Here is a 115343-nt window from a genome sequence, read left to right on the forward strand (position 1 = left end):
TTAAAAGAAAAAATTGAAACGATTATTTGTGGTCAACGAACTGGTGTATTATCTACTGTACGTGAAAATAAACCTCATAGCGCTTTTATGATGTTTTTCCACGAAGATTTTGTGTTATATGTTGCAACAGATCGAAAATCAAAAAAGATAACAGATATTGAAAAAAATCCAAATGTATATGTACTACTTGGGCGTGAAGGAAAAAAATTAGATGAAGATTATATTGAAGTTGAAGGCCTAGCCTCCATCGAGGAAGACTCCACATTAAAAAATAAGTTTTGGAATAATAGCTTAAAACGCTGGTTACTCGGTCCTGAAGACCCTAATTATGTATTAATTAAAATCAATCCTGACACAATTTACTACATCGATGGTGCTGGTACGACGGAGCCCGAGTTTTTACGACTATAAAATAAAACAAGCCCCCTTTAGGTGGGCTTGTTTTGTCGAAAAGTTCTTCTGAAAAAAACAATAAAATAGGTGGAACTTTCTAAAGATTCTGTTATATAATAGCAGTAACTTAAATAAACTGTATTAAAACAGATTGAGAGGAGCAATAAAATTGATGAAAAGAGAAGAACGCAAAAATATGATTGAGTTTATTGAAAAGAAAAAAGGGATTGAGCGTGACGAATTATTGTTTATGACAGACGATGAAGTAGAACATATTTATAATGTAACGTACTTTTTATATGAAGAAATTGCAGAGTAGTATAATAATCCCACCTTATTAAAAATATAAGGTGGGATTATTTCGTTATCTATCCAGCTTTTTGCGAGACGGTAAAATCCGACTGATTAAAGTTTCACTTTATACGTGAGAATGATTTTCATGTATAATAATGTAAGATTGGAGGAATTTTACTATGAGTTCATGGCTCTTATTCGCACTATTATCAGCAATTGCTGCTGCCCTTGTATCTATTTTCGGAAAGATTGGTTTAGATGGAATCGATGCCAACGTTGCGACAACGGTTCGTTCTATTATTATGGCATTATTTATGGTAGGCGTTATTATTATACAAGGTAAATTTCAAAATATTGGAGACGTACTGCTAAATAAAAAAGCACTGCTCTTTATCACATTAAGTGGAATTGCAGGTGCTTCGTCATGGCTATTTTATTTCCTTGCCCTCAAAACAGGGAAAGTTTCACAAGTGGCTCCTGTCGATAAATTAAGCGTCGTATTTTCTATCATCCTCGCTATGATTATACTCGGTGAAAAGTTAAACTTTATGACTGGCATTGGTGTAGTCTTTATTACAGCTGGTGTACTATTTATTGCTTTCAGCTAAAAAAACCGCTAATAGCGGTTTTTCTTTTTCTTTATGTAAAACCATACAACACCTGTAACAACTACTGAAATGAATAAAATCCATATTCCATAATGATGTAAACTATACTCAACGAAACGCCACTTCTCTCCTAACTTCCAGCCAAGTCCAATAAAAACACTTATCCAAATAAGCGCACCACCATAAGCGTACAAACAAAAACGCCAAAGTGTTAAATTCGACACCCCAGCAAAATATGCTGTTAAATGACGTACTCCTGGTATAAAGTAACCAATCATTAAAAGAAATGGTCCATATTTTTCAAATAAAATGTGTGTTTTTTCAATATGATGTTCCTTAATTCTAATTTTCGGCCCATATTTTTTTAAAACGGGAAGTCCAAGTTTTAAGCCTAATATGTAGCTTAATGTAATACCTAACACCGCACCAGCCATCCCACTTAAAAAAGCAGCTGTTCCTGACATAACTCCTTTTGAAACATTATAACCAACAAAGGTCAATAAAAACTCGTCTGGTATCGGTAATCCGACAATCCCACCTGCCAACGCTATAATAATTCCAAAATACCCATAATGCGCGATTAACTCGCCAATATGTTGTTCCATTCGGAAGACACATCCTATGCACAATCGTTATTCCACATTGTGCCCTTTCTATCTTTCAGACAAACATGGTATACATATTCACTATACATTGTTTTTATAATGAACTCTACTTCTATCCATTCCTTTAGCAGGAAGAAAGTGAGCCATTAATCGTGCACCCAACTCCCGCCTACTTCCCTTGTATTCACCGCTTTTTGAAGTGCTAGTCTTATTATCCATAAATAGCCGGATTAAAAAATAAAAATTCATATGCTTGTTTTTTTGTTACAATAAAGGAAAGTTACTTTTCGCAACGGTTTAACTCTCAGGAAAAATGATATATCTAGCAAAAACGTAGTTTGGTCGATATAATGCAACTTCTACCTATAAAAAGAACATGCACCCTTTACATACAACATCATTTTTCTAAATTATACAGGGGGAACGAACATGACCATTGAAAATCAATTTATCCAAAAGGTTTACTATAAAACATTTTTAACAGAAGAAACTTCTACTCCAGTATCGGAAGTACTCGGTGAAGCATATATAAATGAATCTACAAACGAATTCTCCAACATTTCTAATATCCGCTTTGCTCAAGGTGAATTTTATTACCAAAATAAAGACTTTGAAGCCGCAATATTTAAATGGGAGAAAGTAAATAACGAACTTGCACTTTGGGCCACCAAAAATATTGCAGATTCTTATTTTGAACTAGGATTCTTGCCAAAAGCAGAAGAAATTTATCAATCTATCCAAACGGAAGATACAACTCTTACAATGGAAGTTTCCTTACAACTTCTTTCTCTTTACATCGAACAAGATCGTTTAGGTCTAGCATTTAAGACAATTAGTGAGGCTGTTGCATTTCAACCTGACTATCCAAATATTACTGCAATTGCTCGCTCATTCTATGAAAAACAAGAAGATTGGAATAACGCCATCGAACTTGCCGTTCAAGAAGGAATTCGAACAAAATCATTACACTGGTTCGATACTTTAATCAATTATGTGAATCAAGGATTCACGAAACAAATCAAACCAGAATATTTCTATGAATCTTTAAAAGCTTTATATGCAATTGATCAAGTCCAATTTAAAGAACTTGTTATTGCTCTTTGGAACAGCTATCAAAATGAAAACTTGCATCTACCTTGGATTCAAACAATAAATCATTTATTCTTACATATTGAAACAGACAACAATGACGATTGGCATGAAATTGTTGAACGCTACCAAGATACGTACTTTGAATTAATTACTGGTGAACATTTCATGCATGAAATGCAGGGACTTGTACCAGATTTATTAACAAATTGGTTTAGTTTAACGAAAGCAAAAGATGCCCTATTTGTCTCTGCTGCAGTGTTAGCATGGAATGAAGTTTCACCTACAACTTTAGAGTCATTACTCGTAAAAAGTGCGGGAGCCCTACTCTCTAATTCAACAGCTGAAACAAATGTAAATATGGAAACCGTTTCTCATTTATTCGAAACAATTGCTGTATGGGCTGAAAAAAATGATGTGGATTTAAGTCATCAATTTACGTTACTTGTTCATGAACTATGTGATTTAAATGTTACACAATTACTAATAGCGGGAACTAGTGACCATGATAAATCATCATTCATCAATTCAATATTAGGAGAGAACATCTTAACTGAGACTGTAACAACTCCTATTCTATTTAAAGATGATAGCCAAACTGAAATAACAGAATTCACTGCGTTAGATGTACACAATATACCGAACTTTGATGAATTCCATCAAATAATGGCTACACCTTCCGAGTCAGAACTTGAGAAGAAGTGTATAGAAATTAAATTGCCAAGTAGATTTTTAAGAAAGAATAAATTTGCATTCCTTGTTACGCCATCTGTTCAAGGGCAAGTAGATAAAAACAGCTCATATTTTGAATACTTACAAGCAGCAGATAGCCTTATTTACGTATTAAATTCTGCTTCACCATTGCATGGTGAAGAGCTTGATACATTACTTTATTTACGTGAACAAGTGCCAAACTTACAAATTCATTTCGTATTACACACAAATAGTGCGGCCAATAATGAAAAACTAATGAGTAAGATTAAAGTCCATTTCCCAAATGCAAAGTTCTTCCCATACTCTTCTTCACAAGAGAGTAGCCAGCAACTTGGAGACGTGACAGAATCTATTCTTTCTAATCTAGCTGAACGCGACATAGAACAAGAACGTATAAAAAAACTAATATGGTTTACGCAAAAAACAATCGCATACCTTGTAAATGAACGTGTGGAATTAGAAAATACATTAGTGAAATCCGTACGCTGGAATAAACATATCTCAGTAAAACTAAACGGATTTATTAACAATCTTACTGCTCTTGAAAAAGATAAAATTCGTTCTATTACAGAATCTTATCTTTTAACGAAAGAAGAAATCACACGAGATATCCATTCTCAAATTCCTGAATTATTACAGAGCTGTTCTGATCTTGTTCAAGAAGATAGTGATTTCAAATTAGTTCATGAGGAATTAAATGCTGCAATGAACGAACGAATTCAAAAACATGTACAGCAAGTGCTTCTTCCTAAATTTACTGGGTTTATTCAAGAGTGGATTGAAACAGCGCATAATGAATTTATTCAAGCTCAGTCTTATTTAGATGAAATGAGTGAAACGTTTAATAAATTATATAAAGAAGAACGCATGAAACTTCCTTGCGATTTCAAATTACTAGATGATTGGCATCGAGATGTTGTACGTATGACAAATCGAATTACAGTATCGAACATCAATATTTTATTACGATTTACACCAACACAATTTTTCTTAAAAAGTGCGGGAAAACTATTTGGTAACATGCAAAAAAATCAATCTATGCTCGCAAACAAATATAAACAATACATTGAAACGGAAGATTATACGGAAATTGCTCAAACAATCTCAAAACAATTCTTCCTTCAATTTGAAGTATTTGAAGGCGCATTAGAACGAGATATCATGATGTTCTTTAAAGATCCACTTAGCATACTGAAACAAAATGTAGAATCAGCTCAACTTGAAATACAGGAAGACGAGCAAACATTAGCAACGTTAAGAAGCAACCCAGAAACTTATCACGATCCGTTAGCATTCTTTAAACTGCAACTATTGCAGCACAAATTCGTTTTAAGTACGAACAAAAACAATGAAGACGTCTATGAATTTAATCAGTCTCCTACGATTTAACATAAAGTGAAACTTTAATCAGTGGGGGGGCTTCATCCGCCACTGATTATTAGTTGAACCAATCGGGCTTTTATGGGCAGTTGATCCCCCACCTAACTTCCTTGCTTTCGCTGAATTTTGAGGTGGGGTCTTACTGCCCATTAAAGCGGGATAAAAAACCAAGCAAATGAAATTTGCTTGGTTTTTTACTTTAATTCATTATTTTCATATGTTCAAATGGGTAATAAATTGCCGCTAATTCTCCTAATACATCCGCTTTATCAATAAGTCCTAAACCATTTCTACTATCTCTGCTTATTAAGCGATTATCTCCCATAACAAAAATCTTATTTGTAGGAATTGTAATCGGTCCAAAGTCCTCTGTTAAATTCATAAGTTTTTTTTCAGCTTGTTTTTTATTACTATACAAATACGCTTCCTGTATCACTTCATGATTCACATATAATTGATCATTTCTCACTTCAATGACATCACCTGGCAAGCCAATAACCCTTTTCACATAAAAATTATCTGTCTTCACAACAATAATATCTTCTCGCCCATAACTTTCAAATTGCTTTGCCAACTTATTAACGATCACCTTATCCCCATCTTGTAACGTTGGCTTCATGGATGCTCCTTTTACAGTCGTAGGAAAAAACAAAAAGATTTTTGACAAAAACACCAACAAACATGCAATTGCAATTGTTCCAAAGAATTCACGCCAACGTTTTTTCTTTTGCATCATTCCACCATCTCATCATCTTTTTACTTTAATTATAAGGACTTCAACTACATAATTTCCACAAAATTCTGAATTATAAAATCATAATATCACAAATTTAGAATAATCCCCATAAACTTCTTATTTTATATACTATAATTTATATTTATCTCACTATGTGTCGACAGTAAAACTCCATCTCAAAAATCGGCTGAAGTAAAATAGTAAAAAAGATACTCTCAAAATAGTCTATCTACTATTTTTGAGAGTATCTTTTTATATTCCCACATATACAATACACATTTGAGCCGCTACATATGTAAACCAAATCCAAAGTGGTTCATACTTTAATTTGCGCCCTCCAATATCTGTCACGCCTATAATAAAATCAGAAATCACAAATAGTAAACCACCAAAAGCCGGTATCCACCATATTCCTGTATTCTCATAGTATAAGGCGAATGCAAAGCAAGCCATTCCTCCAACCCACAGTCCGTAAATTAGAGCTCCTATCGTAAACAATTTATCTTGTTTATCATTTCGTATAAAAAAGAACCATCCTATAATGAGAAAGAGTCCGTATACGAGTAAACCAATCCAAAAACCATTCCATGAGATGCCTGTTTGCAAAAATGCTTTTACATAAAAACAATGTGCAAGCGCGAAAGTAATCATCCCTCCAATTAACCTGTGACCAATTGGAATCAAACCTGCCATAAATAAATCTCCTACAGTTGATAACGTCATACCTAGTGCAACCCACGTACTATACTCCACTGATGGATCTTGTAACCATATCCAAATTGCACTTGCTGTTAAAGAAAAACTAAGAATAAGACGCACTGCTAAAGGTAACGGCATATTATTTCTTGTCTTTTTTGTCTGTCCTATTGCATACATTGCACCAATTAAAAAAAGAATGATTTGCCCAATTAACACCATGTAAAGTAAATTCATAACATGTTCTCCTCAATAAATGCTTTTTGTATCTTTTTTCGTTATACCTAGTCTATTATCCTTTTTCTATAAAAAAAGAAGAACAGTACTGTTCTTCCATTGTAATCGTTTTCCTGTTATTTATGCTACCTGTTTTTCTTGCTCCATTTTCTGCTTAGCTGGCGTACGATTCACCACGATAATTCCCGCGGCTACACATGCTAAACCAAATAATACAAATGAATGAATTGCTTCTCCTAAAATCATGCTCGATAATAAAACACCAAATACGGGTATAAAGAACATGTACATTGATACTTTTCCAACTTTGTTGTACTTCATAATTGTATTCCAAATACAAAAGCCTGCTGCGGATAAGAAAGATAAGTAGAGAAGCATAAGTATTGCATGTACACTAAATGTAAATGGCATGACTCCAACTTGCAAAGCCCCTATACATAAGAGCCCGATAGAACCAAAAATCATTTGGTATGCTGTCATATAGCCAACATCTAATGTTTTGCTACCTTCTTTCGCTAATATGTTTCCATATGAATACAACATTGCTGCACTAAGAAGTAATAAGCTACCGATTCCGAAATGGAATGACAAACTACCATCACTCGGTACATTTACTAAAATGACACCACAAAAGCCGATAGAGACCCCAATTATTTTTCTCACATTGAGAGCGTCATCTTTATATAAAAAGTGAGCAAGTAAAATTTGAAAGAATGATGATGTTCCTGAAATGATAGCTCCTTCAATACCAGAACTATAACTCATTCCAATATAAAAACATATATATTGAAGAAATGTTTGAAATAAACCAATTTGTACTAACTGCTTCCCCGTTCCTTTTTTGAAACTCATATCTTTTCCTAACACTTTAAAGAATAATAAGAGCATGACTCCAGATAAAAAGAAACGATAACCAGCAAATAATATTTGCTCTCCAACTTCTTGTGGCTGAATTCCAAGTTCAGCATAACTTAATTTAATAAAAGGGAATGCGCTCCCCCATAAAAAAGTTGCTACTATTGCAGCAATAAATACGCCAATCGGATGGGTAAAAAATTTCTCTGTCTTCACTTGTTGTCTTCCTTTCCGATCTTTTTATGAACAGTATTCATATATACCAAAGGAATTGAGAAAACACAAGTTTTCAGTTTATACGCAAACAAAAACATATCATCCAGCGAAAACATATGCTATACTATAGAATAATTACAACATAATAACTATTAAAATCAGATTCAACAGAAATGCTGCTATCCATTATGGATGGCAGCTTTCGTCGTTTTATAGGGGTTTCGATTTTGATTCTTTTTCTCAATAAGAATTTGGAAGGAGCGAGTAGTAATGAACTCAGAAGTAAAAACATTACAAGTACAAAAGTCTATTTCTCATCCCTCTTTATGGGATTCATTAAAGAAACATTATGAACTTATATTTGCAATCGCATCTGGTATTTTCATTTTAGCTGGTTGGTTATTCACAAAGAACGATGCAATGAATGTAGGCATTACTTGCTATATCCTTGCTTATATAGTTGGTGGATATGCAAAAGCAAAAGAAGGCATTGAAGATACAATTGAAGAGAAAGAGCTAAATGTCGAAATGCTTATGCTCTTTGCTGCTATCGGTGCTGCAATGATTGGCTACTGGGCAGAAGGCGCGATTTTAATCTTTATCTTTGCACTGAGCGGTGCGATGGAATCTTATACATTAAGTAAAAGTCAAAAAGAAATTTCTGCACTTCTTGATTTACAACCTGAAGAAGCATTACGTATTTCAAATGGAACCGAGGAACGTGTTCCTGTTGGACGATTACAAATTAACGACATTATTTTAATTAAACCTGGTGAGCGTGTTCCTGCTGACGGTACGATTCATAACGGTGAAACAAATATCGATGAAGCTGCTATTACAGGAGAACCTATTCCGAATGAGAAAAAATTCGGTGATGAGGTATTTGCCGGTACTGTAAATTTACGTGGTGCTATCGAAGTTAAAATTACGAAGCCGAGCGATCAAACATTATTCCAAAAGATTATCCGTCTTGTCCAAAGCGCACAAAGCGAAAAATCGCCATCACAACTATTCATCGAAAAGTTTGAAGGGACATACGTAAAAGGGGTACTACTCGTTGTTGCGTTTATGATGTTCGTCCCTCATTTCTTACTGGACTGGAGCTGGAATGAAACGTTTTATCGCGCTATGATCTTACTTGTAGTCGCATCTCCTTGTGCACTCGTTGCTGCCATTACACCAGCAACGTTATCCGCAATTTCTAACGGAGCAAGAAATGGAATTCTCTTTAAAGGTGGCATACATTTAGAACGCCTCGCTTCAGTAAAAGCAATCGCTTTTGATAAAACAGGTACATTAACACAAGGAAAACCTACCGTAACAGATGTATATGTTCGAGAAAATATGACAGAAAAAGAAGTACTTTCTATTACAGCAGCAATTGAAAGTCACTCAACACATCCTTTAGCTGAATCTATTGTTAAATATGCACAACATGCGCATGACATTACATTACAAAAACCAGAAAATGTTGAAGATGTAACTGGTTTTGGACTAAAAGGAATCTTTGAAAACAAAGCTTATAAAATAGGTAAAGCTGATTTTATCGGTGAAGAAACAAAGACATTCCATAATGGTATTTCTGCCTCACTTGAAAAAGAAGGTAAAACTGTCGTTTATATTCGTGATGAGGATGGCGTCCTTGGACTTATCGCTTTAAAAGATACACTTCGCCAAGAAACAATAGCTGCTATTCGCGAATTACAAAGCATTGGTGTCGAAGCAATTATGATTACTGGTGATAATGAAGAAACGGCAAAAGCAATTGCCGCTGAAAGTAATATAAAGGAATATTACGCATCATGCTTACCAGAAACAAAAGTTGAAACAATTAAAAAGCTAAAAGAAAAATACGGGACAGTAGCAATGGTCGGAGATGGTATCAATGATGCCCCTGCACTCGCTACCGCTAGCATTGGCGTAGCAATGGGTGAAGGAACAGACGTAGCTTTAGAAACTGCAGACGTTGTACTTATGAAAAACGAATTATCTCGACTTTCCCAAGCAATCCGCTTATCAAAACGAATGAACCGTATTGTAAAGCAAAACGTAATCTTTTCACTAGCTGTAATTGCAATGCTGATTTGTTCAAACTTCTTGCAATTTTTAGCTCTTCCATTCGGTGTTATTGGACATGAAGGAAGTACGATTCTTGTCATTTTGAATGGCTTACGATTATTAAAAGGAAACAAATAAAAACGGGTCCCTCATAGAGGACCCGTTTTTTTTAATGGTAGCTATTATGCCCGTTCGCACTACTACTCGTTTTATGCTTTGGATGCGAACTGCTCTTTTGTTTATTGTTATTTTTATTGTTGTGGTTCTTTTTATTATTACTCATGAAATATCCCCCCTGTTCCCTTTTATTATGGAACAAGAGCTCACTTTTCATTACGGGAATTATTGCCACCCGTTCTATAATGATGGAGTAAACCATTAATTTCACCGCCAAGTAAAATTACCCATCCAGTTAAGTAAAACCATAACATTAAAATAATAATACCACCGAGACCACCATATGTATTGGCGTAATTCGCAAACTTATCTACATAATAAGCAAATAAGTACGATACCACAATCCATCCTACAGTAGCAAATGTTGCTCCTGAAATGACTTCTCTTCTTTTTAACTTTCGATCTGGTGCAAATGTATATAAAAAACTAAACAATGCGAATAAAACAAAGAAACTCGCTACTAACCGCGTAATACTCCACACGTAAGAAAAACTATCCGATAAACCAATTGCTTTAAATACCGCTGTCCCAATCACTTGTCCAAATACTGGAACAATTAGCGCAAACACAATCATAAAAATGATTGCTAACGTAAATACAATTGATAAAGCTCTCGTTTTAATAAAAGAACGTGTTTCTGTTACATCATACGCACGGTTAAAAGCATTCATAACCGCATTTACCCCGTTTGAAGCAAACCATAGCATTGATAATAAACCAAATGATAATAAACCACCATTTTGCTCATTTACAACCTTATCAACGTTAACTTCAATTAAAGACATTGCATCGTCCGGCACGTACGGTTCTAATAAATTGAGCACATTTTCTGTTTGAAGGTCAATGAATCCAAGAAGCGTAATTAAGAAAACAAGCCCAGGAAAAATCGCAAGCAAGAAGAAATAAGCGAGCTGTGCTGCCAAGCCCGCTACATCATCACGCATCGTCCGGTCATACAAATCTTTACCAAACGAATAAGTACGGTTTCTTCTCACCTTTTCTAAAATTTTTCTCATATATGTTTAAACGCTTTTCTTCTCTTCTTTATCTTGCTTCAACTCAATGTACGCTTCAGTTTTTTTTTCCTCTGCATTTGAGTCTTTCATAAATAGTTCACGCGCTTCTTTCATACCGCCATCTTCAGCAACTACTGGCTCTTCCTCTGCTTTCAGCTCATCTACCTTTGTAGATACAGCTTGAATTTCAATCGTTTCTGGCTTCTCTGCTGGCTCAACCTTTTTCTTACTAAAAATTTCTTTCGTTTCTTTTAACGTCTCTACAACAGATGGCGTTAATTTTTTAATTTCTGCTACTTTCGCTTTTACGACATTGAAGTCAGCAAGTTCGCGTCCTTTATCTGTAACAGTTTGCACTTTTTCTTTAATTTTTGCATTTTCACCAATTTCAATCATCTTTGTTTTTGCTTTTTCCGCAGTAGTTTTTACTTTTTCACGGTTTTCTTTCTTCAACATAGATACAGCTACACCTGCAGCTACACCAATCGCAATGTTTCGAGCAATATTATTTTTCTTTGCCATATTCCTTCACCCTTTCATTTCTTATGTTAGAAAGTATTTCTTTCTAAGCTTCCTCATATTCCTTGTTCATTTCGAATGAAAGCTAATAGCTTTGCACACCCTTCTGTTACAAGGTCATATACTTCTTGGAAATTCCCTGTATAGTAAGGGTCGGGAACGTCTGTCCAGCCACCGTCTGGAACAAAATCGGACAGCCTACCAATATAGCCTCCAGTTTTACCTAAACTTTTTAAATCTGCTATATTCTTGTTGTCCATGGCAATAATATAATCAAACTTTGTTAAGTCTTCTTTTTCTACTTGCCTTGCTTTAATTCCTTCAAAAGTGACTGCATTTTCTTTTAAAATTTTTTGTGTTCCTTTATGTGGCGGATGGCCAACATGCCAATCTCCAGTTCCTGCAGAATCAATGACAATTTTCTCTTCGAGTCCCTCTTTTACGACAAGATCTCGAAAAATCGCTTCTGCCATCGGAGAACGGCAAATGTTCCCAAGACAAACAAACAATACTTGAACCATATATTTGTTTCTTCCTTTCTTGGTGCATTTCTTAATATATACTTATAGTATAAACAACCAATTCTTAAATATAAAGGAAATCCCTACTAATTTAATAGGATTGAAAAGATTCATTAACGAAAATGATAAAAAGTGTTAAGATAACCTTATGTTATTTTAAAGGGGGACACTTCGGTGGATTTATCCGTAAAGTCAGAAGAAAACGTTGAATATATGGTCGAAGCTATTAAAGAAAAATTACGTATGGTTAATGCTGGAGCGATGAGAGCTGCTAGCTTTAATGAAGAAATGTACGAAGACTTACGTGACATTTATGAGCATGTTATGAAACGTGAAACATTCAGCATTAGTGAAATGCAAGCCATTACAGAAGAATTAGGTACATTAATTAAAAAATAAGAAGCCTCACTTATGAGGCTCTTTTTTATTTTCAACAAATTCATGACAACTCTTCTCTTTCTCTCAACCAACTGTAAAATATTGTACAATAGAGGTAGAACCTCACCTTAGATTTTTTCTCCATACATACTACTCACAAATAATAGCAACACTACCATTGCTAACTGTTTTTACTGGAGGTGCTTACTTATGAGCAATTGGTACAGTAAGACGAAAGATCAAACATTAATCGACCTAGAAACAAACGAACAACACGGTTTAACAGATGAAGTTGTAAATGAGCGTTTAAAGCAATACGGTTTTAATGAATTAGCTACAAAACGAAAACGCACGTTATGGCAGCGGATTTTCGCCCAAATTAATGATGTCCTCGTATATGTCCTTATTATTGCTGCTCTTATTTCAGCCTTTGTAGGTGAATGGGCTGATGCCAGTATTATCGCGCTCGTTGTAGTTTTAAACGCTGTTATTGGCGTCGTCCAAGAATCAAAAGCAGAACAAGCTTTAGAGGCATTGAAAAAGATGGCGACACCTAAAGCTATCGTCAAGCGAAATGGTGAACTAAAAGAAATTCCATCTGAGCACGTCGTTCCAGGTGATATCGTTATGCTCGACGCCGGACGATATATCCCATGCGATTTACGCCTAATCGAAACCGCAAATTTAAAAGTTGAAGAATCTGCTCTAACTGGTGAATCTGTCCCTGTTGATAAAGATGCAATCTACCACCCTTCTATGCAAAGTGAAGAACAAGTACCACTCGGCGATCAAAAAAACATGGCCTTTATGTCTACTCTTGTAACATATGGAAGAGGCGTCGGTGTTGCTGTTGAAACTGGCATGAAATCACAAATTGGTAAGATTGCTACCCTTTTACATGAAGCAGACGATGATATGACACCACTTCAAAAAAGCTTAGCACAAGTCGGAAAATATTTAGGATTTGTCGCTGTAGCTATTTGTATCGTTATGTTTCTCATCGGCTTTTTCCAAGGCCGGGATACGTTAGAAATGTTTATGACTGCTATTAGTTTAGCCGTTGCAGCTATTCCAGAAGGGTTACCCGCTATCGTTTCCATCGTTCTTGCAATTGGTGTGCAGCGCATGATTAAACAAAACGTTATCATTCGGAAACTACCAGCTGTTGAGGCTCTCGGTTCTGTCACAATTATTTGTTCAGATAAAACAGGTACGTTAACGCAAAATAAAATGACCGTTACTCACTTTTATAGTGATACCACATACGATCAATTAGAAAATTTAAATGTAAATAATGATGCGCACCGTCTATTGTTAGAAAATATGGTGCTATGTAACGATGCGTCTTACAATAATGAATCACAAACCGGAGACCCGACTGAAATTGCTCTTCTCGTTGCTGGAAGCACTTTTAACATGCAAAAAGATCATTTAGAAAAGATACATGAGCGCGTGAACGAGATGCCTTTCGATTCAGATCGTAAAATGATGTCAACCGTGCATACATACGATGACAGCTACTATAGCATGACGAAAGGTGCTATTGATAAACTCTTACCTCGATGTACCCACATATTTAAAAATGGTAAAATCGAGGTTCTAACAGATGCTCATAAAAATCAAATATTAGAAGCTGCCGGAGCAATGTCTCGAGAAGCTTTAAGAGTACTTTCATTCGCATTTAAACAATACAATTCAAGCGATGTGGATATAAATCATCTTGAAGAAAACCTCATCTTTATTGGTCTTGTCGGTATGATTGATCCACCGCGAGCTGAAGTAAAAGATTCCATTACAGAATGTAAAAAAGCCGGTATTCGCACAGTTATGATTACTGGTGACCATAAAGATACCGCTTTTGCAATCGCCAAAGAACTTGGCATCGCTACAGAAATATCTGAAATTATGATTGGAACTGAATTAGATAACATTTCAGATACAGAGCTAGCAAGCAAAATTGATCACTTACATGTCTTCGCTAGGGTCTCTCCAGAACATAAAGTAAAGATCGTAAGAGCATTACGTGCAAAAGGAAATATCGTTTCTATGACTGGTGATGGCGTCAATGATGCACCGTCTTTAAAGCAAGCAGATGTTGGCGTAGCGATGGGCATTACAGGAACAGACGTTGCAAAAGGGGCTGCGGATGTCGTGTTAACAGATGATAATTTCTCATCTATCGTGAAAGCTGTTGAGGAAGGTAGAAATATTTATCGTAACATAAAAAAATCAATCCTCTTCCTACTCTCTTGTAACTTTGGAGAAATTATCGCTTTATTTTTAGCCATTTTACTCGGCTGGGCAACACCACTACGACCTATTCACATTTTGTGGGTGAATTTAATTACAGATACACTGCCTGCACTATCACTTGGGGTTGATCCTGAAGATCCAGACGTGATGAAGGAAAAACCACGTCATGCGAAAGAAAGCTTATTTAGTGGTAGTGTTCCTTTTCTTATTTTCAATGGGGCTGTCATTGGACTGTTAACGTTAATAGCCTTTATCGCCGGAGCAAAATTCTATACTGGAGATACAAATTTATTTCCTCTTTTCCCAGAGCAAATTGATGAGGATGCTCTATTACACGCTCAAACGATGGCATTTGTCGTTCTTAGTTTTTCTCAGCTCGTTCATTCATTTAACTTGCGTTCAAGAACGAAATCCATTTTTTCAATTGGGATTTTTACAAATAAATATTTAGTCTTCTCCCTTCTTATCGGTATTCTTATGCAAGTGTGTATTATCTCCATTCCACCTCTTGCAAATATATTCGGTGTGCATGCATTAACGATGCGAGATTGGGGATTTGTTCTCTTATTAAGTATCATTCCACTTGTTGTGAATGAGATCATTAAATTAGTGAAGAGAAACTAAAAGGCAATGAGGATTATCCCTCATTGCCTTTTCATTTATCCTTGTAATTCCTTTTTTATATTCTCTGTTAACGTAGCCATTCGTTTGCGGCTTTCTTCACGCTCACGTTTATTTTGTTCTTCAATTTGTTGTGTTTCTTGCATACCTCTTGAAATAATGTTCCAAGTTTCCTCAAGTGTTTCCATCTTAATACTAGAAGAACCTGATAATCTCGCTACTTCCACACTTTGCGTTGCGATATTTTGTGCATTCTTCTTAAGTAATTCATTTGTACGGCGGTCCAGTTCAGCCATAGAATCTGCAACTAGCTTTTGACGTTTCGCATTTACCGCTTGAATGATACCATTTTTAAAGATAGGAATCGTTGTAATAAATGCTGTATTGATTTTACCAATTAATTTATTATTACCACGTTGAACCATACGAATTTGTGGTGCTGTAAGTAGCGCAACCATACGTGCTTTCTCTAAATCATCAATACGCTGCTCTAAAATTTCAACAGAGTTTTTCAGTGATTCTAATTCAATACCTGCTAATTGGTCATTGTTACGTACACGCTCTTCATACATCGGAACTAGCTCTGTATTTAAACGCTCTAATAACATTTCTCCTGCTACTACGTATTTTTCTAAGTCTAAATAATATTTTAAGTTTTGCTCATATAAACCGTCTAACGTACCAATTGATTTTTTCATTTCATCTTGATACTTTGTAATTTCTACGTATACTTTATCCATTTCGCGACCCATCGTTTGGTACTTACTAAAGATTTGTTCAATCATTTTATCAGCTTTTTTGAACATACGTGAGAAGAAACCGCTTTTCTCTTCCGCGAAGTCTTTGCTATCGAATCTGTCCATAATTTTACCAAGCTGTTTTAATAATTCTCCAGAGTCTTCTATTTTTGATAAAGACATTGTATGTAAAATTTGATCAGCAAAACGTGAAATTTCCATAGAAGGTTCTTTTCCAAGCTCGATTAATTCTAACTGATCTTTAATATCTACTCCATTATAAATACGTTGTACTTCTGCATCTTGTCTAAGTTGTAAACGAACATCTTGTGCTGTTTGCTCATTTAATTCTGTTTTTGAATCTAGTATGACTGGGTTATTCATATGGTATTCTCCCTTTCCTTATAAAAATGGACGAAACAGTCCTTTTATTGTTTGTGATAAATTTTTATAGGCTGATGAACCATGAAACTCAAGATCGAAATTAACTTCTTCAAGCCAATGGGAATCAAATGCGGCAGCATCAATATACGGTTCAATATCATTTCGTCCCGTTGGATTGAAGTGGAATACATCTACTCCTATTTGATTTAAAAATAGTAATAAAACAGCATCAGAACGAGTTAATTCTCCACTCTTCTCATTATTAAATATAACAATTTTCGGTACATCTTGTGAATAATCAAATTTCTCAAGCTGTTCTAAAATATTCGGTGGTATTTGAGAAAGTTGTGCGAAAACATATAACGCTACATCTTCTTTCGTCTCTTTTGCAATTGGTTTACACATTTCACTTTCGCACGCATGAATGATCGCCTCTGCAATACCATGTTGTAATCCTTCTGGCAATCGTTTATGTGGCCACCAATGACTGTTCATAATTAAATCTGGATGTAATTTTCCCCCGCGGTCTAAAGCATCTCGGTAATGATATTGGAAATTTGCTTTTTGTTCTTTCGTAAACGGGAATGTATTAATTAATAAACTGTTATCAAATGATGTAACAGCCTTTAATCGCTGAAAATACTCTTTATCATTTTTTGAAACACCTGATATTTTCGCAAATAAAGAAGGGATATAGATGTGTTTATTCTCAACAAAGAATGTCGGTCGTACAAAAGCCTTTTCTTTTGTAATTAAAAAGAGTTCATCGTACGTGGTTTTGAGCGTACGAGCTACAGGTGTATATGAACGGAATTGCCACGGCTTGTACAGCAGTGAATTATCGTGGTGAAGTACTTGCTCAATTTCTTTTGAAGCTTGATACGCTACTGTTGCCACACGCTCGCGGCGGCGATCTGGAAATGGTTCAAGAGAAATGCGACCTGGATGAGACACAACAAAACTTCTTCCTTCCTCATCAACATTCTCAAATCCATCTTTTCCTTCTGGATGATAATAAAGTACATCACAGCCGAGCATAATAAGGAAGTATAAGAAATATATACGGCTTTCCGTCGCATCACCGTACCAAACGATACGCGGCATTTGTTTCTTATAATTAACCGTAGAAAACCACTTCGCTACGTAATTTTCACTTAATTTAATTATATCAATTAAGAAACGACGAAATCCTTCTGTTTTTAATGATTGGTTATGTTGTTTCTCATACAATTTCAATACAGAAATAAACGTCGTATGTATATAATGCTGTAAGTCAGGATTGTCTACTTTCGGTAAAAGTTGTTTCCCAGATAAGTGTGCCACTAACCTATTTACTGTCAGACCATTTGGTGCTTCTTGATGTAATCCGAACACTTCTTGAATATGACGAAGCTTTTCCGAATCAATCACTTTGTTTAAATTTTGTTCGTGTAAAACTTCGATTCCTTTCGCTTCACTATAATCAAATAACTCATTAAAATATTCATCTACATCATTAGGAACGCCAAGGATTCGACATGCTATATAACTAAATTTCATCTCATTCTCTGTCAGTTCATATTGTGGGCGTTTTTCTAAAAGTGTTTCAAATTGCTTTAAATCTGATTCATCTTTTAATCCATATGGTTGAAGTGTAAAACGTGAAAACACAACAGTTCACCTCCAAAAACATTTACGTTTTTTCTAAGTCTTTCCTCTATTATAAACTATTTTTGGTTATAAAAAATGGGCGCTCGTAAAACGAGCAAACCCATTTCAATTATTTATTGTCTTCTCTAGTAGCTGCAACTTCTTCTTTAGCTTGTCCAGAATTCTTCATGTAGTGAAGTATAAATGTTGCTCCAAATGCTACAACTAAAATAATAAAGAATAGCGTATGGCTTACTTCAATATGAATAACAGACAATAACATTTTTGCTGCAATAATTAAGATTAAAATATATGCTGTCGTTTCAAGTTCTGGAATACGTTCTAACAATTTTAAGAATACGCCAGCGATACCGCGCATCATTAAAATACCAAGCATTCCACCTAATAATAAAATCCAAACTTGATTTGATACACCAAATGCAGCAAGTACGCTATCTACAGAGAACGCGATATCCATTAATTCAACCATCGCAACTGTTCCCCAGAAGACACCAAACATTCTGAAGAGAATACTGTTTTGGTTCATACCATGAGCTTCCTCTTCTTCTGCATTACCTTTTCTTTTATCAATGAAGTATTTAACTGAAAGCCAAGCTAAGTAAAGTGCACCTAACACTTTTACCCACGCTAATTTAATTAAGAACATTCCAATTCCAATCGCAATAAATCGGAATACATAAGCTCCAATAAGTCCATAGAATAATGCCTTTTTACGTTTTTCTTCCGGAAGGTGTTTTACCATTACTGCTAATACAAGTGCATTATCAGCAGATAACAAACCTTCAAGTACAACAAGTGTACCTATTAATCCCCAAGATACTGGATCTTGCAAAACTTTAATCCACATGTCCAAGTCGAAAAACTGAGCATACGTATCAAGGATTCCTTGCAAAATACTCATCTTACCTTTATCCCCTATTCTTTGCTAGATTTATAGAAAGGTCAAAAAAAGGAAACGAATATCGTTTCCTTTCTATGCATCCAAGCCATACGCTCTTACAAGCGCACCTAGGCCACCTTGGAAACCACTTCCTACTGCATTAAACTTCCACTGTCCATTATGACGGTATAATTCACAAAAGACAACTGCTGTTTCGATGGAGAAATCTTCCCCTAAATCAAAACGAAGAACTTCTTCATTCGTTTCTTCATTCGCTAAACGAACGAACGCATTTCCTACTTGACCAAAGTTTTGACTACGGCCTTCTGCATCATAAATCGTAACTGTAATAGCAATTTTGTGCACATCTGCTGGAACTTTCTTTAAGTCCACAACAAGTTGCTCATCATCGCCTTCGCCTTCACCTGTACGGTTATCCCCTGTATGCAAAACAGATCCACAAGGAGACTGTAAATTATTATAGAAGATAAAATCAGTTTCCTTCGTACATTTTCCGTTCGCATCTAATAGGAATGCTGATGCATCTAAATCGAAATCTGATCCACCATCATAAGATTTAATATCCCATCCAAGACCAATTACCGCTTTTGTTAAACCTGGGCTTGTCTTACCTAAATCAATCTTCTGTCCTTTTTGCAATTGAATAACCATTTATATTCACCTCTATATTTTAATCTTAAAAAATATATCCACCAGTAAACATCTGTTTCACCGATGGATATACGAAGCTATTACTCTACATCTAAACCGAAATTGTTACATAGAGAAGCTAATCCACCTTGGAATCCACTTCCGATTGCATTGAACTTCCAGTCACCTGCATGACGGTATAATTCCCCTACTACAACAGCTGTTTCAATAGAGAAATCTTCTCCTAAATCGTAACGAATTAGCTCTGCATTCTTTTCTTCATCTAAAATACGTACGAAAGAGTTAGAAACTTGTCCGAAGTTTTGGCTACGTCCTTCTCCATCATAAATTGTAATTGTGAAACAAATACGTTCAATATGTGCAGGTACATTTTTCAAATCTACTTTAATCGATTCGTCATCGCCTTCACCTTCACCAGTTCGGTTATCTCCTAAATGCTCGACAGCACCATTCGCACCTTTTGGGTTATTATAGAAGACGAAATCCTCTGCACCTGAAACTTTACCGTTAGCACCTACTAAGAAAATACTAACATCTAAATCGAAATCGTTTTGTCCGTCATAACGATTCGTATCCCAACCAAGTCCTACAAGAACTTTTGAAAGACCTGGATTTGTTTTTGTTAAGTCTACCTTTTGTCCTTTTTTCAATGAAATTGATGCCATATTCAATTCCTCCTCGGTTTATTTTATTGATAACGTGATACAATCTCACTTAAGTTTTTATCTTGTGTGCCTTCTCCAACAGCTGAAAACTTCCACTCACTTCCGTGGCGATACATTTCACCTGCAATTAGAGTCGTTTTGCCAGCATAATTATCCGATAAATTATAGCGTGCTAATTCTTCACCAGTTTGCGGGTTTTGAATTCGAATATATGCATTACGAATCATTCCGAAATCTTGACGACGATTTACACAGTCATAAATATTTACAACGAATACTAAACGATTAATACGGCTCGGAACTTTATGTAATTCTACGAAAATTGTTTCGTCATCACCAGCGCCTTCACCTGTTAAATTATCTCCTGAATGAATAATACTACCACAAGTAGAAAGCTTGTTTCCGAAGTAAACTAAATCGTTTTTGTTTAAAAAGCGATCCCCTTCTAACATAACAACAGATGCATCACAATCTACATTTGGTTTACTTCCAAATAATGAAGACAGAAACCCACCTGATTGCCCAATTGGATCCCAGCCTAAGCCAACCTGTAGTTTTGCTACTTTTGGTTGTCCTTTCGTTAAATCGATCTTTTGACCTTTTTCTAAAATAATAGGCATGCAGTTTCTTCCTTTCTACAAAGCATTTTCCAAGGCGGAAAATATTGTATTCTTCCCTTATATTGTAGCATTATTTACCTAGTGATAAAAAGGATAAATTCTCAGTTATATGAAAACATTCATATAATTTACTTATGATGATGTAAGAAGTGGTAAATGGCACCAATCATTCCTGCGCAATTACCGTTTTGTGCAAGTTCAATCTCACAATTACTATAAATCTCTTTGTTTAAATATTTTTCTACCTCTTCTTTTACTTCTTTTAAGAACTCATTTCCTCTATCAGTAATTCCTCCACCTATAACGATCATTTCTGGATTAAAAATATAAGCAAGATTACTAATTCCAATCGCTAAATGTTTAAAGAAAACCTCAACCGCTTGCGTAACTTCTCTATCTCCTTTATCATACAGTTCGAAAATCATTTTTCCATTCCAATCACTTTCACCTTTATATTTTCGCACAAGACGAATTAACCCTGAAATGGAAGCGACCTCTTCAAACTGCTTTCCTTCTATTAACATATTTCCCCATTCACCAGCACTAAAAGAATGTCCCCTGTATAACTCTCCGTCTATAAAAATCGCTCCTCCAATACCAGTTCCAAGAGTAAGCATAATAAAATTTCTTTTTCCGTTTCCAATACCTTTCCACTTCTCACCCAAAGCTGCACAGTTCACATCATTTTCAACGGACACAGGAATTTGTAATACCTCTTGCAATCTATCAATAATAGGAATAGTCGCGTAGTTCGGAATATGCTCTGTCCCTCCCGTTACAACTCCTTTATGAATATTAACAATTCCCGCAGTACTAATGCCAATTCCTGAAATCGTCTGTTCATTCATTAATTGTTTGGATAGAAGAATAAGTTTTTGAATGATTTGTTCCCCACCCAAATGAATTTCTGTTAGAACCGTTTTATGCTTTCGTACTGTTCCTGTTTCTGAAACAATTCCATATTTAATTTGTGTACCACCAATATCAAATGCAATATATTCTTTCATCTGCTGTCACTTCCTCTACTGTAATGCGTGTAAAATTCCTACTGCTCTACTATTATAAAGAATTTACACTAACTCTTTTCTCTCTTCAGAAATACACCACCTTTTTCTATATATAGTTTTTTTTGCATAAAACTCTTTTTCCTAAGAAATATTACAAAGGGATGTATTTTAGATGGAATATTAATTTCTTAGGAGGAAAACAATGACGAAAATCTTCATTTTAGCATCAACACTCTCTTTATCTTTTTTTAGCGGTTTAAATATCGGTAATGCAGCAACAGAAAACTTCTCTCCAGCAGCAAACGCAATTGTACAAAATAACGATCATTTAGCGGAAGGCAACTCAAAAGATAATAATAAACCTCCAGGAAACAATGGTTCTCAGGACGATAGTGGTTCTGATGGCAATGGCTCGGGCGGTAGCGGTTCGGGCGGTAACGGCTCTGATGGCAGTGGTTCTGGTGGTAACGGTTCCGGTGGCAACGGTTCCGGTGGCAGTAGTTCCGGTGATAACGGTTCGGGCGGCAATGGTTCGGGCGGCAGTGGTTCCGGTGGCAATGGCTCGGGCGGCAGTGGCTCAGGTGGCAGTGGTTCTGGTGGTAACGGCTCGGGTGGCAACGGTTCCGGTGGTAATGGTTCGGGCGGCAGTGGTTCGGGCGGCAGTGGCTCAGGTGACAGTGGCTCAGGTGGCAACGGTTCCGGCGGCAATGGCTCGGGTGGCAGTGGCTCTCAAGGTGGCAACCGTGTTAAAGGCGATAGCAGTTCTCAAGGTGGGAATGGCTCTCAGGGCGGTAGCCGTGTTAAAGGCGATAGCAGTTCTCAGGGTGGGAATGTAAAAGATAATGCGAAAAAACAAGGCGATAAGTTACCTAATACGGCAACACAATATCCTGCATCTATTTTAATAGGACTTTCAACATTCCTAATCGGTATGTTACTATTTATTCGCCGTAAAAATGTAAAATAAAACACATCCTTCCATCTAAAACATACATGAAATAAAGTGAAACTTTAATCAGTGGGGGTTTTCTTCATCCCCCACCTAAATTCTTTGCTTTCACTGCATTTTGAGGTGGGGTCTTACCGCTCATTAAAGTGGGATAAATTGTAAAACTAAAAAGGACTTTGGATTGCATTTTATTATGCAGCCCAAAGTCCTTTTTATTACTTATCAGAAAGAGTCTTAATACGCTTTTCCCCAATACACCATTTGCTTAGCTTCTTTACCACAACAAATACATTCGTCAGCTAAATGCTCTTGCTCAAAAGGCATACAGCGTGAAGATACTCCGACTTCTTCTTTTAGTTTCTCTTCACAAGCTAACTCTCCGCACCACATTGCCTTAATAAATCCTTGCTTTTCATCCGCTACTTTTTTCATCTCTTCGAAATTCGTCACACTATACGTATTCTCATCGCGGAATACTTTTGCCTCATTAAATAAAGAATTATGAATTTCCTCAAGTAGCGCTGGAATACGTTCTTCTAATTGATCCATTGCTATAAATTCTTTATCTTTCGTATCTCTTCTTACAAGTACGACTTGATTCTTTTCAATATCTTTAGGACCAACTTCTAGTCGAATTGGAATGCCTTTCATTTCATACTCATTAAATTTCCAGCCTGGTGTTTTATTACTAGCATCTATTTTCACGCGTGCAACCTTTTGAATATGTTCTTGTAATTCTGTTGCTTTCGCTAAAACTCCTTCTTTATGCTGAGCAATTGGTACAATAACAACTTGCACTGGTGCGACTTTAGGAGGCATTACAAGCCCATTATTATCACTATGAACCATAATAAGTCCACCTATCATTCTTGTTGATACCCCCCAAGATGTTTGGTGTACATATTGCCACTTACCGTTACGATCTAAAAACTTAATATCAAATGCTTCAGAGAAATTCGTTCCAAAGTTATGAGATGTTCCTGTTTGAAGTGCTTTCCCATCATGCATTAAGCTTTCAATCGTATAAGTCGCCTTTGCGCCCGCAAATTTTTCTTTCTCTGTTTTTTGTCCTTTAATTACTGGTATCGCTAAGTAGTCTTCACAGAAAGAAGCATATAGATTTAAAATATTTAAGGTTTCAGCTTGAGATTCTTCTGCTGTTTCATGAATTGTATGACCCTCTTGCCATAAGAATTCCGTTGTACGAAGGAATGGTCTCGTTGTTTTCTCCCAACGAACTACTGAACACCACTGATTATATAGCTTTGGCAAATCATTATAGGATTGCACAATTTTTGAAAAATGCTCACAGAATAAAGTTTCAGATGTAGGGCGTACACAAAGTCTCTCCGCTAACTTTTCATCCCCGCCATGTGTCACCCATGCTACTTCAGGAGCAAATCCTTCTACATGATCTTTCTCTTTTTGCAATAAACTCTCTGGGATAAACATTGGCATATACACATTTTCATGACCAGTTGCTTTTAGCTTCTCATCCATCACTTTCTGCATATTTTCCCATAAGGCATAACCGTACGGACGTAGAATCATACATCCTTTTACACTTGAATAATCAACAAGTTCTGCTTTTTTCACAATATCTGTATACCACTGTGCAAAGTCCTCTTCCATCTTCGTAATCGCTTGTACCTGTTCTTTTGCCATAGTCAGTCTTCCTCCTTTTGAAAATACAAAAAAGCCCGTGTCCCTAAATAGGGACCGAGCTTTGCCGGCGTTACCACCCTGATTCATGCACAAAAATTGCGCATGCTCTCTTTTTGATAACGGGAAATTCCCGCTGCATATGCAGAACGCAAAGGTAGGTTCCATATCGCCTTTTTAAGAATCTTTCAGCCTGCCGGATTCTCTCTCTGCTAAAAAGGTTGAACATGTACTAGTCCTTTTTCATCGTTATAACGAAATAAATTTGTTGATTATCATAATACAAATTCTTTTTTAAAACAATAGCTAATTTTCTCATTTTTATATATTCTTTTCGTTTTTTGCAGTTTTATACGTAGCTTTTTCTCGTGATTTTTAAAAGTTGATGTGCAATCATACCGATAAGTGTACCAAGTAGAACGAAAAAACCAATAAATCCATATCCCATTCCTTCCCATCCACCAATCACCATCATTGTAACCGGAAAGGATGCTAAGCAAAGAAGTATTAAACTAAGTGCAAATATAATATCGAACTGTTTGTTTGGAAACCGTTTCTTTAGTAAATACGAAATAGCAAATACAAGGATAATCGTAATTCCGCCAATGATATAAAAGATACTAAATTCATCTAGCCAATCCATAGTGTTTCCTCCTTCCATTCATTCCCTTATACTTAATTATATGTTTAACTTTTCTGAAAATAAATAATAAATTTTCACCTAAAAATATATTTTTATTACTAGGTATTAATAGTAATATATAAGAATAGGTTTTATATAATCAGGAGGGAACTTTATGGATAAAGCATTAACAAACCACGTCATTATTTTATCTTTCGATTGCTTATCAGCTTTAGATTTTCCTATATTACAAAAACTCCCTAATTTCCAAACATTAATAAATAAGGGCGCAATTGCGACAAAAGTGGAACCTATTTATCCTTCTGTAACATACCCAAGTCACTCAACAATCGTTACTGGGAACTACCCTAATAAACATGGCGTAGTTAGCAATACATTACTTCAACCTGGACGCGAGTCACCAGATTGGCATTGGTACCGAAAATCCATTAAAGGAACAACGTTATACGATGAAGCGCGCAAAGCAAATTTAACGACAGCAGCCCTTCTATGGCCTGTTACCGGCAGAGCAAATATTGATTACAATTTACCAGAAATCTTTCCAAATAGACCGTGGCAAAATCAGGTTTTAGTTTCATTATTTAGTGGTAGCCCGCTATATCAATTAGATTTAAATCAGCGTTTTGGTCATATAAGAAATGGCTTATCACAGCCTGAACTCGATGATTTCGTACTTGCTTCTGCTGTGCATACAATTCAGACGAAAAAGCCTAATGTCATGTTTGTACATTTCACCGATTTAGACACTCAAAGACACTATAACGGCTTTGAATCAAAAGAAACAATAGCTGCAATTCATAGACATGATGAACGGCTAGGGAAAATTATTCAAGCTTTAAAAGACAGTAATCTATACGAAGAAAGTGCAATTATAGCTCTTGGTGATCATAGCGCCTTGAGTGAAAACAAAGCCATTCAATTAAATGTACTATTTCATCAAACTGGGCTTCTATCTATAAATTCTAAAGGGAAATTAGTAGACTGGGAGGTCTATTGCCAAAGTTGCGACGGCTCTGCCTATGTATATGTGAAGGACAAAAATGATACAGATACCATTCGAAAAGTGCAACTACTACTTGAAGAACTACTTCAAAATAAACAAAACGGAATTGAATTTATACTTCATGATGAAGCTGCAAAAGACTGCGGTGCAGATGGTAATTGTTTATTTATGTTAGAAGCGCGAGAAGGTTATTATTTCACTGAAAACTATACAGGAAATTTTATAAAAGAAATTACTGAAAAAGATGTTACGCCTAGTAAAAAATATACATTTGGTACGCATGGATACTCTCCAACAAAACCTAACTATGAAACAATTTTTATCGCTGCTGGGAAAGGGATAAAAAGCGGTGTTACCATCCCCTATATGAGACTTATTGATGAAGGTCCAACTATCGCTAGACTACTCGGTTTACACTTAGGTGAAACAGACGGATCAATTGTAGAGGATTTACTTCAATTGTAAAGATCTGTGTATATATGTAAAAGTTATGTAAAAATCATCACTGTTTCTCTTTTTATAATTTTTATTTTTGTACACTGTTAGTAGAACAAATTTAAGGGGGAACATTATATGAAAAAAATGTCCAGACAAGAAAAAAGCTGGATATTATACGATTGGGCGAACTCGGTATATTCGCTAGTCATTACAACTGCATTATTCCCAATTTACTTTAAAGCAGCTGCAAAAGAAGCTGGACTATCTGGTGCAACTTCAACAGCATATTGGGGATATGCAAATTCGTTCGCTACACTTTTAATTTCTATACTTGCTCCTATTCTCGGCACAGTTGCTGATTATAAAGGATTTAAAAAACGATTTTTCACATTCTTCTTTGGACTCGGCATCGTATTTACAAGTATGCTAGCAGTCGTCCCAACATCTCAGTGGTACTTATTACTAGGCTGCTATATGCTCGCATTGGTCGGTTTTGCAGGAGCAAACATTTTTTATGATGCATTTTTAGTAGATGTTACCTCTAAAGATAGAATGGACCGAATTTCTACAAGAGGCTTTGCATTAGGCTATATTGGGAGCACAATTCCTTTTATCGGTTGTATCGCTCTTATTATTCTTGCTCAAAAAGGCACTATCCCTTTATCAGTCGGCATTGCTAGTCAAATTTCATTCGCGATAACAGCTCTTTGGTGGGGATTGTTTACAATTCCAATGCTAAAAAACGTAGAGCAAACGCATTATATTGAACGTCACCCTAGACCAATTGTAATGAGCTTCAAACGCCTTGCTGATACTTTTAAAAATATTAAAGAATATAAAACGGTCTTTATGTTCCTAATTGCTTACTTTTTCTACATTGACGGGGTCGATACAATTATTACTATGTCCACCGCTTACGGCACAGATCTTGGTATTAGTGCAACGAATCTATTAATCATCTTATTCGTCACACAAATTGTAGCTTGTCCATTCGCTTTATTATATGGAAAATTATCAGAAACATTTACAGGTAAAAAGATGCTATATGTCGGTATTATTATTTATATCATTATCTGCACATATGCTTATTTCTTAAAAACGACACTTGATTTCTGGATTTTAGCAATGTTAGTCGCCACTTCTCAAGGTGGTATTCAAGCACTTAGTCGTTCCTATTTTGCTAAACTAGTACCTAAAGAATCGGCAAATGAATTCTTCGGATTTTATAATATATTTGGCAAGTTCGCAGCGATTATGGGTCCAGTATTAGTCGGTGTTACAACGCAATTAACGGGGAAAACAAACGCTGGTGTCCTTAGTATTATTGTACTGTTCCTTATCGGGGGATTCTTACTAACTAGAGTTCCGGAAAATAATACATCCGTTACACCACCTAGTCCAAAAACGAAAACGCTATAAGAAAAAGATCCTCTTCTCATAAGAAGAGGATCTTTTTCTTATTTTATCGATAACGTCTTACAATTAAAAATTCTACAGCCGGCTTTACAACTATCGCAGCGCATAATGCAAACAAAAGCGGTATGTTATGAAAATCAATCCATTTATTAAAACCTACCGATGCGAAAAACAAACCAAAAATTAATACAACAAGTACATAATACGTAACATTTGCACTTGTTTTTAATACATGTTTTTCTACATCTTCTTTCTCCTCCGTTGTCCCTTCCACATTATGTGATGCCAAACTTTTAAACATATAATGTAATGCGATGCTACAAATAAATAGTGCGTACCAGTTTACTTGAAGTTCAATTAACCAATAATAAAGTGCAAACACTAACGTACTTATAGCCACTAATGTCGTAACTACAAGGCTTATTTTCTCATTCCCCAACAACTACTCCCCCTACAGCTTGTACAAAAATAGTTTATCAACAGTGGTTCCTAATACTTCCGCTAAACGGAATGCTAACGCTAAGCTTGGATCATATTTATTATTCTCAATTGCATTTATCGTCTGTCTAGAAACTTTACACTTATCAGCCAATGCACCTTGTGAAATATTGTTTTCAGTGCGTAATTCATAGATTTGATTTTTCACACCATTTCTCCTAACCTGTAAAATCGTTTTTACATCATCAGTATATAGTCGGGGCATTTTATTGTCAAAAGATTGCCACAAGAAAAGGGAGCAATTCTGCTCCCTTACAATGGTTATTTCGTGGCTAACGAATTTGTTCGTTCCTCTTTATTAGCAACATCTTCTTTATGTATTTGCATGCGTAGAACTGGCCCTATCGCAAATAAAATAAGTGCCATCGCTATACAAAATACAGTCACTAGTGAGGTCATCTCCTTCAATCCTCCAGCTAGTGAAGTTCCAATTAACATTGCTCCCATAAACAGTGGTAAAATTGTTCCATTTACTCTTCCAATCATATTTTCTGGTACAAGTTGAATCATAAGCGTACCGACAACGATATTAACACAAGCTAAACAAATACCTGTTCCAAACCTCATGAAACTAGTAATCCAAAATGATGTAGATAGCCCTTCTACTAAAAATGACATCGCTAATATGCTCATACCGAATACAAACATCTTTTTCGGATTCACTTTTGAAGCAAAAACTGCAGCAACAATACCACCAATTAACATACCTATTCCATCAGCTGCGGCTAAATATTGAACGGCTTCTTTTTCCATTCTAAGCCGTTCTATTACAAGAAACACTTCTAATGGATTCGTTAGTCCAACAGCTAAGCCCATAATGGTGAAAGTAATCGTAATCATACGTAAATTTTTCGTATGAAGAACATATTTCCAACCCTCTTTTATATCATTTTTCAATGAATCTCTCGCCACTTGCTCTTGTTCCACCCATTTTGGTAAAAACGAAAGAGCAATAGCAGATAACAAAAATAAAATGATTAAGCTATATAGTGACGTAAATAAACCAAGTTGTGTGTACACAAGCGATCCTACTACTGGTCCAAAAATCAGAAATAATGACTGTAATGTTTGGTTAAATGCAATCGCATTTGCTACCTGTTCTTCTTTTACATAGCGCTTAAATATACGCGAAGATGATGGCTGAGAAAACTGACCTACAATCGCGGAAATGAGTGTTGCAAAAAATATAGCCTGCCAATAATCTAACTTTAACAACAAGACAATTCCTATAATAGACAGTACGCTTAGTACATCTCCAGCAACCATCGTTCTTTTCGGATTCCAGCGATCAGCTAGCGCACCACCGATAAACGAGAAAATAAAAATAGGTGCATATTCCATAACCGATAACAACGAAACTGAAACTGGATCATTATCCGTTCGCTCCATTATGAAATATAAAAGAGCCATATTTCTGATCCAAATTGCAAATTGTTGTAAAATATCAGATGCCATAACGAGCATAAATGCTCGGTTTTTAAATAAAGCGTTCATTTTCATTCCCCTTTCACAAACCGACCGTTCGGTCTAATTTATTTTGTAAGAAAAGCAACTGACTTATTATTCAGCTGCCATTCCTTTTAACAATACATCTATTGCCTTTTTATAAATACGTTGCAGCTCTTTATGATCTAACTCGTAGTAAAGTACTCCAAGCCCTGATAATAATCCATTCAGAATATACATAAGGTCGCGCGTATTATCTTCGCGAAACTCTCCAGACTGTATGCCTGCTTCAATTAGTTTCTCAAACATAACATATGATTCTCTAGTTAAAGCCAATAGTTCATCCAAAATCTCTTTACTTACAACTTGGCTCATAGAGAATTCCTCTATTGCATTTGAAATTGGTTGCTGTATGTCCTCGACATGATATTCCGCGAGACCATATAGCTTTTCAGTATTCGTACTATACAACCTCTCTTTTTCATTCCATTTTTCAAGCCAATCATACGTATGCTGTTTTACTACAAATAAAAATAATTCTTCTTTACTTTTAAAGTGATAATAAATGCTTCCTTTACTTCGCTCTGTAATTTCACAAATCTCTTCCATAGATGTAGCTGCATAACCCTTCTGTGAAAACAGACTTTCTGCTTTATAGGCAATTTCTTTCTTTATCTCTTCTGCGCTTCTTCTCATATTCACACCTCTTTAAACCGACCGTTCAGTCTAATAATAACAAATAAAAAACCTCTATCGCAAGAGGCTATATCTCTTATTTAAGAAAACGTACTTTCACACCACGTTCGGATTATATGTATGATTCCAATTTTAAATCCTAATTTAACAAGAACTACGCCTCCCGCAGCTAATAAAAATAACACTACTTTCCCCTTGTTTTTCACTTTCAGTTCCCTTTTCATTTCTATTCCCCTTAATACCTTAAAAATATTTAATCAAACGTTTGTTTAACTGTTTTTATGCATATGTAAGCCAACTAATCAAACGTTTGTTTAAAGAGAAATACGCCCCCATATAGGGCGTATTTCTCATCAATCACCGCCACCTCCGCCACCATCGCAGCTGCCTCCGCTATCTCCACCGAAAGATCCTCCACAATCATGTGAACCTCCATGCGAGCTATCATTATCAGATCCAGCAAAGAAAAATAATGGCGATGAGTTGTTAGATGAATTATGAATGTTATTTTGTTTTGTAAGATTTACCTTCTTTTTGTTCGATCGAACTGCTGTTACAATTATTCCAACTACAACAAATAATAGTATGAAAATAATAAATTCCATATAAAAACCTCCCTTAATCTTCGAATAATTGAATGGTTCTCTCTAAATTTTCAAGTGAAATGAAGCGCGATTCACGAAGAATCTCTTTTCCATTATAAAATAATAAAACTGTTGGCCCTGTAAATACTGCATATCGCCCCGCGATTTCTTGCATGTCTTGTAGTAATATTTCTACTTTCTCTACGTAATCATAATTCTCTAGTACGCTATTTACTTTTCTTAGCATAACATCACAAACACCACAATTTTCTGTTTTAATAAAAAGCAGCACTAATTGTTGTTCTTCAATATATGTTGCTAATTCTTCTATCGTTTCAAATCTATTCATCTTATCCCTCTTAGCGTAATTTATGAAATACTTTACCCTGATACATACGAAAAGCTGAACTATCTTTAATCTTTCTCTTTTCCATTACCTGCTGAAAACGAAGCATTTTTGCTGTTAACTCTTCTTGTAATTCTTTTCTCTCTGCTTCATCATAACAGCACGCAATTAAGTCTTCTATTTTTAATATATCTTTTTGTAGTTCCATTTCTGGTGGAATCATGCCCGCATTTTTTAAAATTTTATAACTCATTCTAAGTTCAGGAGGTACCATTGAAAGGTCTTCTAATTGTAGTGGTTTTCCTTTTCCCGGAATATGATCAAGGTCTCCATTCCGTATTGCTTGTCGAATTTTTTCTTCAGCAATGTTCAAAAAGACATCCACACCATTCGCTCCTTTACATATTTTTACTATTATTTTACATGATTTTTTCTCATCTCGCTACGTTATTACAAATTGACTTCACACAATTTTTTCTCAAATTTAATTACAAGAAGCCTTTCCCCCCCTAATCAATATTTTATTTTCATGTGTAATCTGTATTAGAGCCACTTCATATTGAGAAAGTCTTTTTGAATCCAATAAAGCGTTTACACCAAATCTTACATTTGCTACGATTTAATCACCCCCAGCTCCCTTGTATAGACTTCGTGATGTCTGATCATTTTTATCTAGACGTTTCATACGTCTAGATTCATTTTGGTTTATTGGCGCATGCCTTTAAATATATCTTTTATTTTGAAAGGAGAAATGACTATGAGATCAAAAAAATTCACGCTGCTATTACTATCCCTACTACTCTTCTTACCTCTTTTTCTCACAAACTTTATTACTCCAAATTTCGCATTAGCAGATTCACCAAAGCAAGGTCAAAAAATTGTTGGGTATTTTCCTTCATGGGGCATTTACGGACGTAATTATCAAGTTGCAGACATTGATGCATCAAAGCTAACTCATTTAAACTATGCTTTCGCTGATATTTGCTGGAATGGAAAACATGGAAACCCTTCTACTCACCCCGATAATCCAAATAAACAAACTTGGAACTGTAAAGAATCTGGTGTACCACTGCAAAATAAAGAGGTCCCTAATGGCACTCTCGTACTCGGTGAACCATGGGCTGATGTCACAAAATCTTATCCCGGATCGGGTACAACTTGGGAAGATTGTGATAAATATGCTCGCTGCGGAAATTTTGGAGAACTGAAACGATTAAAAGCTAAGTATCCTCACTTAAAAACAATTATTTCAGTTGGTGGCTGGACTTGGTCTAACCGCTTTTCTGATATGGCTGCTGATGAAAAAACAAGAAAAGTATTCGCTGAATCTACAGTAGCTTTTCTTCGTGAATACGGATTTGACGGCGTTGATTTAGATTGGGAATACCCAGGCGTTGAAACGATTCCTGGCGGTAGCTATGGTCCTGAAGATAAGCAAAACTTCACCTTACTCCTTCAAGATGTTCGAAATGCATTAACGCAAGCTGGTGCAGAAGATGGGAAACAATATTTACTAACAATCGCGTCAGGTGCAAGCCAACGTTATGCGGATCATACAGAGCTAAAGAAGATCTCTCAAATACTGGATTGGATTAATATTATGACATATGATTTCCACGGTGGATGGGAAGCTACTTCTAACCATAATGCAGCACTATACAAAGATCCAAATGACCCAGCAGCGGATACGAAATTTTACGTAGATGGTGCGATAGACATTTATACAAATGAAGGGGTTCCAGCAGATAAACTCGTATTAGGTGTACCTTTTTACGGACGTGGATGGAAAAGTTGCGGAAAAGAAAATAATGGGCAATACCAACCTTGTGAACCAGGTAGTGACGGAAAGCTAGCTTCTAAAGGTACTTGGGATGATTATTCTACCGGTGACACAGGTGTGTACGATTACGGTGATTTAGCAGCTAACTATGTGAATAAAAATGGTTTTGTTCGCGGATGGAACGATGTAGCGAAAGTACCTTATTTATATAATGCGACTACAGGAACGTTTATTAGCTATGATGACAACGAATCTATGAAATATAAAACAGACTATATAAAGACAAAGGGTTTAAGTGGCGCAATGTTTTGGGAACTAAGCGGAGATTGCCGTACAAGTCCAAAATATAGTTGCAGTGGACCAAAATTACTTGATACGTTAGTAAAAGAATTACTTGGTGGACCTATTGCTCAAAAAGATACTGAGCCCCCAACAAACGTAAAAAATATTGCTGTTACAAATAAAAATTCAAACTCAGTTCAATTAAACTGGACTGCATCTACTGATAATGTAGGAGTTACGGAATATGAAATTAATGCCGGAGAAGAAAAATGGAGTACAACAATAAATAGTATTACAATTAAAAACTTAAAACCAAATACAGAATATACATTTTCAATATTAGCAAAGGATACTGCTGGGAATAAATCACAGCCTACTTCTATTCTTGTAAAAACAGATGACGTTAACACAACACCTCCTGATGGAAATGGGAATGCTACCTTTTCAGTCACTTCAAATTGGGGAAGTGGTTACAACTTCTCGATTGTAATTAAAAATAGTGGAACGACCCCTATTAAAAACTGGAAATTAGAATTTGATTATAACGGCAATTTAACACAAGTTTGGGATTCTAAAATTAGTAGTAAAATAAATAATCATTACGTAATTACGAATGCAGGATGGAATGGTGAAATTCCTCCTGGTGGATCGATTACAATCGGAGGAGCAGGAACAGGCAATCCTGCTGAACTTTTAAATGCATCTATTAGCGAAAACTAAACGTAACCTCCATTAATTATTTCACTAAAGTTTGAATTTAGGTTTGAGTGCTCTGACCTAAATTCAAACTTTTAATTTTATGAAAAATCGTAAATATATATTACGATAACCTATTATAATTATATTTAGTTTCTAATATGAAGTTCGTGTGAAGTTCATCTGAATTTTACATGAATTTCCTTTAAGTTCTATTGTCTTCCTATACTAATCACATTATCCTTTACATATAGGAATTATTTTTCATTCCACTTTAAACTATCTATATATATAAAGAAAAGATAGTCGCCTATTAGGGAAAGGCATCTAAATATAAACATAACATAAGAAAAAGCACGCTTATAAGCGCACCATAAGAGTGCTTCTTCATACAATTCTCATGTAAGAGTTCTCGAAAATCATGTTAATCACAAAGAAAAGGCATTAGCTTATATAAGCTAATGCCTTTTCTTTGTGATTATTGTTCAGCGTTCCATTCTTCTATATTCCATACTTTTGTGATCCACCCTTCATAGAAAGAAGGCTCATGTGAGACAAGTAAAACTGTTCCTGTATATTGTTGTAACGCTTCCTGCAAAGACTTCTTTGTTTCTACATCCAAATGATTAGTCGGTTCATCTAAAATTAAAACATTGCTTTTCGTTACGATAAGTTCACATAAACGCACTTTCGTTTGTTCTCCGCCGCTTAATAAACGAATAGGTTTTAACACGTGCTCTTCTTTCAAACCACACTTTGCTAATGCTTGGCGTATTTCTTTCCTTGTCATATCTGGTCGTTCTGCCCAAACTTTCTCTAATGGTGTTGTTTCTGAAGCAAACTCTTCCTGTGCAAAATAGGCAGGATTTACTCGCTCGCCAACAGAAATTGAACCACTTAGCGGTTTTATTTGACCTAATAACGTTTTTAACATCGTCGTTTTTCCAATTCCATTATGACCAACAATCGCTATCTTTTCTCCCTTTTTCACTTGTAAATTCAACTCTGGGCATAGCGGATCACTATAACCTATCCTTAGTTTCTCAGCTTGCAATATACGACTCACTGGCTCCTCGTAAACATTGAAATCAAAACGGGATCGAGTTACATGATTAACCTTTTCAATCCTTTGCATTTTCTCTAATACTTTCTCTCGACTTTTAGCCTGTTTCGCTTTTCGAATTTTATTTTTTTGAATAAATGTTTCTAACTGAGCAATTTCTTTTTGTTGTTTCGCATGCGCCGATTGTAATTGTTTCCTTTGCAATTGATAGCTTTGCACAAATTTTTCATAATTTCCTACGTACCGCTTCACTTTCCGTTCTTCTAGATGATAAATAACATTTGTAATACTGTTCAAAAATACTTCGTCATGTGAAATGATCACATAAGCTTTTTCATACTGTCTCAAATACGATTGCAACCATTCTATATGGGCTGTATCTAAATAGTTTGTTGGCTCATCTAGCAATAAAACATCAGCTTTTTCTAAAAGGAGCTTCCCAAGTAATAACTTTGTTCGCTGTCCTCCACTTAACTGTGAAACATCCTTTTTCAAGCCTATTTCAAGTAAGCCTAAGCCCATTGCTACTTCTTCAATTTCTGTATGAATTTGATAGAAATTAGAACTTTCCAATATAGTTTGTAATTCTCCATACTTTACTAACAGTTTTTCTATTTTTCCTGCTCCATTCATTTCTTCAGCAATTTTTAACATTTCACACTCAATTGCATACAAATTAGAAAATGCACTTTGTAAGTATCCCTCAATTGTTATTCCTTCTTGTAAATCCATATGCTGCTGTAAAAAACCTATCTTCACATGTGGAAACCATTCAATGTTTCCGTCATCATGTATAAGTTCTCCTGTTAAAATCCTTAACAATGTTGATTTTCCAATTCCATTTTTCCCAACTAACCCAACATGCTCGCCCTTTAATAGCCGAAAACACGCATTATCTAAAATGGTTTTCTCACCATACGAATGACTTAAATTTTCTACTGTTAATATACTCATTTTTTTCTCTCCTCTACTTATTGTTCGTAAGCTAAATAGAGAGAGCAACAGTATAAAGCCTTATTTAATTGTATATATAAAAAATGGGTAAGGTGAATACACCTTACCCATTACATATTATCGTAAAAAAGGATTAAGGTTCTTTACCTGCTGTCTTCAATTTAGCTTAATCGTTAAAAATGGGCAGACTTCTCCCACATCAAGCTAAAACCATTTGAAGAACAGTTGATAAAGTCATTTTATCCTTTCACTCCTTTAACATTTGTTATATTAAGAGTATAAACTACTCTGTTATATTCTATTCTCTATTTTTTCTTTTGTTCCTTCTCCGCTTTTTCATTTTCTGCGTAAATTTCTTTATACATCTTTTCTAATGCATATGGATTTGTAAAGATGAGCGTTAACGATTTCCACATATAAATTCTTCGTTGTAGCTCTATCCCATACTCTTTACTAACCATATTTTTCACTTCTGGAATATGTTCTTCGTTTTGAAATTGTTGTACAGGTTTCAATTCCTTCGTCTTAAAATCCGTTAAAAGGCCTATTACAGTTCGTCCATGTTCCTGCGACCTTTCTTCTAAATCAAACTGAATGGAATGAACAAAACCTAAAACGTGAAAGATTTGAGCATGCAACCCGACAGCAGCACGCTGTTCCATTAAGTTGTAGCACTCCCGTTTTAACTCTTCTACCATTTCTAAAGAATTTCTATTAACTTTTCTTTTGCCAACAAACATAATCTTTACAATATGAGCGACTGCTCCCATACTTTTCAATACACTCTCTAAAACTTCTACCGCATCTTCCACATAACCATTTGAAATTATAGAATGAATAAATTCATCTAATAACACTTGAAATTTTTTAACTAAATGTAAATCGCGTAATTCTGGAACATCTTCTCTTAATTGATTCCGGCCTTGCACCCACTTTAAAACTTCTGTCATTTCTTCTTCTTTTAATTCATGATGTTCCATACCATACTTCATCAATAAAATATGATTTTTTAATAAGAACTTTCCTTCTTCAAGATTATCAGCTGTTAAAGAATCAACTATTTGCTCTATAGATTTCATCTTTCTCCCCCTATATAAAAAGCCTCTTAACAGCGATTATACCAAAAACTGTTAAAAGGCTTTTTCTATTTTTTCATATACGGGGCTAATACTCTCAGAATTTCTTCCTTATCCTTCTTTAACTCAAGTGACGTTAACATATCCATCGTTCTCGGCCTAGGTAATTTCACTTGTACCTCACCAACTATTGAAGCTGGTCTTTGAGATAAAATAAATATGCGATCCGAAAGCAAGATTGCCTCATCTAAGTCATGTGTGACCATAACGATTGTTTGCTTCTCTTGGTGCCAAGAGTTTAAAAGCCAGCTATGTACTTCCATTTTTGTAAAGGCATCTAATTTTCCAAAAGGTTCATCAAGTAGCATAATTGGCTTTTCACATAAATATGTGCGTAGAAAACTAATTCTTTGACGCATACCACCAGACAATTCATCTGGATAATGGTCTGCATATTCATCTAGTTCAAACTGCTTTAATGCTTCTATTCCCTCCGTTAGCCTTTGTTTTTTCGGTTTCCCTTCGATTTCCAATGGAAGAACTATATTTTGCAAAGCTGATCGCCACGGCAGTAATAAATCTTGTTGCGGCATATAACTTACAACATCTTGCTCTTGCATTTGCTTATCGTTATACGTTACATCCCCACTTGTTGGATTTTCAACATTTGCAATCATATTTAATAATGTGCTTTTCCCGCAACCACTCGGTCCTACAAAGGAAACGAACTCTCCCTCTCGTATAGAAGCACTAATATTTGCTAATACATTCTTTCCATCAAAAGCTTTTACAACCTCTTTTATTTGTAATCCACTCATTTTTCACTTGGAAGGAACTCATTTGTAAAGGCATCTTTCACATCAATTTTCTTCTTAATAACTTTGTTATCATATAAGAAATTCATGTAATTCGTCCAAACTTCTTCCTTCTGTACTCCCCATGCTTTTGCATCATCTTGATACTTCGTACTTAACCACTTTTGACTTTCTTGTACTAAGTCTTTATTTACATCTGGAACAGCTTTAATTAAAATATCAGCAGCTTCTTTCGGTTCTTTAATTGCAAAGTTATAACCTTCTGTCGTTGCACTCATAAACTTTTTCACAAAGTCTTTATCTTGTTTCGTATGTTTTTCACTCGTAATCATAACAGGACTATAGAAATCAAGCGCCGGGTCTAAGTCTTTCACCATAATCGTATTTAACTCTTTTCCTTGGCGCTTCGCTTCAATTCCATCCCATCCGTAATAAATCCATTCAAAGTCTGCATCACGACCGATTGATTTAAAGAAATCGGTTTGTCCTAAGATGATCTTTTCAACTTTATTAAAATCAGCTTGATGTTTCTCCATAATTGTCTTTAACGTTGCTTCTTCTGCTGGTCCTCCCCAACCTCCGTAACGTTTACCTTCAAAATCTTTCGGTGAAGTCATGTTATCTTTCTTAAGCGATGCAAAAGCTGAAGTGTTATGCTGAATAATCGCTCCGACAGATACAACAGGAATACCTTCTACACGAGCCAACGTTACATTTTCTTGTGCGCTTATTGCGAAGTCAGCTTTTCCTGAAGCTATCATTTGCTCCGCTGTCACATTATCACCAGGCTGAATAATTTCTACATCTAAGCCTTGCTTTTTATAATAATCTTTCGCTTGCGCTACATATAAGCCAGTATGATTCGTATTTGGAAACCAATCTAATACTACTTTTACTTTTTGATCTTTACTTGCACTTTCTTCTTTCTTCGCCGGATTACATCCAGCCACACCTACTGCTAATAAGGCAGCTAACATAACTTTTAAACCTTTTTTCATTTTCTGCCGTCCTTTCTATATATCCACGGTGCTGTTATTCTTGCCATAAACTCCACGATAAAATACAGACATAATGTCACCATAACAATAATTGCTGCCACACCAAATACTCGGGCTGTTAAAAAGGATTTTGTAGCTCTTGTAAGCATAACTCCTAATCCTTCACTGGCACCGAGCCATTCCCCAATAATCGCTCCCATTACGCTATATGTAACTGCAATTTTTAAACCTGAGAAAAAGTATGGAAGCACTGCTGGAAACTTTACTTTCTGGTAAACTTGCCATTTCGTTGCCTTCATCGTTTGCAACAACTTCAACATATTTTTATCTACCGTTTGAAAACCTTCTAAAATGCTAAGTGCAATCGGGAAGAAACAAACGAGTATTACTACCATTACTTTCGGTAGCATTCCATATCCAAACCAAATAATAAATAACGGTGCAAGTACAACGATTGGAATCGTTTGCGAAATAACAAGCAACGGATTTATTAAAATACGAAATAAAGGGATAACATCCATAATAATTGCAATACTTGTCCCAATTAAAATCGCAAAAAACAGTCCGATTAGAACCTCTTGTAACGTTTGCATCGTATTCGGTAATAGTAAATCTTTCATTCCAATTAATTCTTGAACAATGGCAGAAGGCTTGGGTAAGATCCACGGTTCAATTTTAAATAATGAAACAGATCCTTCCCATATCGCAATGAGAAGGATAAGCCAAATAGTTGTAATTATTTTAGATTGCTTCTGGTTTTGCATATTCATCACGGTACTTCCAAACCTTTTCATCTATCGTTACACCAGTGCTTGGACGATAATGGATTTTAATAGAAGTAATCACTTCCTCTGCTCCAGCATCCACACAAGCTTGTTGCGCACGTTTAATGACATCAAGAAGTACATCTAATTCTCCTTCCAGCGTTGTTTCCATTGCCCCTACTTCATAACGAACTCCCGATTGTTGTACAACCTCAATTGCTTTATCAACAACAGAATACACATCTTTGTTCTTCGCTTGTGGTACTACTGAAAATGAAATTGTAACTTGTTGTGACATAGTAAAATCCCCCTTATAAAATGAAATGTTCAAACAAGAAAAGGCTTTCCTACTGCGTAGGAAAGCCTTGTATGCAAGTTATTATAGAATAACATATGCTACATCACTTTAAGTAACTCCCTACGCTGGCATTATCCAGATCAGGTTGAGGGTCGATGTTTGTTTACATCCTCTCAGCCAATTGGCTCCCCGGTCCTTAATTCGTTTTCATTGTAGCATGATTTATTTTATTGAACAAACAAAAGCGCGTATAATCATTTCATTTAACTTTTGAATTCTCCTATTAACTCTTGTAACTCCTGCGAAAGCCAGCTTAAAGAACTAGCTAATTCCGCAATATCTTGTACAGACATTTCCTGCTCTTTCATACTTTCTTCAACATTACTACTACTATTCGCATACGTATTTGCAATAAGTGATAGTTCATTTACAATCCGCACAATATTTTGGCTATTTTGCAATATATCACTTGAATTGTCAGAAACAACTCTAACCTGATTTGTAACAGATTGTGCTGATTTTGAAACCCCACCAAAGAAAGCACCACTACTTTCAACAAGTTTCATACCCGATTCTACTTCTTTTAAGGTATTTTTCATTGAAACAACAGCTTCTTCCGTACCAGCTCGTGTTTCCCCTATTAATTTTGCTATATCTTTTGCTGATACTTCGGTCTGCTCTGCTAATTTACGCACTTCATCCGCAACAACGACAAATCCCTCACCAGTTTCCTCAACACGTGAAGATTTAATAAAAGCATTTAGAGCTAGCGAATTCGTTTGATTTGAAATACCGGTAATTACTGTTACAATATCACTAATTTCTTTTGATCTTGTTTCCAAAGAATAAATAATAGAAGATAAATCTTGTACTGCATTTTGTATTATGTTCATTTGATTAATCGTCTGTTCAATAATACCATTTCCTTTTACTGAATGATGCTTTGTACCTTCAGACTCTTTCGCCATTTGTTTTGCAGTATTAGTTATCTCTTCCATCCTATCTTCCATTTCATATATAATATCTAAATACTTTGGTACTGCAGTTTCCTGTAATTGAATGCCAGCCCTTAACTCAACTATAGAACTTACGATTCCTTGGACTGCCATGCTATTCTCTTTCGTACTCACTGACAATTCTTGTGAAGATGAGGAAACCTGTTCTGCTGTTTGCTTCACTTTATCTATAATCCCTTTAAACTTCTCGATGGTATTATTAAAATACGCATTAATAATACCAATATCATCTGGTCTTTCCTCTAATTTAATACTTAAGTCACCTTCACCGACTTGGCGCAATCCTTCACGTAAATCCCGCAATGGAGCAAGTGCGTTACGTACGATTAGGAATTGAATAACCGTTGCAATTAAAACAGAAATACAAATAAACATTAAACCTTGTATAATGAACTTTTCTTTTGTCATAGGAACAATAGAGGCATCTACATCGGCTGCGACAATTGCCACAATATTATCTTTCTCATCTTTAATTGGCTCTAATATCGTTACCCATGATCCCAATGCGTCTTCATATACTACTGTCATGTTTGCTTTTTTTGTGCTCATTACTTTATCATATGCTTCCATCCAAAGATCTGGTTGTTTATAATATTCCCCCGGTCTTACTTCAACAACATTTGCTAAACCTGTGGACAAATCAATGATTTGTAGCTCACCTTTTTCATTTTTTTTCGCTCCAACAATATACGTTTGTCCAACACTGTTCAATTCTTCCGTTGATTCATCTAATTTCTCTGTTAACTTCTCTCTTTTTTCTCTTTCTGCGGTTGGATTTTTTGCAACATCCCTTAATATTTCTGCGTCTAATTTATGTAATACCGTATCTCCTGTTTCAAAAGAATGCCTTTCAAATATAGACATCATGCTATTTTGAAACATATTAAAACTTAACGCTCCCATAGTACCAACAAGCGTCAAAATAACTAATACAGTTAGCAATACATTTTTTTGAAGAAATGATAGCTTATGCCAATGTTTTTTCATTAACATCACCTTTCTTAATTAACTTACTATAAAGTAACGCTATTAAAATATACACCTTATTAATAAATAATAATTATTCTCATTTGTTTACAAACAAAAAAAAGACCAATGAAAAGAGCATTGGTCAAGACCAACCCTATCCGTCCGGTAACTGGCTAGCATAGCCTTTCGGCCTTAGCTCCTGTAGTTTTGCGTCCTAATGTTTCCATCAGTTTGCCTTTCTCGCTGAACGAGTTGAACGATATGGGAGTTCTATGAGAATTAAAGTATTCTCTATCAAAGATTACAACATAAAAATTAAAATGTCTACCTATTTAGAGATTCAAATGTAAAGTTCCAATGTATTATTTTTTCGAAATAATTTAACAAAGTTCGTGAATGTTACATTTCTTGTGTTATATAATAAAAAATGTATATAACACAAGGATTGTTTTGAGTATTTATTTTAATTTTCATTCAAATTAAATTATTCGAATATATCTTAACTAATGAATTTCGGAGGTAGTTTATCATGTTTTGGCTACAATTTCTTACGTTACTACTCTGCATTTTTATTGGCGCACGCCTAGGCGGAGTTGGTTTAGGAGTAATGGGTGGCGTTGGTATGGCAATACTTGTTTTCGTCTTCCACTTACAACCTACAGCTCCTCCTATTGATGTAATGCTTATGATTTTAGCAGTAATTACAGCCGCCGGTGCACTGCAAGCCGCTGGAGGAATGGACTACCTTGTTCATCTGGCTGAGAAAGCACTGCGGAAAAATCCAAAGCGCATTACATTCTTTGCTCCAATTGTTACTTATTTATTTACACTGTGCGCAGGAACTGGTCACGTTGCTTATTCTGTACTTCCTGTTATCGCAGAAGTCTCTCGCGAATCTGGGATTAGACCAGAAAGACCAATGTCAATTGCCGTAATCGCTTCCCAACAAGCAATTACAGCTAGCCCTATATCAGCTGCAACTGTTGCCCTTTTAGCAATGCTAGCTGACTATAAAATCACTTTATTAGATATTTTAAAAGTAAGTATTCCTTCTACCTTCATCGCTTGTATGGTAGCTGCATTTGTTGCTAGCAAAATGGGGAAAGAATTAAATGAAGACCCTGAATACTTGAAACGTTTAAAAGAAGGAATGATTCCTAAAATTGAAGAGAAGAAAGAATTTGTTGGTTTAAAAGGCGCTAAACTATCCGTTATCCTTTTCTTAGTAGGGACTTTCCTTGTCGTGCTTCTCGGTTCATTTGAAGCACTTCGTCCAGGATGGATGGTCGACGGGAAGTTAGTTCGTCTTTCCATGCCAAACACAATTGAAATGGTTATGTTAACCATCGCAGCTCTTATTATTATTTTCTGCAAACCAAATGTAGAAAGCATCGTGTCTGGTAACGTCTTTAAAGCGGGGGCAACAGCAGTTGTTGCTATTTTCGGTATCGCTTGGATGGGAGATACTTTCTTTAACGGAAACTTAAATATGATTCAAGGATCAATTCAACACCTAGTAACAAGTGCACCATGGCTATTTGCCATCGCATTATTCATTCTATCTATTTTACTATACAGTCAAGCCGCAACAGTACGTGCTTTAATGCCTCTTGGATTATCACTCGGTATTCCACCAGCACTACTAATCGCGATGTTCCCTGCAGTAAATGGATACTTCTTCATTCCAAACTATGGAACAATTGTTGCTGCCATTAACTTTGATCGCACTGGTACAACTGGCATTGGTAAATATGTTTTAAACCATAGCTTTATGATTCCAGGTCTAATCGCAACGTTCACTTCTATCGGAATTGGAATGCTCTTAATTTCAATTATGTTTTAAAGAAAAAGCACAAACCTACAATTGTAAAAGGTTTGTGCTTTTTTAATCAAACGTTTGTTTAAATATTTTTAACCGACCATTCTTCCATTATGTTCTTTACTATTTGTGTGAAGTTTCTTTTTCCTACAAACTCCTGTTTACTTCCTCCACTAACTTCTTCGTACTTTCATACGCAGATTCCGCTAAACTAATCGCAGAAATAACTGAAACACCGTCCGCCCCTGCTTCTATAACTGAAGCTGTATTTTCAATTGTAATGCCACCAATCCCAACGATTGGTGTTGTAATTCCTTGTTCTCTAAAATGAGCTAAACCTTTCGTTCCTTGAACTGCTTTCGTATCTTTTTTCGTACTCGTTGGAAAAACAGGGCCAACACCTAAATAATCAGCTCCGTTTTCAATTGCCCAGCGTGCTTCTTCAATTGTATGTGTAGATACACCAACAATTTTATCCCCCATTTTTTCACGAACAGAAGTAATTCCTTCATCATCTTGTCCAACATGCACGCCATCTGCATCTAACTCGATAGCTAGTTCCACATCATCATTTACAATGAATGGGACACCGTACTCCTTACAAATCGCTTGTAATTCTTTTGCGAAACAAATACGTTTCTCTCCCGTTAAAGCCCCTTCCCCTTTTTCACGGAATTGAAAAATTGTTATACCGCCTTCAAGTGCACCTCTCAACACTTGTAGTGGCTCCTTCGTACAATTGTTACTTCCCATAATAAAGTATACTGATAACAATCTAGACATTTCAGCCTTTGTAATACGCGACATCTAATTTCCCTCCTTACTATATAAGCTCAATCTTCCCATACTTCTCAATATCATCTGAAGTTGTATTCGCTAACTGATTTAAAAATTCAATTTGGAAACTACCAGGTCCCTGCTCCACTGTCTTAGCAGCTGCCAGTTCCGCAGCTACACCATAAAACGTTAATGCAGCTACTGCTGCCTTTACATAATCCTTTTCTACTGCTACAAATGCTCCTATTACAGAAGTTAGTAAACAACCAGTTCCCGTAACTTTCGTTAAAATAGGGTGACCATTTCGAACAAGAATCGTTCGCTCTCCATCTGTAACAACATCTTCTTTTCCAGTAATCACCGCAACTGTATTTAATTCATCAGCTGCCTGCCTTGCAATACTTACGACATTTCCATTTCCAGCACCGACGTCTACCCCTTTGATTTCCCATCTCTCATTAATAACGTTCGCTATTTCAGCTGCATTTCCACGGATAATCGCTAAATCAATTTCGGCCGGAATATGTCTCGCAACTTCTGTTCGATACGATGTTGCTCCTGCACCAACTGGATCAAACAATACTGGTACATTGTTCACATTTGCTGATTTACTCGCAAGTAACATCGCTTCTACTTCTTCAGGACGAAGTGTCCCCATATTTAATACTAACGCTCCAGCAATGCTAGCCATTTCTGCCACTTCTTCTTTTGCATACGCCATTACAGGCGATGCCCCTAACGCTAACAAACCGTTAGCTGTAAAGTTTGTTACAACAACATTTGTAATATTATGAACGAGCGGATTAGATTCTCTCACCAAATCCACTACTTTACTAATTTCTTTCATATTCATTCTTCTCATCCCCTAACTATAGTGATGGGAGATACACAAAAAGACACTTTGCGCGTACGCAAAGTGCCTGAACATGTGCTTTTACACTCTCCCTACGCTGGCATTATCCAACAGGTTCAAATGGTCAATGACGGATTAGTCATACTCTCAGTTTGCATCCACAAACTCCCATGTGTTTAGTATTCATCTACTTCAAAGTCTACTCTTATTCTAGTAAAATAACAAGTTCTTTCCTTTTATAGAATGATAGAGATCATAACTCTCCTGATTCAACCATTCTTCTCCTTTATATAAGTAAAACTCTCACACGTATATTTCATCACAAATAACTCAAACCGTCAGCAAGACTGAATAGAACAAAGATGTATGCTATATTTAACGTATGGAAATTTGAAAGGATGTTTTTAAATATGGCAAAAAGTATTGTAATTGCTGAAAAACCTTCTGTTGCACGTGATATCGCACGTGTACTGAAATGTGATAAAAAAGGGAACGGCTATCTTGAAGGTAGTAAATATATTGTTACTTGGGCTTTAGGTCATCTCGTTACATTAGCTGATCCAGAAAGCTATGATGTGAAATATAAACAATGGAATTTAGAAGATTTACCGATGCTACCTGAGCGTTTGAAATTAACGGTTATTAAACAAACAGGGAAGCAATTTAATGCTGTGAAGAGTCAGCTTCTTAGAAAAGATGTAAATGACATTATTGTAGCGACAGATGCTGGACGTGAGGGAGAATTAGTCGCTCGTTGGATTATTGATAAGGTTCGAGTTAACAAACCAATCAAACGTCTATGGATTTCATCTGTTACTGATAAAGCGATTAAAGATGGATTCGCTAATTTAAAACCAGGTAAAGCATATGACAATTTATACGCTTCAGCAGTTGCACGTTCAGAAGCTGACTGGTATATCGGTCTTAACGCGACTCGCGCTTTAACGACTCGCTTTAATGCCCAGCTGAATTGCGGCCGTGTACAAACACCTACTGTCGCTATGATTGCTAATCGTGAAGATGAAATAAAGAACTTCAAAGCTCAAACTTACTACGGCATCGAAGCACAAACGACGAATCAGTTAAAGCTGACTTGGCAAGATGCTAACGGTAATAGCCGCAGTTTTAATAAAGAAAAAATTGATGGCATTGTAAAAGGTTTAGATAAGCATAATGCTACTGTTGTGGAAATTGATAAAAAACAGAAGAAGTCATTCTCTCCTGGTCTTTACGATTTAACTGAATTACAACGTGATGCAAATAAAAAGTTCGGTTACTCTGCAAAAGAAACATTAAACATTATGCAGAAATTGTATGAGCAACATAAAGTGCTAACGTACCCTCGTACAGATTCACGCTATATTTCATCTGATATCGTTGGAACACTTCCAGAACGTCTAAAGGCGTGCGGAGTTGGAGAGTACCGTCCTTTAGCACATAAAGTATTACAAAAGCCTATCAAGTCTAATAAGTCATTTGTTGATGATAGTAAAGTAAGTGATCATCACGCAATTATTCCGACAGAAGGATACGTTAACTTCTCGGCCTTCACAGATAAAGAACGTAAAATTTATGATTTAGTTGTAAAACGCTTCTTAGCAGTTTTATTCCCAGCATTCGAATACGAGCAACTAACGTTACGCACAAAAGTTGGTAATGAAACGTTCATTGCACGCGGAAAAACTATTCTGCATGCCGGTTGGAAAGAAGTATATGAAAATCGCTTTGAAGATGATGATGTAACGGATGACGTAAAAGAGCAACTTCTACCTCACATTGAAAAAGGCGATACATTAACTGTAAAGTTAATTATGCAAACATCAGGTCAAACAAAAGCACCTGCACGATTTAACGAAGCTACTTTACTTTCAGCAATGGAAAACCCTACAAAATATATGGATACGCAAAATAAACAACTTGCTGATACACTAAGATCAACTGGTGGATTAGGTACTGTAGCAACGCGTGCTGATATTATCGACAAGCTATTCAATTCATTCTTAATTGAAAAACGTGGTAAAGATATTCACATTACTTCAAAAGGCCGTCAGTTACTTGATTTAGTGCCAGAAGAATTAAAATCACCTACACTAACTGGTGAGTGGGAACAAAAGCTCGAGGCAATTGCAAAGGGTAAACTGAAAAAAGAAGTATTCATTTCAGAAATGAAGAACTATACGAAAGAAATTGTATCTGAAATTAAATCGAGTGATAAAAAATATAAACATGACAACATTTCAACGAAGTCTTGTCCAGATTGCGGTAAACCAATGCTAGAGGTAAACGGCAAAAAAGGAAAAATGCTCGTTTGCCAAGACCGTGAATGTGGTCATCGTAAAAACGTATCTCGTACAACAAACGCTCGTTGTCCGCAATGTAAGAAGAAGTTAGAATTACGTGGTGAAGGTGCAGGACAAATCTTTGCATGTAAATGTGGCTATCGCGAGAAATTATCCACATTCCAAGAAAGACGTAAAAAGGAATCTGGAAGCAAGGCTGATAAGCGCGACGTTCAAAAATATATGAAACAACAGAAAAAAGAAGAAGAACCATTAAATAATCCGTTCGCAGAAGCTTTAAAGAAATTAAAATTTGATTAAACAAAAAGGTTCCTACCACTCTCGGTAGGAACCTTTTATTATTAATGAATAATTTTACTTCCTTTTGCGTTCTCAACAAACTTTTCACTCGATTTGTTAATTGGTGTTTTCAGTAATAACGCAGCTACAATCATAACTACTACGAAAGCACTTAACACAAGTAAATCTCGCGTTACGATATCCCATAGCATTCCGCCTACTGTTTCACGAATTGCACTAATTGCGTATGTGAACGGTAAGAACGGATAAATTGCTTGGAAGAACGCTGGTGTCATTTGAATTGGGAATGTTCCGCCCGATCCTGCTACTTGCAGTACAAGTAAAATGATCGCCATCGATTTCCCAACGTTTCCGAAAATAGAAACGAGCGAGTATACGATACAAACGAAGACTCCACCAATAAATAAACTAAATAACACAAACCAGAACTTATCGACTACGTACGTACCGAGCAAGAATATATCTCCCATCGATACGATAAACGCTTGTGAAAGACCTATCGTTAAGAATGTTAATAAACGTCCGAAGTAAATTTCATGGCTCTTATAATTCGCGCCCTCTTCGTGTACTTCTACTGTTAATAATGAAACCATTAATAATGCGCCTACCCATAATGCAAGCACTGTATAGAATGGTGACATTGCTGAACCATAGTTCGGCATCGCAAATAATTTATTCTCTTTTAAATTGACTGGATTCGCAAAGTAATCACTTTGCTTTTCAACATCATTTTTCAATAAGCGTATGATGTCTTTTATATCCTCTTCAGATTCAAAATCACGAATTTTATTTGCTAGTTCTTTAATCTTTTTCTCAGTTTCCGGCATGTCGGCCTTAATGTCTGTTAATTTCTTTTTACCATCTACTAAGCCTTTTGATGAATCTTCTAGTAACTTTTTAACATCTGGAAGCTTTTTGTCTGCTTCTTTTAAAATTTGAGATGTATTTTTAGACATACGTTTCGTACGTTCAATTGCTGTGTTAAAGTTTGGAACAATTTCTGAATCATATGTTGCTAAGAAATCGCCTAATTGAGCTGAAGCATTTTTAGTCGCTTCATTAATACTTTCTACGACCTCTTTTGTAGGCTTCTGTCCATTATTGATTAGTGTAGTTGCCTTATTTGTTGCATCTATACCTTTTTGAACAGAATTTTGTATTTTGTTCAATTTTGCAATTCCACCATTAAGGTTTTTTCCGCTATTTACATCTGCTAATACCTTATTTGTGCTTTCTAGAACCGGAATCGCATCACCAATTAGATTATTAGTAGCTTGTAGTTGACCATTTAAATCATTTAAAGCTACTTTTGTACTATCTAATCCATTAACACCTCTATTATTTACGTCTGCTATAACACCTTCTAAATTATTTTTTGCCTTTTCATATTCATTTTTCACACTATCGTATGCTTCATTTGCATCAGCTTTAGCTTGATCGACTGTGCTAACTGCTTTTTTATAATCTGCTACAAACGTTTCATTATAATCTTTTTCCGCTTGATCAATTAATCCATTTGCTGCATCTAATTTTTGATTCGCTACATCTGTTACATCTTTCTTTACTTCTTGTCCTGTACCGATAACATTTACAATATCTTTAATACCGTTGTTTGCATTTTCCATACCGCTTTTCAGCTTAGTTAAGCGATCCACTCGCCCTTGGAAAAAGCTTTGACCAAAATCAGTCGTTGCCGATTTTTGAAGTTCAGTAAATACATTAATAAGGTATGCAATACTATCTGTACGACCTTGAAGATTTTCAGAAACCGCATTAAGGTCTTGTTTTGCCTTTTCTGGATCAAACTGGCCATTTTGCAATCCATTCACAACACTTTTCCCGTATGCTGTTCCTGCACGTGCTGAGTTTAAAACATTATTCACTGTTTGATTAATGTTTCTTGCAATATTTTTATAACCTTCATCGTTCATCTTTGAAAGATCTGGGCGTGCTGGAAACTCCGGTAATCCCTTCATACCAGAAAGGTCTATCCCTGGATTCATTAAAAAGTTCGTAAAAGTATTGGCCTTATCCATTACATCTTTTGCTACAGTTAAATTATTTCTCATTGTTCCAGGTGCATTCTTTAATGTTTCATCATTGTTGGCAAAGAACTTATCTAAGTTCCCTAACGCTTCTTGCCCATCATTGATAACACTTTCTACAACTGGCAACTCTTTCTGAGCTACTTTTACCAGATCCTCTGCTCGAGTCGCATCATCTAACGCCTTATCCATTAATGTATTCATTTCTGGGAACTGCGCTTCTAACTTAAAGACAAGATCTTTTACTTTTTCGATACTTGGTAAGTTTGTTTCTAAATCGATTCCAAGGTCATTGAAGATTTTAAAAATCTCACCGTTCGCTGTTTTAACGAAGTTTTTACTAATTTCTTCCGTAATACCTGATGCACCTTTTGCTGTAATTTTCGGTGCAATCGCATTTACCTTTTCATTTACATAGTAATCAAGTTCTGGCTTCTGCGGATTTTCATCCAGAACAGTTGCAATCTTTTCAGAGAAATCTTTCGGGATTGTAATACTTGCATAGTAATCTCCGCGCTCAACTCCGTAAATTGCTTGTTTTTGATCTACAAATTTCCACCCAAGATTTTTGTTTTTCTTAAGAGAATCTACAATCTCGTCCCCGATATTGATATCTTTCCCTCTTAAATTAGAGCCTGCATCTTGGTTAGAAACTGCAATGGGAACCTCTTTTGTATTTCCATATGGATCCCAAGAAGCTTTAATGTTAAACCATGCATATAACGATGGTAAAATCATTAATCCTAAAACAATAACAATCGCAGCCCAATGTTTAGCTACATTCCGTAAATCTGTCTTATAAATACGCCAAATTTGTTTCATAGAAGTTATCACCTAATTATATATTTTTCCTTCTTTAGAAAATGATACATACATTTTGCAATTATATCACTTTCTACATCGTGGATTAACCAAAAACGAACTATTTTTTCCCATTAACTTTGACTTACTACATTATATAACGAAGTCAGTCAAAGTATGAATACAAAATGACCAAATCGGTTTTACATTCAATAATAACAAATATATAGGAAATGTCATAAAAAATACAAGTATTTTCTCTTGGAAATACTTGTATTCCTAAAAAAAATCCTCACAGCTTTTCATCATCTGTGAGGTTTTCTTCTATTATATATCTACTTGTACTTCTACACCGAAATGATCTGAAATTATATTTCGGTTTGTACCATTAAAAATGACTTTTGAAGAACGAACTTTTTCACTTTGGTTACACAATATTAGATCGATTCGTAAATTATGTTTATTTTCATCCCAACCAGCAATCTCACCTTGGACAGTCGTTCCTTCGTCCTTCTCTGCTGCTAGTTCATATGTGTCATACAAACCTTTTTGCATCATATACTCATAACCCTCCCCTTGCAAGCGGGCATTATTATTAAAATCACCCATCAAGAAGGAAAGTTCATTGCGATTTACACGCTCCATTAAACGATCAACTTGACCTTTGAATGACTCTTCTTCATCATTCCACCAACCGAGGTGACAAGAGTAAAACGTAATGTTCTTACCATTATAAGCAATTGTTGCACTTACAATTTTGCGTGTTTTCCAATACGTTGTATCCTTATTTTCTGATACAAAAAACGTATCTTCATTTATAACATTATGTTTCGTTAGAATCGCTAATCCTTCTTCATACACATCATATCCAATATGAGAGAAATCCCAAGTAATATTGTAATCTTTTACATATAACGCTTTTAACTCTTCTAATAGTAAAAGTCCAAAATTATCTTTTTTCTTGTGACCGCATACATTTTCAGCTTGTATAGACTGACTTACTTCTTGCAATGCAATCACATCATAATCTTCTTCTTGAATGACTTTAGCAAGATATTTTATCTTTTCTAGTTGATTCTCTTCTTGCCAAGAGTGACAGTTTAAAGTTAGCAACTTCATCTTATTACGCACCTAACATATCTTGAATGTCTGACTTTAATACGTCAGCTTTCGGACCATATACTGCTTGTACACCTTTATCTTTTACGATAAGTCCTAAAGCACCATTTTGTTTCCATTGTGCTTCTGGTGCAACAACATCTAAGTCTTTTACTGTTACACGTAAACGCGTCATACAAGCATCTACGTCAGCAATATTTTCTTTACCACCTAATAAATCAATAACTTTTGTTGCTAATGAACCATCTTGTACATTTCCTGTTCCTTCTGATGACTCATCTTCATTATCAATGTAGTTACCTGCACGGCCTGGTGTTGGTAGGTTAAACTTTTTAATTAAGAAATTGAATAATGTAAAGTTCAGACCGAAGAATACTAATGAAACGATAACGAAATTGATTAAATCTCTAGTTAATCCTGCATTAACCATCATCGGTGTACGAGTAATTAACTCAATAAATCCAAATGCGTGAACACGTAAGTTGATTAAATCTGCTAATGCGAATGCAAGTCCTGTTGTAATTGCATATACAACATATAATACTGGAGCAATAAACATGAACATGAATTCAATTGGTTCTGTTACACCTGTTAAGAATACTGCTAATGCTGCTGATAAGAACATTGGTTTATATTTTGCACGTTTTTCTTTATCAACATTACGGAACATCGCGAATGCAATACCCATTAACGCTGCTGTTGAACCGATAACTTGTCCAGCTTTGAAACGAGCTGGTACAACATTATTTAATAGATCGTTATATGCTTTTGTATCTCCATTTGCTAATAAGTTATTTAAATCTGTAATCCATGCAAGCCATAATGGATCTTGCCCTGCTACAATTTGTCCCACTTTTGAGCCAGTTAACATTGTATACGTTCCGCCTAACTCTGTGTAGTTCATCGGAATCGTTAACATATGGTGTAAACCGAATGGTAATAGTAAACGCTCTAACGTTCCATATACAAATGGTGCAACAACCGGTGCACTATCCTTTGAAGCTGCAATCCAGCGACCAAATTCATTTAATCCACTTTGGATGAATGGCCATAAAAGTGATAATACAATTGCAGTGACTGTAGACCAAACAATTACAACGAATGGTACAAATCGTTTTCCGTTAAAAAATGCTAATGCCTGTGGCAGTTTGTTATAGTTATAATATTTGTTATATAGAGTAGCTCCTAAGAAACCTGTGATAATCCCTACGAAAACTCCCATGTTTAATGCTGGTGCACCAAGTACAGAAGTAAAGTAATCTTTTACAACTAAATCTCCTGCTAATACTGAAGAAACTGTCGCTTTTGAATCCGCTAACATTTCAGCGTTTACGCCAAATATAGCTCCTGTAATTCTGTTCGTTAAGACAAATGCTAATAGCGCTGCAAATGCACCACCTGCGCGATCTTTCGCCCAAGATCCCCCAATTGCTACTGCAAATAAGATGTGTAGATTTGTAATAATTGCCCAACCGATGTCTTCCATTACGCGAGCGATTGTATGAACTGCATTAATATCCCCAGCAGACATCCCAATTAACTTACCGATAGAAATCATTAAACCAGCTGCTGGCATTACAGCTACAACAACTAATAATGCTTTCCCGAACTTTTGCCAAAAATCAAAAGACGTAATTTTCATCTGTTCTTCCTCCCCTTTATTTATAACAACATAATGATTTAAATTATAATTTCTTTTTCTATGATGAAAACGATTCCTTACGTCACTTTATTTTTATCCCTTTACGCAACCGTTTTCATAAATCTATTTTAATAAAAGCGTTTTCACTTTGCAATAGAAATTTATTTTTTTTCATAAAAAAAGATGCTCTAAGAGCATCCCTTTTTATTATGAAATGCGATAAACCCTTGTTTCATAAGGCTTTAACGTAATTGTAGTCACTTGTTCATGTTCCGCAACTTTATAGTTATTTAAAAGCAAACGTTTGCGTTCTAGTGCAAATGAACCCTCATTATACAATGCTTCCTCTTTTGAGATATTACTAATTACAACGATTTTTTCATCGTTTAATGTACGAGTATATGCATAAATTTGCGGATCATTTTCTAAAAGTAAATCGTACGTACCGTAATTCAGTACATCATGCTCTTTTTTCAAGGCAATCATTTTCTTATAGAAGTTGAAAATAGAGTTCTCTTCATTCTTTTGCTTTTCAACATTAATTTCCTTGTAGTTTGGATTCATACCAAACCAAGGTGCACTTGTTGTAAATCCAGCATTCATCTCATCGTTCCACTGCATAGGTGTACGTGAATTATCGCGGCAAGAAGCCCATATAATCTCCATCATATCTTGATGTGATACACCCTCTGCAATTTTCTCTCGATATAAATTTTTAATTGCTACATCGTCGTAATCTTCAATATTTGGGAATTGAACATTTGTCATCCCAATTTCTTGTCCTTGATAAATAAATGGTGTACCGTGCATAAAGAAATACATTGCTCCAAGAGCTGTTGCACTTTCACGCCAATATTGTTTATCATCTCCCCAAGTTGAAACGATACGTGGCTTATCGTGATTCTCAATATATAAAGCATTCCATCCTTTATTTTCTAACCCTTTTTGCCATTTCGTTAATACCTTTTTCAATCCTACAACATCAAGATCTTTCTTCTTCTCTGCATCCCATAAGCTTAAATGCTCGAATTGGAATACCATATTGAACTTACCTTGCTCTTCTCCAACCCAAAGCTCAGCATCTTCAATCTTAACGCCATTCGCTTCGCCAACAGTCATAATATCGTACTTAGAAAATGTATTTTCTTTTAACTCTTCTAATAAAGGTTGAATACCATCTACATTCATATGTTTATCAAAAGATGGTACATACTTTAGTTCTTTTGGATTTGGCATATCTTTGAAGCCATCTTCTTTTTTAATATGGCTAATTGCATCCACTCGGAAACCATCAATTCCTTTATCAAGCCACCAATTAACTGTATCGTATAACACTTCGCGAACTTCTTTATTCTCCCAGTTTAAATCTGGTTGTTTACGCGAGAATAAATGTAAATAATATTGTTCTGTTCCTTCATCATATTCCCATGCCGAACCATTAAAAATACTTTCCCAGTTGTTTGGTTCCGCACCATCTTTACCATCGTGCCAAATATACCAATCACGCTTCGGATTGTCTTTAGATGAACGAGACTCAATAAACCACGGATGTTCATCACTCGTATGATTAATAACTAAATCAATAATAAGCTTCATATCACGCTTATGAACTTCATCTAGTAAAGCATCAAAGTCTTCCATCGTACCAAACTCATCCATGATATCTTGATAATCACTAATGTCATAACCATTATCATCATTAGGTGACTTATACATTGGACAAATCCAAATTACATCTATACCTAAATCTTTTAAATAATCCAGTTTCGCAATAATCCCTTGTAAATCCCCAATACCATCACCATTTGAATCCATAAAGCTACGTGGATAAATTTGATAAGCAACCGCTTCTTTCCACCATGTCTTATTCATAGTCATTCTCTCCTTTTGCATCCCATCGGAAATTTTATGCAAACGTTTTCGTAACACTATCATAACAAAATATGAATAGTTTGCAACTGTTTTCATTGAACTCTATGTAGATTCCTTATTCTTATGCTTTATTTATTTCTCACAAAAGCAAATCTCATTCCTCACCTGCTCTTGTCCACGCACGTTACATACGCTTTTCATATATTAATAAAAAGCACTGCTTATTTTTAGAAAGGAGTGATAAATTGAAACAAACAAAATTAACAGGTCGTATCGTTGTTCCCTCAGATCCTGACTATGATGTAGCCCGAATGAATTTAAATTTAAGTATCCCAAAACTCCCTTGTATTATTGTTTTTTGCCAAAATAAAAATGATGTGTGTAATGCCTTAAAATGGGCTCGAGAACGCCATGTACCGTTTCGCTTAAGAAGCGGCCGTCATAGCTATGAAAATTTTTCCCTTTTAAATAGAGGACTTATTATTGATGTGAGTGAAATGCATCGCATTACTGTTAATACAGATACATTAACAGCAACAATTGAAGCTGGTGCAAATCTTGGCACTGTTTATAAAGAGCTTTGGAATTATGGTGTGACAATTCCGGCTGGTACAAGTGCAAGCGTTGGAATTGTTGGATTAGCACTTGGCGGTGGCATCGGTATGCTTTCACGCTTATTTGGATTAACATGTGATCAATTAGTAGAAGTTGAAATGGTACAAGCGTGTGGTAAATTTGGAGCGAAAATCATTCACGCAAACGAACATGAAAACCATAACTTGTTTTGGGCATGCCGCGGCGGTGGTGGTGGAAACTTCGGAATTGTTACTTCTTTAACTTTTCGAGTGCACCCTATAAAGAATGTATCAATCTTCTCCATTACATGGGAATGGAAAGATTTTATCGCTGCATTTCAAGCGTGGCAAAACTGGGCGCCTTATATAGACGAGCGTCTCACTTCATCAATTGAATTATTCGCAAAACAACGAAATAAAATTGAAGTAAAAGGTGAGTTTGTTGGCCCTCCCTCTGAACTCCATTCCTTATTATCTCCTCTTCTTGGAACTGGTACTCCCTCACTTTTTATAGATGAAGTTTCGTATATACAAGCTGTTCAATTCTTTAATAGCGGTAATATTCCTGAAAACTTTAAGCGTTCTGGTTCCTACGTATATAAACCTATCCCTCTTAAAGGCATTCAAATCATGCAACATTTTCTTTCTCATGCTCCAAATAAAGATGCGAGTATTTGGCACCAATCGCTCGTAGGTGCTGTTGAAAATATTTCGCCTACTGAAACAGCTTATTTTCATCGTAAAGCAATTATTGCGCAAGAATACATTACCTCTTGGAAATACGATGATGAAGAAAATCGTAATATACGCTGGGTTAAAGATTTACGAGAAAGCTTAGATCCTTATACACTAGGAGACTATGTCAATTGGCCTGATATCGACATTAAAAATTGGCAAACTAGTTATTATGGTCCTAACTTTCAAAGATTGCGTAAAGTGAAAACCATATATGATCCGTGCAATGTTTTTCGTTTTCAACAAAGTATCCCTCCTTTTCATACGTAAAAAAGGAAGAACAGAATGCTGTTCTTCCTTTTTACATTGAAAATCGTTCAATTGTTTGTTTCAAATCAGTTGCTTGCTTCTCTAAATCCTTTAATAATTGATCGATTACTATCATATTTTTAGACTGTTGTAGCGTCACACGCGCCACTTCTTGCGAACCAGCTGACGTTTCTTCAGCAATTGCTGCTACAGCTTTTGTTTGTGCTCCTGTTTGATGAATGTGACTCACTTGTTCATTCATATAACTACTGATTTGCTGAGTTGCATCGGCTACTTCCATAACACTTGATGACATTTCTTTTAAAATTAATTCCGTAGCTTCCCCACGTTTCGCCTCTTCTTTAGCTATTTTCACTTGTTCTGTCATTTTCATTGCAACTTGTTGTACTTCATCTTGCATATCCCGTAATAACTGCGAAATATTTCTTGCAGAATGATCGCTTTCATCAGCAAGTTTCCGTACTTCTTCCGCAACAACCGCAAAGCCTCTTCCATGCTCTCCTGCGCGAGCTGCCTCAATAGAAGCATTTAGTGCTAATAAATTCGTTTGGCTAGCAATCGCACTTACAACAGACACAATATGTTCTACTTGTTTCATTCGTTCTTCTAACTTCTGTACATTTTGCATTGAATCTTCATTTTCTTTTGCCAATGTTTGAATACCTTGAATTAAAGACGTAAAAACACGGGTACTATGCCCTAAAGCTTGAACCATTTCTAAAGACAACGTATCAGAATGCTTCGCTTTTTCTTCTACTTCACTTGCAATAGACGTCGTTGTATCAACAGCAGAAACAATCGCTTGAATTGATGCTGCTGATTGCTCAGCACCTGAAGAAATCTCTGCAAGGGTCTCCGATACACCTTGCGCTTGTCTCGTTGCTTCGCCTGTTTGTTTTCTAATCTGCTGTACTTGATTGTTTGTATAAGAAAATGTTGTATCAATATTTTTTACCATGCCCCTTAAGTTTCCTAACATCATATTAAATGCAACACTTAAAGATTTAATTTCATCATCTATCTTCGGTAATGGAACATCTTCACGAATATCACCCTCAGCTGCTTTTCTTGCCGCCTCCTCTAACTTGCGAAGCGGTTTAATTAAAAATACAGCTGCTCCATATGCTAAAATTCCAGACCATACTACCCCTAATAACATAACGATAATATTATATACAGTTTGACTTACATAACTTTGAAAATAATCGTATACCACGTAAATAAAAAATATGCTTGTTGAATATGTAATGAAAGCTAAAAGTGTAGTGAACAGCATAAGTTGTGTACGTAATCCAAAAGAAAATGTTTTCCTTTCTTTTTCCATCTTCCCTTTCCCCCTTTTTATAAGCAATATAAATACTACCTATATATTATTATCCATATTTTCATTATAGAAGGATATAGAGATTTTAAAAATCATTATTTCTTTGAATATCCAATTGCACGAAAAAAATAAAGGATTCTGACAATTTGTGGCTAATAACAGAAATAAGGGGCAACATTTGTAAAATATATTTTTGACTGGGGGTTTTGTATGATTCAGGTTCGAAATCTAGTAAAGTCATTCGGCTCACTTGATGTTTTAAAAGGAATTGATTTAGAAGTAAAAGAAAAAGAAGTTGTTGTTTTAATTGGTGCCAGTGGTTCCGGTAAAAGTACATTACTTCGCTGTCTGAACTTTTTAGAAATGTACGATGAAGGTGAAATTCACTTACAAGGTGAACAAATTGATCCTAAGCATTCAAATTTAAACAAAGTCCGCGAGAATGTCGGTATGGTTTTTCAGCACTTTAACCTCTTTCCCCATATGACCTCACTAGAAAACATCATAGAAGCACCTATTCATGTAAAAAAATTAGAAGCAGCAAACGCAAAGGATATCGGAAATCAGCTATTGCAAAAAGTCGGCCTACAAGATAAAGCAGATGTAACGCCCCACCTCCTGTCAGGTGGTCAAAAACAGCGCATTGCCATAGCACGAGCTCTTGCTATGAACCCTAAAATTATGCTATTTGATGAACCTACCTCAGCCTTAGACCCTGAACTTGTTGGAGAAGTATTGCAAGTTATGAAAGAACTTGCTGAAGAAGGAATGACCATGGTTATCGTTACTCATGAAATGAATTTCGCAAGGGATGTAGCCGATCGCGTCATTTTTATGGATGATGGGAAAATTGTCGAAGACGCTCCGCCAACGCAATTCTTTTCAGCTCCATCACATGAACGAGCAAAACAATTTTTACGCAACGTTTTATAATGTAACTTCTGTTTCAAACGAAAAGAAATACATTCATACGGTGCACAACTCAATAACATACTTAAAACCATCCGTATGATCAATATATAGGAGGGGTTTTATGAAAAGAAAACTATTAACCATTGTTGCGAGTATTACATTATGTACATCCTTCATACTAGGAGCCTGTAGTAAGGAAAGTGCTACTACTTCTTCAAATGGTGAAAAAGAATTCCGTTATGCGATGAGTGGCTTATATAAACCTTTTAACTATAAAGAAAATGACGGAAAGCTTGCCGGTTTTGATGTGGAAATTGGTGAGGCACTTGCGAAAAAAATGAATATGAAACCCACTCCTATTACAAATCCGTGGGAAACGCTAATTCAAGGTCTACAATCGAAAAAATATGATGCTATATTGGGCAGTATGGCAATTACAGAAGAACGCTTAAAAGCTGTTAATTTCTCAAATCCTTATTATCGTTCTGGTGCCCAAATTTTTGTGGCTAAAAAGAATACATCTATCTCTTCTCCAGAAGATTTGAAAGGTAAAAAAATTGGTGTTGTAAAGGCTAGTACCTTTAAAGCCCTTGTTGCAAAACATACAGATCAAATCACAGAATATGACAGCGATATTACTGCACTTATGGACCTAGAGCCTGGGCGTGTTGACGCAGTAATCACTGATCAAATGGTCGGTTTACGTATGATCAAAGAAGGTAAATCAAATATAAAAGAAGCTGGAAAACCATTAAATCTGGATGAAATGGGAATTGCTATTCGTAAAGATGATAAAGCAATGGTTGAGAAAGTAAATAAAGCTTTAGATGAAATCATTAAAGATGGTACGTATGAAAAAATCAGTAAAAAATGGTTCGGGCGTAATATTCTCGGGGAAGAGGAAAAAACGAAGTAAATTAGCTAGTCAAATGTTTCATACATTATGCCCCACTTTTATGTGGGGTATTTCATTCCCTACCAAAATCCATACAATATGAGGTGACACATATGTTTGAAATTTTTATGTCTACTTATCCCACACTCTTAAAGGCTACTATTGTCACATTACAATTAACATTAACTTCCCTAGTACTCGGTTCACTAATTGGATTACTATTCGCTTTTTTTCGGATCTCTAACAATAAAGTTTTAAATAGTATTGCTCATGTATATATCGCCATTATTCGTGGTACACCTTTAATTGTTCAAATTGCCATTCTCTATTTTGGTATTACATCCGTTGTTGTTTTTACTCCTTTTTGGGCAGGAGCAATTGCTTTAGCAATCCATAACGGTGCATATATTACTGAAATTTTCCGTGGATCCATCCAATCTGTCGACCGTGGACAATTAGAAGCTGCTCGTTCTCTAGGCATGCCTTATCCTTTAGCGATGCGCCGTATTGTACTACCACAAGCATTTCGGCAATCTCTTCCTCCTTTAGGAAATCAGTTTATTATTGGATTAAAAGATTCTTCTCTTGTTGCTTACGTAGGAATGTCCGAATTATGGGGATCAGGTTTATCTATTGCTGCGGGTAACTTCCAACAATTAGAAACATACATAATCGTTGGTTTATATTATCTCGTGCTTGTTCTCCTATTCACTTACCTTGTTAACCTTTTGGAAAAACGACTACAAAGAAAAGAAACAAATTCAATTCAAGTTAGTACAAAGAATAAAAAAGAAGTCTCTTTATAAGAAAAAGCAAGCCTGAGATGGCTTGCTTTTTCACTGCAAAATATATCAATTTTTACTGATTTATTTTTTTAATACTCTCTTCTTCCTCTATATGTTCCTCACGATATGAAATATTATGAGGATCTAGTCCATTTCCTAAAGAACCATAGAAATGCTCTCTATGCGGATCCACTAATTCACTTCCTTGATAATACACACGTGGTGTATTCCATAGCGCTGCCAAAGCTTTTGTCATTGGCATCTCATGATAGCGTTCCGGCCACATTTCTTTAATTTTATCTTTTACTAACGGATAGTATTTAGAGCTCATAGCAGGGAACAAATGGTGTTCCGTATGATATGAGAAATTGAAATGTAAAACGTCTACCCAACGCGGCACTGTTACTGATAAACAGTTTGCTAACGGATCATTTACTGGAACAATTGGATTTAAGCGGTGATTTGTTGCGATATATGCCATTACAATAAAGTTAGCAATTAACAACGGAATCACATATGCAAATAACCATTTTGCTGGTCCCATAATAAACAATAAACTAATCCAAACTGTCCAAGGCAAAAGAAGTTGAAGCCATACAGATTTTTGATTGGATGACTTAAATTCTTTTATAAAATGAAAGAACATTCGAGTGGAATGCAATGTAAATTGAATGGTTAGTGACAGAAAACTAAAGAATGAACGTACATGAAGAGGCATACGATATACCCAGCTCAAAAACTTACTCTTTTTAAGCTTCTCAAGTGTCGGCCATGCATCTGGATCATTCTCTTCATGTTGTGTATGAACGTGATGCGTTGCATTATGCCACTTTCTCCAAAGTTTAGGTCCTGTTGATAATGGCATAAACGCAATTGCTCCTAAGAAATCTCGAAGCCATGCCTTTCTTACAACAGTTCCATGTAAAATTTCATGCCCTAAAAACCCAAGTGAAGCAAAACATAACCCAAGAACAATCGCAATTCCTAGATTCGCCCACACATTCAATTCAAATACACCAATCGATATTAATCCCGCCAATGCCACAAGCAAATAAGCCAGTCCACCAAATAAACGAGTAGGAACTGGTTTGAATGCTTTTTTCGGCAAATGTGGTGATACACGTGCTGCATACCACCCAAACGTATGAAGCTCCTTCATCCTTTTGCCCCTTTCTTATGCCGCGTCTTGCGCAACTTACATATATCAATTCTTGCTTCCAGATTGATTTTACTAGCTGATTAAAAAGCATCTATGTATAAGGAAAATATACTCACTCTATCGTCACTTATTTTTTCGCTTTTATTATCAATGAAAAACATTTCTCTTTTTACTCTCTATCAACCTTTCCACATGATGAATCATATCAATAGAATTTCCATATTGTCAACAACTTTTATGACCTAGTAATAAAAGTTGGTTATATTTTTATAATTATACTTTATTCCACTAAAGAAAAAACATAGATTTTATAAGGTTTTATCCATTATCCATATACATACACTCATATACTATAGACTCTACCTTATTCAAGAAATCTGTGTGTAAACAACAAATAAACTCACCTGAATCTAGCTTTACACAACTCCTATCTCTTCATACCGACAACATTAAATAATTATATTAAAATAATTTTATCTTTCTTTTAATAAAAATAGACTCTTTCTAAAACAGCACACATGAATTTCATATCATATGGAAATATTAAAAGGAAAATTGTTCTAAAATCGGGAGGTTTCTATAATGACAAGTGATACATTTCCACAATTCCCATTATCTTATTGGATTGAATCTACTCAAATCCCTGCTTTTCCCCCTTTATCCGAAAATATAAAGACGAAAGTCGCTGTTATCGGTGCTGGTATTACAGGTATTACTACTGCCTATTTACTTGCGAAAGAAGGCATCGATGTTGTTTTAATTGATTCTGGTCTTATTTTAAACGGAACAACTGGGCATACAACAGCAAAGGTAACAGCTCAACATGATCTTATTTATGATGAATTAATAAGTCATTTCGGTTTGGAAAAAGCAAGGCTTTACTATGAATCAAATAATCATGCTCTACAATTCATAAATGAGACTGTGCAAACATATAAAATCGACTGTAATTTCTCAAATGAAGATTCATATTTATATACAACTACTGATAATGGATTAAGAAATTTATCGAAAGAATATGAAGCCTATCAAAAATTAAATATATCTTGTGACTATGTTCAATCTCTATCGATTCCTATTCCTGTACAATCTGCACTGGTCATGAAAAACCAAGCACAATTCCATCCCCTTCTTTATTTGAAAACACTTTTAGAAAAGTTTGTGGAGATGGGCGGCAAAGTTTATGAACAAACAACCGCTATTGATGTGGAAAAGGGTGATTATCCACAAGTCATTACAAAGGGCGGACATCGCATCACTTGTGAATATGTTGTCTCTTGTTCACATTTTCCTTTTTATGATGCGAATAGCTTTTTCTTTACGCGAATGTATGCTGAACGATCTTATGCTCTAGCAATCAAAGCAAAAACGGATTATCCAGGTGGCATGTATTTAAGTATTGATGATCCAAAACGCTCCTTACGCTATACAACAAACAATGGTGAAAAATTAATTTTAATCGGCGGAGAAAGTCATAAAACAGGACAAGGAATAAACACGATGCTTCATTACGAAGCACTTTATTCTTTTGCGGAAGCAACGTTTGGAGTAGATGAAGTTCCCTATAGATGGTCAGCACAAGATTTAATCACGCTAGATAAGCTCCCTTATATTGGACATATTAACGAGAGTAATCCAAATATATTTGTTGCAACTGGATATCGTAAATGGGGAATGACAACTGGAACTGCCGCCGCTCATTTACTGAAGGATTCCATTCTAAAAGTACACAGTCCATATAAAGAACTGTATGCACCATCACGCTTCCATGCAAATCCAGATATAAAAACGTTCCTCTCCCAAAACCTTGATGTTGCGAAACATTTAATTGAAGGAAAGATTGAAACTGCATTACGTAAACCAGAAGATCTCGAAGTTGGTGAAGGATCTGTCGTACATGTTAATGGGAAACGAGCAGGTGCTTATAAAGACAAAGATGGAAAATTACATATTGTCGATACAACTTGTACACACCTCGGCTGCGAAGTTGAATGGAATAATGGTGATTGTACTTGGGACTGTCCTTGCCACGGTTCCCGCTTTTCAATTGAGGGCGATGTTATGGAAGGTCCAGCAGATCAACCGTTAAAACGAGTTGATAATGAGTAAACAAATAAAGAAGTTCAACAGGAAACCTGTTGAACTTTTTTATTTGTTATAAAACCATTTCAGATAAAGTGAAACTTTAATAAGTGGGGGTTTTCTTCATCCCCCACTTATTATTAGTTGAACCAATCGGACTTTTATGGGCAGTTGATCCCCCACCTAACTTCTTTGCTTTCGCTGAATTTTGAGGTGGGGGTCTTACTGCCCATTAAAGCGGGATAAATCCCGATACAAGAAGGAAAATATTAACACAAAATAAAATAATATATTCATCTACAAATTAAAAGGGGTGAACATTATGCAACCTTCAGCTCCACCTCATCTAGAATCTACAGAAACTGTCTTTTCAAGCTCTATTACAAAACTTGTTGTTTTTATTTGTTGGCTAGCCATTCTAGCTGATGGATATGATTTAGGTATTTACGGTGCCGTTCTACCAAAACTCCTAGAAGACAAAAGCTGGGCACTTTCACCGACACACGCTGGTACAATTGCTAGCTATGCTTTATTTGGGATGTTTATTGGTGCTATTCTAGTTGGAACCATTACAGATCTAATTGGACGAAAATGGACACTTATATGCTGTTTAGCACTTTTTTCTATCACAATGGGCCTAGCTGCACTTGCTCCTTCCCCCGAATTATTTGGGCTATTTCGATTTATTGGAGGAATCGGATTAGGCGGTGTTATTCCAACAGCTTCAGCACTTACCGTTGAATATTCACCCAAAAAACGACAATCTTTTATTTATGCTCTTATGTTTACTGGCTATCCTTTGGGAATCGTATTAGGCGCTATTTTGTCTATGTTTATGTTAGAAGATTTCGGATGGAGAACTATGTTTGGCATCGGAATGATTCCACTGCTCCTCATTCCTTTCATTATCCGTTATTTACCTGAATCCATTCAATTTTTATTATCACGTAATCGCCAAGAAGAAGTAGACAAAATCCTTCATCGTTTTCAAATTGAATTCCATGAAAAAGATGAAATTCACCAAAACTCATCTAATATACGAAAGAAAAATGGATTCCTTACTTTATTCTCAATTGAATACAGAAAAGCGACGCTGCTTTTTTGGATCACTTATATAATGGGAATGTTTTTAATATATGGTTTAAATACTTGGTTACCACAGATGATGCGCCAAGCTGGATACCCTCTTGGATCTAGTTTATCATTTCTACTTATGCTAAATATTACTGCCGCTATCGGTGCATTATTTGCTGGAGCAATCGCAGATCGTATAGGAGCTAAAATTGTTATTAGCATCTCCTATCTTATGGCAGCTATATGTATTGGACTATTAACAATTAAACCATCTGTTACAATCATCTATCTTTTAATTGGTCTTGCTGGAATTGGATCAGTCGGCATTACTCAAATATTAAATGCATATGTAACACAATACTTCCCATCCCATATTCGAGCTACCTCCTTAGGCTGGGGACTTGGACTTGGCCGAGTTGGTGCAATCGCTGGTCCTATTCTTGTCGGCATTATTATGACAATGCAATACGACTTAGCATGGAATTTTTACTTGTTCTCATTCGCAGGTCTCATCGCAGCTATATCTGTTTTCTTTATTCCTACAAAATAAAAAAGAGCACAAACTCACTTGTGCTCTTTTTCATTTACTGCAAACAACATATCTCGAAACAATGTATTCAAACTCTCAATATCGATCCCTGGTCCCTTTTCAATTCCTTTTACATGTCGCTCATAGTAATGAATTTGTTCTTCTAAAAATTGATTCAAAACCTCAATTTTTAATCCAATATCTAATTCCGTACCTGCCTTTTTCTTTATTAACAACTGTTCAATTTCATCTAGTACGCTACGTTCTAATGATAATTCTGTAATCAATCGATCGAATTCTACAGGAGGCAAAGTTGTTTTCTCCTCTAACCACTTACAAGCTAAAATAGGACGTAATACATAAAAGTACTTTTTCAATTTTACATTCTCACCTTGCAAAAATTCACGATAATTTTTTGAAGCCATATGTAAGTAATGATATATCGTTGCTTTTGGATCAAATTGCTTATCACTCATTTGCTGAAGCTGTTCTGGAAAATGAGTGTTTTTCGAATAAAAAATCGGTGATCGAATCCATTCAAGTAAAGCTGGGTTTGACTTTGCGAATAGTTGTAACGCCTTTTTAATATCCCATCCACTTATATCTAAATCGTCACTAATCGGATACTCAATTACATCTCGTTTATCATGAATTGATAAATACCACTCTACGGGATGCATATAAACAAATCTAACATCATAATCGCTATCTTTCGATGGAAACCCCCAAGCACGACTCCCTGATTCTACCGCAAATAAAATTTTCACATCATTCTCTTTTTCAATTCTTTCTAACTCCGCTCTAATTTTCTCTCTCATTTCATACCCTCTCCATTTTTTGATTATTTCCTTGGAAATTCGACAAATATATTACTAAGTTTACTACATACTAAAATAGCTGTCAGAAAATTCCCGACAGCCTATCAAAATGCTTCATTTTTTACTTGTTCTTTTCTGATACACTAACCGCAATTCGTTCAAACTCTTTTTGAATCTCCTCTTTATATGCATCTACTTTTGAAAAATCCATAGCAGTAATATAAATTCGTTCTAATTTATCACGAACTGATTTCGCTTTCGCTAAGAAAGACATCGCCTCATTCATTTTTGCTTTATATTGAATCGAAACATCGCGAATTTCTGTCGCATACTTCTCATCCGTCCCTGGTGTCACAATAAGGGCATACATATCTATAATTTCATCACCTTCGCGGCTTGGAAAATATTCATGTGGTGCGGTGCTATCAAAAATTGCAAACCCTAATTCTCTTACGATAACCATATCAAGACTATTGGGGTCAAATCCACAATGATATACTTCAACTTCAAAGCCTTTTTCTTCTGCTGCCTTAGCTAATTTTTTGAGCATTGTTGATTTCCCAGAGCCTGGGCGTCCTTTTATAAAATAACGATGTGGTAATCCTTCTGTTAAATTAGGAACAAAATCAACTGCTCCTTTCGGTGTAGCCGCTCCTAAAAAACGATGTTTCACAAGCGATTGTTTCCCGCCTTTATCTGTAAATAGCTTCTGAATCAGCTGATCAGTTAGTTCATTTGCTTTATTAAAATCAATATTATTAATATATATTTTCTCCCACTCATCATGTATAACTAGTGCCTCGTTAAAACAAGCGTAAGCAGTTTGAAAAGCCTTGCTTGCTTCTGAAACAAATCGTTCAATTTCTACCTTCTGCTTTCTTAATTTATCTGAGTCCCAAGCAACCCCTAAATTGATATACTCCTCAACAACTCCTGGCGTTTTCGGTTCGATAACATGCGGAGATGTTCCATCAACAATTCCTACTTTTAACTTCGGGATAATGACACCATCAACCGATTTATTATCGGAAGAACAATGTAAAAATTCAATATCATATCCTTTTTCAACCCATTCACGACCTATTGCCTTAATTAAAGAAGATTTCCCGGTTCCAGGACCACCCTTTAAAATAAATAATCTGTCTAACCCTTTCAAATTCTCATCGTATAAATTATGAAATCCTCTAGCTGTATTTCCACCAGCGTAATAATTCAATACATTCCCTGTCACTGCACTCACTCCTTCGCAGCATTCTATTTACATAAGCTACAATATGCGAGCAGCTTTATTTGGGTGAATACCTATTTTATATTGCGCAAAAAAAGGAAATGAATTACAATTTAAATACAATGAATATTCAGAACTAAAATTTAATATGTCTTTATCAAGAGAGGCAGAGGGACCGGCCCTTTGACGCCCAGCAACCTCAGTTTATACAAACTGAATAGGTGCTAATTCCTGCAAAATGCATTGCATTTTGAAAGATAAAACGTAACTATTGTGTGCAAAACTCATCTTTCTTGATTATGAAAGGTGAGTTTTTTTATTTTAAAACATATATTGGAGGTATTTAAAGTGAAAGTAATTGACCTATCACAAACATTTGAAAACAATATGTCCCAATTCCCTGGAACACCAAAAATCAATTTAGGAGCCATTACAAGCGTTGAAGAGACAGGCTATCAAGTTACAGATTTTCATTCTGTCGTCCATGTTGGCACACATTGTGATGCTCCTGCACATTTCATTTCAGACGCAACGACTATTGACCAACTCCCCCTTGATCAATTTGTAGGCGAAGCCGTTCTTATCGATGTAACTCATATTCAAGAGCGAAAGTTACGTAAGGAAGTATTGCATAATGTTGATATACAAGAAGGGGATATTGTTATTTTCCATTCCAATCTATCTACTAAATGGAATACAGAAGCGTATGAAAAAGAAGCTTTTTATCTTTCTGAAGAATTAGCCGAAGAACTAGTTCAATTAAAAGTAAAATCGGTCGGTTTAGATTTTATTTCTCCTGACGAGGTAACGACAGAAACATCACCAATTCATCACATACTACTTGGGAATAATATTTGTTTAATTGAAAACTTAACAAACTTAGATGCCATTCACACGAAGCGTTTCTTCTTCTCAGCGGCACCTTTAAAAATTAAAGATAGCGACGGTGCTTTCGCAAGGGCATTCGCTGTAATTTTTTAAACAAACTATACAAAAAAGCAAAGATCATCATTGACCTTTGCTTCTATTTTTTTTATTTAAACTAAGAAAGAATTGCTCAACACGAGGACGTAACCAAGCCAAATAATCTTTCTCTTTCTTCTTTGTACAAGCTATTTCTTCCCCATCTACCATTCCGACAAGCTCTAGCTCTAACAGTTGCCTCGTAAATGCTAACATATTTATTTCTTCGTCTGGATACTCTTCTTTTAATTTCTCCTCAATTTCTCCCAATAAAAAACCGTCACGCATCATTGCCAATGCATCAATCCAAAGTGGCGGCATTTCATATTTTTCTCCTGTAATTGTATCTTTGACAATATAATTCTTTTGCTCTTTTCGAAATTGAATCGTGTGCAAGCATACAGTCGAATTTAATGTTAATTCCATCATACCACCTCTTTCATAATATCTGCATAGAAAAAAGGATGCGCGTGCACCCCTTCTTTTCCTAACACTACCGAACCGTTACATGAATAACAAATCTCATGTCGATATTTTCCTCCATTATAAACGAAGTATTTTATAAAAAAAACCCTTCTTTAAACATTTTATAAAATGTTTATATTTACACAACAAGAACACTTTTCTGAAAAATATTTTCTTCTAGTGCATTATACTGTCGGTAAAGAAATTTCCACTTTCGTTCCTATTCCCACGCTACTTTGAATCGCGATACTTCCTTGATGTTCCTTAATAATTTTAAATGTAATCATTAATCCAAGTCCCATACCATTTTCCTTTGTTGTGTAAAAAGCCTTTCCAACCTTCTCTAGCTTCTCCTTCTCTATACCAAAGCCTTGCTCATCAACAGACATGCACAAATGCCCTTCAGTTTTTCGATATGCACGGATATGAATATCTCCACCTTCTGGCATTGATTTTATTCCATTTTTAATAATATTTAATAACACTTATTTTAATCGTTTATCATCACCATTTATAACAGGTAAATTCCCATCTACTTGCGAATGAAATCCCACTCTATACTACACTGCATAACTTTCCATTAGCTGTACAACATATAAAAGGATTGCTCGTATATTACACCATTCATAATTTATTGGCTTTAGTTTCCCTAACAAATCCGTTAATTTTTTTAAATACTTTTAAAGCTTCTCTTTCCTCATAAAGTAAGCTTATAACTTTGTTCATATAAATACTCCTCATGATCAATACAAAAACTCTACATATTATCTTACTTTCAGAGCAATATGTAACCTTATAACGCGAAAAGGAAGGAGATTCCTCCTTCCTTTTCGTCACAACTTATATCCATCTTACCCGATCATGTAGCAGTCCATCCGTAAAATCATTTCCCCCTACTACAAAATCCTTCATATATAAATTTAAATATTCTCCATACTTACTTTCTGTATTTAATAATAATTCCTCTACATAATAGGCACCTTGTTTAAAGTTATCGAAAAGTAAACTACACAAACCAGCATAAATTCCGCATCCTACTTGAAAGTAAGTTGCATTTGTTTTATATTTACGAAAAACTTGACTGCTATTCATCACGTTATACATATATGTCTCGCTATTTTCATAAACGAGTAATACACCAACTAAATCCTCGCCAGCAATCTCTTCTTCCGCTGGATTAAATACTTTACGATTCCAGTTCCATAAATCTTCTACCTTATCTAAATTCTTCCTAATTACATTTGTTGTATACTCGTTAATTCGGTAAAGAAACCCAACTTCCATATTGAAGTTTTTCCCTAAAATTAAAACTTCCTCATGTGGCATTAAACAACCATAAAACTCTTTCTCTCCTAACTTTACTTTATACTCTGAAGCATATACATCTTCATAAAAATAAAGGGGACGATGATGACTCATATACATCGGATAACTCCATATCGCTTCATCTAGAAATCGCTCTACTGCCCATGAAGCATACAGTGTATGAGGCTTTATTAGTGCTGTATCATTCAAAAATGACGTATCATGTTCTACTATATAGCATGCTCTTGGCTTTTCATTTTGGCGCTCCTTCATAAGTTCAACAACCATCCACTGAACAACACCTGGATTCATACCTGAGCCTATAATTGCTTTTGTATTTGTAAACTTCTCTTTCTCCTTCTCAAACCTCGTATATCTTTCCGTAAGCTGAAAGCCGATTAAACTATCGTCCTGATCTACTGCCTCATTTTCCAAAGCTGAATTAATATAACAAATTCCAAGTTCATTACAACAACTTAATACTCTGATTGTATCTGCCCCTGAAACATCAATAACAACACTCGTACTACTTTCTTTTAAATGCTGTTTAAATGTCACTACATCTTGGAGGTCTATTTCGTATAAAAACAATTGATTTTTTAAATTTGGAAACAACTCATCATAATAAGTCCTATCTTTTTGTTTTATATCAACTAAATGAAATGTAACATTCTTTATCGTTTCATAAATCGGGTCTTTTTCATTTACTATCGCTTGATTTAAAATTGCTAAAACTGCTTTTGCTGCTCCACCAGCACTACCAAGTAATGTAATCGATAACGAATTCGGAAACTGCTCCACCAACAAAACCCCTTTAATATAGTAGTTAAGCAGTTCTCCCTCAAAAAACAAATTGAATATATGAAAAAATGGCTCGTACATATTTTATATAATTTTGCACAAGATTAGCTCTTCATAGATAAAGCTAACATATTTCTATTCAATTCATTTTTCCCCTCATATTCAAATCGAGCTAAATAAATAGGCTCGACCTTTTCTTCTGCATATAAAAGAAAAAGCCAGCCCTTTCAACTAGCTTACGGACAATGGACAGATTTTACATGTTGAATATTTACATACATTTTTGCATCACGTGCTTTTAATATTTCAATATGCCCTTCATCAATCTTCGCCATTTTTCCGATCTTATTAGATCCCTCACCTAAATCGAACACCATGATTTTGCCAGACATTTTAATAAGCTGTTCTTCAAATGTTCTAGCTAACGTAATATTTAATGGATTTACGGGGAGTTCATTTTTATTGAGGGCATAAGGCACTTGATTTTCTTTATACGGAATTAACCATTTCAAGTGTTTTAAAGATACATATACAGTTTTATAAACTGGACTATAAAAAACAATATAATCGTTCATTACGCTTGTAACATAACCATGTATTGGAGCATTTCCAGCTACATAAATTTCTGTAAAAATCCCTTTAGAGGTACTTAATACTTTTCTCAAAGAAATTGAAGGGGACTCCCTCTTAATTACAGAATCAACATCTGGTTTTGATATTTCTTCATCATGTGGTCTTAAAAATTTATAATATTGGACATGGTATAAAGATATATATACGTAATCTTGTCCATTATAAAGAACAACAATATCATTTCCTACGTCTATTAATACACCTTTAAATCTTTGTTCACCGATTAATTTAACATATATATTTTCTCCAATACTTTTGTTTAACTCATTCATCTATATCCTCCTTCCTATGAAATTACAATTTCCCTGTCTTTTATTCTAAAAATAATCAGGGGCAATGCTCTGTTTTTTAATAGTAAGAAATCCCTTTTCATATATCCAAAAATAATTACAGAGAAATATGAAATCATTCTTCATTTTCAATCATAATGCCCCTTTTATTTATTAAACATTATTCTTCTTCATTCTTTTTGTTCTTAACTATTTGACTCACACTCTTAACATGAGAATTAATTACATAAATAACCTCATAACCGTTTACTAGTGTAATATTTCCATCATGTATATCACTTAATAAACCTTCCACACACTCTGGTCCACCACGATTAATCTTTATCCATTTATACTTCAAGTCATTTAATACATCTAAAAAAGTATCTTCTTCCGCATAGAAACATGAACCATATTCTTCTTGTGCTTCTTTCACTTTTCTGACTAGACTCTTCACATGTTTCAGCTGATAATACACTAATTCTCCATGAGGTAATTGTAGTGCAAGGTAATCTTTTCCTAACAATAATAGTACACCTACTCGACTTTCCGGTCCGCGAAGATTTACTTTTACATTCTCACCGACTAACCCTTTGATTTGATCACAACATAATACATCCTCCAAATTCATACCCTCCTTTCTGTTTTATCTTCCTCTACTTGATTGTCTTAGTGCGCGAGCTCGACTTGAATTATTGCTGTTTTCATTACTTTTCTCATTGCTACTCTCATCGCTACCCTCATCACTCTCTTCACTTACTGGTGCATTATAATTAACACTCTTAATATGAGATAGTGCAATTAATACAACTTCTTCTTTAATAATCAATGTTACATAACCGCCAGAAACATCTTGTAAAATACCTTCAATTTTCTCTGGTCCACCACGGTTAATTTTCACCCAGCGGTATTTAAAACTTTGAAGTAACGTTTCAAAGTCTTCTGCAATGTCTTCTTCCGCCCATCCAAAATCACCTATTCCACCATCTTTTGTATTTTGGGTAATGCTTTTCAGATGACGAAGTTGGTAATAATGGTTTTCTCCTTTTTCATTCTCTAATCCGAAGTAGTCCGCACCTAATGATACTATTGTTCCTTTTTGAGATTCTGGTCCACCTCTGTTTACTCTTACATAAGATCCAATTAAGTCTTTCAAAAAATCCCAATGAAATAAACTCACGAGAAAACTCCTCCCATTAATTTATAAGCTTTTGCACTGATAGTATATGTATCTGTACAGGTTACGTTCTCTATGTTTGTCCTAGCTAGAAAAAAATATGCTTTTAACATGGTAGACTACTACCTATCAAAATTCCATGGAACGCCGGCGGGCTCTTTAGGCTTTTGATAGCTTTAGACAAAAAATCCCGTATGAAGATACATTTTTACATATCTTCATACGGGATTTCCCATCGTTTAATCTTCGTCTTTAACATCCATATCTTCTGGAATTGGTTCGTTTAATATTTCTTCCACTAATTGCTTATATTTTTCCATTTGTTCTAAATGTGTATTGAATTGTTCTTTATTTAATAAATATTGCTCTCCATCAAATAGCGCACGAATTTTCTTTTGCTGAATTAGCTCTTCAATATACGACTTTGGTAAATTCAAATACTCCGCAGCTTCTTCTACTGTTATATACAACGCGTTCATTCCTTTATTATTTTTTCCTATATACTGTATCTTACTTTATTTTTGTAAACAAATAAAAAAGATTTTGTAAATGCAATTTAAAAAGAAGGTGGATGCATTCCATATATTGTATAATAATATAGTAAGGATTTTTTAAATATAGAATGGTATTACCCATTTACACAAAGGAGAGTTAACATATGGCTACTCGTCACATCATTACAATGTTAGAAAAAACATTACAGGTTGAAACAGAAAACACAATTTCTCATTTAACTACATCTTTATCTGATCGTATTCTTTCTCAAAGCTCAGCAATACATGAAAACAATTGTTACCATACAATTGGGGAATGGTACAAAAATCATTTTTTATTCCAACAAGATGATTTCCTTTGGGCTAAATACGCTTTCTATGACGCATATTGTGAAGCTATAAAGGGACAAGGACATCTTACAAAACGCGTCCGTCAAATATTAGAATCATTGGCTCGAATGCATGGAAAACAGTACATTGCGTCTATATTAAATATGCCATTTCCTAACGAACGAGCTAAAGGGACAGCATAATGTAATACTGTTCTGCGTCAGCAAAACATAGATTCATTGTTTTCTAGGAAAATTTACAAATAAAACGTTCATATCACATAAACTGATGAAACCGGTGTCATTATAATGATTGAAAATATAGTAAACAGGAAAACCCCCATTTACCTCTCTTATCACTCGAATAGAGAAGTAAATGGGGGTATACTTGTTTTTTATTATTTCATCATCTGCTTGATCAATTCACGATTTCTTTTCTTAAATACTTCATTATGCGAAGAAACCATTCCATACTCGCTTGCATCTGGCTGAATAAATTGTTTCGCTTTATTTACAGCATTTCCAGCATCTTGGAACGCTCCCGCAATTAAGTGTAATTTCCCTTCATGCTTTAAAATATCTCCCGCAGCATATAATCCATCTACTGAAGACTCGCTATTTGCATTCCCTGCAATATAATAATTATCTATAATTGCAACGTCTAACTCACTATTTTCTAATAATGTAATGTCACGCTCATATCCATGGTTAATAATCACTTCTTCAATAGGCAAATGGGCAACTTCACCCGTCTCATGATTTGTTAATTCTACATATTCAATTGCTTCATGATTATCACCAGCAATTAATTTTGTAATAGAGGTATTAAAGAAACACTCCGCTGAGCTGTTCATAAGTTGCTTCACTTGTGCTTCATGACCAGATAATTCTTCTTTTCTATATGTTAAATAAACTTTTTTCGCAATTGGTTCTAACTCATTTGCCCAATCAATTGCCGAGTTACCTCCGCCTGAAATAATGACCGTTTTATCTTTGAAACGTTTTAACGATTTAACTGTATAATTTAAGTTTGATACTTCAAATCGCTCCGCACCTTCAATTGATAACTTTTGTGGATTTAATATACCACTTCCAGTTGCAACGATTACTGTTTTTGAAAAGTGTTCTTCTCCATTGCTTGTTTTTAACGTAAAAATCCCATCTTTATTACGAATAATGGATTCTATTTTTGTATTCAATACCACTTCCGGCTGAAATGTTAACCCTTGTTGTACCAGTTGCTCAATTAATTTTTCACCAGTAACCGGTAACAATCCGCCAATATCCCAAATCATCTTCTCCGGATAAACATGTATTTTTCCACCTAACTGTGGTTGAAATTCTATTATTTTCGTTTTCATCTCTCTGAGTCCACTATAAAAAGCTGAATAAAGCCCTGCAGGTCCCCCGCCTATCACGGTTACATCAAACAATTCTTCTCTATCCATTCACCTTCACTCCTCAGCTACTAATCATTGATTATCATTCTCAATAAAATATAACCTGTTTCCGCAAATTTTACAATCAAAATTACTATTGACAATACACCTATATAAAATTATATTATTTAAAGAATCAATAGTGATAATCATTATCATTTTGTTAATAATTAGCAAATTTGAGATTACATCTTCTTTCATTAATATGGTTAATACTATATTGTAAAATCTCGTATTCAAGATTATTAATACGTATTTTGTATTACCACTACTCTTTCAAAAGATTACAGTTAAACAAATTATTGTATACACATATCATCTATGTTAAAGGAGAAAGACAATGAAAAAGTTATTTATTTCACTAACAGTTCTTTTCGTTCTTATTATGAGTGCTTGTAGCAATGGCTCTACAGACAAAAAGAACGATGCAAAAGGTAGCAAATCAGAAACAATTACATACCAATCTGAAGATGGTAAAAAAGTAGAAGTTCCTGCAAATCCAAAACGCGTTGTTGTTTTATCATCATTCGCTGGTAATGTAATGTCATTAGGAGTAAATCTTGTTGGAGTAGATTCATGGTCTAAACAAAACCCACGTTTTGATAGCAAACTGAAAGATGTTGCTGAAGTATCAGATGAAAATGTTGAAAAAATCGCTGAACTAAATCCAGATTTAATCATTGGATTATCAAATATTAAAAATGTTGATAAGTTAAAGAAAATCGCTCCTACTGTAACATACACTTACGGAAAAGTTGATTACTTAACACAGCATTTAGAAATCGGTAAGTTATTAAACAAAGAAAAAGAAGCAAAAACTTGGGTTGATGACTTCAAGAAACGTGCACAAGACGCTGGTAAAGAAATTAAAGCAAAAATCGGTGAAGATGCAACAGTTTCTGTTGTAGAAAACTTCAACAAACAGCTTTATGTATACGGCGAGAACTGGGGCCGTGGAACAGAAATTCTGTACCAAGAAATGAAATTAAAAATGCCTGAAAAAGTAAAAGAAAAAGCATTGAAAGAAGGTTACTACGCATTATCTACTGAGGTATTACCTGAGTTTGCTGGTGATTACTTAATCGTAAGTAAAAACAAAGATACTGATAACTCATTCCAAGAGACAGAATCATATAAAAACATCCCAGCAGTAAAAAATAATCGTGTATATGAAGCAAACATGATGGAATTCTATTTCAACGATCCACTTACATTAGACTTCCAACTAGACTTCTTCAAGAAGAGCTTTCTTGGTAAATAATACAAACATGAGGAATTCTTAAATTAAGAATTCCTCTTCCTTTATTCTATGAACAGAAAAGATGTGAAACGAATGACAAAAGATCACGACAATCCACGTTCTATAGCTTTTACATACAAACTAATTTTGAGCATAATTGCATTCTTTCTTATTTTTATGGTGGCAATGGTATTAGGTGCTGCAGATACTTCAATAAAAGATGTATGGTTAGCACTCACTTCCTCCGCTAAAGGGGACAAACTATCTATTATTCGCGAAATTCGTTTACCACGTGAAGTAGCTGCTATTTTTGTAGGAGCTGGACTTGCTGTTTCTGGAGCAATTATGCAAGGATTAACACGAAATCCTCTTGCAGATCCTGGATTACTAGGGCTATCTGGTGGAGCAAATGCTGCGCTTGCACTGACACTTGCTTTCAACCCTTCCATCAGCTATCTTTACTTAACATTAGCTTGCTTTATCGGTGCTGCAATCGGTGCGATTATGGTATTTGGAATTGGTATGGTGAAAAAAGGCGGGCTGTCCCCTCTTCGAATTGTATTAGCCGGTGCTGCCGTTTCAGCATTTCTACTCGCAATTTCAGAAGGAGTCGGCATTTACTTCAAAATTTCACAAGATGTATCACTTTGGACTGCTGGGGGCGTAATTGGAACGACTTGGAGCCAGTTAAAAATTATTATTCCAGTCATTTCAATTAGTATCTTTATCGCTATCTTACTAGCAAAAAAATTGACAGTTCTTAGTTTCAGTGAAGAAGTGGCTATTGGACTAGGTCAAAAAATTATTGTTATTAAAACCATTCTATTTATCATTATTATATTACTTGCTGGTGCGTCTGTAGCGCTTGTCGGAAATATGGCATTTATCGGCTTAATGGTACCTCACATGGTACGTCCAATTGTTGGGCCTGACTACCGATTTGTTATACCGATGTCAGCAATTGCTGGAGCTTCCTTTATGCTACTTGCAGATACAGTCGGACGTACTATTAACGCTCCGTACGAAACACCAGTTGCCGCTATTGTCGCAATTGTTGGACTGCCATTCTTCCTATTCGTTGTACGTAAAGGAGGAAAAACATTCTCATGATGCAATCTATTCTAAGAAAACAACGTCTTATTATACTCGCTTTACTAATACTGACCATCACCACCATTGTAGTTGGAATGGGACTTGGTTCAGCATCTTTATCTTATGATCGACTACTCCCAACATTAATGGGACAAGGGACTTTTAAAGAGGAGTTTGTTTTATACTCTTTACGACTACCTAGAATTATTATTACATTATTAGCTGGTATGGCTCTCGCTTTATCAGGTGCTATCCTGCAAGGTATTACCCGAAATGATTTAGCGGAACCTGGTATTCTCGGAATCAACTCCGGGGCTGGTGTTGCTGTTGCTATTTTCTTTTTATACTTTCCAATAGATGTAGGTTCATTTCTTTACTTACTACCTGTCGTTGGATTTATCGGCGCATTTCTGACAGCTGTTCTAATTTACGTATTTTCTTATAGTAAATCAACTGGACTTCAGCCAATCCGACTAACATTAACTGGTATTGGTTTTTCATTTGCACTATCTGGAATGATGATTGTCCTTATTTCATCCGCTGATCGTATGAAAGTGGACTTTATCGCCAAATGGATTGCCGGAAATATTTGGGGAGATGACTGGGTCTTCGTTTTAGCAATGCTCCCATGGTTAATCGTATTAATTCCGTTCGTTTTCTATAAAGCAAATCGATTAAACATTCTAGCATTAAACGAACCAGTCGCAATCGGCGTTGGAATTGAAATTGAAAAAGAACGCAGATACTTATTAGTTGCAGCCGTTGCGCTTGCTGCTGCAGCTGTTTCCGTAACAGGAGGAATTAGCTTTGTCGGACTAATGGCTCCTCATATCGCAAAATCTTTAGTAGGTCCAAGACATCAGATTTTCATGCCTATCGCCCTTTTAATCGGCGGATGGCTATTGCTATTAGCAGACACAATCGGACGAAACATCGTTGAACCTAATGGCATCCCAGCAGGTATTGTCGTTGCTTTAATTGGCGCTCCTTACTTTATGTATTTGTTGCTTAAAAAGGCGTAAGAAACACCCTCAAGATTTTTTCTTGAGGGTGTTTTTTATTTCATTCTATTGCTGCCCATACCCTTCAAACTTCTTCGCCAAATTCGCCATCTCATCTTCTGGCAATAGCTTCGGCTCTCCGACGCTTTTCGTTTGATAATAAATTTGCGCACAAAACTCAATTTCTTCGGCAACAGTAAACGCCATTTTTATGTTATTTGCACCTGCAATTAAACCGTGGTTCTCAAGTAAAACGGCACGACGATCAATCATGCCTTCAAAAGCAGCATCTGCTAATTGCTTCGTACCAAATGTTTCATACGGTGCACAGCGTACATTCGGACCTGCGAAAGCAATTAAATACGATACTGCAGGAAGTTCCCATCCTAATGATGCAATCGTCTTCGCGTAAGGAGAATGTGTATGCACAAGCGCATTTATATCTTCACGCTTTCTATAATAAATAAGGTGCATATCAAGCTCACTTGATGGTTTTCTCTCTCCCTCTACCACTTCACCATCTAAGTTTAATATAACTACATCTTCAGGTTTTGTTTCATAATACTCTAAACCACTTGGGCTAATTGCAACAAGACCTTGCTCGCGATTGAAAATACTAATATTGCCGCCTGTCCCCTTTGTTAAACCGCTAGAAATCATTTTCTTTCCATACGCTACAATTTCTTCTCTTTCTTTTTGTAATAACATATACATCCCCCTAAGTATGAAGCTTATGATGACTGACTTTTTAAATCTATCTACTTATTGAAATAGTTTTTTTAAGTTCTCCGTAAACGGTGCTCTTACAATCCCTTTTTCCGTAATAATCGCTGTTACATTTTCATGTGGTGTGACATCAAATGCCGGATTATATACTTTACTTTCTTTCGGAGCAGAATATTGTCCAAAACGATTAATCACTTCAGAGGCATCTCTCTCCTCGATCGGAATTTCTTTTCCTGTCGGTGTTTTTAAGTCGATTGTCGGTGTTGGTGCTGCTACATAAAACGGAATGTTGTAGTATTTCGCCAAAATAGATACGCCTAATGTCCCAATTTTATTTGCTACATCACCATTTGCTGCCACACGGTCGCATCCAACAATCACCGCATCAATCTTTCCTTGTGACATGACCATAGCTGCCATATTATCCGTAATAACAGTAACATCAATCCCCGCTCGCTGTAGCTCTAATGCTGTTAACGTTGAACCTTGTAATCTAGGGCGTGTTTCATCTGAATAGATTTTTAAGTCCCATCCTTTTTCTTTCGCTAAGTACATTGGAGCTGTCGCAGTACCATACTTAGTCGTCGCTAACGCACCGGCATTACAATGTGTTAATACTCCCATTCCATCATGGAATAATGTTAGTGCATGTTCTCCAATTTGACGGTTAATTTCTTCATCTTCTCTATGAATCTCTTTTGCCTCTTCTAGCAATCTATCTTTCAACTGGGCGATTGATAAGTGTGCGTTCTCTGTCGCGACTGCCTCCATTCTTTCAAGTGCCCAAAATAAGTTTACTGCGGTCGGTCTTGATGTCGCTAAGTATGCACATACCTTTTTTACTTCCTCTATCAATTCTTCCACCGTATTTTGAGTAACTTCCTTGGCTCCTAAATACACACCATAAGCTGCCGAAACACCAATCGCTGGCGCCCCTCTTACTTTCATTACTTGAATGGCATCCCACACACTTTCAGCTGTCTTGAAAGATTCATAGACAATCTCATTCGGTAGTAATGTTTGATCTAATAAAACTAAAGCATCATCTTTCCACTGAATTGGTATTAATTGTTCTTCCATTATCTTCTCCCCTTACTTCGCATAGTGCATTGACTGTTCTTTTAACGTTTCTACAAAGCTTTTGCCTGTTTTATATTGATTCGCCTGTAAAATAAATTTCTTCGCTACTTGAAGGCAAATGCGTTCTGCTCTAGCACGTGCTTCCTCATTCTCAATACAAGTAATATCTTTTACTTTCGCTAGCCCAACAATACGACGAATTAACTCAAGGCCCGTCACTGCAGCTGTATCCTCTAATACAGATTGTAAATATACTTCGTTAAAGCCTTCTTCCTTCGCCATAATTTCTGTCACATGAATATTCCAAGCATCTAAAAACTTCTTCTTAAATAAATCAATTACCTCTATCATTGTCGATTGTAGCCAATTCATATACGTATCTTTCTCAGCCCCAGGATTCATAGTCGCATCTGCATTCACCCAAGCAAACATTAAATTCGCCATTACATTCCCAATGTCATATCCCATTGGTCCATAAAAGGCAAACTCAGGATCGATAACCTTTGTAGAATCATCTCTTACAAAAACAGAACCAGTATGTAAATCACCGTGAATAAGTGCCTGTGCATTCGTCATAAAAGAAAACTTAAGTTTTGCGGCTTCCATACGAAGCTCTTTATCACTATAAATATGCTCTCTAATCCATCCTTCATTTAATGGAAACAACTCATTACGCTTATTATGATTTGTAAATGGCTCAGCGTATACGAGATCCTCTGTTATCTCACATAATTCAGGATTTATATAGTTTTTCACAAGCTCCTTCTTCTCTTTATGATTCATTACAACATCCGATGTTAATAAAAGTGTGTTTACCAAAAAGGTCGTTAAATCATCCGCAAGCCTTGGAAACATTTGATGATTTATAAGTGCTGTACGTAATATTGTATGGTCTGATAAATCTTCCATTACGCAACAATTCATCACACTATCAAACAAATATACCTTTGGGACAAGCCCAGGTGCTAACTCCGCCTCTAACTGCAAAACATCTGATTCTATACGAATACGATTCGTCGACAACTTAAATTCATCTGAAATCCTTGCTGTATCCCCAGCTTGCTTTACAATGACAGAAATATTCTTCTGCTCATCCCAAACTCGGAATACATAATTTAAATTACCATCGCCTATTTCTTTACACTGTAACCCCTTTGCATCCTCAAACTTAGATAATTTCTTTTTCACATATACAATCACATCATTAGCTTCCATTAAAAAATACTTCGTGAACTTAGACATGGTTTCCCCTCCACACTAATTGTAAGCGTTTTCTAAAAGCTATAAAAAATAATAGGTTGAAAAATTTTTATCCTATATTATATCTTCTTCTTTTTGAAAGGTATATCTAGGTTTTATTATATCTTGTTAACATCTTGAGTCAATGTTTCTATATCACTGCAATATGCTTCCTAATTATATATTTGAGATGACAAAAAATGTTCAAAAAGATTCTAATTCATTTTATTTTATTTATCACACAATTCTTTGTAAAATAGAAATAAGCAATCCTTTTCAACTCCACAACTTCTAAGAAGTATTCTCTTCCTAACAATTTATACTTACACCATGTCTCTAACATACACACTACTCTTTTATATACTCATTGAAAATCGATTACATGAAAACTACCTTTTAATTCTCTAACAACCTTAATTGAGAATAAATATTAATTAAATTGATATAAAGTTGGTTTATTCTCTTGACAAAATAACCACTTCTATATGATAATTAATATCGAATTAGAATTATTATAGTTAATTAAAAAATATATTTTATGAGCACACTATTTTTTGATGCTCAAAACCAACATTTAGGAGGAATTTTAATATGTTATTAATCGGCACAGAAGTAAAACCGTTTAAAGCTAACGCTTACCATAATGGAGAATTTATCCAAGTTACTGACGAAAGTTTAAAAGGAAAATGGAGTGTAGTTTGTTTCTACCCAGCTGACTTCACATTCGTTTGCCCAACTGAACTTGAAGACTTACAAAACCAATATGCAACTCTAAAAGACTTAGGCGTTGAAGTATACTCTGTATCTACAGACACTCACTTCACTCACAAAGCATGGCATGATAGCTCAGAAACTATCGGCAAAATCGAATACATTATGATTGGTGACCCAACTCGCACAATCACTACAAACTTCAACGTTTTAATGGAAGAAGAAGGTCTTGCTGCTCGTGGTACATTCATCATCGATCCAGACGGCGTTATCCAATCTATGGAAATCAATGCTGACGGTATCGGCCGTGACGCAAGCATTCTTGTTAACAAAATTAAAGCAGCGCAATACGTACGTAACAACCCAGGTGAAGTTTGCCCAGCTAAATGGCAAGAGGGTTCTGCAACACTTAAACCAAGCCTTGACCTTGTAGGCAAAATCTAAGGAGTTCGATCAAAATGATACTAGATGCAGATATAAAAACACAACTATCCCAATACCTTCAGTTAATGGAGAACGATATTTTACTTAAAGTAAGCGCTGGAGACGATGACGTATCTAAAGATATGTTAGCTCTAGTAGACGAATTAGCTACTATGTCATCTAAGATTACAGTAGAAAAAGTTGAATTAGAGAGAACACCAAGCTTTAGCGTAAATCGCCCTGGTGAAGACACTGGTGTTGTATTCGCTGGTATTCCATTAGGACACGAATTTACTTCATTAGTGTTAGCTTTACTACAAGTAAGTGGACGCGCTCCAAAAGTTGAACAAAAATTAATCGATCAAATTAAAAACATTCAAGGCGAATATCATTTTGAATCTTATATCAGCCTAAGTTGTCATAACTGTCCTGATGTTGTACAAGCTCTTAACGTAATGAGCGTTCTAAACTCTGGTATTACACATACTATGATTGATGGCGCTGCATTCAAAGAGGAAGTAGAAAGCAAAGACATCATGGCAGTACCAACAGTTTTCCTAAACGGCGAATCTTTCGGAAGCGGTCGTATGACTCTTGAAGAAATTTTAGCTAAAATGGGTAACGGTCCAGATGCATCAGAGCTTTCTGATAAAGATCCATACGATGTTCTTGTTGTTGGTGGCGGCCCTGCTGGTGCAAGTGCAGCGATTTATGCAGCACGTAAAGGCATCCGCACTGGTATCGTTGCTGAGCGCTTCGGTGGTCAAGTAATGGATACTATGGGTATTGAGAACTTCATCAGCGTAAAACGCACTGAAGGTCCTAAGCTAGTAGCAAGCCTTGAAGAGCACGTAAAAGAATACGACATCGATGTAATGAATCTACAACGTGCAAAACGTTTAGAGAAAAAAGAACTTATTGAAGTGGAACTTGAAAACGGCGCTATTCTGAAAAGTAAGAGCGTAATCGTTTCAACAGGTGCTCGCTGGCGTAACGTTGGCGTACCAGGTGAAGCTGAGTTCAAAAATAAAGGTGTAGCATACTGCCCACACTGTGACGGTCCATTATTCATTGGAAAAGACGTAGCAGTTATCGGTGGAGGTAACTCTGGTATTGAAGCAGCTATCGACTTAGCAGGTATTGTTAAGCACGTAACTGTTCTTGAATTCATGCCAGAATTAAAAGCTGATGCTGTATTACAAGAGCGTCTTAACAGCTTACCAAATGTAACTGTTCTGAAAAACGTTCAAACGAAAGAAATCACTGGTACTGATAAAGTAAACGGTATTTCTTACATCGACCGTGAAACTGAAGAAGTTCATCACGTTGAATTACAAGGTGTATTCGTACAAATCGGTCTTGTTCCAAACACAGACTGGTTAGGCGAAACAGTTGAACGCGCTCGCGGTGAAATCGTAACAGACAAGCACGGCGCTACAAACGTACCAGGAGTGTTTGCTGCAGGTGACTGTACAAATAATCCGTACAAACAAATCATCATCTCTATGGGTTCAGGTGCAAACGCAGCTTTAGGTGCATTTGATTACTTAATCCGTAACTAATTATATAGACGTGAGTAAAGAAAAGCAGGTGCCAAGGCACCTGCTTTTCTTATAATCTTAATGTATAAACTAAAAACCTCTCATTCCCATTCTTCTCATAAGCCCCAGGCAACCTTACTTCTCTCTTCAATTCAAACGCAGTCTGGTTCTCTAAGAAGAAAATATAATCTTCAGAAGGATAGTATAAAATAATATCTACTTCTCTCTCCGCCTCTTCTACCGAAAGTAAAATATTATTTACTACGTTCATAAATACTTGTACAGAAAATGGATTAAAGAAATAAAACCGATTATCACGTGGATCAATCTCATATTCCTGCGCTAAACAATATTCAAACCCAATTTTATCTTTACTGTTTCTTACCTTTCGTGCATAGCGCTCACGGTTTTCCATCGCTTCTTTATAAAACTCTTCATTCATTTCAATTCCAACCGCTGAAGCACCACACTTATGATGCATGTAAAAGTTTAATCGTCCTTTTCCGCATCCAAAGTCTACAACCCGGTCGCTACTTCTTATTTCATATTGATTTAATAGTTCATCTAATCCGCTATATGGCGTCGGTTCATAACGGTGATAATGCATAGATTTATTAAAGCCCTTTTGCTCACCGACAGTTTTTATATGTAATACAGCATCGTAATATTGTTCGTTCATTTTTCTTCTCCTATTAGAAAATGGTACTTATTATTATACACCATGTACCGGAGAGGGATTTTTCATTGCATTAATTGGTTCGTGAAATTATATCGACGATTTTTTTTAATATATCGACTTACCGACAATTCACGAAAAAAACAGGAGCTCTCTAGCTCCTGTCCTCTAGTACTTTCAATACAGTTTGTTTCAATATTTCTACCCCATCCATAATACAACTATGATCGAACTTCATATACGGATGGTGTAATCCAGGTTGTAGGTTTGCCCCTAGCCCAAGCATAACAGCTTTTAAATGTGGTCTCTTCACTGTGTAGTAATGGAAATCATCACTTCCTGTCGTATACAGTGGTCCAGTGCATCCCTCTTCCCCGTATACTTCAAGAATGCCTTTTCGCATAAAGCGCTCAGCTTCTTCTGAAACTTCAGCTCCTGGTGCGAGATCGATCCACTCATAAGATACTTTAGATCCCATTGATTCAGCCGACAAAATTACTCGCTCTATTTTTTGCTTCAATTCATTTAGTAATATGTTATTTTCTGCTCTTACATCTAAGCTAAAATGCCCGTTACCTGGAATGATATTTAGATTATCCCCGCCAGCTTGGCACCTCGTCATCTTCACTGAATATGAACTTTGCGGTGGTAGCCATATATTTTTCAAACCGATATTGATCATAGAAATTACATCAATTGCATTTATCCCTTGATGCGGACGTGCCCCATGTGCATCATCTCCATGAATCGTTCCTTCTAAAAATCCTGCTGCTCCGTGACGAATAGATGGAGCAGCTTGTTTCAAAGGTAGTTCTTCAATCGGGCGCAAATGAACACCGAATAGGAAATCTGCATCCTCCACGGCACCCTTCTCTACCATCTTTAAAGAACCATTTCCCTTTTCCTCTGCCGGCTGAAAAATAAATCTAACTGTTCCACTATTCCATCTCATATTTTTCAATTGTAAAATAAGCCCCATCACAATTGTCATATGAGCATCGTGACCACATGAATGATTCGCTTTAAATTCTCCGTCCACTTCTTGCCATAGTGCATCCATATCGGCACGAATTGCAATAACTGGGTTTCCGCTTCCGATTTCCGCAATCACGCCTGGACAATCATCAAATATTTTATATGAAATTCCTTCTTCTTTTAAAAAGTTAGTAATATACGCTGTCGTTTCATACTCTTTCCAACTCACTTCAGGGTTTTCATGTAAGTGCTGAAAAATTTCAGTTAAACGCTCTTGTAGTTCTAATGTTTTCAAAGCTACATTCTCCTTCCCAAATTCCAAAACCATTCAGGTTAATTATACTTATGAAAAACAGATGTTTTTATGAACATATTGAATTTTAAGAAAAAAGTCAATTGTTTATTTTCAAATACGATCGACAACTTATTTCCACTCACTTCATAACGATAGAATATTCCTTATTTTCTGTTTTTTTATTGACGCTCCTATCAGTCTTTAGTTATTATAATTTAATAACGTCTATTTTGCGACAATTCTAAAAATATAAACATCCATAATGAGGAGGCAGTTTATGAAAAAAGAAATACCTTTTGGCGTAGCAATAATCCCTATTATTATTACAGTTGCAGTTATGATGGTTACAATTGTTGTATTAAAACAAAGCCCTCACGTCCCACTTATTATCGGTACTACCGTTGCTTCTATCGTCGCTTGGCGTTACGGTTACAAATGGCACGATATTGAAGAAGCGATGTATAAAGGAATTCGCCTCGCATTACCCGCTATCGTTATCATTATTCTAGTAGGTTTAACGATCGGTGCTTGGATTGGCGGCGGAATCGTCGCAACAATGATTTATTACGGTTTAAATCTTTTAACTCCATCACTATTTTTAGTTTCAATTACAATTATTTGTTCTATTGTTGCATTAGCTATCGGTAGCTCTTGGTCTACAATGGGAACAATTGGTGTTGCAGGAATGGGAATTGGACTAAGTATGGGAATCCCAGCTCCAATGGTTGCCGGTGCTATCATTTCCGGTTCTTATTTCGGCGATAAAATGTCACCGCTTTCAGACACAACAAACTTAGCCGCAGGGTTAACAAATACAGATTTATTCACACATATTCGTCATATGTTATTTACTACAATACCAGGTTTAGTTATTACTCTTATCGTTTATGCGTTCTTGGGAAGAAGCTTCGGTGCTAACAATATTGATGCAAAAGGTATCGATCAAACGTTACAAGTGTTGCAACAAAACTTTGTTATCTCACCTTTCCTATTAATCATACCTGTAGTCGTTATGGTATTGGTCGCTAAAAAGGTTCCTGCGATCCCAGCTATTCTCGTAGGTATTATTTTAGGATTCTTATCACAAGTCTTTATTCAAGGCGGTTCTGTCTCCGCTTCTGTCGGCGCACTCCAAAATGGATTTGTTATAGACACTGGCAACAAGCTAGTAGACGAACTCTTTAACCGCGGTGGCTTAGATTCGATGATGAATACGGTTTCTATGACAATTGTCGCTATGACTTTCGGAGGGGTACTGGAACATACTGGAATTCTCCGCTCAATTGTAAACCAAATTTTAAAATTAGCGACATCAGCAAAAGGACTTATCGCTTCTACTATCGCATCTTGCTTTGCAACCAACCTTACTTGCTCTGAACAATATATTTCGATTGTTGTTCCTTCAAGAATGTACGCAAATGCATACACAGAAAAAGGACTACATTCTAAAAATTTATCCAGAGCATTAGAAGATGGCGGAACATTAACTTCTGTTTTCGTACCTTGGAATACATGTGGTGTATTTATTCTCGCAACACTTGGAGTTGGCGCATTCGAATATGCTCCTTATGCTATATTGAATTTCATCGTACCTATTATTTCAATCCTTTACGGCATAACTGGTCTCACAATTACGAAACTATCAGACATTGAAAAAGCAGAACTACTAAAAAAGCAAAAAGCTCAATTAGAAGCTTAAAGATAACGGTAAATTCAGTTCATATATTGCACGAGGGCGCCCTTGTTGATAGGGCATTTCCTCGCCGCAAATATGAGCATACCCATAATCAACTAGTTTCTTTAATAACCTTTCTGTTGATCGGCGGGTCACTTGTAAGTATTCAGAAAGATCTGCTGCTGTAAACTTCAATGATGAATGTGATTGACTAAATTGAATAATTTTTGATAAGTTTGCTGGACTAAGTTTCGTTTCCTTCGCTATTTTCATGAGTTCCGGGTTTTCATTCTTCAAACTTTGTACCCTCTGTTCTTTCGGGAACGGACCAAATAGTTCTTTATCACTTGTTAGTATATAAAAGCAGTGGTTTATTGGATTATTCTTCGCGAAATTTTGAGCGATTTTAGCATTTTGCTCCGCTTCTTTCACAGTTTTTCCGTAACCAAATCCAATAGCTATCGTTCCTTCTATACTCGCAAATAAAGTATTTATCATATTTGTTTTTATAATCGATTCAATATCACCACGAGTCGTATACAAAATGAACGTCATTTCATCAACTTTTTTAAATGAACCATGTAGTGCTTTTGAAATAGCATCTAATTGCTCAAGCAAACCTACTCGTAATTCTAAAGAAGAAATCATACAAGCACCAACAGTAGCTGAATGGCTTTTTACTAACTCAGCTTTTATTTTTGCATCTTTTAACCCATGTATAATCGATTGCTTCGGATCTATCATACGCTCTGAAGGAATACCTATTTTTTGAAGTTCATCATAGACAGCGTGGATACTAGTTAAAGCTAAATGAGCTTCTCCTGATTGATATTTAGCTATATGAAAATCCATAACTCTATTTATCTCATCTTTACTCCACAGCATATTTTCATAATCAAACACTTGTGGACTTTCTTTTATACCGATATCATGGAACACATTTGTAATGAATGAGCGGTCTACTAAATCAATTGAAATTTTATGTGGTTGAATCCGTTGGTGATACATGATAGAAAGAATGGAAGATACGACCGTTGTCTCGTCTTGCTGTAAATACGTACTTGGAATTCGTAATTGTTCTCTTATTTCTTTTGCCATATAATAAGGTAAAGCACCTGAGAAAAAGATGAAGTCACAAGGCTTTAAACGCTTTAATAGTTCAGAAGATTCTGCCGGATGAAGGTAAATATATGGATCAATCTCTATTTCTTCTAATTTATGAGCAATAGGTAAAAGTGTCTCCATAAACTCTTTTGAACCGACGACTGCAATTTTTATCATTATTTTTCTAACTCCTTATCATTAATTAACGACTATTTAACGTCAACTATATCAAATGTACAAAACTATTGTAAACAGGAAGGGGTCTCTACCTAATGAAAATTACAGCTATTCATCTTTATGCAATTCGTTTACCGCTTCGCGATCCATTTGTTATTAGTTATGGTTCTTATTCTGATATGCCTTCTATTATCGTCAAAATGGAAACAGATGATGGCATTATCGGTTACGGTGAGGGCGTTGCTGATGATCACGTTACAGGCGAATCATGGGAAAGTACTTTCCATACTTTAAAACATACACTTGCTCCTGCGCTCATCGGGCACAATCCAATGAATATCGAGAAAATACACGATATGATGGACAATACAATTTACAGTGTGCCTACTGCGAAGGCCGCGATTGATATTGCTTGTTTTGATATAATGGGCAAAAAACTAAATCAACCTGTATATCAATTAATTGGCGGACGCTACCATGAAGACTTCCCTGTCACTCACGTCTTAAGTATCGCGGAACCTGAAGACATGGCTGATGAAGCTGCCTCCATGATTCAACAAGGTTACCAATCTTTCAAAATGAAAGTCGGTACAAATGTAATAGAAGATGTAAAAAGAATTGAAGCGGTACGTGAACGTGTAGGAAATGATATTGCGATTCGTATTGATGTAAACCAAGGGTGGAAAAATAGCGCAAACACATTAACGGCACTTCGTTCATTAGGTCATGTAAACATCGACTGGATTGAACAGCCTGTTGTCGCAGATGATATTGACGCAATGGCTCACATTCGTTCTAAAACAGACCTTCCACTTATGATTGATGAAGGATTAAAAGGTTCTCGTGAAATGCGCCAAATCATTAAATTAGACGCGGCTGATAAAGTAAATATAAAACTAATGAAGTGCGGCGGCATATATCCCGCTGTAAAACTCGCTCACCAGGCAGAAATGGCCGGCATTGAATGCCAAGTTGGATCCATGGTCGAATCATCTGTTGCCTCTTCCGCAGGATTCCATGTTGCTTTCTCGAAAAAAATTATTACGAGCGTTGAACTTACAGGTCCATTAAAGTTCACGAAAGACATCGGAAACTTACATTACGACGTACCATTTATTCGCTTAAACGAAAAGCCAGGACTCGGCATTGAAATAAATGAAGATACATTACAAGAACTAACCGTCTTTCAAGACGTTGTACGCTAAAGGAGGACTAACACATGACAGTTCTATACAAAGGATCGTTAAAACAAAATAACGAGTCATTTCACGTTACATTACTATCACTAGAGAACATCGAGCAAATCTTATCACTACAAAACGTCGTAGTTGAAGCGCTAGAGGATAAAAGTCGCTTACAACCACTCTCGTTAGAAGAATTTCAATACATTCTAGAAGGAAACGGCATGATGATCGGTGCTTTTATCGAAAACGAACTCATCGCATTTCGTGCCCTACTCGTCCCTCCTATCGACGACGAACATTTAGGACTTGATATTGGCATAGCAGAAAGCGAACTACATCGCGTCATCTATCAAGAAATTTCAAATGTTCACCCGAACAGCCGAGGAAATGGGATGCAAAAAATATTAGCGACAGTCATCATGAACGAATTACAAAAAGAAGATAGCAAATACGACTATGTTTGCTGTACCGTTGCTCCTTTTAACATTCCAAGTTTAAAAGACAAGTTTTCGCAAGGAATGGAGATTGCTGCATTGAAAGAGAAATATGGCGGGAGTATGCGGTATGTGTTTGTAAAGGAATTGCGTGGAGACAAGGAGAGAGATTGGACGGAGATTAAGAATGTTCCGATGAGCGATGCTGATGGACAGCAGGCGTTGCTTTCGGAGGGGTATCGTGGGTATGAGATGGAGAAAGTAGACGGAGATTTTGTTGTGAAATTTGGACGATAATTGCTAAGTAAGAAAAAGGAGATGTCTGCTGTGACATCTCCTTTCACTTTCTCTTCATTGAACATATCGATTGCAACTCCAAATATATTAGCGATTTTTGAGATATATCGCCTTACCGACAAACATTAATAATAATCGCAACCTATATAAAGTGTATTGTGTAACTTTACCTATAAGTTTGCCGTGTGTTCTATTCATGTAGCTTTGGAATAAGGTTTGGTCAAATTGATACTAATAACTTTAATAAACGAGCGAGTGGAACGGACGCTTCCCTTAGTTAATAGGTCACTTTGCTCTCTCGATATGCTTTCTTTACCCGTTCACTTTGAGCGAGTTGTCCTTGTATACGTTGAAGAGCTTTCAAATGAAAATAACCTAAATCTCGGATACATAAATCATTTATTAATAAAAGTGTTCTTTGGAAGCTTTATCCAAACATATATAGAAATATGAAAAAATGAATTTTAATCTGACCAAAGGAGATGAAGAAATTGTTTAAAAAAGTCGGTATAGGAGTATTTTCTACAGCAATTGTATTAAGTGCCAGTATAAGTTTTTCAGGTATTGTATCAGCAGATAGTTCATCTGCAAATGAACAAGTTAGGAATGGAGATTTTGAGGATGGGCTAAATGACTGGATTTTATATAGTCCTAATTCTTCTATCGAGAATATTGGTAATTCTCAAACAGACAATCATTATCTGAAATTAATACATGGAGACTCAGTCTATCAGTTTGTTACTGTAAAACCGAATACAGAATATACATTAACATTTGATATAGCGGGAAGTATAGGTTCTCCATCAGAAGTAACAGTAGGTAATCTGAATACCAATCAAGAAATAGTTCCATTAACAAAGAAGCAGTATAATACAGGATTTAATCCGGAACATCATGAGATAAAGTTTAAAACAGGGGAAGATGTGTCAAACTTTGCTGTCAAACTTGCTTCTACAGCAAAGGGGATGGTTAAGTTTGATAATGTACAATTAAAAGAAAAGGAAAAAACTTATATTTTTAATATTGATTTTGACTACAATTCCAGTTTAGAACCTTTTAAACTTGAGGGCGATATAAATTACAATATTGAAGAGCATGCAGGAGTAAATAATTCTAAAGGAATTCATTTAAGTGGATATGGCGGTGTATTTAGGGGGCGCGTAACTTTGAAGCCTAATACTACATACATACTGTCCGCATCTGGAAAAGTAACTACTCCTGGTAGAGGTATATACGTAGAAGCAGCGGGGCCTGATGTAATAAAACCAGTCAGCATTGGATTTACTTCCTCACAGTATGAACAAAAGTCGTTCGAATTTACTACTCGAAATTATAGTTCTCCAAGTCCATACATCAACATTTTTACTGATTCCGTATTACCAGGCGATTATAATGAATATCTTCATGCCTATCTTGATGATATCGTACTAGTTGAAAAGTAGCCATAATAAAAATATTCTTCAAATCCTGGAAGCATAAGTTGGCCAAAACGGCCATCTTATGCTTTTTGTTATAAATCCCTGTGATTTGAACCATAAGTTCGCCACAGACAAAAAGAACCATAACCTTGCCCAGACGGCAAAGTTATAGTTCAAATCACACATTGCTAAACCGTCATCTTCCAACTAGATAACGCTAACCAATTCTCCATTTCCTTATAATCAGGCATTATTTTGCCGACAAGACGCCAAAAAGATCGATCATGATTTAAATGAACCATATGGCACATTTCATGAACAACTACGTAATCAATTACTCGCTGTGGTGCCATCGCTAGTTTCCAATTGAATGTTAGTTGCAGATTTGAATCACAAGTTCCCCACGTACGACTACTATCTGTAATACGAATAGAACGCGGTTTTGTTTTGAAGTTACTTTGATGCACTTTAATACTCTTCTCTACCAATGACTTACACTGCTTATAATAAAATCGTTTTAAAGCCTGCTGGATTTTCTCATCCTTAATCTCTTTCACATAAATGTGTAGCTTATCTCCTTCAAGCACTGCACTGTCTTGCGTAATATTTGCATCTTGAAAAATCTGTATCGGATACGTATTGCCTAAATATAGAAAGCCCTCTCCTTGATCGTAATCCTTTTCCTGCGGTCCAAGCGCTCGCTCTTGCATTTCCTTACGTGTTTTCTGAATCCAATCCCATTTCTCCTCTAGCAACTGGACTAAGTATTCAACAGGTGTTCCCTTTGGAGCCTGCACTTCCACATTTCCGTACGAATCTACAAAAAGACGCACCGACTTTTTTTTCTTATAAGTTATATAAAAATTAATCGTCTCACCTAAATATGTATGTACCATTTCATCACCTAACGTATTATTTTACAAATAAAAAAAGAATAGGACACGAACGTCCTACTCTACCTATTATATCATTTGCTGCTTTAACAAAATCATTACCCTCTATACTTTACACCTAATCCCTTAATGAAATTCCTTGCGTATCTATCGCCGCACTCTTTGTAATTTTTATGACCTTTTTTTCTTAATAGGGCTCCTAGTTCTCCCTTTGTTACCGTAACGCCTACGCTATCTAATATATCAAGTACATCCTCACTCGTTAAAGATAGTGCAATTTTCATTTTCTTTAGAAGAAGGTTATTCGCACTCTCTTTGCTTTGTACAGGTGCTGGTTGTCCTGGTTTCGGATCTTGCTTCCCTCTTTTTAAAGTGATAAATCCATTGAAAAATGCCTCTAACATCATCATATCGCATGTTAATACGTACTCATCTTCGACCACATCATCATTTTCAGCTTCATGCTGAGGCGCTCTCTTTATTTTTATAAGCATATCAACTACGTCTTCTTTCGTTACTTCCATACCACCAAGTTTAAAGATTTCTACCATATCTATATCTCTTATATCTAAAGCGTACCTTACTCTTTTTAATATATCATTGTTGCTCATTGCCATTGTTTTGCCTCCTGAAATGTTGATTATAGTAATGCTTTTAGCATGTATAAATGAATGTCGTTAAGTTACTACTTTAACATTTTAGGGGGAGGTTTTGTAGTCTTAGGTGGATTAATGCTTGTGGGGATGATTTTAAAACCGCAACATATGCTGTTTAGGTATTTCCATTTCATATTTTCTTCCAATTAAATCATACTGATACTAGGGTTAATATGGGAAAAGATCAATATTGAATTATTTAATTGATTATAAAGATGCTGAACGAAACCTCTGTTGGGAATTCACTATTAATTAACACAATTGAAAATGGACAAACCTGATATAAATTTGTCCATTTTTTTATGCAACTCAAATATAAATATTTGTGATACAGTTCAACAAAACTAATCTAAATAAGGTTATTTTTTATTATTTTCATAATTAAATTTAACAAAAAAGGTAGTGCCTTCGGATCCCGTTTGAATTTCTATTTTTGCATTATGACGGGCAGCAATGGCATAACATATACCTAATCCCAATCCTGTTCCATTAACTTTGGTCGTGTAAAATGGAGTACCCAGTTTCTCTAATACTTCAGGCCTGATACCATTTCCTTGATCCCGCACTGCAAGCACCACACAATCTCGATCTTCTTTGTATGTGCTAATGGTTAGAACTTTCTCTGTGTCCATCGCTTCTAAGCCATTACGGTATAAGTTTATTAATAATTGCCGTATCTCATTACGATTTAAAAGTAATTCCGGAATGTCACTTGTATCGACTTGAATATATTTATTTTGATTATGCGTATCAATCTTTATTAACGGAGTAATATCGCGAATAATTGAATTTAAATCTAACATCTGTAAATCCGATTTCCTTGTATTACCCATTGAGAGAAATTCAGTAATAATAGAATTGGCACGGTCAAGTTCTTCAATCATTAAATTAAAGTGCTTATTATGTTTCTCATAGGTGGGCTCTTCTTTTAATAACTGCAAAAATCCTCGTACTGTTGTCATTGGATTTCTAATCTCATGACTGATACCAGCTGCCATTTGCCCTATTAAATCTATGTTGGATAACCTTTTCAATTCCTGCTCATATTGCTTTTTTTCCGTTATGTTTTTAAAAATACAACAAATACCATCATCATACGGATATGCAATAACTTCGTGCCAATATTCATCAGGGGCAGAAAAAAATTCAAAATACACTGTAGTTCGCTCTGACATTACACGATGAAGTTCCTTATACATGACTTCGTCAATGCTACTCGGGAAAATCTCCCATATATTCTTGCCTAATACATCTTTTGCTGTTTTTCTTTGTGGAAAATATTGATGCTTATTTACGTACGTAAATTCCCACGTATTATTTAAAGTAAAGAATCCATCCGTAATACTTTCAATCACACTTGTAACTTTTTCATTAGCAATAGCTAGTTCTCGCGTTCGCTCTTCCACCATGCTTTCAAGTCGACCCATATATAACAAGTTTGAAAACGTAGGCGCTGTGGCATCAACGATAGATTTTGCAAGTTGTATTTGGGAATTATCATAATTGTGACTTTTTCCCCCTTTGCCACCGACGATTACCCCTAATACTTCTCCCATTGAAACCAATGGAATCATCAATAGGCCCTTACTATCTATATTTTTTGTTTGAATAACCTCTTGGATCTTGGCTTCATAGCTTTTCTCCATCCAATCCGCTTCTGTCCAATCACATTCCTTGCTTAACTTCGTTGTTTTAATCGTTGTTTTGTCTAGGGGATCTAAAAGGTGAGCTACCATGTTTTTACTCTCTAAAATCTTTCCTAAGTAAAAGAAACATTTATCAAAACTCTCCTGTATCGAGGAACACATTGATAAATCACGGGTAACATTTAGTAACAGCTGCTTCTCAGCAATAAGGTTTTCCTTCTGCTTTAAATTTTTTGCATTTTGAATTGCGACCGCAGCCATATTTACGTAAGCTTCAACACTTTGAATTTCTGAATTTGTTAAGTTCATTGGAACTCCATAATCAAATAAAAAAACCAAACCAAATAACTCTTGCTCAAATGAGATAGGCAGAGCTAATAAGGACTTAATTTTGAACGCAGCAACTGGTCTCGAATCCGGTCGATCATCCTTTGATGTATCAGAGATATAAATCGTTTTTTTTGTTTCAATAACTTCTTTTGCCAGTAAGTCTATTTCAGGGTCAATCACCTGAGTATCAAGCGTTACGCCATTTATTGTCTCTGGTTTTCCTGCAAACCCTCTAAACGTTCCATCTTCCTGGGGTAAATAAATTCCAACAGAGTTACACTTAACAATCTCCTCTGATATCGCAATTGTTACACGCTGCAATACTTCACGTAGTTCTAATTTTGTATTTATTATTTTTGTTATATTCGCGAGCCTAGAATATCTCGCCTGATCACTTAACATTCACACGGCCTCCAATTATAGGCATAATAAAATAAACATGATACTTTCATTGAAAATCAAGACCAACCTACCATTTTCGCTTTTCTCCTGTATTCTTTTCTTACTCGTGTTTTACATAGAATAGAATACCGCCCTTGCTTATGATACGGTTCACCTTAATTAAAGTGAAACAGTGTAACTTTCAAAAGTTACACTGTTTCACTACCTTCTACTACATTCACACTCGCCTCAAACTTATCAAGCAATGCACGTACTTCATTCGTTGATTTCGTACTCATCAATTGATTTCTTAATTCAGCAGCTCCTGGGAAGCCTTTTACATAAATTTTGAAGAAGCGATGTAATCCTGTGATAGAGCGTGGTAATACTTCTGCATATTGATCTTGAAGATCCAGCTGCAGTCTTAAAAGATCAAGATGTTCTTTACTACTATGCTCTCTTGGCTCTTTTTCGAAAGCAAATGGATTTTTAAAGATACCTCGTCCAATCATAACACCATCAATGCCGTATTTTTCAGCAAGTTCCAGTCCGATTTTACGGTCAGGAATGTCTCCGTTGATTGTTATTAGCGTATTTGGTGCGATACGGTCACGTAATTTTTTAATTTCCGGAATTAGTTCCCAATGCGCATCCACTTGGCTCATTTCTTCTCTTGTACGTAAGTGAATAGAAAGGTTTGCGATATCTTGTTTAAAAATATGCGTTAACCAATCTTCCCATTCGCTTAACTCTTTAAAGCCCAGTCGTGTTTTTACGCTAACAGGTAGCCCGCCCGCTTTTGCTGCTTGAATAAGTTCTGCCGCAACGTCTGGACGTAGAATAAGGCCACTACCTTTTCCTCTTGATGCTACGTTCGGTACAGGACAACCCATATTAATATCGATGCCCTTAAATCCTAACTCTGCCATACCAATACTCATTTGACGGAAATATTCAGGATTATCTCCCCAAATATGCGCCACGATCGGTTGTTCATCTTCTGTAAAAATTAAACGGCCACGTACACTTTTCATACCTTCTGGATGACAATAGCTATCCGAATTTGTGAACTCTGTGAAGAATACGTCTGGGCGACCAGCTTCACTTACTACGTGACGGAACACAACGTCTGTCACATCTTCCATTGGTGCAAGTACAAAAAATGGTCGTGGTAAATCACGCCAAAAATTATCTATCATTTCAAATTCAAATCCTCTCAATATGAATGCAATTTCAAACTCTCAATACATCAAAAAGCAGATGGTATAGATTTTCCTATATCAACTGCTTTCCTATTATACCAACTTAAGCCAAGCTACACACTCTACATGAGTCGTATGCGGGAACATATCAACAGGTTGTACTTCCTGCGTTTTATATCCGCCTTCTTCTAGTACTTTTAAGTCACGTGCTAATGTTGCTGGATTGCATGATACGTATACGACGCGTTTTGGTTTCATGTCGATGATTGTGTTTAGTAGTGCCTCATCACAACCTTTACGCGGTGGATCTACGACCATTGTGTCAGCGATTACGCCTTCTTTGTACCATTTTGGAATGACTACTTCTGCTTCTCCTACGCCAAATTCAGCATTTGTCATGTTATTTAGTGCCGCGTTTCGGTTTGCGTCTTCGATTGCTTCCGGAACGATTTCAACGCCGTACACTTTTTTCGCTTTTTGCGCTAGGAATAAGGAGATTGATCCAATTCCGCAATAGGCATCAATTACTGTTTCGTTGCCATCTAATTTTGCATATTCTAACGTTTTATCGTATAGCACTTTCGTTTGTTCTGGATTTACTTGATAGAATGAACGTGCTGAAATTGCAAATTTAATGTCACCGATAAAGTCATAAATGTATTCTGATCCGTACAGTACTGTCGTTGTGTCTCCGAAGATTACGTTTGTACGTTTCGTGTTTACGTTTTGAACAATCGATTTTACTTCTGGGAATTTTGCAGCAATTTCTTCAATGATTGCTTTTTTGTTTGGTAATTCTGCTGTACGAGTAATGAAGACAAGCATAATTTCCCCTGTTACTTGTCCGTAACGAGCCATTACGTGGCGAAGTGTTCCTTTATTACGCTCTTCGTTGTATGCCGAAATACCGTGTTTTTCACAAATACGTTTTACTTCCTGGATTAATGTATCGTTTTCTTCTGCCTGAATTAAACATGATTCCATATTAATGATGTCATGTGTTCCTTGGCGATAGAAACCAGCGACAAGTCCACCTTCACGTTCTCCAATTGGTACTTGTGCTTTGTTACGGTATACCCATGGGTTCTTCATGCCAAGTACAGGGTGCACAGGAACATCGCTTAATCCGCCAATACGTTGCATAACGTCACGTACTTGTTTTTCTTTCGCTTGTAATTGTCCTTCATATGTTAAGTGCTGAAGCTGACAACCGCCGCACTGATTGTACACTGGGCATTCTGCATCTTTACGATATGGGCTTTCTGTATGAAGTTTCATTAAACGACCGAATGCGAAGTTTTTCTTCACTTTAATAATTTTAATTTGTGCTTCTTCACCTGGTAATCCGTTTTTAACGAAAATAGGATAGCCTTTTACTTTCGCAACACCGGCACCATCATGTGTTAAATCTTCAAATACTACGTCTATAAACTCATTTTTCTCAATTGGTGGCGTCATTTTTGTACTCATTTTCCGACCTCTCTTTTTCATAACACTGCGTTACATTTTATCATACTTATATGGTCTATTTCTATCGGAAGAAAAAAAGCTATTGACGATAGTTCTCTGTTAATGTTACGCTACTACTAATTTAATACGGACGATGTTACCTCATATATATTCGATAATATGGATCGAGAGTTTCTACCCGGCAACCTTAAATTGCTGGACTATGGGGAAAACTAATGAATATTAGCCTATGTGCAAAAAAAGACTTATATTGATTAGCTTTCTCTCATAGATGAAAGTGAATCCATATGGGTCTTTTTTTATTTTTATTTTTCTAAAAGGTCAGACATCTTACGTATGACATAAAACCTCTTTGTTTTATTTTTAGTAATATAACGAGCGTTTTATGTACAAACTTTATACGAACTTCTGAAAGGGGCAACTACATGCAATATGTAATGAGCATTATCGGTATTCTTGTCGTTTTAGGTTTATGCTTTGCTTTGTCAAACAATAGAAGTAAAATCAACTTCCGTGCAATTGCTATTATGATTGGTTTTCAAATTTTAATCGGTTGGTTTATGTTTGGCACAAAGATTGGTCAACAAATCATTATTTTCATTGGTAAAGTTTTCAACAAACTAATTAAACTTGGTACGACAGGTGTCGATTTTCTCTTTAATGGAATTCAAAGAGATTTTGTCTTTTTCTTAAACGTACTATTAATTATCGTATTTTTCTCAGCACTACTTTCTATCTTTAGTTATTTAGGTGTTTTACCATTCATCGTTCGCGTTGTCGGCGGTGCCATTTCAAAAATTACTGGTTTACCACGCGTCGAGTCATTCCACGCAGTAAACTCTGTATTCTTCGGTTCAAGTGAAGCGTTAATCGTTATTAAAAATGATTTACAACATTTCAATAAAAACCGTATGTTTATCATTTGTTGTTCTGCGATGAGTTCCGTTTCTGCTTCTGTTACAGCATCATACGTAATGATGTTAGATGCGAAATATGTACTAGCAGCTCTTCCGCTAAACTTATTCTCAAGCTTGATCGTTTGTTCGCTATTAACACCAGTTGATACGAAGAAAGAAGATGAAGTGATTCAAAAATTTGATAGAACTTTATTCGGAGACAGCTTTATCGGCGCAATGATTAACGGGGCGCTTGATGGTTTAAAAGTAGCTGGTATCGTTGCCGCATTAATGATTGCCTTCATCGGTGTGATGGAAGTTGTAAACTACGTAATTAGTGCCGCTTCAGGTGCAATGGGATATGCTGTTACTTTACAACAAATCTTCGGTTATATACTTTCTCCATTTGCATTCTTAATGGGTATTCCAACTCAAGATATTATCCCAGCTGGTGGTATTATGGGTACGAAAATTGTATTAAACGAGTTTGTAGCAATCCTTGATTTAAAAGATGTTGCATCAACATTATCTCCACGTACAGTCGGAATCGTTACAGTATTCTTAATTAGCTTCGCAAGTATTAGCCAAATTGGTGCGATTGTTGGTACAATCCGTGCCCTTTCTGAAAAACAAGGAAGCATTGTTTCTAAATTTGGTTGGAAAATGTTATTTGCATCAACACTTGCTTCTATTTTATCTGCAACAATCGCTGGATTGTTTATTTAATAAAAAACTCCACCTTACTTCTCCTTTTCCAAAAGGAAATTTAGGTGGAGTTTTCTTATTTTCTTCTATATGTATTTTTATGTAAACCCCACCAAAAAAATATAAGTTATTTTCCGAATTATCCCAAAAATGTATTCCCCTATATATTCTATAGTGATATGATGTACAAGGGTATAATTCAAATTTTTAAAATCGAAAATTTGAGTTAGTTTCACTTATACGAATGATGATTGCATGACATAATTGATGATAATTAAAACACAATAGAAGGATGATAGAATGAAAAAATATACATATATCGCTTTACTTTCTTCTGCTATTCTCGTAGGTTGTAGCACTAGTGATAAACAAATAAAAGAAGCGACGGCGAAACAAGCAGTTGAACAAAAAAAAGCGAAAGCAGTTGAACTTCCTTTAACACAAGGGATTATTACATGGGATCCGTATGAATATAACGCACAAAACACCACGCTTTATACAAAGGATTTAAGAGATTCATTCACACAAGTACGTTACAATATTTGGCGTACTGCTGATGGTCCTGAAAGCAAACAGACTTTTACTTCACAAGAAAAAGAACGTGACTTTGCCCTCCCACTACATTTAAAATCATTTCATTTAAAACGTGGCGAATTCCAAATTGAAACAGTAGGAATCAAAGAAGATAATACTGAAACAAATCTAGTAACATCTAAAATTACATTCCAGCAAAGTGTACCCGTATTAATGTACCATGCAATTGAAAAATACCCTGGACCAAGTGATGGGGATTATGGCTTATATGTACCACCTGAGCAATTCGAAAAGCATATGCAATATTTGAAAGATAACGGTTATACGATGCTTACTTTTGAACGTTGGAATGATATAAATCGTGTAAATAAACCTGTTTTTGTAACGATGGATGATGGTCGAAAAAATAATATGAACGCTCTTCATATTTTACAAAAATTAAAAGATGATAGATTTCAACCTACAGCTACTGAATTTCTTACTGCAAATGAGATAGACAAACCAAATCGTCTATCAACAGATGAGATAAAACAAATGATGGATTCAGGCATTTTTTCTATTCAATCGCATACTGCTAATCATACGATGATGGCCTATTCAAGTAATTATGATGAGGAATTACGTAGTTCGAAAGAAAAAATCGAAGCCCTTACTGGTAAAAAGGTCATCGCTCTCGCCTATCCAGTAGGTTCTTATAATGACCTAGCTGTTGAAGAAACAAAAAAACATTATGAGTTCGCAGTAACTACTGATCACGGTAATCACATTACAAAAGGGATGCCAAACGAACAGTACTTAATTAAACGCCATTTTGTAGGGCCTAATACATCAATGGAAAAATTCATATCTCTTATAAAGTGAAACTTTAATCAGCCCTCACCTAATTTCTTTGTTTTCGCTGAATCTTGAGGCGGAGTCTTACTGCCCACAAATAGTGGGATAAAGCAAACCTTACTAAAAGATGGTAGAAATAACTCTATTAAAAACCTATCTCATTACTAAAATGATATGATGAACAAGGGTATATCCCCACCTCTCTAACAGCGGTGGGGATTTTAAATATAAGCATGCAACATAATACACAATAGAAGGTGATTTTATGAGAAAGTACGCAGCAATCGCTTTATGTACGTCTGCCATTTTAGCTGGCTGTAACAGTAGCAATGTAAGTCCTGAACCTAAAAAAGAGAAAAAGGTTCAAGAGACTAAGAAACAAGAAGTGGCCGTACAAGAACAAGGTAAAATTTCTTATCATCCAATTACACATGAATCTACAAATACTACTATTCATATGACAGATATAAAGGATACTTTAACTGAGGTACAATATAAAATTTGGCGCACAGCTGACGGAAAGGAACACACTAAATCTTTTTCTTCTAAAGAAAAAGAGAAACAGTTTACACTTCCTTTTGACATAAAAGAATTTGAAGGAAAACGCGGTGAATTCCAAATTGAAGCAATAGGAATGAAAGAAGATGGGAAAACCATTCCACTCACAAAATCTGCAATTACTTTCGAGCAAAAGGTTCCCGTTCTTATGTACCATGCAATCGATGATTATCACGGACAAGGCATTAAAGATTTATTCGTATCCCCCGCTAACTTTGAAGCCCAAATGAAATATTTACAAGACAACGGCTATACATTACTAACTTTTGAACGCTGGGGCGATATAAATAAAGTGAATAAACCTATCTTTGTTACATTTGATGACGGTATGAAAAATAATATGAATGCATTTCATATTTTGAAAAAGCTAAAAAACGATACGTTTAAACCAACAGCAACGGAATATATGATTGTTAATAATGTTGATGCTGAAGGATCTCTTTCTACATCTGACATAAAAGAAATGGTTGATTCCGGCATTTTCTCCATGCAATCTCATACTGCAACACATGCAGACTTACCGAAGATCACAAACTATGAAGAAGAATTAAAAGGATCGAAAGAAAAGCTAGAAAAAATAACAGGTAAGCCCGTTATCGCAGTTGCTTATCCATTCGGTCATGTAGATGATAAAGTCGTTGCAGAAACGAAGAAATATTATCAATTTGCGACGACAACAAAACCCGGAAAGTTCATCACAAAAGGTGAATCCGATGAGTTGTTAAAAATGAAGCGTGTTCGCATACACAATTCGACGACTGTAGAACAATTTGCTTCTTCGATTAAATAACGATGAGAGCTCAATATATTTTGAGCTCTCTTTTTACGCTATATTTATATATATTTTTTGAATTTTCTTGTATTATATATAGTAAGAAATCTTTCAAATTAAAGGAGATTATACATATGTCATTTGAACAAACGTTAGAGAAATATGCTGCCCTTGCAGTCAATGTTGGTGTTAATATTCAACCAGGACAAACATTATCAATTAGTGCACCTCTTGAGGCTGTACAATTTGTACGCCTCGTTACAGAAAAAGCATATAAATCTGGTGCAAAACACGTATATGTGGATTGGAATGATGAGACGTTAACACGCTTAAAGTTCGATCTAGCTCCTGAAGAAGCATTCGCTGAGTTCCCATCTTGGAAAGCACACGCTCGTGAAGAGTTAGCAAAAGAAGGCGCTGCATTTATGTCTATTTATGCAGAAAACCCTGATTTATTAAAAGGTGTAGAAGCAACGCGTATCGCAACAGCTCATAAAGTAGCTGGTGAAGCAATGAAAGTATACCGTGATTACGTACAAGCTGATAAAGTAAGCTGGTGTGTCATTTCTGTCCCTACGAAAGAATGGGCTGCGAAAGTATTCCCTGACGTTGCACCAGAAGAACGAGAAGCAAAACTATGGGATGCTATTTTCAAAGCTACTCGTGCTGATTTAGAAAATCCTGTGGAAGCATGGAAAGAACACGATGAAACGTTACATACAAAAGTTGATTACTTAAATGAAAAACATTATAAAGCTCTTCACTATACAGGTCCTGGAACAGATTTAACGATCGAACTTCCAGAAAAGCATGTATGGGCTGGTGCTGGTAGCTTAAATGAAAAGAACGTACCATTTATGGCGAACATTCCAACTGAAGAAGTATTTACAATGCCGCTTAAAACAGGTGTAAACGGTCAAGTATCTAGCACAAAACCGTTAGCATTTGCAGGTAACATTATTGATAACTTCACGTTAACATTTGAAAACGGACGTATCATAGACTATAAAGCTGAAACTGGTGAAGAAGCTTTAAAACATTTAGTAGAAACAGATGAAGGTTCTCACTTCTTAGGAGAAGTGGCTTTAGTACCTCATGACTCACCAATTTCAAACACAAATATTTTATTCTACAATACGCTATTCGATGAAAACGCATCTTGCCACCTTGCAATCGGAAGTGCTTATGCTTTCAACTTAGTTGGCGGGAAAACAATGTCTAAAGAAGAACTTGCTGAAAACGGAGCAAACACTAGTATTACACATAACGACTTCATGATCGGATCAGCCGAGCTTGATATCGATGGTATTACAGATGATGGAAGACATGAACCAATCTTCCGTAAAGGTAACTGGGCATTTTAATACAAATAAAAGGCTATCTTCCACACCGGAAGATAGCCTTTTATGATGCTGATGAAACCTTAAGCCCAATTACTCCTAAAACGATAAAGAGAATACAAAACGCTTGGAATAAGCTAATATGCTCTTTAAAGAAATACACGCTAATGATTGTAATAAGTAATGTTCCTACGCCAGACCAAATGGCATAAGCAATACTTAAATGGATTTTTTTTACAACGATAGCAAATACGCTGAAACAAATTCCATAAAATACGAAAATCAGTACACTTGGAACGAGCTTTGTTAAACCGTTTGATAATTTCATCGCAATTGTTCCAGCTACTTCAAAAATAATTGTTACGAGTAATAATAGCCAATATACCATACTAGAATCTCCTTCTCTGTTACCTTATAGAGATTCTAGTATACTACTTATAGTCCTAATGAAATATATTTAATTTCTAAATATTCTTCGATACCGAAATGGCCTCCTTCGCGGCCAATACCACTCTCTTTAAAGCCACCGAATGGTGCTTGTGCAACTGATGGAAGACCATCATTTAATCCGATAATGCCGTACTCTAATGCTTCACTAATTTGGAACGCTTGACTAATATCTTTTGTAAAAATATAAGCAGCCAAGCCATATGGGGTATTATTTGCACGTTCGACTACTTCTTCAACCGTTTTAAATTTCGCAACTGGTGCAACTGGACCGAATGTTTCTTCATTCATACAAAGCATCGTATCGTTCGCCAATCCAATTACAGTTGGTTGCATAAAGTGTCCATCTAGCTCCTCAACCTTTTGGCCACCAAATAAAACTGTTCCCCCATTTTGGATAGCATCTTCAATATGTTCCTGTACTTTCGAAACTGCATTCTCGTCAATAAGTGGTCCTACAGTCGTTCCGTCACCGAAACCGTCTCCTACTTTCAACTGACCTACTGCCTTTTCGAACTTCTCTACAAATACTTCATACACTTCTTCCTGAACAAATACTCGGTTTGTACATATACACGTTTGTCCTGCATTACGAAATTTCGAGCCGATTACCGCCTCTACCGCTTTATCTAAGTCCGCATCATTCATAACAATAAACGGCGCGTGACCACCTAACTCAAGTGAAACCTTTTTCATCGTTTGTGCAGCACTGGCCATTAATTCCTTCCCAATTTCCGTTGATCCTGTAAAGGAAACTTTTCGAACACGTCCATCTTCCATCCACGTATCAGCAATTGCTTTCGCACTGCCTGTTACAATATTTATTACGCCTTTTGGAATATCCGCTTCATGAGCTAATTCGGCTAATTTCAACGCAGTTAACGGCGTTTGACTTGCAGGTTTTACAACTGCTGTACATCCTGCTGCAAGCGCCGGAGCTACCTTTCTCGTAATCATAGCAGCCGGGAAATTCCAAGGTGTAATAGCTGCCATAACTCCAACCGGTTGCTTCATAACTAAAATACGTTTATTCGGATGAGAAGCAGGAATCATTTCACCGTATACGCGTTTTCCTTCTTCTGCATACCATTCAACAAAGCTATTTGCATAATTCACTTCACCAAGTGCTTCTGCAAATGGCTTTCCTTGTTCTCTCGTCATAATCGCTGCAATCTCTTCTTTATTTTCATCAATAAGTGTGAACCATTTTTTCAACTTCACTGCACGGTCTGCTGCCGTTAACTTAGACCATGATTTAAAAGCTTCATGGGCCGCATCAACAGCTTGCTTTGCCTCTGTTACTCCGCCCTTTGGTACCGTCGCAAATATTTCCTTCGTTGCTGGATTATTTACTTCGATTTGCTCTTGCAATGTAATCCACTCACCATTTATATACATCGCCTTTTTCTCTACATTTACAAACGTCGCTTTTTTATCCAATGTTTTCTTCCTCCTCTATAAGTTTCTTTATTTTCCTAGTGGCAGCAGATTGACTTATTTTTAAAAACTCCGCTACTTTATAACTCGATCCATATGTTTTATATGCTTTCAAAATAATATTCCGTTCTACTTCTTCTAACATTTTATAGAGACTTTGACCGGACTGTTCAACCGTTGATTCTTGCATCGCTATTGGCAAATCTTCTATCGTAACGATATCGTCAGCAGTTATCACAATTCGCTCAATCACATTTTCAATTTCTCTATTATTTCCTTCCCACGGGTAACCAACAAACATTTGCAATGTGCTAGGTGCTAATTTTACATTCCGGCCATATTTCTCGTTAAAGTGCTGTAAATAATGATAAATGAGTGGCAAAATGTCTTCGGTTCTTTCCCGGAGTGGTGGAATTAAAATGGGAATGACATTCAGACGATAATATAAATCTTTCCGGAATGTTCCTTGTTTCACCATCATACTTAAATCTCGATTTGTTGCCGCTACAATTCTAACGTCCACCTTTTTTAATTCCCTTCCGCCTATAGGGCGAAACGTTTTTTCTTGCAACACTTGCAAAAGCTTTGCTTGAATTTCAAGCGGCATTTCGCCAATTTCATCTAAGAAAAGAGTTCCTCTATGCGCTGACTCTAATAATCCCTTTTTCCCTTCACGATTCGCACCTGTAAAAGATCCACCTGAATATCCAAAAAGCTCTGATTCAATTAAATTCGTTGGCAATGCCGCACAGTTAATTTCATAGAAACTTTCATTCTTCCGGTTACTCACTTCATGTAAATGACGTACTAATCGACTCTTCCCTACTCCTGTCTCGCCTAAAACGAGAACTGTACTATCTACCACGGATACTTTCTTGATTGTCTCGACTATTTTTTGCATAGCGATACTTTTAAAAATAAGTCCTTCATGTTCATACGTTTCTCTTAATTCTTTTTTATATGTTTTTAACTGATTATCCATTTCCTCTACCTTTTGACGTAATTGGTAGAGTTCTGTAAGATCACGAGAATAACTAATTACTCTTCTTAAATTTCCCTCATCGTCAAAAACCGGCCTTGTACGAACGTGTAAATACTCTCCTGATTTTGTCGTTTGAACGAGTTCAATCGGTCTCTTTTTTTCAATTACTTCTAACGTTGCCGATGGATAAAAGATACCATCCTTCTGCAATTCTTTCACATGCTTTCCTACTAACTCTTTAGCAGCTAATTGATAGTGCCCTTCACATGTACTATTTACACGCACAACGATTCCCTTTTCGTCAGTTACAAAAATTTCGTCAAACGCATATTCAAATACATCTTGTAAATCCATTAACATTCGTTCCTTTTCTGCAACCATCCTAGCCACCCCTAACTTCCAATCCATCGATTCACTTCACTACCTTTATTATAAAGTGAATTTTCTGCATTTTATATAGAGTCAGCTAGAATGTTTGCGATTTATTATTTAGCTTTTAAACATGCGCAGTATTTGCTTTCTCATAACAGACTTGTAATGATTCTTCAATGATTGTTAATCCTTCTTCAAGTTGCTCATCTGTAATAACTAATGGCATTAACACACGAATAACATTACCGTATGTCCCTGCTGATAGTAGAAGTAATCCGCGTTTGTTTGCTTCTGCGCACAAGTTAGCTGTTAACGTTTTATCAGGTGCTTTCGTCTTACGATCTTGAACGAGCTCGAATGCACACATTGCCCCTAAACCACGCACATCACCAATGCAATTATATTTATTTTTCATCTCTTCGAATCGGTTCATTACGACTTTTCCTAATTCTATCGCTCTATCATTTAAATTCTCTTTTTCTATTACATCAAGTACTGCCAATGCTGCTGCACATCCTAGTGGGCTTCCTGCATACGTTCCACCAAGCTCTCCCGGCGCAGACTCATTCATAATTTCCTTGCGCCCAATAACACCACTAATCGGTACACCAGCGCCTAATGATTTAGATACCGTAATTAAATCTGGAACGACATCATAATGATCAATGGCAAAATATTTTCCTGTACGACTAAATCCTGTTTGAATTTCATCCGCTACAAATAAGATGCCGTGTTCTGAACAAATATTGCGTACTTCTTGCACAAACTTCTTACTTGGAAAGATAAATCCGCCTTCCCCTTGAACAGGTTCCATTACAACGGCTGCAATTGTTTCTGGTGCTACTTCTGATATGAAGAAATTCTTAAACTCTTCAATCATAAAGTCATCGTACTGCTCTTCCGTTAATCCTTCTGGGCGGCGATATTCGTATGGGAATGGTGCTTTATAGACTTCAGGCGCAAATGGGCCAAATCCAAATTTATATGGTTTTACCTTACTTGTCATCGTCATTGTCATTAATGTACGCCCATGGAATCCTTTAGAAAATGCGATAATACCAGGTCTTTTTGTATATTTACGAGCGATTTTCACAGCGTTCTCAACTGCTTCTGCACCACTATTTAAAAATAGTACTTGCTTATCAAAACTTCCCGGCGCTAATGCCGCAAGTTTTTCTGCTAATTCAATATATGGCTCATACATCATGACATTAAATCCAGTATGAATGTATTGATCTACTTGTTTATGGAGCGCCTCTTTAACAGCCGGATGACAATGCCCTACGTTAATTGTTCCGATTGCTCCCGCGAAATCAATGTACTGATTGCCATCAATATCTGTTACAAGAGCACCCTTTGCAGATTGTACAAACGTTGGGATGCCGTTACTTACTCCTTTTGGTACTATATTTTGGCGGCGTTCTAATAAAGATGCTGCTTTCGGTCCAGGAATTTGTTCATTTACTTTAGCAAATTTTTTTGTATTCATTACGTACCCCATCCTTTTCTTTACATTGTTTTCTCTTTACATTGCAAAATGTATGCCAACATGCTTTTCTAGCATTCATCCTACATGCCTTCTATTTCAGCATAAAAAATAAGTCTATAAAGACTCATTAAGAGTCCCTATAGACTTATTTTTCTTACACATTAGACTTTCCTTGTTCCCAAATAAACTCACCTGAATGAGAAATAAAATCTCCAACAGATTGTACTACTAAATCCGCGAGTGGTTCTAACGTTTGACGATCTCCTGTACCAGATAGTACTCCAATTGCATAGCAATCGCCGCCATTTTTTGCTAAATGTAAATCAGTTGGAGTATCTCCAACGACCGCTACTTCACACGCCTCTAAACGAAACCTTTCACAAAATGATTCTACAATTCTTTTATCTGGTTTTTGTGCCGGAAACGTGTCTGAAGCTACAACATAATCAAAATAAGACTCTAATTGATACTGTTTTAAAAATAATTCTGTCGGTGCGAAATCATCAGCTGTAACAACGCCTAAAATAAATCCTCTATCCTTTAAGCTTTGTAAAATTCTTGGTAAATCTGCCGTCATTCTCATATAGGAACGGTGCTCGTACATAAGGGAAAATAATTTTTCACTTACCCACTCATGCATCTCTTCTTCCTTAGATGACGTAATATACTTACAAAGCCCTTTTGCAACATCAAGGCTTGTTCCTGCCGCTATTGCGCTACGAGGGTTCACAAATACCCCATCTACACCGATCTCTTTTAATAAAGTAGGCTGCATTGACTTTGGAAGTTGATATAAATTTATACATTCTGCCACCAATTCTTCAGCTACTTTTATCCAAATTGAGTGAAAATCCATTAACGTCCCGTCTTTATCAAATAGTATTGCTTTTACCTTCTCCATAGCATCCTACCTCTCGTTTCTTATCTCCTCCAGTGTATCAATAAAGTATGGATATAACATAAACGAATTGTAAAAATACCATAAAAATCAAACTAACTTCCAATTTACAATTCCTCTATATAATAAAAAGGATGCCTTTACAGGGCATCCTCTTGATGTTCAGGAACAAATAGTTCAAGACAATGATATATATTTTCGAATTCCATCGGTGCATCTCCACCGTATTCACCATCTAAGTTAATCATTAGTTTATCTGGTGAATGCACTTTAATTCGATTTGCTTGTGTGTATAGTACTTTTGGATTGTTAATATGTTCACCACGCTGTGCTTGTGTTGCAGCTTTAATTAAGTCAGCTATAGAACCTTTTTTCAGTACTAATAAATCAAATAATCCATCGTTAATTGATGCATATGGTGCTACCTTTTCAAAGCCGCCCACTGAACGAGTATTCGTAATTAAAAACATCGTAATTTCTTCTTGTAGCAACTTTCCATCATACTCAATTTCAACATATGTTGGATGTAATGATGGTAACATTTCGATTCCTTTTAAATAGTAAGCAAGTTGGCCTAATACTGTCTTTAGCTTACTCGGTACTTCATATGTTAATTCTGTAATACGGCCGCCACCAGCGATATTAATGAAATATGTATCATTCGCTCTACCAAGATCTAACGGAACTGTTTTCCCTTCACAGATAATATCCGCAGCCTCTTCAATAGCGCGAGGTACACCGATTGCACGCGCAAAATCATTTGTCGTTCCAACTGGAATAATTCCAAACTTCGGACGATGTTCATGTCCTACTAAACCGTTCACCACTTCATTTAATGTACCATCACCACCAGCTGCGATAACCACATCAAATTTACGATCCGCAGCTTGCCTCGCTGCCACAGTCGCATCTCCAGGGCCAGTTGTCGCATGACAAGACGCTTCATATCCAGCTTGTTCTAATTTTTGTAATACTTCCGGTAAGCTCTTCTTAAATAGCTCGCGCCCAGAAGTAGGATTATAAATAATTCTTGCTCGCTTCATCATTTATTAGCACAGGAAATTTCTTTATGTATCGAAAAAGAACATACCGAACTTCTATTCAGTATTCCCATGCCTACCTCCTCTCATCTTCCTATCCTTCTTTTATCCCGCTCAAACAGGCAGTAAGAACCCGATTCGTGTAGTCCATCAAAAGTAAATATTCATTTCAATGGTTTTGTTTTATTTGACAAAAATTTATGTCCATCTATTTCCTCACAACAATTTACATATAACGAATAATAATTATCTATTATTTCATGAGATGAAAAAAAACCTCTATGTCTAGATTTATCATTATTCCCACCTTTTTGCAACTATCATACCATAGTTGCTATACAAACATTTTCCCACTTTTGACAGTTAATCAAACGTTTGTTTAAACGATCTTCTCTCATTTAAACAAACGTTTGATTAACCTAGAAAAACACCCATGTACGGGTGTTTTTCTGCTTAATCTTTAAAAGTTATTACTATTATCGCTTATTAATCTCTTCAAGTAAGATTTTGTTAACAAGCGGTGGATTTGCTTGTCCTTTTGTAGCCTTCATAATTTGACCAACTAAGAAGCCAATTGCACGGTCTTTACCGTTTTTAAAGTCTTCGATAGATTGTTCATTGTTATCAAGAATTTCTGTTACAACTTTACGAAGTGTACCCTCGTCAGAAATTTGAACAAGACCTTTCGCTTTAACGATTTCTTCTGGGTCTCCACCTTTTTCAATTAATTCATTAAATACTTTCTTCGCGATTTTAGAAGAAATTGTACCTTTTTCAATTAATTGAACCATTTTAGATAAACCAGCAGGCGTTAATGCAACGTCTTTTAATTCTTTTTGTTGTTTGTTTAAGTATGCAAGCACTTCACCCATTAACCAGTTTGATGTTAATTTCGCATCAGCACCGTCTGCAACAGTTGCTTCAAAGAAATCAGACATCTCTTTCGTTAATGTTAATACGTGTGCATCATAAGCCGGTAAGCCAATTTCTGCAACGTAGCGAGCTTTACGTGCATCTGGAAGTTCTGGAATCGAAGCACGAATTTCTTCTTTCCACTCATCATCGATGTAAAGTTCAACTAAGTCTGGCTCTGGGAAGTAACGGTAATCGTCAGATCCCTCTTTCACACGCATTAAGATTGTTTTCTTCGTTGCTTCATCATAACGACGTGTTTCTTGTTGGATGATACCACCAGATAACAATTCTTTCTCTTGGCGCACTTGCTCGTGCTCAAGACCTTTTTGTACGTAAGTGAATGAGTTTAAGTTTTTCAGTTCCGCTTTTGTACCGAACTTCTCTTGTCCAACAGGACGAAGGGAAATGTTCGCATCACAACGTAGAGAACCTTCTTCCATCTTACAATCAGATACGCCAGTGTATTGAATGATTGATTTTAACTTCTCTAAGTATGCATATGCTTCTTCTGGCGTACGCATATCTGGCTCAGATACGATCTCGATTAAAGGCATACCTTGACGGTTGTAGTCTACTAATGAACCATCAGCTGTATGCGTTGATTTACCAGCATCTTCTTCTAAGTGAAGACGTGTAATACCGATACGTTTCTTTTTACCATCTACTTCAATTTCAATCCAACCATTTTCACCAATTGGCTTATCGAATTGAGAAATTTGGTAAGCTTTCGGATTATCTGGGTAGAAATAGTTTTTACGGTCGAACTTCGTTTCCGTTGCGATTTCACAGTTTAATGCCATTGCAGCTTTCATTGCAAAGTTAACTGCTTCTTTATTTAAAGTAGGAAGTACCCCTGGGTATCCTAAGTCAATTACACTTGTTTGTGTATTTGGCTCCGCTCCGAATTCTGTTGGACTCGCAGAGAAAATTTTCGAATTTGTTTTTAACTCAACGTGAACCTCTAAACCAATAATTGTTTCTAAATTCATCTATGCTCGCCTCCTTACAGACTTGCTTTTTTTGTATGATAGTCTGTTGCTTGCTCAAACGCATGTGCAACGCGGTAAATTGTCGCTTCATCGAAGTGTTTACCAATGATTTGTAGACCAAGTGGCATGTTGTTAGCACCGAATCCACATGGAACAGAAATCGCTGGAACACCCGCTAAGTTTACTGGGATTGTTAAAATGTCATTTGCATACATTGTCATTGGATCATCAACTTTTTCGCCCACTTTAAATGCCGGAGTTGGCGTTGTTGGTCCAATAATAACATCGTAGTTAGCAAATACATTTTCAAAGTCGTTTTTAATTAATGTACGTACTTGTTGTGCTTTCTTGTAATATGCATCATAGTAACCAGAGCTAAGTGCAAATGTACCAAGCATAATACGACGTTTTACCTCATCACCGAAACCTTCGCTACGTGTGTTTTTGTAAAGATCTAATAAATTATTTACATTATCAGAACGAACACCGTAACGTACGCCATCAAAGCGTGAAAGGTTAGCAGATGCTTCAGAAGAAGATAATAAGTAATACGTTGCTAGAGCATATTTAGAGTGCGGAAGAGATACTTCCTCCCAAGTTGCGCCCATACCTTCTAATACTTTTAAAGCAGCTAGTACTGACTCACGAGCTTCTTCGCCAACACCTTCTCCTAAGTATTCTTTCGGTACAGCAATACGTAAACCTTTAACGTCGCCTGTTAAACCAGCTAAGTAGTTTCCTACTTCAACGTTTGCAGAAGTTGCATCCATACGGTCAATACCTGAAATAGCTTGTAATAAGTATGCATTATCTTCTACTGTACGTGTAATCGGTCCGATTTGGTCAAGTGAAGATGCGAATGCAACTAATCCGTAACGAGATACACGTCCGTAAGTTGGTTTTAAACCTACAACGCCGCAATATGCAGCTGGCTGACGGATAGAACCACCCGTATCAGAACCTAGAGAGAATAATACTTCTCCTGCTGCTACAGCTGCTGCAGAACCACCACTAGATCCGCCTGGAACGTAATCTAAGTTCCATGGATTTTTCGTAGCGTAGAAACCTGAGTTTTCATTTGAAGAACCCATTGCGAACTCGTCCATA

Annotated in this window: 100 protein-coding genes, 3 pseudogenes, 5 riboswitches and 1 other annotated feature (2 of these 109 cut by a window edge); of the genes and pseudogenes, 34 read left to right on the forward strand and 69 right to left on the reverse strand. The window is 35.9% G+C overall.

Annotated features, from left to right (window positions below; translation table 11 throughout):
• From ACXVYO_RS09950 to ACXVYO_RS09960, 3 genes are all read left to right on the forward strand, one after another.
• Positions 1-411, forward strand: partial view of a pyridoxamine 5'-phosphate oxidase family protein gene (locus tag ACXVYO_RS09950; protein WP_061676715.1) — the 3' portion only. Its footprint begins 6 nt before the window's first position; the window shows 411 of its 417 coding nt (coding positions 7-417); the start codon falls outside the window, past its left edge; the stop codon is at positions 409-411.
• A gap of 154 nt (positions 412-565) precedes the next feature.
• On the forward strand, positions 566-712 hold the full coding sequence (locus ACXVYO_RS09955; RefSeq protein WP_000817786.1) for a BH0509 family protein: 147 nt from the start codon (positions 566-568) through the stop codon (positions 710-712).
• 154 nt (positions 713-866) lie between these two features.
• Complete coding sequence (locus tag ACXVYO_RS09960) at positions 867-1295, forward strand: EamA family transporter (RefSeq protein ID WP_000100304.1); 429 nt, start codon at positions 867-869, stop codon at positions 1293-1295.
• 8 nt (positions 1296-1303) lie between these two features.
• Here ACXVYO_RS09960 and ACXVYO_RS09965 read toward each other — a convergent pair whose 3' ends face one another.
• Positions 1304-1900: a DedA family protein gene (locus ACXVYO_RS09965; protein WP_458466870.1), complete on the reverse strand. Its 597-nt coding sequence runs from the start codon at positions 1898-1900 to the stop codon at positions 1304-1306.
• A gap of 429 nt (positions 1901-2329) precedes the next feature.
• Here ACXVYO_RS09965 and ACXVYO_RS09970 point away from each other — a divergent pair, with 429 nt between their 5' ends.
• Complete coding sequence (locus ACXVYO_RS09970; RefSeq protein WP_458466871.1) at positions 2330-5092, forward strand: tetratricopeptide repeat protein; 2763 nt, start codon at positions 2330-2332, stop codon at positions 5090-5092.
• A 190-nt stretch (positions 5093-5282) separates the two neighbouring features.
• On the opposite strand, the gene lepB is transcribed toward ACXVYO_RS09970, so the two are convergent.
• From lepB to ACXVYO_RS09985, 3 genes are all read right to left on the reverse strand, one after another.
• Entirely contained in the window at positions 5283-5819 is a 537-nt protein-coding gene (gene lepB / locus ACXVYO_RS09975) for a signal peptidase I (RefSeq protein WP_073518154.1), read from the reverse strand.
• 252 nt (positions 5820-6071) lie between these two features.
• Positions 6072-6752, reverse strand: coding sequence for a lysoplasmalogenase (locus ACXVYO_RS09980; protein ID WP_001051061.1), 681 nt, complete (start codon positions 6750-6752; stop codon positions 6072-6074).
• A 120-nt stretch (positions 6753-6872) separates the two neighbouring features.
• Entirely contained in the window at positions 6873-7823 is a 951-nt protein-coding gene (locus tag ACXVYO_RS09985; protein WP_458466872.1) for a DMT family transporter, read from the reverse strand.
• A 270-nt stretch (positions 7824-8093) separates the two neighbouring features.
• Between ACXVYO_RS09985 and ACXVYO_RS09990 the strand changes: the two genes are divergently transcribed.
• The gene (locus ACXVYO_RS09990) at positions 8094-10019 is read left to right on the forward strand and encodes a heavy metal translocating P-type ATPase (protein ID WP_458466873.1); all 1926 of its coding nucleotides are present in this window, start codon (positions 8094-8096) and stop codon (positions 10017-10019) included.
• 185 nt (positions 10020-10204) lie between these two features.
• Here ACXVYO_RS09990 and ACXVYO_RS09995 read toward each other — a convergent pair whose 3' ends face one another.
• The 3 genes from ACXVYO_RS09995 to ACXVYO_RS10005 are packed head-to-tail and all read right to left on the reverse strand — an operon-like array spanning position 10205 to position 12114.
• The gene (locus ACXVYO_RS09995) at positions 10205-11074 is read right to left on the reverse strand and encodes a YihY/virulence factor BrkB family protein (RefSeq protein ID WP_458466874.1); all 870 of its coding nucleotides are present in this window, start codon (positions 11072-11074) and stop codon (positions 10205-10207) included.
• A 6-nt stretch (positions 11075-11080) separates the two neighbouring features.
• A complete protein-coding gene (locus ACXVYO_RS10000) occupies positions 11081-11596 on the reverse strand; it encodes a DUF4075 domain-containing protein (RefSeq protein WP_458466875.1) in 516 nt (171 codons plus the stop codon).
• A 53-nt stretch (positions 11597-11649) separates the two neighbouring features.
• Positions 11650-12114 carry a low molecular weight protein-tyrosine-phosphatase gene (locus ACXVYO_RS10005; RefSeq protein WP_000250910.1) on the reverse strand — a complete coding sequence of 155 codons (465 nt, stop codon included), beginning with the start codon at positions 12112-12114 and terminating at the stop codon, positions 11650-11652.
• Between the two features lie 174 nt (positions 12115-12288).
• Between ACXVYO_RS10005 and ACXVYO_RS10010 the strand changes: the two genes are divergently transcribed.
• Together ACXVYO_RS10010 and ACXVYO_RS10015 are read left to right on the forward strand one after the other, a co-directional pair.
• Complete coding sequence (locus tag ACXVYO_RS10010; RefSeq protein WP_000366197.1) at positions 12289-12513, forward strand: DUF1128 domain-containing protein; 225 nt, start codon at positions 12289-12291, stop codon at positions 12511-12513.
• Between the two features lie 189 nt (positions 12514-12702).
• On the forward strand, positions 12703-15369 hold the full coding sequence (locus ACXVYO_RS10015) for a cation-translocating P-type ATPase (protein WP_458466876.1): 2667 nt from the start codon (positions 12703-12705) through the stop codon (positions 15367-15369).
• Positions 15370-15404: 35 nt separating this feature from the next.
• Here ACXVYO_RS10015 and ACXVYO_RS10020 read toward each other — a convergent pair whose 3' ends face one another.
• The 7 genes from ACXVYO_RS10020 to ACXVYO_RS10050 all read right to left on the reverse strand — a co-directional run bounded on the left by ACXVYO_RS10020 (position 15405) and on the right by ACXVYO_RS10050 (position 21981).
• Positions 15405-16487, reverse strand: coding sequence for a toxic anion resistance protein (locus ACXVYO_RS10020; protein ID WP_458466877.1), 1083 nt, complete (start codon positions 16485-16487; stop codon positions 15405-15407).
• Positions 16488-16505: 18 nt separating this feature from the next.
• Positions 16506-18137, reverse strand: coding sequence for a YceG family protein (locus ACXVYO_RS10025; RefSeq protein ID WP_458466878.1), 1632 nt, complete (start codon positions 18135-18137; stop codon positions 16506-16508).
• 109 nt (positions 18138-18246) lie between these two features.
• Positions 18247-19038, reverse strand: a complete 792-nt coding sequence (locus ACXVYO_RS10030; protein WP_073518148.1) for a TerC family protein — start codon at positions 19036-19038, stop codon at positions 18247-18249.
• A gap of 72 nt (positions 19039-19110) precedes the next feature.
• Entirely contained in the window at positions 19111-19689 is a 579-nt protein-coding gene (locus ACXVYO_RS10035) for a TerD family protein (RefSeq protein ID WP_000236649.1), read from the reverse strand.
• Positions 19690-19769: 80 nt separating this feature from the next.
• Positions 19770-20354 carry a TerD family protein gene (locus ACXVYO_RS10040; protein WP_000146729.1) on the reverse strand — a complete coding sequence of 195 codons (585 nt, stop codon included), beginning with the start codon at positions 20352-20354 and terminating at the stop codon, positions 19770-19772.
• A 23-nt stretch (positions 20355-20377) separates the two neighbouring features.
• Positions 20378-20974, reverse strand: coding sequence for a TerD family protein (locus tag ACXVYO_RS10045; RefSeq protein ID WP_001121586.1), 597 nt, complete (start codon positions 20972-20974; stop codon positions 20378-20380).
• Positions 20975-21102: 128 nt separating this feature from the next.
• Positions 21103-21981 carry an ROK family protein gene (locus tag ACXVYO_RS10050; protein ID WP_458466879.1) on the reverse strand — a complete coding sequence of 293 codons (879 nt, stop codon included), beginning with the start codon at positions 21979-21981 and terminating at the stop codon, positions 21103-21105.
• A gap of 202 nt (positions 21982-22183) precedes the next feature.
• Here ACXVYO_RS10050 and ACXVYO_RS10055 point away from each other — a divergent pair, with 202 nt between their 5' ends.
• Positions 22184-22948, forward strand: coding sequence for an LPXTG cell wall anchor domain-containing protein (locus ACXVYO_RS10055; protein ID WP_458466880.1), 765 nt, complete (start codon positions 22184-22186; stop codon positions 22946-22948).
• A 216-nt stretch (positions 22949-23164) separates the two neighbouring features.
• Here ACXVYO_RS10055 and proS read toward each other — a convergent pair whose 3' ends face one another.
• Positions 23165-24595, reverse strand: coding sequence for a proline--tRNA ligase (gene proS / locus ACXVYO_RS10060; protein WP_458466881.1), 1431 nt, complete (start codon positions 24593-24595; stop codon positions 23165-23167).
• 46 nt (positions 24596-24641) lie between these two features.
• Positions 24642-24848 (reverse strand) — a binding site (T-box leader).
• A gap of 93 nt (positions 24849-24941) precedes the next feature.
• Entirely contained in the window at positions 24942-25235 is a 294-nt protein-coding gene (locus ACXVYO_RS10065) for a YesK-like family protein (protein ID WP_073518143.1), read from the reverse strand.
• Positions 25236-25389: 154 nt separating this feature from the next.
• On the opposite strand from ACXVYO_RS10065, the gene ACXVYO_RS10070 reads away from it, so the two are divergent.
• Both ACXVYO_RS10070 and ACXVYO_RS10075 read left to right on the forward strand, forming a co-directional pair.
• Positions 25390-26703 carry an alkaline phosphatase family protein gene (locus ACXVYO_RS10070; protein WP_458466882.1) on the forward strand — a complete coding sequence of 438 codons (1314 nt, stop codon included), beginning with the start codon at positions 25390-25392 and terminating at the stop codon, positions 26701-26703.
• A gap of 108 nt (positions 26704-26811) precedes the next feature.
• Positions 26812-28095 carry an MFS transporter gene (locus ACXVYO_RS10075; RefSeq protein WP_458466883.1) on the forward strand — a complete coding sequence of 428 codons (1284 nt, stop codon included), beginning with the start codon at positions 26812-26814 and terminating at the stop codon, positions 28093-28095.
• Between the two features lie 43 nt (positions 28096-28138).
• Here the strand turns inward: ACXVYO_RS10075 and ACXVYO_RS10080 are convergent, their stop codons facing one another.
• The 8 genes from ACXVYO_RS10080 to ACXVYO_RS10115 form a co-directional block, all read right to left on the reverse strand.
• A complete protein-coding gene (locus ACXVYO_RS10080) occupies positions 28139-28531 on the reverse strand; it encodes a hypothetical protein (RefSeq protein WP_073518140.1) in 393 nt (130 codons plus the stop codon).
• 12 nt (positions 28532-28543) lie between these two features.
• The gene (locus ACXVYO_RS10085; protein WP_458466884.1) at positions 28544-28795 is read right to left on the reverse strand and encodes a helix-turn-helix transcriptional regulator; all 252 of its coding nucleotides are present in this window, start codon (positions 28793-28795) and stop codon (positions 28544-28546) included.
• 56 nt (positions 28796-28851) lie between these two features.
• Positions 28852-30084, reverse strand: coding sequence for an MFS transporter (locus ACXVYO_RS10090; RefSeq protein WP_458466885.1), 1233 nt, complete (start codon positions 30082-30084; stop codon positions 28852-28854).
• Positions 30085-30150: 66 nt separating this feature from the next.
• Positions 30151-30732: a TetR/AcrR family transcriptional regulator gene (locus ACXVYO_RS10095; RefSeq protein WP_458466886.1), complete on the reverse strand. Its 582-nt coding sequence runs from the start codon at positions 30730-30732 to the stop codon at positions 30151-30153.
• 80 nt (positions 30733-30812) lie between these two features.
• Complete coding sequence (locus ACXVYO_RS10100; RefSeq protein ID WP_458466887.1) at positions 30813-30956, reverse strand: histidine kinase; 144 nt, start codon at positions 30954-30956, stop codon at positions 30813-30815.
• A gap of 129 nt (positions 30957-31085) precedes the next feature.
• Positions 31086-31337 carry a hypothetical protein gene (locus ACXVYO_RS10105; protein ID WP_166703545.1) on the reverse strand — a complete coding sequence of 84 codons (252 nt, stop codon included), beginning with the start codon at positions 31335-31337 and terminating at the stop codon, positions 31086-31088.
• 13 nt (positions 31338-31350) lie between these two features.
• Complete coding sequence (locus ACXVYO_RS10110) at positions 31351-31665, reverse strand: thioredoxin family protein (protein ID WP_458466888.1); 315 nt, start codon at positions 31663-31665, stop codon at positions 31351-31353.
• Positions 31666-31675: 10 nt separating this feature from the next.
• Complete coding sequence (locus ACXVYO_RS10115) at positions 31676-32047, reverse strand: DnaJ family domain-containing protein (protein ID WP_458466889.1); 372 nt, start codon at positions 32045-32047, stop codon at positions 31676-31678.
• Positions 32048-32419: 372 nt separating this feature from the next.
• Here ACXVYO_RS10115 and ACXVYO_RS10120 point away from each other — a divergent pair, with 372 nt between their 5' ends.
• On the forward strand, positions 32420-34444 hold the full coding sequence (locus tag ACXVYO_RS10120; RefSeq protein ID WP_458466890.1) for a glycosyl hydrolase family 18 protein: 2025 nt from the start codon (positions 32420-32422) through the stop codon (positions 34442-34444).
• 454 nt (positions 34445-34898) lie between these two features.
• Here the strand turns inward: ACXVYO_RS10120 and ACXVYO_RS10125 are convergent, their stop codons facing one another.
• The 7 genes from ACXVYO_RS10125 to ACXVYO_RS10155 all read right to left on the reverse strand — a co-directional run bounded on the left by ACXVYO_RS10125 (position 34899) and on the right by ACXVYO_RS10155 (position 42391).
• A complete protein-coding gene (locus ACXVYO_RS10125) occupies positions 34899-36437 on the reverse strand; it encodes an ABC-F family ATP-binding cassette domain-containing protein (RefSeq protein ID WP_458466891.1) in 1539 nt (512 codons plus the stop codon).
• Positions 36438-36742: 305 nt separating this feature from the next.
• A complete protein-coding gene (locus ACXVYO_RS10130; RefSeq protein ID WP_458466892.1) occupies positions 36743-37516 on the reverse strand; it encodes a hypothetical protein in 774 nt (257 codons plus the stop codon).
• A gap of 65 nt (positions 37517-37581) precedes the next feature.
• The gene (locus ACXVYO_RS10135; protein WP_458466893.1) at positions 37582-38331 is read right to left on the reverse strand and encodes an ABC transporter ATP-binding protein; all 750 of its coding nucleotides are present in this window, start codon (positions 38329-38331) and stop codon (positions 37582-37584) included.
• Positions 38328-39326, reverse strand: a complete 999-nt coding sequence (locus ACXVYO_RS10140) for an ABC transporter substrate-binding protein (protein ID WP_458466894.1) — start codon at positions 39324-39326, stop codon at positions 38328-38330. Before ACXVYO_RS10140 ends, ACXVYO_RS10135 begins: the two co-directional genes overlap by 4 nt.
• Positions 39323-40096: an ABC transporter permease gene (locus ACXVYO_RS10145; protein WP_001057159.1), complete on the reverse strand. Its 774-nt coding sequence runs from the start codon at positions 40094-40096 to the stop codon at positions 39323-39325. Before ACXVYO_RS10145 ends, ACXVYO_RS10140 begins: the two co-directional genes overlap by 4 nt.
• Positions 40068-40388, reverse strand: coding sequence for an MTH1187 family thiamine-binding protein (locus ACXVYO_RS10150; RefSeq protein ID WP_000082898.1), 321 nt, complete (start codon positions 40386-40388; stop codon positions 40068-40070). The genes ACXVYO_RS10145 and ACXVYO_RS10150 overlap by 29 nt, the downstream gene beginning before the upstream one ends.
• A 100-nt stretch (positions 40389-40488) precedes the next feature.
• A riboswitch (TPP riboswitch) is annotated at positions 40489-40590 on the reverse strand.
• Between the two features lie 61 nt (positions 40591-40651).
• Positions 40652-42391, reverse strand: coding sequence for a methyl-accepting chemotaxis protein (locus tag ACXVYO_RS10155; RefSeq protein ID WP_458466895.1), 1740 nt, complete (start codon positions 42389-42391; stop codon positions 40652-40654).
• A 143-nt stretch (positions 42392-42534) separates the two neighbouring features.
• A riboswitch (cyclic di-GMP riboswitch) is annotated at positions 42535-42619 on the reverse strand.
• Positions 42620-42902: 283 nt separating this feature from the next.
• Between ACXVYO_RS10155 and ACXVYO_RS10160 the strand changes: the two genes are divergently transcribed.
• On the forward strand, positions 42903-44216 hold the full coding sequence (locus ACXVYO_RS10160; protein WP_000498713.1) for an anaerobic C4-dicarboxylate transporter family protein: 1314 nt from the start codon (positions 42903-42905) through the stop codon (positions 44214-44216).
• Between the two features lie 123 nt (positions 44217-44339).
• Here ACXVYO_RS10160 and thiE read toward each other — a convergent pair whose 3' ends face one another.
• Both thiE and thiM read right to left on the reverse strand, forming a co-directional pair.
• Complete coding sequence (gene thiE, locus ACXVYO_RS10165) at positions 44340-44999, reverse strand: thiamine phosphate synthase (protein WP_458466896.1); 660 nt, start codon at positions 44997-44999, stop codon at positions 44340-44342.
• Between the two features lie 16 nt (positions 45000-45015).
• The gene (gene thiM / locus ACXVYO_RS10170) at positions 45016-45822 is read right to left on the reverse strand and encodes a hydroxyethylthiazole kinase (protein ID WP_458466897.1); all 807 of its coding nucleotides are present in this window, start codon (positions 45820-45822) and stop codon (positions 45016-45018) included.
• Positions 45823-45894: 72 nt separating this feature from the next.
• Positions 45895-46004: riboswitch (TPP riboswitch) on the reverse strand.
• Positions 46005-46232: 228 nt separating this feature from the next.
• Between thiM and topB the strand changes: the two genes are divergently transcribed.
• A complete protein-coding gene (topB, locus tag ACXVYO_RS10175; protein ID WP_458466898.1) occupies positions 46233-48422 on the forward strand; it encodes a DNA topoisomerase III in 2190 nt (729 codons plus the stop codon).
• A gap of 41 nt (positions 48423-48463) precedes the next feature.
• Here the strand turns inward: topB and ACXVYO_RS10180 are convergent, their stop codons facing one another.
• The 4 genes from ACXVYO_RS10180 to ACXVYO_RS10195 form a co-directional block, all read right to left on the reverse strand.
• Positions 48464-51289, reverse strand: a complete 2826-nt coding sequence (locus ACXVYO_RS10180) for a YhgE/Pip family protein (protein WP_458466899.1) — start codon at positions 51287-51289, stop codon at positions 48464-48466.
• A 306-nt stretch (positions 51290-51595) separates the two neighbouring features.
• Positions 51596-52387 (reverse strand): endonuclease/exonuclease/phosphatase family protein, encoded by a 792-nt coding sequence (locus ACXVYO_RS10185; RefSeq protein ID WP_458466900.1) that lies wholly within the window; start codon positions 52385-52387, stop codon positions 51596-51598.
• Between the two features lie 4 nt (positions 52388-52391).
• Positions 52392-54029 (reverse strand): PTS transporter subunit IIBC, encoded by a 1638-nt coding sequence (locus ACXVYO_RS10190; protein ID WP_000705549.1) that lies wholly within the window; start codon positions 54027-54029, stop codon positions 52392-52394.
• Positions 54030-54236: 207 nt separating this feature from the next.
• The gene (locus ACXVYO_RS10195; protein ID WP_458466901.1) at positions 54237-55901 is read right to left on the reverse strand and encodes a glycoside hydrolase family 13 protein; all 1665 of its coding nucleotides are present in this window, start codon (positions 55899-55901) and stop codon (positions 54237-54239) included.
• Positions 55902-56146: 245 nt separating this feature from the next.
• On the opposite strand from ACXVYO_RS10195, the gene ACXVYO_RS10200 reads away from it, so the two are divergent.
• The gene (locus ACXVYO_RS10200) at positions 56147-57481 is read left to right on the forward strand and encodes an FAD-binding oxidoreductase (protein WP_458466902.1); all 1335 of its coding nucleotides are present in this window, start codon (positions 56147-56149) and stop codon (positions 57479-57481) included.
• Positions 57482-57512: 31 nt separating this feature from the next.
• Here the strand turns inward: ACXVYO_RS10200 and ACXVYO_RS10205 are convergent.
• Both ACXVYO_RS10205 and ACXVYO_RS10210 read right to left on the reverse strand, forming a co-directional pair.
• Positions 57513-58085 (reverse strand): annotated as a pseudogene (locus tag ACXVYO_RS10205) (methyl-accepting chemotaxis protein); the annotation flags it as partial.
• A 369-nt stretch (positions 58086-58454) separates the two neighbouring features.
• Positions 58455-58805: pseudogene (locus tag ACXVYO_RS10210) on the reverse strand (HAMP domain-containing protein); the annotation flags it as partial.
• 210 nt (positions 58806-59015) lie between these two features.
• On the opposite strand from ACXVYO_RS10210, the gene ACXVYO_RS10215 reads away from it, so the two are divergent.
• From ACXVYO_RS10215 to ACXVYO_RS10225, 3 genes are all read left to right on the forward strand, one after another.
• Positions 59016-59738, forward strand: a complete 723-nt coding sequence (locus ACXVYO_RS10215) for an amino acid ABC transporter ATP-binding protein (protein WP_073518118.1) — start codon at positions 59016-59018, stop codon at positions 59736-59738.
• A 100-nt stretch (positions 59739-59838) separates the two neighbouring features.
• The gene (locus ACXVYO_RS10220; protein WP_073518117.1) at positions 59839-60633 is read left to right on the forward strand and encodes an ABC transporter substrate-binding protein; all 795 of its coding nucleotides are present in this window, start codon (positions 59839-59841) and stop codon (positions 60631-60633) included.
• Positions 60634-60725: 92 nt separating this feature from the next.
• Complete coding sequence (locus ACXVYO_RS10225; RefSeq protein ID WP_458466903.1) at positions 60726-61418, forward strand: amino acid ABC transporter permease; 693 nt, start codon at positions 60726-60728, stop codon at positions 61416-61418.
• A gap of 52 nt (positions 61419-61470) precedes the next feature.
• On the opposite strand, the gene desB is transcribed toward ACXVYO_RS10225, so the two are convergent.
• The gene (gene desB / locus ACXVYO_RS10230; RefSeq protein ID WP_458466904.1) at positions 61471-62556 is read right to left on the reverse strand and encodes a Delta(10) desaturase DesB; all 1086 of its coding nucleotides are present in this window, start codon (positions 62554-62556) and stop codon (positions 61471-61473) included.
• A gap of 582 nt (positions 62557-63138) precedes the next feature.
• Here desB and ACXVYO_RS10235 point away from each other — a divergent pair.
• Both ACXVYO_RS10235 and ACXVYO_RS10240 read left to right on the forward strand, forming a co-directional pair.
• Positions 63139-64665, forward strand: a complete 1527-nt coding sequence (locus tag ACXVYO_RS10235) for an FAD-dependent oxidoreductase (RefSeq protein WP_458466905.1) — start codon at positions 63139-63141, stop codon at positions 64663-64665.
• Positions 64666-64960: 295 nt separating this feature from the next.
• The gene (locus tag ACXVYO_RS10240) at positions 64961-66262 is read left to right on the forward strand and encodes an MFS transporter (protein WP_458466906.1); all 1302 of its coding nucleotides are present in this window, start codon (positions 64961-64963) and stop codon (positions 66260-66262) included.
• A gap of 14 nt (positions 66263-66276) precedes the next feature.
• Here the strand turns inward: ACXVYO_RS10240 and ACXVYO_RS10245 are convergent, their stop codons facing one another.
• Together ACXVYO_RS10245 and ACXVYO_RS10250 are read right to left on the reverse strand one after the other, a co-directional pair.
• Entirely contained in the window at positions 66277-67059 is a 783-nt protein-coding gene (locus tag ACXVYO_RS10245; RefSeq protein WP_458466907.1) for a nucleotidyltransferase domain-containing protein, read from the reverse strand.
• A 121-nt stretch (positions 67060-67180) separates the two neighbouring features.
• A complete protein-coding gene (locus ACXVYO_RS10250; protein WP_458466908.1) occupies positions 67181-68290 on the reverse strand; it encodes a PRK06851 family protein in 1110 nt (369 codons plus the stop codon).
• A gap of 148 nt (positions 68291-68438) precedes the next feature.
• Positions 68439-68551, forward strand: a riboswitch (SAM riboswitch).
• Between the two features lie 84 nt (positions 68552-68635).
• Here ACXVYO_RS10250 and ACXVYO_RS10255 point away from each other — a divergent pair.
• Positions 68636-69268 carry a cyclase family protein gene (locus tag ACXVYO_RS10255; RefSeq protein WP_458466909.1) on the forward strand — a complete coding sequence of 211 codons (633 nt, stop codon included), beginning with the start codon at positions 68636-68638 and terminating at the stop codon, positions 69266-69268.
• A gap of 27 nt (positions 69269-69295) precedes the next feature.
• Here ACXVYO_RS10255 and ACXVYO_RS10260 read toward each other — a convergent pair whose 3' ends face one another.
• The 7 genes and pseudogenes from ACXVYO_RS10260 to ACXVYO_RS10290 form a co-directional block, all read right to left on the reverse strand.
• Positions 69296-69676, reverse strand: a complete 381-nt coding sequence (locus ACXVYO_RS10260; protein WP_000424111.1) for a hypothetical protein — start codon at positions 69674-69676, stop codon at positions 69296-69298.
• A gap of 224 nt (positions 69677-69900) precedes the next feature.
• A pseudogene (locus ACXVYO_RS10265) lies at positions 69901-70371 on the reverse strand (ATP-binding protein); the annotation flags it as partial.
• 184 nt (positions 70372-70555) lie between these two features.
• On the reverse strand, positions 70556-71821 hold the full coding sequence (locus ACXVYO_RS10270) for an S-adenosylmethionine decarboxylase related protein (protein WP_458466910.1): 1266 nt from the start codon (positions 71819-71821) through the stop codon (positions 70556-70558).
• 236 nt (positions 71822-72057) lie between these two features.
• Positions 72058-72726 (reverse strand): DUF2642 domain-containing protein, encoded by a 669-nt coding sequence (locus tag ACXVYO_RS10275; RefSeq protein ID WP_458466911.1) that lies wholly within the window; start codon positions 72724-72726, stop codon positions 72058-72060.
• Positions 72727-72904: 178 nt separating this feature from the next.
• Positions 72905-73348 carry a spore coat protein gene (locus ACXVYO_RS10280; RefSeq protein ID WP_076542054.1) on the reverse strand — a complete coding sequence of 148 codons (444 nt, stop codon included), beginning with the start codon at positions 73346-73348 and terminating at the stop codon, positions 72905-72907.
• A gap of 21 nt (positions 73349-73369) precedes the next feature.
• Entirely contained in the window at positions 73370-73903 is a 534-nt protein-coding gene (locus ACXVYO_RS10285) for a spore coat protein (RefSeq protein ID WP_458466912.1), read from the reverse strand.
• Between the two features lie 236 nt (positions 73904-74139).
• Positions 74140-74379, reverse strand: coding sequence for a helix-turn-helix domain-containing protein (locus ACXVYO_RS10290; RefSeq protein ID WP_000993176.1), 240 nt, complete (start codon positions 74377-74379; stop codon positions 74140-74142).
• Positions 74380-74558: 179 nt separating this feature from the next.
• Here ACXVYO_RS10290 and ACXVYO_RS10295 point away from each other — a divergent pair, with 179 nt between their 5' ends.
• Positions 74559-74927 carry a hypothetical protein gene (locus ACXVYO_RS10295; protein ID WP_097819450.1) on the forward strand — a complete coding sequence of 123 codons (369 nt, stop codon included), beginning with the start codon at positions 74559-74561 and terminating at the stop codon, positions 74925-74927.
• Between the two features lie 194 nt (positions 74928-75121).
• Here ACXVYO_RS10295 and ACXVYO_RS10300 read toward each other — a convergent pair whose 3' ends face one another.
• Positions 75122-76171 (reverse strand): NAD(P)/FAD-dependent oxidoreductase, encoded by a 1050-nt coding sequence (locus tag ACXVYO_RS10300; protein ID WP_063262208.1) that lies wholly within the window; start codon positions 76169-76171, stop codon positions 75122-75124.
• Positions 76172-76502: 331 nt separating this feature from the next.
• Between ACXVYO_RS10300 and ACXVYO_RS10305 the strand changes: the two genes are divergently transcribed.
• Genes ACXVYO_RS10305 through ACXVYO_RS10315 form a run of 3 tightly spaced genes read left to right on the forward strand, consistent with a single transcriptional unit; the run spans position 76503 to position 79516 of the window.
• Complete coding sequence (locus ACXVYO_RS10305; protein WP_458466913.1) at positions 76503-77423, forward strand: iron-hydroxamate ABC transporter substrate-binding protein; 921 nt, start codon at positions 76503-76505, stop codon at positions 77421-77423.
• 48 nt (positions 77424-77471) lie between these two features.
• On the forward strand, positions 77472-78512 hold the full coding sequence (locus ACXVYO_RS10310) for a FecCD family ABC transporter permease (RefSeq protein ID WP_458466914.1): 1041 nt from the start codon (positions 77472-77474) through the stop codon (positions 78510-78512).
• The gene (locus ACXVYO_RS10315; RefSeq protein ID WP_144565283.1) at positions 78509-79516 is read left to right on the forward strand and encodes an iron chelate uptake ABC transporter family permease subunit; all 1008 of its coding nucleotides are present in this window, start codon (positions 78509-78511) and stop codon (positions 79514-79516) included. Before ACXVYO_RS10310 ends, ACXVYO_RS10315 begins: the two co-directional genes overlap by 4 nt.
• A 45-nt stretch (positions 79517-79561) precedes the next feature.
• Here the strand turns inward: ACXVYO_RS10315 and ACXVYO_RS10320 are convergent, their stop codons facing one another.
• Genes ACXVYO_RS10320 through mtnK form a run of 3 tightly spaced genes read right to left on the reverse strand, consistent with a single transcriptional unit; the run spans position 79562 to position 82543 of the window.
• Complete coding sequence (locus ACXVYO_RS10320) at positions 79562-80203, reverse strand: L-fuculose-phosphate aldolase (RefSeq protein WP_000926556.1); 642 nt, start codon at positions 80201-80203, stop codon at positions 79562-79564.
• Positions 80204-80257: 54 nt separating this feature from the next.
• The gene (gene mtnA / locus ACXVYO_RS10325; protein ID WP_458466915.1) at positions 80258-81301 is read right to left on the reverse strand and encodes an S-methyl-5-thioribose-1-phosphate isomerase; all 1044 of its coding nucleotides are present in this window, start codon (positions 81299-81301) and stop codon (positions 80258-80260) included.
• A 12-nt stretch (positions 81302-81313) separates the two neighbouring features.
• Complete coding sequence (gene mtnK / locus ACXVYO_RS10330) at positions 81314-82543, reverse strand: S-methyl-5-thioribose kinase (RefSeq protein ID WP_458466916.1); 1230 nt, start codon at positions 82541-82543, stop codon at positions 81314-81316.
• Between the two features lie 588 nt (positions 82544-83131).
• Between mtnK and ahpC the strand changes: the two genes are divergently transcribed.
• Positions 83132-83695, forward strand: coding sequence for an alkyl hydroperoxide reductase subunit C (gene ahpC, locus ACXVYO_RS10335; RefSeq protein WP_000924420.1), 564 nt, complete (start codon positions 83132-83134; stop codon positions 83693-83695).
• 14 nt (positions 83696-83709) lie between these two features.
• Positions 83710-85236, forward strand: a complete 1527-nt coding sequence (gene ahpF / locus ACXVYO_RS10340; RefSeq protein WP_000599491.1) for an alkyl hydroperoxide reductase subunit F — start codon at positions 83710-83712, stop codon at positions 85234-85236.
• Positions 85237-85285: 49 nt separating this feature from the next.
• On the opposite strand, the gene ACXVYO_RS10345 is transcribed toward ahpF, so the two are convergent.
• Together ACXVYO_RS10345 and ACXVYO_RS10350 are read right to left on the reverse strand one after the other, a co-directional pair.
• Positions 85286-85894 (reverse strand): SAM-dependent methyltransferase, encoded by a 609-nt coding sequence (locus ACXVYO_RS10345; RefSeq protein WP_458466917.1) that lies wholly within the window; start codon positions 85892-85894, stop codon positions 85286-85288.
• Between the two features lie 151 nt (positions 85895-86045).
• On the reverse strand, positions 86046-87161 hold the full coding sequence (locus ACXVYO_RS10350; RefSeq protein WP_458466918.1) for a M20 peptidase aminoacylase family protein: 1116 nt from the start codon (positions 87159-87161) through the stop codon (positions 86046-86048).
• A 277-nt stretch (positions 87162-87438) separates the two neighbouring features.
• On the opposite strand from ACXVYO_RS10350, the gene nhaC reads away from it, so the two are divergent.
• A complete protein-coding gene (gene nhaC, locus ACXVYO_RS10355) occupies positions 87439-88860 on the forward strand; it encodes a Na+/H+ antiporter NhaC (RefSeq protein WP_458466919.1) in 1422 nt (473 codons plus the stop codon).
• Here the strand turns inward: nhaC and ACXVYO_RS10360 are convergent.
• Positions 88849-90120 (reverse strand): transcriptional regulator, encoded by a 1272-nt coding sequence (locus ACXVYO_RS10360; protein WP_458466952.1) that lies wholly within the window; start codon positions 90118-90120, stop codon positions 88849-88851. The two genes, nhaC and ACXVYO_RS10360, sit on opposite strands and share 12 nt — an antisense overlap.
• A 92-nt stretch (positions 90121-90212) precedes the next feature.
• Between ACXVYO_RS10360 and ACXVYO_RS10365 the strand changes: the two genes are divergently transcribed.
• The 3 genes from ACXVYO_RS10365 to ACXVYO_RS10375 all read left to right on the forward strand — a co-directional run bounded on the left by ACXVYO_RS10365 (position 90213) and on the right by ACXVYO_RS10375 (position 93474).
• Positions 90213-91322, forward strand: coding sequence for a mandelate racemase/muconate lactonizing enzyme family protein (locus ACXVYO_RS10365; protein ID WP_458466920.1), 1110 nt, complete (start codon positions 90213-90215; stop codon positions 91320-91322).
• A 14-nt stretch (positions 91323-91336) separates the two neighbouring features.
• Positions 91337-92032 carry a GNAT family N-acetyltransferase gene (locus tag ACXVYO_RS10370; protein ID WP_458466921.1) on the forward strand — a complete coding sequence of 232 codons (696 nt, stop codon included), beginning with the start codon at positions 91337-91339 and terminating at the stop codon, positions 92030-92032.
• 491 nt (positions 92033-92523) lie between these two features.
• On the forward strand, positions 92524-93474 hold the full coding sequence (locus ACXVYO_RS10375; protein WP_458466953.1) for a choline-binding protein A: 951 nt from the start codon (positions 92524-92526) through the stop codon (positions 93472-93474).
• A gap of 164 nt (positions 93475-93638) precedes the next feature.
• On the opposite strand, the gene ACXVYO_RS10380 is transcribed toward ACXVYO_RS10375, so the two are convergent.
• From ACXVYO_RS10380 to rlmD, 5 genes are all read right to left on the reverse strand, one after another.
• Entirely contained in the window at positions 93639-94346 is a 708-nt protein-coding gene (locus ACXVYO_RS10380; RefSeq protein WP_458466922.1) for a M48 family metallopeptidase, read from the reverse strand.
• Positions 94347-94441: 95 nt separating this feature from the next.
• Entirely contained in the window at positions 94442-94960 is a 519-nt protein-coding gene (locus ACXVYO_RS10385) for a DUF1456 family protein (RefSeq protein ID WP_458466923.1), read from the reverse strand.
• 398 nt (positions 94961-95358) lie between these two features.
• Positions 95359-97377, reverse strand: coding sequence for a GAF domain-containing sensor histidine kinase (locus ACXVYO_RS10390; protein ID WP_458466924.1), 2019 nt, complete (start codon positions 97375-97377; stop codon positions 95359-95361).
• A gap of 188 nt (positions 97378-97565) precedes the next feature.
• The gene (locus ACXVYO_RS10395) at positions 97566-98555 is read right to left on the reverse strand and encodes a tRNA dihydrouridine synthase (protein WP_087957366.1); all 990 of its coding nucleotides are present in this window, start codon (positions 98553-98555) and stop codon (positions 97566-97568) included.
• Between the two features lie 96 nt (positions 98556-98651).
• Positions 98652-100028 carry a 23S rRNA (uracil(1939)-C(5))-methyltransferase RlmD gene (gene rlmD, locus ACXVYO_RS10400; protein WP_458466925.1) on the reverse strand — a complete coding sequence of 459 codons (1377 nt, stop codon included), beginning with the start codon at positions 100026-100028 and terminating at the stop codon, positions 98652-98654.
• A 121-nt stretch (positions 100029-100149) separates the two neighbouring features.
• Positions 100150-100251, forward strand: a riboswitch (purine riboswitch).
• A 202-nt stretch (positions 100252-100453) separates the two neighbouring features.
• On the opposite strand from rlmD, the gene ACXVYO_RS10405 reads away from it, so the two are divergent.
• From ACXVYO_RS10405 to ACXVYO_RS10420, 4 genes are all read left to right on the forward strand, one after another.
• Entirely contained in the window at positions 100454-101650 is a 1197-nt protein-coding gene (locus ACXVYO_RS10405) for a NupC/NupG family nucleoside CNT transporter (protein ID WP_001200509.1), read from the forward strand.
• A gap of 279 nt (positions 101651-101929) precedes the next feature.
• The gene (locus tag ACXVYO_RS10410; protein WP_458466926.1) at positions 101930-103024 is read left to right on the forward strand and encodes a polysaccharide deacetylase family protein; all 1095 of its coding nucleotides are present in this window, start codon (positions 101930-101932) and stop codon (positions 103022-103024) included.
• A 238-nt stretch (positions 103025-103262) separates the two neighbouring features.
• On the forward strand, positions 103263-104345 hold the full coding sequence (locus tag ACXVYO_RS10415; RefSeq protein ID WP_458466927.1) for a polysaccharide deacetylase family protein: 1083 nt from the start codon (positions 103263-103265) through the stop codon (positions 104343-104345).
• A gap of 116 nt (positions 104346-104461) precedes the next feature.
• Positions 104462-105691, forward strand: a complete 1230-nt coding sequence (locus ACXVYO_RS10420) for an aminopeptidase (protein ID WP_458466928.1) — start codon at positions 104462-104464, stop codon at positions 105689-105691.
• A 40-nt stretch (positions 105692-105731) separates the two neighbouring features.
• Here ACXVYO_RS10420 and ACXVYO_RS10425 read toward each other — a convergent pair whose 3' ends face one another.
• The 8 genes from ACXVYO_RS10425 to gatA form a co-directional block, all read right to left on the reverse strand.
• Complete coding sequence (locus tag ACXVYO_RS10425; RefSeq protein WP_000263262.1) at positions 105732-106055, reverse strand: DMT family transporter; 324 nt, start codon at positions 106053-106055, stop codon at positions 105732-105734.
• A 47-nt stretch (positions 106056-106102) separates the two neighbouring features.
• Positions 106103-107554, reverse strand: a complete 1452-nt coding sequence (gabD, locus tag ACXVYO_RS10430) for an NADP-dependent succinate-semialdehyde dehydrogenase (protein ID WP_458466929.1) — start codon at positions 107552-107554, stop codon at positions 106103-106105.
• Entirely contained in the window at positions 107547-108914 is a 1368-nt protein-coding gene (locus ACXVYO_RS10435; RefSeq protein ID WP_063262713.1) for a sigma-54 interaction domain-containing protein, read from the reverse strand. Before ACXVYO_RS10435 ends, gabD begins: the two co-directional genes overlap by 8 nt.
• Before the next feature lie 115 nt (positions 108915-109029).
• Complete coding sequence (gene gabT, locus ACXVYO_RS10440; RefSeq protein ID WP_458466930.1) at positions 109030-110394, reverse strand: 4-aminobutyrate--2-oxoglutarate transaminase; 1365 nt, start codon at positions 110392-110394, stop codon at positions 109030-109032.
• Positions 110395-110548: 154 nt separating this feature from the next.
• A complete protein-coding gene (locus ACXVYO_RS10445; protein ID WP_073518077.1) occupies positions 110549-111295 on the reverse strand; it encodes an HAD family hydrolase in 747 nt (248 codons plus the stop codon).
• A 137-nt stretch (positions 111296-111432) separates the two neighbouring features.
• Positions 111433-112338, reverse strand: coding sequence for a diacylglycerol kinase (locus ACXVYO_RS10450; RefSeq protein ID WP_000977668.1), 906 nt, complete (start codon positions 112336-112338; stop codon positions 111433-111435).
• Between the two features lie 470 nt (positions 112339-112808).
• A complete protein-coding gene (gene gatB, locus ACXVYO_RS10455) occupies positions 112809-114236 on the reverse strand; it encodes an Asp-tRNA(Asn)/Glu-tRNA(Gln) amidotransferase subunit GatB (protein ID WP_046958896.1) in 1428 nt (475 codons plus the stop codon).
• A 14-nt stretch (positions 114237-114250) separates the two neighbouring features.
• Positions 114251-115343: the 3' portion of an Asp-tRNA(Asn)/Glu-tRNA(Gln) amidotransferase subunit GatA gene (gatA, locus tag ACXVYO_RS10460; protein ID WP_000051449.1), read on the reverse strand. The gene runs 365 nt beyond the window's last position; 1093 of the gene's 1458 nt are visible here — the last part of the coding sequence; its start codon lies beyond the right edge, outside the window; its stop codon occupies positions 114251-114253.

It is taken from the genome of Bacillus sp. BC08 (assembly GCF_054326875.1).

Coding starts and splice junctions, on each gene's coding strand:
- ACXVYO_RS10120 (WP_458466890.1), top strand. CDS start 32,420: ATGAGATCAAAAAAATTCACGCTGCTATTACTATCCCTACTACTCTTC.
- ACXVYO_RS10130 (WP_458466892.1), bottom strand. CDS start 37,516: ATGAAATCTATAGAGCAAATAGTTGATTCTTTAACAGCTGATAATCTT.
- rlmD (WP_458466925.1), bottom strand. CDS start 100,028: ATGAGTACAAAAATGACGCCACCAATTGAGAAAAATGAGTTTATAGAC.
- ACXVYO_RS10395 (WP_087957366.1), bottom strand. CDS start 98,555: ATGATAGATAATTTTTGGCGTGATTTACCACGACCATTTTTTGTACTT.
- ACXVYO_RS10320 (WP_000926556.1), bottom strand. CDS start 80,203: ATGTTATTACAAAAAGAAAGAGAAGAAATTGTAGCGTATGGAAAGAAA.
- ACXVYO_RS10300 (WP_063262208.1), bottom strand. CDS start 76,171: ATGGATAGAGAAGAATTGTTTGATGTAACCGTGATAGGCGGGGGACCT.
- thiM (WP_458466897.1), bottom strand. CDS start 45,822: ATGAATATGAAAGAAATTAGTAAAGTAGTGGATTTGGTGAGAGAATCT.
- ACXVYO_RS10050 (WP_458466879.1), bottom strand. CDS start 21,981: ATGAAAGAATATATTGCATTTGATATTGGTGGTACACAAATTAAATAT.
- ACXVYO_RS10435 (WP_063262713.1), bottom strand. CDS start 108,914: ATGGTTGCAGAAAAGGAACGAATGTTAATGGATTTACAAGATGTATTT.
- ACXVYO_RS10055 (WP_458466880.1), top strand. CDS start 22,184: ATGACGAAAATCTTCATTTTAGCATCAACACTCTCTTTATCTTTTTTT.
- ACXVYO_RS10135 (WP_458466893.1), bottom strand. CDS start 38,331: ATGAGTGGATTACAAATAAAAGAGGTTGTAAAAGCTTTTGATGGAAAG.
- ACXVYO_RS10005 (WP_000250910.1), bottom strand. CDS start 12,114: ATGGTTCAAGTATTGTTTGTTTGTCTTGGGAACATTTGCCGTTCTCCG.
- ACXVYO_RS10385 (WP_458466923.1), bottom strand. CDS start 94,960: ATGGCAATGAGCAACAATGATATATTAAAAAGAGTAAGGTACGCTTTA.
- ACXVYO_RS10075 (WP_458466883.1), top strand. CDS start 26,812: ATGAAAAAAATGTCCAGACAAGAAAAAAGCTGGATATTATACGATTGG.
- ACXVYO_RS10415 (WP_458466927.1), top strand. CDS start 103,263: ATGAGAAAGTACGCAGCAATCGCTTTATGTACGTCTGCCATTTTAGCT.
- thiE (WP_458466896.1), bottom strand. CDS start 44,999: ATGTCGCGTATTACAAAGGCTGAAATGTCTAGATTGTTATCAGTATAC.
- proS (WP_458466881.1), bottom strand. CDS start 24,595: ATGGCAAAAGAACAGGTACAAGCGATTACGAAGATGGAAGAGGACTTT.
- topB (WP_458466898.1), top strand. CDS start 46,233: ATGGCAAAAAGTATTGTAATTGCTGAAAAACCTTCTGTTGCACGTGAT.
- ACXVYO_RS10450 (WP_000977668.1), bottom strand. CDS start 112,338: ATGATGAAGCGAGCAAGAATTATTTATAATCCTACTTCTGGGCGCGAG.
- ACXVYO_RS10290 (WP_000993176.1), bottom strand. CDS start 74,379: ATGAACGCGTTGTATATAACAGTAGAAGAAGCTGCGGAGTATTTGAAT.
- ACXVYO_RS10405 (WP_001200509.1), top strand. CDS start 100,454: ATGCAATATGTAATGAGCATTATCGGTATTCTTGTCGTTTTAGGTTTA.
- ACXVYO_RS10040 (WP_000146729.1), bottom strand. CDS start 20,354: ATGGCATCAATTTCATTGAAAAAAGGACAAAAGGTAGACTTAACAAAA.
- ACXVYO_RS10090 (WP_458466885.1), bottom strand. CDS start 30,084: ATGAACGCTTTATTTAAAAACCGAGCATTTATGCTCGTTATGGCATCT.
- lepB (WP_073518154.1), bottom strand. CDS start 5,819: ATGATGCAAAAGAAAAAACGTTGGCGTGAATTCTTTGGAACAATTGCA.
- ACXVYO_RS10295 (WP_097819450.1), top strand. CDS start 74,559: ATGGCTACTCGTCACATCATTACAATGTTAGAAAAAACATTACAGGTT.
- ACXVYO_RS10125 (WP_458466891.1), bottom strand. CDS start 36,437: ATGAGTATATTAACAGTAGAAAATTTAAGTCATTCGTATGGTGAGAAA.
- ahpC (WP_000924420.1), top strand. CDS start 83,132: ATGTTATTAATCGGCACAGAAGTAAAACCGTTTAAAGCTAACGCTTAC.
- ACXVYO_RS09995 (WP_458466874.1), bottom strand. CDS start 11,074: ATGAGAAAAATTTTAGAAAAGGTGAGAAGAAACCGTACTTATTCGTTT.
- ACXVYO_RS10015 (WP_458466876.1), top strand. CDS start 12,703: ATGAGCAATTGGTACAGTAAGACGAAAGATCAAACATTAATCGACCTA.
- ACXVYO_RS09960 (WP_000100304.1), top strand. CDS start 867: ATGAGTTCATGGCTCTTATTCGCACTATTATCAGCAATTGCTGCTGCC.
- ACXVYO_RS10345 (WP_458466917.1), bottom strand. CDS start 85,894: ATGAACGAACAATATTACGATGCTGTATTACATATAAAAACTGTCGGT.
- ACXVYO_RS10085 (WP_458466884.1), bottom strand. CDS start 28,795: ATGCCCCGACTATATACTGATGATGTAAAAACGATTTTACAGGTTAGG.
- ACXVYO_RS10195 (WP_458466901.1), bottom strand. CDS start 55,901: ATGAATAAGACATGGTGGAAAGAAGCGGTTGCTTATCAAATTTATCCA.
- ACXVYO_RS10190 (WP_000705549.1), bottom strand. CDS start 54,029: ATGAAAATTACGTCTTTTGATTTTTGGCAAAAGTTCGGGAAAGCATTA.
- ACXVYO_RS10100 (WP_458466887.1), bottom strand. CDS start 30,956: ATGAAAAGGGAACTGAAAGTGAAAAACAAGGGGAAAGTAGTGTTATTT.
- ACXVYO_RS10305 (WP_458466913.1), top strand. CDS start 76,503: ATGAAAAAGTTATTTATTTCACTAACAGTTCTTTTCGTTCTTATTATG.
- nhaC (WP_458466919.1), top strand. CDS start 87,439: ATGAAAAAAGAAATACCTTTTGGCGTAGCAATAATCCCTATTATTATT.
- ACXVYO_RS10275 (WP_458466911.1), bottom strand. CDS start 72,726: ATGAATGAGTTAAACAAAAGTATTGGAGAAAATATATATGTTAAATTA.
- gatB (WP_046958896.1), bottom strand. CDS start 114,236: ATGAATTTAGAAACAATTATTGGTTTAGAGGTTCACGTTGAGTTAAAA.
- ACXVYO_RS10225 (WP_458466903.1), top strand. CDS start 60,726: ATGTTTGAAATTTTTATGTCTACTTATCCCACACTCTTAAAGGCTACT.
- ACXVYO_RS10070 (WP_458466882.1), top strand. CDS start 25,390: ATGGATAAAGCATTAACAAACCACGTCATTATTTTATCTTTCGATTGC.
- ACXVYO_RS10445 (WP_073518077.1), bottom strand. CDS start 111,295: ATGGAGAAGGTAAAAGCAATACTATTTGATAAAGACGGGACGTTAATG.
- ACXVYO_RS10420 (WP_458466928.1), top strand. CDS start 104,462: ATGTCATTTGAACAAACGTTAGAGAAATATGCTGCCCTTGCAGTCAAT.
- ACXVYO_RS10240 (WP_458466906.1), top strand. CDS start 64,961: ATGCAACCTTCAGCTCCACCTCATCTAGAATCTACAGAAACTGTCTTT.
- ACXVYO_RS10145 (WP_001057159.1), bottom strand. CDS start 40,096: ATGAATATGCAAAACCAGAAGCAATCTAAAATAATTACAACTATTTGG.
- ACXVYO_RS10095 (WP_458466886.1), bottom strand. CDS start 30,732: ATGAGAAGAAGCGCAGAAGAGATAAAGAAAGAAATTGCCTATAAAGCA.
- gabT (WP_458466930.1), bottom strand. CDS start 110,394: ATGAATACAAAAAAATTTGCTAAAGTAAATGAACAAATTCCTGGACCG.
- ACXVYO_RS09955 (WP_000817786.1), top strand. CDS start 566: ATGAAAAGAGAAGAACGCAAAAATATGATTGAGTTTATTGAAAAGAAA.
- ACXVYO_RS10155 (WP_458466895.1), bottom strand. CDS start 42,391: ATGAAAAAACATTGGCATAAGCTATCATTTCTTCAAAAAAATGTATTG.
- ACXVYO_RS10035 (WP_000236649.1), bottom strand. CDS start 19,689: ATGGTTATTCAATTGCAAAAAGGACAGAAGATTGATTTAGGTAAGACA.
- ACXVYO_RS10180 (WP_458466899.1), bottom strand. CDS start 51,289: ATGAAACAAATTTGGCGTATTTATAAGACAGATTTACGGAATGTAGCT.
- ACXVYO_RS10065 (WP_073518143.1), bottom strand. CDS start 25,235: ATGGATTGGCTAGATGAATTTAGTATCTTTTATATCATTGGCGGAATT.
- mtnA (WP_458466915.1), bottom strand. CDS start 81,301: ATGGAAGAACAATTAATACCAATTCAGTGGAAAGATGATGCTTTAGTT.
- ACXVYO_RS10260 (WP_000424111.1), bottom strand. CDS start 69,676: ATGGAATTAACATTAAATTCGACTGTATGCTTGCACACGATTCAATTT.
- ACXVYO_RS10315 (WP_144565283.1), top strand. CDS start 78,509: ATGATGCAATCTATTCTAAGAAAACAACGTCTTATTATACTCGCTTTA.
- ACXVYO_RS10110 (WP_458466888.1), bottom strand. CDS start 31,665: ATGAATAGATTTGAAACGATAGAAGAATTAGCAACATATATTGAAGAA.
- ACXVYO_RS10370 (WP_458466921.1), top strand. CDS start 91,337: ATGACAGTTCTATACAAAGGATCGTTAAAACAAAATAACGAGTCATTT.
- ACXVYO_RS10215 (WP_073518118.1), top strand. CDS start 59,016: ATGATTCAGGTTCGAAATCTAGTAAAGTCATTCGGCTCACTTGATGTT.
- desB (WP_458466904.1), bottom strand. CDS start 62,556: ATGAAGGAGCTTCATACGTTTGGGTGGTATGCAGCACGTGTATCACCA.
- ACXVYO_RS10185 (WP_458466900.1), bottom strand. CDS start 52,387: ATGAAGTTGCTAACTTTAAACTGTCACTCTTGGCAAGAAGAGAATCAA.
- ACXVYO_RS09965 (WP_458466870.1), bottom strand. CDS start 1,900: ATGGAACAACATATTGGCGAGTTAATCGCGCATTATGGGTATTTTGGA.
- ACXVYO_RS09990 (WP_458466873.1), top strand. CDS start 8,094: ATGAACTCAGAAGTAAAAACATTACAAGTACAAAAGTCTATTTCTCAT.
- ACXVYO_RS10000 (WP_458466875.1), bottom strand. CDS start 11,596: ATGGCAAAGAAAAATAATATTGCTCGAAACATTGCGATTGGTGTAGCT.
- ACXVYO_RS10235 (WP_458466905.1), top strand. CDS start 63,139: ATGACAAGTGATACATTTCCACAATTCCCATTATCTTATTGGATTGAA.
- ACXVYO_RS10105 (WP_166703545.1), bottom strand. CDS start 31,337: ATGGAATTTATTATTTTCATACTATTATTTGTTGTAGTTGGAATAATT.
- ACXVYO_RS10380 (WP_458466922.1), bottom strand. CDS start 94,346: ATGGTACATACATATTTAGGTGAGACGATTAATTTTTATATAACTTAT.
- mtnK (WP_458466916.1), bottom strand. CDS start 82,543: ATGTCTAAGTTCACGAAGTATTTTTTAATGGAAGCTAATGATGTGATT.
- ACXVYO_RS10310 (WP_458466914.1), top strand. CDS start 77,472: ATGAACAGAAAAGATGTGAAACGAATGACAAAAGATCACGACAATCCA.
- ACXVYO_RS10390 (WP_458466924.1), bottom strand. CDS start 97,377: ATGTTAAGTGATCAGGCGAGATATTCTAGGCTCGCGAATATAACAAAA.
- ACXVYO_RS10150 (WP_000082898.1), bottom strand. CDS start 40,388: ATGTCACAACAAGTTACAATTTCATTTTCAGTAGTACCACAAGCGAAG.
- ACXVYO_RS10030 (WP_073518148.1), bottom strand. CDS start 19,038: ATGAGTATTTTGCAAGGAATCCTTGATACGTATGCTCAGTTTTTCGAC.
- ACXVYO_RS10160 (WP_000498713.1), top strand. CDS start 42,903: ATGTTTTGGCTACAATTTCTTACGTTACTACTCTGCATTTTTATTGGC.
- ACXVYO_RS10245 (WP_458466907.1), bottom strand. CDS start 67,059: ATGAGAGAGAAAATTAGAGCGGAGTTAGAAAGAATTGAAAAAGAGAAT.
- ACXVYO_RS10045 (WP_001121586.1), bottom strand. CDS start 20,974: ATGCCTATTATTTTAGAAAAAGGTCAAAAGATCGATTTAACGAAAGGA.
- ACXVYO_RS09970 (WP_458466871.1), top strand. CDS start 2,330: ATGACCATTGAAAATCAATTTATCCAAAAGGTTTACTATAAAACATTT.
- ACXVYO_RS10425 (WP_000263262.1), bottom strand. CDS start 106,055: ATGGTATATTGGCTATTATTACTCGTAACAATTATTTTTGAAGTAGCT.
- ahpF (WP_000599491.1), top strand. CDS start 83,710: ATGATACTAGATGCAGATATAAAAACACAACTATCCCAATACCTTCAG.
- ACXVYO_RS10220 (WP_073518117.1), top strand. CDS start 59,839: ATGAAAAGAAAACTATTAACCATTGTTGCGAGTATTACATTATGTACA.
- ACXVYO_RS10410 (WP_458466926.1), top strand. CDS start 101,930: ATGAAAAAATATACATATATCGCTTTACTTTCTTCTGCTATTCTCGTA.
- ACXVYO_RS10365 (WP_458466920.1), top strand. CDS start 90,213: ATGAAAATTACAGCTATTCATCTTTATGCAATTCGTTTACCGCTTCGC.
- ACXVYO_RS10020 (WP_458466877.1), bottom strand. CDS start 16,487: ATGAATAACCCAGTCATACTAGATTCAAAAACAGAATTAAATGAGCAA.
- ACXVYO_RS10140 (WP_458466894.1), bottom strand. CDS start 39,326: ATGAAAAAAGGTTTAAAAGTTATGTTAGCTGCCTTATTAGCAGTAGGT.
- ACXVYO_RS09980 (WP_001051061.1), bottom strand. CDS start 6,752: ATGAATTTACTTTACATGGTGTTAATTGGGCAAATCATTCTTTTTTTA.